This window comes from Bittarella massiliensis (ex Durand et al. 2017) (assembly GCF_001486165.1).
Lineage (GTDB): Bacteria > Bacillota > Clostridia > Oscillospirales > Ruminococcaceae > Bittarella > Bittarella massiliensis.
On sequence record NZ_LN908977.1, the window covers coordinates 755,793 to 869,732 of the forward strand.

A 113,940-nucleotide genomic window follows, 5' to 3' on the forward strand; every position below is an offset into this window, starting at 1 on the left:
GGGGAAAAAGACCTTCCATAAAATCACCCTGTAACAAAAAAGAGAGGTGTGCGCAGATGACGACAGAAGTGTTTGGCGTACCGGTAGAGTACAAGATCGTGGGGGAGGGAACTCCCGTTCTCTGCATCCACGGCTGGACCGAGAGCATGGTGCAGATGGAGCACAGCATCGAACCGGTGTTTGCCCCCTTCATCAGCTACAAGCGGATCTATTTTGACCTGCCCGGAATGGGGAAGACCCCCCGTTGCGACCAGGTCAAGAACAGCGACGACATGCTGCAATTTGTCAAAGCTTTTGTCGAGCAGGTCATCCCCGGCGGGCGGTTTTTGGCCATCAGCCGCTCCTACGGCGGCTACATCCTCCGGGGCTTGCTGGCAGCCATGCCCGAGCGGATCATGGGCGGCATCTTCATCTGCCCGCTGGTCGAGCCCGTCCGCCAAAAGCGCATCCTCCCCAACTTCAAGGTGGTCTACCGCAACGAGGAGCTCATCAAACAGCTGCCCGCCTCGCACCGGGTGCTCTTCACCAACCTCTTTGTCATCCAGGACCAGTACACCTATGACCGCTTCTTGGATGAACTTGCCTCGGCGGCCGCCATCGACGAACCCTATCTGCGCAGCATCAGCCACTCCCCGGGGTATGCCTTCAGCGAACTGCCCGAGGAAAACGGCCTCTGTGACGTGCCCACCCTCTTTTTCCTGGGCAAACAGGACAATGTGGTGGGCTACACCCAGTGCGTCGATTTGGTGAGGGACCACTACACCCGCCACTCGCTGCTGCTGTGGGAAAATGCCGGTCACAACCTGGAGATCGAGCACCACAACCTCTTCTGCGAGACGGTCAAGAGCTGGTTGCGGGGGATCGAGAACGAGGAGAGCATTTAACGACCACTCTCTGCGACAAGATAGAAAAGAGCCGCCGGCGTTCAAGTAGAACGCCGGCGGCTCTTTTTCAAATGCTATTTTTCTTACACTTCGAGGGACTCGTCAAACTCCGCTTCTCGAACCACAATGGTGCGCTTCCACTTGTCGGTCTTCCAGCGCCAGAAAGAGGCGAGCACCTCAAAGAGGGCGGCCACGGGGATCGAGTAATAGACGGCGGCAAAGCCGAAGGGCTTCATCATCACCAGGGCGGCCAGGTAGCGGACCACCATTCCCGCGATGGTGATGAACATCACCATGTTCATGTCACCCACCCCTTTGAGGGTGTTCTCATAGACGTTTCGCAGCCCGCTCAGGAAGGTGAAGGTCACAATAAAGCGAACCATCACCGAGCCGATGTCGATAATTTGCTGCGACCCCTCGCCGCTGATGAACCACGAGACAATGGTGGGCCCCAGCAAAAAGACCACGGCAGAAACCGAGAGGCAGAAGATGAGGGAGAGCAGGTTGCCCATCTTGACGCCTTCCCGCACCCGTTTGATTTTCCCGGCGCCGATGTTCTGGGCCGTAAAGGCGCTCATGGCCACGCCGATGCTCATGGCGGGCATAAAGGTGATGTTGTCCACCTTGTTGGCCGCAGTGTAGGCCGCGATATAGGCGGTGCCGTAGTTGTTGATGATCCCCTGCATCATGATGCCCACCAGGGAGACCGAACTCATCTGAATGGTGGAGGGGATGGCCAGTTTGAACATCTTCATGGCCATTTCGTTGTTGTAGTAACGGGCCCATCCCGTCTCGTCCGGCTGTTCCAGGAAGGCGATCTTCTTGTAGAGCACGATCCAGGAGATGACACAGCAGACGGTCTGGCTGATGATGGTGGCAATGGCCACACCGGCAACCCCCCAGCCGAAGTTGATGACAAAGACCAGATCCAGCACGATGTTCAAGATGGTGCAGATGATCAGGAAGTAGAGCGGGGGTTTGCTGTCGCCCAGGGCGCGGTAAACTGCGGAGAGGGCGAAGTAGAGGAAGTTGAAGGCCAACCCGCCCATGTAGATGCACAGGTAGGTGTTAGCGCCGTCGATGATGTTGGCCGGGGTGTTGATCATCTGCAGGATGGGCTTGCAGATAAAGATGCCCACGATCCCCAGAGCGGTGGCGACGACTCCCTCAAAAATCAAAAAGGTGGTGATGGATTTGCGGCAGCGCTTGTGGTCGCCCGCGCCGAAGTACTGGCCGATGACCACCCCGCCGCCGGCGGACATGCCGTTGGCAGCCGCGACAAACAAAAAGAAAATAGGGCTGCTCGCCCCAACGGCCGCCAGCGCATCCGCGCCGACCCAGTTGCCGACGATCACCGTGTCGGCGATGTTGTAAAATTGCTGAAAGATGTTTCCCAGCAGCATGGGGAGCATGAAGAAGAAAAGCTGCTTCATGATGTGATCCCCACGCGTCATATCGTTTCGCTGATTCAAATATGACCCTCCTCTTTTAAAATCGACATCGCTAATAATGATACAATATTCTTTTACAAAAAGCAAACACATGACAGCCGATTTAAGGGCTATTTGACCAGATTTGATGCCATTTTTGGGGCCAATCTTTTTATCGCTTTTTTGTGCATATTACATAAATATTTGTGCAAATTTTGCACAACAAAACGGGCCCCCAAGAGGCCCGTTTCTGTTTTGCAATTTTCGTTTTTGGTTTATATCGCCGACTTCGGCCGGGGGAGGGGGGAGATTGCCGCCCATCAGATTGTCTGCTGGGTCATCTCCCAAGCTTGTGCCCCATGGCAAATCGTCTTTTGGGGAACGGAGAGCGGAGAAGGGGAGGAGCCTACCCTTCCAGCGCCGCCTTGGCCGCCCCCAGGTCCCCCGCAGGCAGCAACAGGGAGATGTCGGTCTCCGAGGTGGTGATCATGGCGATGGAAGCGCCGCTTTGCTTGACTGCAGCGATCACCGCCGCCGCCACACCGGGGCAGAACTGCATCTCTTCCCCTGCGGCCACCAGCTTGGCATAACCGTCGGAGATGGAGAACTTGATTTCGGGGAAATCCCTGCGGATGGCCCCCAACACCTCGACCACTTTGACGTAGTAGCGGTTGGAGGTGGTGAAGGAAAAGCTGCAGGTGGCGTCCTCCGAAGTGGTGAGGGAAATCATATCCAGGTTGACATCCACCTTGGCGATCTCCAAGAAAACCTCTTCCAAAAACTGCGACTGACCGTCGATGTTGCGGAAGGTGACCACCATCTGGTCCTCCACTGCCGCAATACTGGTTACACCAATCATCTTTGCCATCCTTTCTCTTGCAAGGCGTTTCCCTTTACAGGAGGGACGCCATGTCGTACAGGCCGGGCTTCTGCCCCGCCAAAAAGACCGCTGCGTTGACCGCCCCCACGGCGAATACCTCCTTAGAGGTGGCGCTGTGGCTTAGAGTGAGCACCTCGTCGCGCCCGGCAAAAATCACCTCGTGCTCGCCGACGATGGTGCCGCCCCGCACCGAGTGGATGCCCAGCTCCTCTTTGCCGCGCTTTCGGCGAACGCTGTGGCGGTCATAGACGTACTCGTATCGTCCGTCTGCCACCTCGTTGATGGCGTCGGCGAGCATCAGGGCGGTGCCGCTAGGGGCGTCCACCTTCTGGTTGTGGTGCTTCTCTAGGATTTCAATGTCAAACTGCCCCCCCAGCACCTGGGCCGCCTTCTGCGCCAGGGCGGAGAGGAGGTTGATGCCCAGGGACATGTTGGCGCTGAAGAAGATGGGCACCTCTTTGGCGCTCTCCCTGATCTCGGACACCTGCTCGGGCGAGAGGCCGGTGGTACAGATCACCGCCGACACCTTTTTCTCCCTGGCAAAGCGCAGGATCTCTCCCAGCAGGGAGGGGTGGGAGAAATCGACGATCACATCCCCTTCCAGGGGGCACTCCCCGATGGAGCGATAGAGGGGGAAGGGGAGACCCTCCGCCGGCCCGGCAATGTCGATTCCCGCCGCGATCTGGCAATCCTCCCGCTCGGACACGCACTGGCTCACCACCCGGCCCATCTTGCCGAGGGCGCCTGCGAGTAAAATACGGACCATCTATCTGCCCTCCACCAGGCCGTTTTGGGCCAAAATCTCCCGCAGAGCGGCCAACTGGCCCTCCGCCATGGAGCAGAGGGGAAGGCGGCATTCGCCCACGCCCAGCCCCATCAGGTTCATGGCGTCCTTCACCGGGATGGGGTTGACGTCCATGAAGAGGGCGTTGATCAGGGGCAGCAGTTTCAGCTGCAGGGCAGCGCTCTCGGCAGTCTTGCCGTCAAAGTAGAGCTGACAGATCTCGTGGGCCTCCCTGGGCATCACGTTGGAGAGCACCGAGATGACCCCCTTGCCCCCGAGGGAGAGGATGGGAACGATCTGGTCGTCGTTGCCCGAATAGACGTCCAGGCAGTCGCCGCAGGCGGCAAACAGCTTGGCGATTTCGGAGATGTTGCCGTTTGCCTCCTTCACCGCCACAATGTTGGGGTGTTTTCCCAGCTCCCGGTAGGTGTCGATTTGGATGCCCACCCCGGTGCGGGAGGGGACGTTGTAGAGGATCACCGGCAGGTCGGTGGCGTCGGCAATGGCGGTAAAGTGCTTGACCAGCCCCCGCTGTGAGGTCTTGTTGTAGTAGGGGGTGACGTGCAGCAGGGCATCGGCCCCCGCCTCTTTGCTGAGTTTGGACAGCTCCACCGCCACGGCGGTGTCGTTGCTGCCCGCACCGGCCACCACCGGCACCCGGCCGGCCACCTTTTTTACGGTGTAGCGCACCACGTCCATGTGCTCCTCGTGGCTCATGGCGGCGGATTCGCCGGTGGTCCCGCAGGTGACGATGCAGTCGGTGCCGCTCTCGATCTGCCAGTCAATGAGCTCCCCCAGTTTGGGGTAGTTGACCTGGCCGTCCTCTAAAAATGGGGTCACAATGGCCACACCGGCGCCGGTAAATACAGTTTTCTTCATCGGTGACACTCCTCCCAGTCAAAAAGCGCAAAGGCCGCGCCTCTGCGGCTTTGCCAATCAGTCCAAATAGCCCTTGGCGGCCAACAGCTCCGCCATCAGCACCGCGCCGCCGGCGGCCCCACGCAGGGTGTTGTGGGAGAGGCAGACAAATTTGTAGTCGTACTGGGTGTCCTCCCGCAGGCGGCCGATGGAGACCGCCATCCCGTTCTCCAGGTTGCGGTCCAGTTTGGCCTGGGGGCGGTCGCTCTCTTCAAAATAGTGGAGGAACTGCTTGGGGGCGGAAGGGAGGTCCAGCTCCTGCGGCTCCCCGGCAAAGGCCGCCCAGCGCGCCTTGATCTCCTCGACGGTGGGCTTTTTGGCAAAGGAGACAAAGACCGCGGCGGTGTGTCCATCGGACACCGGTACCCGCAGGCACTGGGTGGTGATGGAGGGCCCCTCGGCGTTGACGATCTCGCCGCCCTCGACCTTGCCCCAAATCTTTAGGGGCTCCTGCTCGCTCTTCTCCTCCTCGCCGCCGATAAAGGGGATCACGTTGTCCACAATGTCGGGGAAGGTCTCAAAGGTCTTGCCCGCGCCGGAGATGGCCTGGTAGGTGCAGGCCAGCACCTTGGTGACCCCAAAGTCCATCAGGGGGTGGATGGCGGGCACATAGCTCTGCAGCGAGCAGTTGGACTTGACTGCCACAAAGCCACGCTTGGTACCCAGGCGGGCCCGCTGCGCCTCGATGACAGCGGCGTGCTCGGGGTTGATTTCCGGCACGATCATCGGCACGTCGGCCACCCCGCGATGGGCCGAGTTGTTGGAGATGACCGGGCACTCCCGCTTGGCATAGGCCTCTTCCAGGGCCTTGATCTCATCTTTTTTCATGTTGACGGCGCAGAAGACAAAGTCCACCTGGTGGGTGATCTCGTCGATGTCCTTTTCGGCGTCGAGCACCCGCATCGACTTGACCGACTCGGGCATGGGGGCGCTCATGGCCCAGCGGCTGCCCACCGCCTCTTCATAGGTCTTTCCCGCCGAGCGGGCAGAGGCCGCCAGCACCTTTAGGTGAAACCAGGGGTGCCCCTCCAACAGGGTGATAAAGCGCTGGCCGACCATCCCTGTCGCGCCGACAACGCCCACTTGAAATTCTCTCATCACAATTTCCTCCTTCTCCTTGTGCCTTCTCGATCCCTTCCTACAGAAAAAGAAAAAACCGGTTGAAAACCGGCATAGCATGCAATATAATAGAAAGGTATGGAGCTTCTGCGGCCGCGTCTTTGCGGGCACACAGAGCCAGATCCGATAGCTCTCCACCATGTCACATGATGACAGTCGCAGCCTTGTTCAGGCCTGCGCCCAGGGGCCCCTATGCCAAAGGCGTCCCCTTCGGCGGCGTTGCCTTTTCCACCGGCGTTTGCGGCTTGGCGCCTAGCCGGCGGTACTGATCAAAACCGCACCTCTATCTTTATCTATATTCAGTTGCCCTTATCATAACACCCGCGCCCGTATCTGTCAATTTGAAAAGCAAAGGACTGTACTTGCCATGCTGCGAAAAAGCGATTTTTATTACGACCTGCCCGAAGAGCGCATTGCCCAAACCCCCATCTATCCCCGGGACCACTCCCGGCTCATGCAGCTTGACCGCCGCACCGGCGCGATCACCCACCGCCACTTTTACGACATCGTCGAGCTGCTCGAGCCCGGCGACGTGCTGGTGGTCAACGATTCCCGGGTCCTGCCCGCCCGCCTCTACGGCCAGAAGTCCGACACCGGGGCCAAGGGCGAGGTGCTGCTGCTCAAACAGCTGGGCCCCGTCACCCGCTGGGAGTGCCTGGTCAAACCCGGCCGCAAGCTGAAGACCGGCGTCCGCCTCACCTTTGGCGAAGGGCTGCTCACCGGCGAGATCACCGAGGTGCGGGACGACGGCAACCGGGTCATCTCCTTTGACTGCAAGGACGAGGACTTCTACAACCTCCTCGACCAAATCGGCCAGATGCCGCTGCCCCACTACATCCACGAGGAGCTTGAGGACAGCGAGCGCTACCAGACCGTCTACGCCAGGGAGCGCGGCTCTGCCGCCGCCCCCACCGCCGGTCTCCACTTCACCGACGAGCTGCTGCAGACCCTCCGCGACAAGGGGGTCATCATCGCCTCAGTCACCCTCCACGTGGGGCTGGGCACCTTTCGCCCGGTGAAGGAGGAGAATGTGCTCGAGCACAAGATGCACACCGAGCACTACGTCATCCCCCAGGAGACTGTCGACATCATCGAGCGCTGCAAGGCGGAGGGGCACCGGGTCATTTCGGTGGGGACCACCAGCACCCGCACCCTCGAGTCCTGCTACCAGAAAAACGGCAGACTGATGGCCTTTTCCGACGACACCGACATCTTCATCTACCCCGGCTATCAGTTTGGGGTCATCGACGGGCTCATCACCAACTTCCACCTGCCCGAAAGCACCCTCATCATGCTGGTGAGCGCCCTCGCCGGGCGGGAGAATGTACTGCACGCCTACCAGGTGGCAGTGGAGGAGAAATACCGCTTTTACAGTTTTGGCGACGCCATGTTCATCCTCTGACCCCCTCGCATCAACGCAAAAGAATGCGGTCCCCCGCCTGTGGGGGACCGCATTCTTTCTGTTGGAAAAGGGCATCAGCAGCGGTGCTCGGCCAACACCTCGCCCTCTGTGGAAATCACCGTCACCCGGCAGGGGATCTCCTTGCCGCAGCCCTTCAGCGCCCGTCTGACCGCCTGCTCTATCCCGCCGCAGCAGGGGACCTCCATCCGCACCACCTGAAGGCTGTGGATGTTGTTTCGGGCCAAAATCTCGGTGAGTTTTTCCGCGTAGTCCCCCTCGTCCAGTTTGGGGCAACCGATGAGGGTGATCTTTCCTCGGATAAAGCGCCGGTGGAAATCGCCGTAGGCATAGGCGGTACAGTCGGCTGCAATCAGCAGGTCCGCCCCGTCAAAATAGGGGGCGTCCATTGGGGCCAGTTTGATCTGCACCGGCCACTGGGAGAGTTCGCTGCCGCAGGCGGCCGTCTCCTCCTGCGCCGACTTCTTGGGGGCGATGGTCCGCGACTGACTGCCCGGGCAGCCGCAGGGGAGGGGAGCTGTCCCCGCCTGTTTGGCCGACTGGGCGGCTTTGACCGCCGCCGCGTCATAAGCTGGCGCCTCTCTCTCCTCAAAGGTGATGGCCCCCACCGGGCAGGCCGGCAGACAGTCGCCCAGACCGTCGCAGTAGTCCTCCCGCAGCAGCTCGGCCTTTCCATCCACCATGCCGATGGCCCCCTCATGGCAGGCCTCTGCACAGAGGCCGCAGCCCACGCAGGCGTCCCGGTCGATTTTAATGATTTTTCGCTTCATATCACGATTCCTCCCAATTGGTCTGATCCCCTGTATTTCCTTGCTTTCCTGGGTCCAGTATAGTACAATACAGCTGTTTGTTCTGTTGAAAATTCAACAAATAGATCAAATCAAACATTTTCCTGCCGTGCATGGGCATCGGGGGAGAAGAGGGGGGAGCCATCTGTGAACCATCTGCCAGAACTGCCGCCTTCGCCGCTCTTTTCGGGGATCGAGGCGGGGGAGCTGCCACAGCTCTTGTCCTGCCTCGGCGCGCGCTGGAGCAAATTTTCCAAGGGGGCCATCCTTCTCGACGCCGGGGAGCCGGTCAGCCAGATCGCCGTCCTCCTCGCCGGGCGGGCCCAGGTCCTGCGGGAGGAGTACAATGGCAAGTGCACCATCCTGGCGGAATTGGGCCCCGGCGACCTCTTCGGCGAGGCGTTTGCCTGTGCGCCGGGGCCCACCCAGTTCTCGCCGGTCACCGTACTGGCCTGTGGGGAAGGGGCTGTCCTCCGCTTTGCCGCGGTGCGGCTCTTCTCCGGCGATCCGCCCTGCTCCTTTCACCCCCAGTTGGTGGGGAACATGATGGGCATCCTCGCGGAGAAGAACATCCTCCTCAACCGCAAAATTGGCCATCTCTCCAAGCGCACCACCCGCGAAAAACTTCTCTCCTACCTATCTGAACAGGCCGCCTTCCAGGGGAGCGAGCACTTTTTGATCCCCTTTGACCAGCAGCAGTTGGCCGACTACCTCTGTGTCGAGCGCAGCGGCCTCTCCGTCGCCCTCAACCGCCTGCGGCGGGAGGGGGTCATCCGCTATCGCAAAAATCGATTCTCCCTCTGCACCCCTTTAGAAGAAGGCGAGCCGAAAAAAGGAGGGCGCTAAAGGGAAGAGGCTCATCCTCCGCGGGGACAACAAAACAGTTTTTTTCAAGACGACAAAAATGGGCGGGCGCTGTGGCAAAAAATGCCGCGGCGTCCGCCAACTGTTTTTACAGGGAGAGCTCAGCCTCCGAAAAATGCCCTTTCCAGCGCCTTTTATCCGCTTTTCTAGACTTTTCCCGCCGAGCGTTTTTGGGCCCGCAACGCCCGCTTTTCAGCCCTCTGGGGAATCAAGACGTGCTCTTGGTAGTCGCGGCACTCCCGGGCCACCACCCCACTGAGGGCGAGCAGACAGATCAGGTTGGGGATGGACATCAGCCCGTTCATGGTATCTGAAAAGTTCCAGACCACTTCCAGCGAGGTGGTGGCCCCCAGGAAGGTCACCAGGGAAAAGAGGACCCGGTAGAGGTAGTTGGCCGCGCGGGAGTGCACCAGGTATTCCAGCGACTTCTCTCCGTAGTACTCCCACCCCAGAATGGTGGAGAAGGCAAAGAGGGCGATGCCCACCGTGACGATCATCCCCCCGGCAGACCCGAGGGCGGCGCGAAAGGCGGCAATGGTCAGGTTGACCCCGTCGAGCAGCTTGCCGTCGGCCCCCACCGTCCCCAGCACCCCCGAAGAGGCAATGGCCAGCCCGGTCACCGAGCAGACCACCAGGGTGTCGAAAAAGGTGCCGGTCATGTTGATGTAGCCCTGGCGGGAGGGGTGGTCGGTCTTGGCGGCAGCGGCCGCAATGGGGGCCGAGCCCAGACCCGCCTCGTTGGAAAAGACCCCGCGCGCCACCCCCCAGCGCATGGAGGAGAGGACGGTGGCGGTGATGGTGCCGCCCACCCCGCCGGCCACAGCGGTGGGGGAGAAGGCCATCCGCACAATTTCAGCCAACCCCTGGGGCAGATTGCCGGCGTTGAGGGCGATGACCGCGATCCCCGCCACAAAGTAAAAGACCGCCATCACCGGCACAATGACCCCGCAGACCTTGCCGATGGACTGAATGCCCCCCACCAGCACCACGCCAACCAGCGCGGCCAGGACCAGGCCGGTCACCCAGGTGGGGACCCCGAAGGTCGAGCCCACCGCGTCGGAGATGGAGTTCGCCTGGGTCAGATTGCCGATGCCGAAGGAGGCCAGAACGGCAAACAGCGCAAAGAGAAAGGCGAGTACCGCGCCGATCCAGCGGATGGGGAAACCGTCGCGCAGGGCGTACATCGGCCCGCCCGCCATCTCGCCACTCTTGGTTTTGACCCGGTATTTTACCGCCAGCACGCTCTCGGCGTACTTGGTGGAGAGGCCAAAAAGGGCGCTGACCCACATCCACACCAGGGCCCCCGGCCCGCCCAACACCATGGCCGTGGCCACCCCGACGATGTTGCCGGTGCCGATGGTGGCCGCCAGGGCGGTCATCAGCGACTGAAAGGCGGAGATGTCCCCCTCCCCTCCGGCGGCTGTTTTCTCCCGCGAAAAGACCGATTTTAGGGCGTGTCCCAGGTTTCGCCAGGGGAGAAAGCCCAGCCGCAGGGTCAAAAAGACGCCGGTCCCCACCAGGAGCACCAACATTACCGGCCCCCAGACAAAGTCGTTGACTGCCTTGATGATTTCATTTAGCCCCAATCTCTCTGTCACTCCTCTCGACTGCCCGCCCTGCAACATCCATTTGGCGGGACATTGTTGCGTTTTATTATAGCAAATCCGCCCCTCCTTGTCGAACCGCCGCCCGAGAGGGGAGGCGGGAAAGGGGGGATGGGCTGGCGGGCAAATTGACTTTTCGCCGCCAAATGTCTATAATAATGGCCTGTATGAACCGGCGCGTCCACCGGGGCGCGCCCAGACAAGGAAGTGAACTATGTACACCCTGCTCAAACAGTCCGGCCACGCCCGCCGGGGCGAATTCAAAACGGTGCACGGCACCGTGCAGACCCCTGCCTTTATGAATGTGGGCACGGTGGCGGCCATCAAGGGGGCGGTCAGCTCCTACGACCTGGTGGACCTGCGCACCCAGGTGGAGCTGTGCAACACCTACCACCTCCATCTGCGCCCGGGGGACAAGCTCATCCACGAACTGGGCGGTCTCCACAAATTTATGGGGTGGGAGCGCCCCATCCTCACCGACAGCGGCGGCTTTCAGGTGTTCTCTCTGGCGGGGCTGCGCAAAATTCGGGAGGAGGGGGTCACCTTCGCCTCCCACATCGACGGGCGAAAAATCTTCATGGGCCCGGAGGAGAGCATGCAGATCCAGTCCAATCTGGCCTCCACCATCGCCATGGCCTTTGACGAGTGCATCAAGCTGCCGGCCGAGTACAGCTATGTCAAGCCCTCCTGCGACCGCACCTACCGCTGGCTGGTGCGCTGCAAGGCCGAGATGGCCCGGCTCAACGCCCTGCCCGACCGCAACAACTCCAACCAGATGCTCTTTGGCATCAACCAGGGGGGCACCTACGAGGACCTGCGGATCGAACACGCCAAGAAGATCGCCGCCCTCGACCTGGACGGCTACGCCGTGGGCGGCCTGGCGGTGGGAGAGCCCAAGGAGGAGATGTATCACATCCTCTCGGTGGTGGACGAATACCTGCCGCAGGACAAGCCCCGCTATCTCATGGGGGTGGGCACCCCCGGCAACATCATCGAGGGAGTCTGGCGGGGGATCGACCTCTTCGACTGCGTCATGCCCAGCCGCAACGCCCGCCACGGCCATCTCTTCACCTGGGAGGGCATTCGCAATATCAACAACCAGAAGTACGAGCGGGACACCCTGCCCATCGACCCCCAGTGCGACTGCCCCACCTGCCGTCGCCACTCCCGCGCCTACATCCGCCACCTCTTCCGCGCCGGCGAAAAGCTGGGCCAACGGCTGGCGGTGATGCACAACCTCTACTTCTATAACACCCTGATGGAAAAAATTCGCGCCGCCCTGGAAGAGGGGACCTTTGAGGCGTTTCGCGCCCAATATGTCGATTTGCTGGACACCCGCATCTAGAGGAAGATGTGAACGCTGCGTGAAGATTTGCAAACCGGTTGAAAAACCGGCAAACAGATAGTATAATAAAAATACTGTAATTTTTTTGGAGGGAAACTATCAATGTCGAATTTGTTTTTGCTGGAGGCCGCCGGCGGCACCAATATGCTGATGACCTTTCTGCCCATGATCCTCATCCTGATCATCTTCTACTTCATGCTCATCCGTCCCCAGAGCAAGAAGGACAAGGCCCTGAAGAAGATGCGCGACGACCTGCAGGTTGCAGACGAGATCACCACCATCGGCGGCATCGTCGGCCGCGTCCTCTCCATCAAAGAGGACACCGTTCTCTTTGAGACGGGCAGCGACCGCACCAAACTGCGGGTCAAGAAATGGGCCGTGCAGGAAGTGGAGAAGCTCTCCGACCCCATTGACAACGCCGATCCCAAGGAAAAAGAGAAGGACAAAAAAGAGAAAAAGTAGTGTTTCCGCTCCTTCCGGCCAGACCTCACACCAGTGGGGTCTGGCTGTTTTTTGTTTCGACGATGGGGAACAGGAGATAAAAAAGAAGGACAATTTGACAAATAACACCCAATTATTTACACTGATAGCAGTAGATGCTTCTCTTTGCTGCCACAGAGGTGTTTGCCGACCTTCCGCAAGGGGGAATCGCGCGGCGGCCCGGTAAAGCAAGAGAAGCCTTCAAAAGGGGGATGATGTCGCATGAACAGGCGAAAGCGGGCCCTGGCCCTTCTTGTCTCGCTGGCTCTGGCGGTCGCTGCCTTCAGCGGCTGTTCGGACGGGCCGGGGGAAAACAGGGTCTTTCCCTCCAATCGGGGAGAGGAGCGGGAGTGCGAGCTCACCTTTTTTGGCTTCAAGTACGAAGCGCTCAATGTCACGGCCATTGAGGATGCTCTCCACGGCTACATGGACCAACACCCTGAGACCAACATCTCCTATGACGGCATCAAGAGCCCCGAGTACTTTGAGGTGTTGAGCAAGCGTCTTGCCACCGGCAACGGAGACGACATTTTCATGGTGGATCACGAACGGGCGCTGGAACTGGGGGCCCAGGGAAAACTTGCGGATCTCTCCGACCTCTCCACTTTGGACCGCTTCAGCGGTCTGGCCAAAAGCCAGATGTACGCCGGTGACACCCTCTACTATATCCCCACTTCCATCTCCGCCTTCGGCCTTTACTGCAATCTGGACTTGCTAAAAGAACACGGGCAAATGGTCCCCGAAAACCTGGCTGAATTCGAGGCGGTCTGCGACTACTTTGTGGGCCAGGGCATCACCCCTATCGTTGCCAACAACGACATCTCCCTCAAGACGGTGGCCATTGCCAAGGCCATGCTGCCGGTCTACCAGAGCGAGGACCCAGTGGCCGCCATCGGCCGCTTCAACAGCGGCGAGGCGAACCTGGCCGAGGCCCTTCGCCCCGGGTTCTCCTTTGTAGAAGAGATGTTGTCGCGCGGCTGGGTGGATAGGGAGGAGGCGCGGGACACCGCCAAGACCAAGGACGACCTGGTCCTCTTTGCCGGGGGAGAGCGGCCCTTTATGCTCACCGGCGCCTGGGCCACCCCACGCCTGCGGGAGTGTTCGCCCGATTTCTCCTTCGAGGTGCGCCCCTACCCCATTGCAGAGGACGGAAGCGTGCTGGTGGTCAACGTAGATACCCGCGTCAGTGTCAACGCCGACAGCCCCCACCTGGAAGAGGCCAAGCGCTTTGTCGAGTATCTGACCCAGCCTGACGCCCTCTGGGAGTTTGTCGACAGCCAGAGTTCCTTTAGCCCCCTGGACGAAAACCGTCTGGCGGAGGACAAGGCCATTCAGTCCATCGGCCCCTACCTCACCAACGGCCGCTGTGTCCTCGGAGCAGACGATAACCTGCAACTTCCCATCTGGGACGTCACCCGCCAGTGCATCGCCGGCATGCTCGAAGGGGACAGTGCCGAGTCGGCGGTCAGCCGGATGGAAGAGCTGATTTCCCAGTAGGGGGAAGGCGACACAGAACAGAGAGAAAGGGGGCCTTTTTGTGAAGGTTAAGCACAGGGTGGTCGCAGTGGTGCTACTGGTGACCCTGGCGGTGGCAGCCCTCTTAGCTGGTGGCTTTTTCTACATCCACAGCGTCCAGAACGCCCTCTGGGACATGGCGGTCACCGATATTTTAGAGGTGACTGCCCAGGGCCGCCACGCCCTGGACGTCTACCTGGAAAAGGATGCCGATGCCCTGCACCTCTTGGCCGTCGAGTTGGCGGAGGAACAGCCGGGCGATGCGGACGCCATCCAGGAGAAGTTGCGGCTGGCCGGCGGCGACGAGGGCGACTTTCTCTGCGTCGATTTGGAAAGGGAGATCGCCTACACCAGTTTGCGGGAGGGGGGCGTTCCCCTGCGCGAGCCACAGCTGGAGGTCTTTCAGGCCCTGCAGGGACAGGGGATGCGCGAACCCTTTTTGGAAGGGCGCACCGGGGTCTGGACGGTGGGCGTCTATGAGCGCTTTTTCTTTGCAGACGGAACTGCGGGCTACCTGCAAAAAGTGCAGCCCCGCAGCGAGATCGCCGACCGGTTCTCTCTCTCTTTCTACGGCAATACCGGCTTTTCCTACGTGGTCAACCGGGAGGGGGCCATCCTCATTCGCTCCCAACACCGAAACAGCAACCGCACCTTTCAAAATCTCTTTGACATCATCGACTTACAGGGAAACAGCGCCCAAGCGGTGGACTCCTTTCAGGCGGCGCTGGCGGACGGCCAGCGGGGGGTGGCCCGCTTTCAGTATCAAAATGAGGACTATGTGTTCTGCTATGTACCGCTGGAAAACGCCGACGGCTGGTATGTGGTCTCCATCGTCCCTGACGGGGTGATCATGGAACAGGCCGAGACCATCACCCGACACTCCCAGGTCCTCTTCGCCTTTATTCTGGCGGCGGTTTTGGTTTTGGCCGCCATCTTTCTGATCTATCGCCACTTTTCCCGCCGGGTCCTGCAGATGCAGGAGGCAGCCCGCGAAGCGGCCGAAAGTGCCAATCGCTCCAAAAGCCGGTTTCTCTCCAACATGTCCCACGACATTCGCACCCCGATGAATGCCGTTTTGGGCATGGCCCGGCTCGCCGCAGACCACGCCGAGGAGCCCCAGAAAGTGCGGGAGTACATGAAGAACATCCAACAGTCCGGCCAGCTGTTGGTGGGACTCATCAACGACGTGCTGGACCTCTCCAAAATCGAAAGCGGAAAGATGACCCTCCGCACCGAGGCCGCCTCGCTGGCCGATTTATTGGCCGACATGGTCACCGTCACGCAGCCCATCGTTCGCCAGCGGCGCCAGCGCTTTGAAGCAGTGGCCTGTCAGGTCTCCCATGAGACCCTCTGCTTTGACGGGCTGCGGCTGCGACAGGTGCTTCTCAACCTCCTCTCCAATGCCGTCAAATTCACCCCAGAGGGCGGTTCCATCCGCCTGGAGGTGGAGGAGACCCCCTCCCCCTGCGAGGGGTGTGCCCACCTGATCTTTCGAGTTTCTGACAGCGGTATCGGGATGAAGGCGGAATTCCTAGAGCACTTCTTTACCTCCTTTGTGCGGGAACAGGACAGTCGGATCGATCAAATCGAGGGCAGCGGCCTGGGGATGGCCATTACCAAGATGCTTGTCGACCTGATGGGGGGGACCATTTCTGTGGACAGCGCTCCCGGCAAGGGAACGGCCTTTACTGTAGAGGTGGACCTCCCTCTCTCCTCTGAAGGGGCGGGAGGATCCCCATCACTGCCCCCGTTGCGCGTTCTGGTGGCCGACAGCGACGAGCCCTCCCGTCAAGCGGCCGCCGCTGCCCTGCGCGACCTGGGTGCAGAGGTGCAGACCGCCGAGGGGGGAGAGGCTGCGGCCCAAAGGCCACAAAAAGAGGAGTGGGATCTCGTCCTCCTCGGCTGGCAGCCCACCGACCCCGACGGCCTTCAGGCTGTTCGCGCCATCCGGCGGCTGGGAAAAGGTGTTCCCCTCCTACTCACCTCTGCCTGTGATTGGTCTCCGGCAGAGGAAGAGGCCCTGGCTCTCGGCGTCACTGGGTTTCTGCAAAAGCCCCTGTTTCCCTCCGCTCTCCGCCGCTGCTTGCGGCAGTATGCTCTGGGAGAAGCCTCCGAAGAAGAGGCGCAGGGAGAGGAGGTCTCCCTCGCCGGACGGCGCATCCTGCTGGCCGAAGACAACCCCCTCAATCGGGAAATCGCCCAAGAGTTGCTGCAGAGCTTTGGCGCACAGGTGGAGGCGGTCGAAAACGGGCTGGCCTGTGTCGAGCGGTTTGCCAGCACCGGACCTGATTTTTTCGACTTGATTTTGTTAGATGTCCACATGCCGGTGATGGGGGGACACGAGGCGGCCCGACAGATCCGCGCGATGGTGCGGGCGGACGCCGCCACCGTCCCCATCCTGGCCATGACGGCGGACGTCTTTGCCGAGGACATACAGGCCGCTATGGATGCGGGGATGAGCGGGCACCTGGCCAAACCGCTGGACGTGCCGGCCATGCTGCGGGAGATCAGCGACCAGCTGCGGCAAAAGCCCGCATAATGCCCTGTTTGGACACATAGACTGTACCAAAGTCTTAAATAGACGGAGGGAACAGACGATGCGTACAGGGGAGAGAACCGCGGCAAAGGGGCCGGTCAAAACAGAGGGTGGCAGTTTCATCAAACACTGGCTCATCGGCGTCGGCGCTGGAATCCTGGGCACGGCTCTCACCCTGGCGATTTTTGCCTTCACCATGACCCTACACGATTTTGGCAGCGCCTTTTTTATTGCCGGCACCACCGTCATCCTGGCGTTGGGCGGCTTTTTGGCGGGCTTTGTCGCCGCCCGCATCCGCCGGCAAAACGGGATGGCCATCGGCGCCCTGTCGGGGGTGCTGCTCTACCTGCTCTATCTCGGGCTCTCCCTGCTCACCTTTGGGCTCGCTTTTGGCCCCATGGCCATCACCAAACTGGCCATCTGTGTCATCCCCGCCTGTTTGGGGGGCGTTTGGGGGGTCAATTACCGCAAAAAGCACCGCTGACACAAAGAATAGGATCGAAATCGATTCCCGGGCGCACCGCTCCAGAGCAGGGGCGGCGTGCCCGGGAAATTTGTATTGACTCAATCACAGGCGGCCCGGCGTTCATTTTTGAAAGAGAGGGGCAAAGGAGAAACGCGCATCCATCGCTGGAAGCATTTTGCCCTTGTAATTTTGTCTTCCAAGGGGTATAGTAGTTTCCATAATCTCACTGTTTTCTCCCCTTCCGCACCCGATAAGGACACCTGCCCCCTTCCTGTCCAGCAGAGGACAAGGGAGGGGAGAGCTTGTACTAATCTTCCCCTCCCCCTCATAGACTGTATCGAACAGGAGGGAAAAGAAGATGAGACGTACAAGACATCCGGCCCGACGGCCGCACCGAAACAGGCGGGGAAGCGCCGTCAACCCACTGCTGCTGAGCCTGGCGATTACCTTTGTGTTGGGCTGTGTCGCGGGTTCTCTATTGGTGCCTGGCTTGCCCTGGGCGGAGGCGGGAAGCGGCGCTTCGGCCTGTTCATGGGTCCGATGCGCCATCAGCAGCCGCTGGCAGGACGTGCTCTCCCAGGGAGTTTTGGCGCCGCTGGCCATCCTTTTGGGGCTCTACGGCTGTTCGTTCAGCGGCATCGGCGTGCCTTTTTGTTACCTCTTTTTGGCGGTACAGGGGGTCTCTACCGGGCTCACCGGGGGCTATCTCTATTTCTATCACGGAGTGTCGGGGGCGGTCTTTAACCTCCTCATCTTGCTGATGCCCACCGTTCTGTGCGCCGGCGCCCTCCTCCTCTTTGCCCGAAACTGCGCAGGGGTCTCCTACCTCGTCTGCAAAGACCTTTTCTGGGGGGAGAAGGAAGAGTTGGGGCAGCCCTTTCGCCGCCTCACCCACAGCCTGGGGGTCGCCACCGCTTTGATCGTCGCCTCTGCAGTTCTCAAGCTGCTCAGCTTTTGGGCATTCTCCTCCTACATACAGGTGTGAGGAACGACTGTCGGCCGCTACTTTAAAAAACAAGATGAAAAGGGGAGGGAAGGAGCGCAATGTATTCCATTGCTGAACAGTTTGCCGCCCATCTCTGCGGCAGGGTCTCCACCGGCACCTCACGGGCCTACCTGTCCGATGTAAACGGCTTTTTGCAGGCCATCTCCTTTGCCGGCAACACCGATGCCATCACCGACGGCGCCGTCGAGGCCTATTTGGGCGCGCTGCGCGAACAGGGGCTCAAGCCGGCCACCTTGAACCGCAAAGTCTCCTCCATCAACGCCTTTGTCAAATACCTCAAACAGGCGGAATTGGTGGAGTACAGCCAGGTGCAGACCCAGTCGCTGGCCGTGCAAAACTATCTGCGCCCCTTTCCCGAATTCCTCTCTCCGGCCGATGTGGACCGCCTTCTGCAGGTCCCCGATCTCTCCACCCCCACGGGGCTGCGGGATCGCGCCATGATGGAGCTGATTTACGCCTCCGGCATTCAGGTCAAAGAGCTGCTGGCCCTGCACCCCTGGCAGATCAACTTTAAAAAGAGCCGCCTTGTGGTGGAGGGGAAGGACGGCGCGCAGCGGAGCGTCCCCCTCTACCCCCAGTGCTTGCAGCTGCTGCAGCGCTACTGCCGGGAGGTTTTGTCCGCCCTTCCGTCCGACGGGGAGGGCGCCTCACAAGACCTTCTCTTTCGCAATCTGGAAGGCGGACCCCTCTCCCGGCAGGGGTTTTGCAAACAGGTGCGCAAGTATGCGGCCCGGGCCGGGCTGGGGGAAGGGGCCACCGCCAAGGCCCTGCGGCAGTCCTTTGCCGCCCATCTCCTGCAAAGCGGCGCCCCCATTCAAAACGTGCAGGCGCTGGTGGGGCATCTCACCCCCCAGTCCACCGCCTTCTACCACAACGCCGTCCGACACGCGGCCCGCACCTCCTACAAAAAACACCATCCCAAAGCCAAGTCCGGGGGAGGGAAGAAGCAGTGAAAAAACAGCTGATCGTCGTCAACGGCACCATGGGGGTGGGGAAGACCGCCACCTGCCAAGCCCTCAAAAAGATACTGACGCCCAGCGTCTTTCTCGACGGGGACTGGTGCTGGGATATGGAGCCCTTTGTCGTCAGCGATGAAAACAAGGCGATGGTGATGGAAAACATCGCCTTTCTCCTCCGCAATTTTCTGCAAAACAGCAGTCTACAATACGTCCTCTTTGGCTGGGTCATCCACCAGAGGGAGATCCTCGACGAGCTGTTGGGTCGGCTCACCGGTCTCTCCTTTGACTGCCAGGTATTCACCCTTGTCTGCACCCCAGAAGCCCTGCAGGCCCGCCTGCAAAGGGATGTAGAGCAGGGGTCCCGCGCGGCTGACGTCATTCCCCGCAGCCTCCAGCGGCTGCCCCTCTACGAGCAGATGAAAACAGAAAAGATCGATGTCAGCCAAATCAGCGCCCGCGAAGCCGCCGAGGAGATCGCCCGGCAAATTGCCGCGCATTCTTGACTGTTTTTTGCGTCGTCCGACAATGATTTTTCAAAAAGCGACCTCCTTCCAGTGCCAGCTATCTCTGGAAGGAGGTCGCTTCTATTTTTATTCTTTATTGCCGTCTTTTTGGGGATTTTTTTTCGGTACGGTTTTTTGCTTGGGCGGCTTTACACCCGAGAGGGGAGACTTGGCGGAGGCCTCTTCCATCTGTTTGTTGGAGACATGGGTGTAGATTTCGGTGGTCGAAACGTGTTCGTGCCCTAAAATCTCACTCAAGACCCGTATGTCCACGCCGCCGTATTGGTACATCAGTGTGGCTGCCGTGTGCCGCAACTTGTGGGTAGAGAGCCCTTGGTTTGAAAGGCCGGCGTTTTGCAGCGTCCGCTCCACGATCTGCTGCACCCGCCGACGACTGATCCGGGTGCCCAAACGCGACAGAAACAGCGCATCTCTGTCCTTTATATCGGTCAAATTGCGGCTTCTGACCGGTTTGTAGTTCTCGATTGCGTCCAAACACGCCTGATTGAGATAGACGATCCGCTCTTTGTTTCCCTTGCCGGTAATGCGGACGGTGTTGTCGGAGAGATCGCCCAAATCGATTCCCACCAGCTCGCTCAGGCGCATGCCGCAGTTGAGAAAAAGGGTCAACATACAAAAATCCCGCTCGTAGTAACCGTCATCCACCACGTGGTTGAGCAGCTCCAAACTCTCTTCAAGGGTGAGATATTTGGGCATACTCTTTTTGATGGCCGGTATCTCCAGGTCTTTAATGGGGTTTTGCTCCAGCAGGTTGGCGTTGACTGTCAGGTACTTAAAAAAGGACTTTAAGCAAGAGACCTTTCGCGCCCGCGTCGTCGCGTTGTTGCCGCGCTCCTTGGTGATGAAGTACATGAACTCATACACGTCCGACAGGGTGACACTGCGGATCAAGTCGATGTCTACATCGCCAATGGAGATGTCGTCAAAGGGAGCGCCGGCAGCGACTAAGCCTTTGTGCAGCTTGAGAAAGCGAAAGAAGGTGCGTAGGTCGATAAAGTAGCTGTCGACCGTGCGGGGCGAACGGCCCTTGATGGTCTCCATATAAAAGAGAAAGTCCCGCATCACTGTGGGCGTCTGTGCGAGAATGGATTTGTCCAGCGGCAAAAAGACACCTCCTGATTTGGCCTTGATATACTGCCTGTGGAGCCTAAGGCGGCAGAGGCCATAGAAATTGGTTTTTAACGCACAAGAAAAAGAATCGTATCCCCTGAATTGCGCTAAATTTTTATTTAGCGCGATTTACTGTTTCCAATATAGCACCTCTCCCCGGAAAAATCAATTGAGAGATTTGGCGCGCTCCGCATCAAAGTGAAGTCGTGCAACACCCGTTCAGCCAATTTGAGCCAAGGCGGCTCCCCACCGCTTCAGCTTTGAGGATATTCTCCCAATCAACTGGGCAGGATACTTTGTAAATGGGAGGCGATCAAATCCATGAATCTAGTGATTTGCGGAAAAAAGTGCAAATTCCAAAAAGACGGCTACTGCAACCTGCCCAATCTGTCACAGATGGGAAACAACCTGGGCGAAGGCTGTGTTCACTTCACCCCTTTGGAGGAAATCAAAAAGCCGCTTTAAACGCCTCTTGTATGGAGCTCACCCCGACAACCTCTATTCCCTCGATTGGCTGTAACTGGGTGTGGCGGAGATTTTGTTTGGGCACGATGACCCGCCGAAAGCCCAGGCGCTGCGCCTCGCTGATGCGGGCTTGCAGCTGGGAGACGGAGCGGATCTCCCCTGTCAATCCCACCTCCCCCACCGCCAGCACATCGCTGGCAATGGGCTGGTCCTTGACGCTGGAGTACATGGCGAGGATCACCGCCAGATCGGCAGCCGGTTCATCCAGGCGAATGCCGCCCACCACGTTGATGTAGACGTCCAGGTTCCCAAAGAAAAAGCCGCCTTTTTTCTCCATCACGGCGATGAGGAGGTTGGCCCGGTTGTAGTCAAAACCGGTGGAGACACGGCGGGGCGCGGCAAAACCCGACTTGGTGATGAGGGCCTGCACCTCGGCCAACAAGGGGCGACTGCCCTCCATGTTGCAGGCCACACAGGTGCCGGAGACCCCTGCCGGCCGGCCGTCGAGGAGCATCATCGAGGGGTTGAGCACCTCTTTAAGGCCCTCCGCCGTCATGTCGAAGACACCGATTTCGTTGGTGGAGCCATATCGATTTTTGACCGAGCGGAGGATGCGGTGAGAAAAGTGCTTGTCCCCTTCAAAGTACAAAACCGTGTCCACAATGTGCTCCAACACCTTGGGGCCGGCGATCGCCCCGTCCTTGTTGACGTGGCCGATGATGAGGACGGGGATCTCCTCCCCCTTGGCCGTCTTCATCAGCAGAGAGGTGCACTCCCGCACCTGGGCGACACTGCCCGGCGAAGACGAGAGCTCGCTCAAGTTCATGGTTTGAATGGAGTCGATCACCACCAAATCGGGGCGGGACGAGGCAACCAGGTCGCAGATGGCATAGATGTCGGTCTCGGCCAACACCTTCAGGTTTTCGCCGTCGACGCCCAGGCGGTTGGCCCGCAGCTTGATTTGGCGGATGGACTCCTCGCCCGAGACGTAGAGCACCTGCAACTGTCTTGCCAAATAACCGCAGATCTGGAGCATCAAAGTGGATTTTCCGGCCCCCGGCTCTCCGCCCAGCAAGACCAGGGCCCCCTTGACGATCCCCCCGCCCAGCACCCGGTCGAGTTCGCCGATGCCGGTCAAAAAGCGGGCTTCGCTCTCTTCGCTGACGCGGTTGAGGGCGGTGGGCACCCTGTCGGACCGGTGACCGCCGGTTTTAGGGGCAGTCGTCCCCCCCTTTGCGGCGGCGGTGGCGCGCACCAGGTGCTCCTCCAAGGTGTTCCAGCTGCCGCAGCTGGGGCACTGACCACTCCACCGGGGAAAACTTGCCCCACATTCGCTGCAGGTAAAGGCTATCTTCTCACTCGATTTCATCTGTACCCTCCCAGATCGGACGGGGTTCTCTCCCCTTCTCTCTTTTTCTATTATAAGGGCTCCCTCCCCTTTCTGCAAACACAAAAAGAGACCGCCTCGGCGGTCTCTTTTTTCATTGAGAGAAGCGGCTCTTATTCGTACTCCACCACGTCGATCCAGCGCATCAGGAAGTCCTGCTCCAGATCGTTGTGCTTGGTCAGCTGGGCGGCAGCCACGATGGGCAGCCAGCGCTGCACGTACTGCAGGGCGGTATCGCTCTTCTCGCAGAACAGGCGCAGATACATGTCGGCCTTCTTCTGGTCTTTCAGGGCAAACAGAAGGTAGGTCATGGCCGCATCGGCACTGGCGTTGCCCTGGGTCGCATGGGCCCAGTCAATGACGGTCAGACTGCCGTCCTCGCCGACGATGACGTTGCTGGGGATAAAGTCGCCGTGGCAGACCTTCACGTGCTTGGGCATGCTGTCCAGGCGGGTGTGCAGCTCGTACCGGGTGGTGGCGCTGATGGCGGTCAGGCTGCTGATCTGGCGGTTGAGTTTGTCCTTGAGCTTGTTGAGCATGGGAGCCTGTTTGCTGTGCATCTCGAGCTGCAGAGAGACAAACTGGTCCATGTATTTTTCCAGGTTGGCCGGGTCTTCATCCATGACCTCTTCCATGGTCTTGCCGCGCTTGCGCTCCAACACCAGGGCCCATTTCCCGTCGATCTGGGAAACTTCCTGAACCTTGGCGGTGTTCAGGCCGGTCTCCTCAACGATGGCCTGGTTCAGCGCCTCGTTGAAGACGTATTTCTTGGGATGGGACTCCTCAAAGACCTTGACCACGCTGTCGCCGGAGAGATAGACTTTTTTGTAAGGGCGCGCTACGATGAGATCCTTTTCTTCCAATTTCATGATTCACTTACTCCTTCCAGGTGGGGATTGGCGAATAGACGGCGCGTTTGCTTACTTGCCGTAGTAGCACTTCAGGTAGATCTCTTTGATCTCCTTCATGAGCGGATAGCGGGGGTTGGCGCCGGTGCACTGGTCGTCAAAGGCCTGCTCCACCATGTCGTCCAGGGTATCCAGGAAGTACTTCTCGTCGACCCCGTAGTCCTTGATGGTCTTCTTGATGCCGATGGTCTCTTTGAGCTCTTCCAGCTTGGCGCAGAGCTTGTCGAAGACCTCCTGGTCGTTTTTGCCGCTCAGGCCGACAAAACGGCCAATCTCGGCATAGCGGGCCAGGGCATGGGGGTACTCGTACTGGGAGAAGGTGCCCATCTTGGTGGGGACTTCAACGGCGTTGAAGCGCATAACCTCGGTGAGGATGACTGCGTTGGCCACGCCGTGGGGCAGGTGGTGGAAGGCGCCCAGTTTGTGCGCCATGGAGTGGTTGAGGCCCAGGAAGGCGTTGGCGAAGGCCATGCCGGCCAGGCAGGAGGCGTTGGCCATCATCTCTCTGGCCTTGGGGTCGTTGGCGCCGTTCTCGTAGGCGGAGGGCAGGTACTCAAAGACGCTCTTGATGGCTTTGAGGGCCAGGCCGTCGGTGTAGTCGGAGGCCATGATGGAGACATAGGCTTCCAGGGCGTGGGTCATGACGTCAATGCCGGAGGCGCTGGTCAGGCCCTTGGGCTGGGTCATCATGTTGTCCACGTCGACGATAGCCATGTTCGGCAGCAGCTCGTAGTCGGCCAGGGGGTATTTCACGCCGCTGTTCTCGTCGGTGATGATGGCGAAGGGGGTCACCTCGGAGCCGGTGCCGGAAGAGGTCGGGATGGCGACAAAGTAGGCCTTCTCCCCCATCTTCGGGAAGGTGTAAACGCGCTTGCGGATGTCCATGAAGTCCATGGCCATATCCTCAAAGTTCACGTCGGGATGCTCGTACATCACCCACATGATCTTGGCGGCGTCCATGGCGGAACCACCGCCCAGGGCGATGATGGTGTCGGGCTCAAAGTCGGCCATGGCCTTGGCGCCGGCCTTGGCGCAGCCCAGGGTCGGGTCGGGGGCCACGTCGAAGAAGCAGGTGTGCTGAATGCCCATTTCGTCGAGTTTGGCCTCAATGGGGTGGACATAGCCGTTTTTGTACAGGAAGGTATCGGTGACGATGAAGGCCTTCTTCTTGTTCATGACCTTGCCCAGCTCGTCCAGAGCGACCGGCATGCAGCCCTTCTTGAAGTAGACCTTTTCAGGGGTTCTGAACCAGAGCATATTCTCTCTCCTCTCGGCCACGGTTTTGATGTTCAGCAGGTGTTTCACGCCCACGTTTTCAGAAACCGAGTTGCCGCCCCAGGAGCCGCAGCCCAGGGTCAGGGAGGGAGCCAGCTTGAAGTTGTAGAGGTCGCCGATGCCGCCGTGGGAGGAGGGGGTGTTGATGAGGACGCGGCAGGTCTTCATGGCAGCCGCGTGCTTGGCAATCTTCTCCTTCTGGGCGGGGTGCACGTAGAGGGAGGCGGTGTGGCCGTAGCCGCCGTCGGCGACCAGCTGAGCGGCCTTCTGCAGGGCCTCGTCAAAGCTCTTGGCGCGGTACATGGCCAGCACCGGGGAGAGTTTCTCATGGGCAAACTCTTCAGAGATGTCCACCGACTCGACCTCGCCGATGAGGATCTTGGTGCTCTCGGGCACGTTGACCCCAGCCAGCTTGGCGATGGTGTAGGCGGACTGACCGACGATCTTGGCATTGAGAGAGCCGTTGATGAGGATGGTCTTGCGGACCTTCTCGATCTCGTCTTTTTTCAGGAAGTAGCAGCCGCGGTAGGCAAATTCGTCCTTGGCCTGCTGGTAGACTTTGTCCAGCACGGTGACCGACTGCTCGGAGGCGCAGATCATGCCGTTGTCGAAGGTCTTGGAGTGGATGATGGAGTTGACGGCCATCCGCACATCGGCGGTGTCGTCGATGATGACGGGGGTGTTGCCGGCGCCCACGCCCAGGGCGGGTTTGCCGGAAGAGTAAGCCGCCTTCACCATGCCGGGGCCGCCGGTGGCGAGGATGATGTCGGCGCTCCGCATGACCTCATTGGTCAACTCCAGCGAGGGGACGTCGATCCAGCCGATGATGCCCTCGGGGGCGCCGGCCTTGACCGCTGCCTCCAAAACCACCTTGGCGGCGGCGATGGTGCAGTTCTTGGCGCGGGGGTGGGGGCTGATGATGATGGCATTGCGGGTCTTCAGGGAAATCAGGGTCTTGAAGATGGCAGTCGAGGTGGGGTTGGTGGTGGGGATGACCGCAGCCACCAGGCCGATGGGCTCGGCCACCTTCTGAATGCCAAAGGCGGGGTCTTCCTCGACAACGCCGCAGGTCTTGGTGTCCTTATAGGCGTTGTAGATGTATTCGGCGGCGTAGTGGTTTTTGATGACCTTGTCTTCCACAACGCCCATGCCGGTCTCTTCGACCGCCATTTTGGCCAGCGGGATGCGCTGCTTGTTGGCCGCCATAGCTGCTTCATAGAAAATCTTGTCGACTTGTTCCTGAGTAAAGGTCGCAAATTCCTTCTGCGCCTCTCTCATTGCCTTCATTTTTGCGATCAGCGCCTCGACGCTGTCAATGAGGACAGGTGCGGTTTCGTTTTTCTTCGCCATACTGATTTTCCTCCAATGCGGTTGTTGGGTGGCTCTGCTTACTATATCCAAGTATATAGCATGGCGAGCTTTTTTCAAGTGGCAATTGATAATTTTTTAACGATGTCCTTCACTTTCTATTTCCCCAACAATTCTTTTTCTGTTTGAGCAGATTTTATCATCAAATTGATGGCCTTCCCCCTTTTCCGACAGAAAATTGTTGATTTGCCATCTCACTTTATTCCTATTATACCCTGTCAATTTGCATAAGAAAAGCCTTTTCAGGCAGAAATTATAATGCTTATTTTTGCTTGAACCTCTCCCCCGCCCTTTTCCTCTGTCACACGAAAAATGCCCTCGCTCCCCATTGGGTGCGAGGGCACGGTTTTCTGTCTTTTAACGGGACTCCTGCCACTGAGAGGACTGCTCCAGGTAGGTACAGAGCCCCTGATAAATGCAGAGGGCCAACTGCTGCTGGTAGCTGCTGTCTTTGAGTTTTGCCAGCTCCTCCGAATTGGAGATGAAGCCGCACTCGATGAGGACCCCCGGTGTGGTGCTGTTTTCCAGCAGAAAGTACTCCTTGCCGGAGGGCTTGTGCTCCCGGTGGCTCTCGGGCTGCAAATTGGCGCGGATGGTCTGCTGGATACACTTGGCCAACAGCTCCCCCTCGGCGTTTTTCTTGTTGTAAAATACCTGGGAACCCTTGTTGGCGCTCTGGTAGGAGTTTTGATGGATGGAGAGAAAGATGGCGTTGGGGTGGTCATTGATCAATTTAAGGCGATTTCGCATGTCTGACTTCTTGCGCTGTGAGAGATTTTTTCCCTCGCTCTCGGTGGAGGTGTCCTGCTCTCTGGTCATGATGACGGTGTACCCCTGAAAGGCCAGGGTGTCCCGCAGCTTGAGGGCAATTTGCAGGTTGATGTCCTTCTCCACCACCGAACCCGATGTCGCACCGGAATCAAAGCCGCCGTGACCCGCGTCCAGGATGATGACCGGACTCTTTTTGAGGTCGGCGTCGCTGGCAATGGCAAAGGTCGTGAAGTTGCAGAGGGTGATGACCAGGGCCAACAGGACCGAGATTCCCAGCAGGAGATAGGGGGGCTTGCACCTTTTTGCGACAAACAGCATATTTTTCACCTCTCGGTAAAGGTATGCTGTTTTGGCAGGGGTTATGTCTCGTCCCTTCGGCCCCCTCCCTGGCAGCATAAAAGAAAGCCCTGAACTTTTTGGTTCAGGGCTTTCTTTTATATGGAGGCGCCACCCAGAATTGAACTGGGGATAAAGGTTTTGCAGACCTCTGCCTTACCGCTTGGCTATGGCGCCGTATTCACGGTTATACAAAATATCTGCATAACCGACTTTGTAAAACGGAAGGCGCTAATTTCTTAGCGCCTTTTTGTGGAGCGGGTTACGAGGCTCGAACTCGCTACCTCCACCTTGGCAAGGTGGCGCTCTACCAGATGAGCTAAACCCGCATAATTTGGTGCCTCCGGGCGGAATCGAACCACCGACACGGGGATTTTCAGTCCCCTGCTCTACCGACTGAGCTACAGAGGCCAAACTGGCGACCCGGAAGGGGCTCGAACCCTCGACCTCTAGCGTGACAGGCTAGCGTTCTAACCAACTGAACTACCGGGCCATATATGGTGGGAACAACAGGGCTCGAACCTGTGACCCCCTGCTTGTAAGGCAGATGCTCTCCCAGCTGAGCTATGCTCCCCCTCACAACCGCTGTAACTCATCCCTTCAGCGACGAGATTTATTTTACTATATCCACCCACTTCTGTCAATAGAAACTTTCGCATTTTTTCTCTTTTTCGGGGGAGCTTTTCCCCGCTAGAGCGCGCGCTCCTCCTCCCCCTCCCAAAAGGCCGTCAGCGCCTGGGCAATGGCCTCTGGGGAGCGGACCGTCCGGGCGTGGCGCCAGTGTTCGGGGAAGAGCTGGCGGTAGCGGGGGGCCGAAAATCGCTCGTCTATCAGGAGGACCACCCCCCTGTCCCCCTCGCTGCGAATCACCCGACCCGCTGCCTGCAGCACCTTGTTCATGCCGGGGAACTGATAGGCAAAGGCAAACCCCATGCGGTTTTGACCCTCGTAGTAGTCGCGGATGACGTCGGTCTCGGGGTTTAGCTGGGGCAGGCCGACCCCCACCACGATGCTGCCGATGAGCCGCTCCCCTTGCAGGTCGATCCCCTCGGCGTAGATCCCCCCCAGCACGCAAAAGCCCAACAGACTACTGCCCTGGGCGGGGGCGTCAAAGCGGGCCAAAAAGGCCTCCCGCTCCCCCTCGTCCATCTCCCCGGTCTGCACCGCCAGGGTAATTTCGGGGTGCTCGTCCCGAAAGCGCTCGCAGACCATCTCTATATATTTATAGGAGGGGAAGTAGGCGATGTAGTTGCCCTCTCTGGCGGAGACCACCTGCCAGATGGCCTCGCTGACGGCGGCGATACTCTCCTCCCGCCGGTTGTACTTGGTGGAGATGGCGTCGTCCACCAGCAGGCAGAGGTTTTGCGCCGGGTAGGGCGAGGGCAGGGTACAGACCTTGCTCCCCTCCCCGCCGCCCAAAACGGTGGCAAAATACTGAATGGGCGAGAGGGTGGCGGAAAAGAGGACCGCCGCTCTCCCTCGCTCCATCGCCTGCCCCAGCAGGTAGGAGGGGTCGACGCAGTACTGTTTGCTGATCACCTCTGTCCCCCTTTTCTCGCAGAAGAGGACATACCGCTCGTCAAAAAGCTGGGCGATCTTGAGGTAGCTGTTGACCTCAAAGTAAAAGGAGAGCACCGCCTGTAAGCGGGAATCGGCCTTGTGGCGGTCCAGCCACTCCTCACACCGGCCCTTGAGGACAGCGAGGCGGTCGATAAAGTCGCTGTCCTGCTCTTTTTTGAGGAGGAACCGCTCCTCCCCGCACTCCTTTCGCATGGCCACCATGGCGCTGTTGACCTTGGCGAGGGCAGAGCTGAGCTTTTTGCTGCCGGCGTCTTTCCCCAGCAGCCGCTTGATCTCCAATACCTTTGACTTGTAGAGCCGGGCCGAAAACATCTCCCGCGCCCGGTCGGCCAGATTGTGGGCCTCGTCGATCAAAAAGACATAGTCGCCCTGGCGCTCCTCCGAAAAAAAGCGCTTGAGGTAGACCTGCGGGTCGAAGAGGTAGTTGTAGTCGCAGATGATGCAGTCGCTCCACAGGGTGACGTCCAGCCCCAGCTCAAAGGGGCAGACACGGTGCTTTCTGGCGCAGGCCTCGATCTCCTCCCTGCCGATGCCGTCCGGCCCGTGAAGCAGCTCCATCACCGCATCGGAGACCCGGTCAAAATGGCCGTTTGCATAGGGACAGTCGTCGGGGTTGCAGGCGCGCTCCTCCAAAAAGCAGATTTTGTCCTTTGCGGTCAGGGAGACGCTGCGAAAGCGCAGGCCGCTCTCCCGCAGTTTGACAAGCCCTTCCTCCGCTGCCCGGCGGGCCACCGTCTTTGCGGTGAGGTAAAAGAGCTTTTCCGCCATCCCCTCCCCCACCGCCTTGACGGCGGGAAAGAGGGAGGAGATGGTCTTGCCCACCCCGGTGGGGGCCTGGCAGTAGAGGCGGCCCCTCTCTTGGATGGTCTTGTAGACGGCGCCCATCATCCGCCGCTGGCCCTCGCGGTAGCGCGCAAAGGGAAAGGAGGCGGAGGCGATGCTGGCGTCGCGCTGGGCCGTCCAGCCCTGCCAGAAGTCGGCCCACACCTGGTAGCGGGAGAGCAGGTCGAAAAAGCCCTCCTCCAACTGGGCAAAATCCAGGCTGCGGCGGTGGCGGAGGATCTCGTCGGTGTCGATTTGGTAGTAGGTCAGGCGCAGGGTGAGGCGCTCCTTCCCCTCCTGCAGGGCATAGATGTAGCCGTAGCAGAGGGCCTGCGCCCAGTAGGCGGCGTTGTCCTCCGGCCCGATGGAATCCAGCGAGACAGCCACCGTCTTGATTTCGTCGATGACCGTTTCCCCCTCCTCCTGGAGGATGCCGTCGGCCCGCCCCTGGATCCAAAAGGGGATGTCCCGGTAAACCAGGTGGATGGAGAGGGTCACCTCGGGTTGGTATCCCTCCTCCTGCCGCTGCAGCTTCCGGTGGATGCGCGAGCCCTCCTGGGCCCGGTCGGCCCCTGCAAACCGGCTGTCAATGGAGCCGCTCTGGGTGGTGAGCGCCACCAATTGACGGACCGGCAGGCGGATTTCCGTGCGCTCCTCCATCTGCCAAACACCTCCCCTCTCCCGCCGGCAAAAGCCGCGCGCCTCTCCTTTAAAAGAGGGGCGTCACCCCTCGACGATCCTCGCGTCCATGTTCAAAATCAAGTTCCAGCTGCCGCCGGCGCACTTCCAGACGGAGACCACGTGAAAGAGGCCGGCCAAATCCGCGTCGCGGCTGTTGTCGACGGCCACCCGGAGCAGGTAGTGCAAAATCACCTCGTCCTCGCTGGCACTGACGACCTCCATCTGCTCGATTGTGTATTCGGAAATGGAAAAGTCGGCGACCATCTCTGCGTACTCGCTGCCACCGCAGCGGTAACCGCCGCATATCATCACCGCATTTGGCGAGACAAGGCGCCGAAAGGCGTCCCCATCTCTGCGGAGGACCGCCTCCCACATCTCGTGCTCCAGCCCGATGACCGTCTGTTCCATAGCCCTCTCCTCCCGGCGGCCAACCCCGCCGTTTTCTTTTCAGTATACCACAGTGCAGCGCAGCTGTGCGACGAAAAACAGCTGCCTTTGCATTTCATCAAAGACAGCTGTTTGCTGTTGGAGGCGCCACCCAGAATTGAACTGGGGATAAAGGTTTTGCAGACCTCTGCCTTACCGCTTGGCTATGGCGCCATATTCACGGTTATACAAAATATCTGCATAACCGGCTTTGTAAAACGGAAGGCGCTAATTTCTTAGCGCCTTTTTGTGGAGCGGGTTACGAGGCTCGAACTCGCTACCTCCACCTTGGCAAGGTGGCGCTCTACCAGATGAGCTAAACCCGCGGAAATGGTGCCTCCGATCGGAATCGAACCAATGACACGAGGATTTTCAGTCCTCTGCTCTACCGACTGAGCTACAGAGGCACACATTGGCGACCCGGAAGGGGCTCGAACCCTCGACCTCTAGCGTGACAGGCTAGCGTTCTAACCAACTGAACTACCGGGCCATGTATACCAACTGAAAGAGAAAAGCAGAACTTTTGACCTCTCTCAGGGTTGCCGTTTCTTGTCCGACAACGTTTATTAGTATACAGGAGATGTGTTTATCTGTCAATAGGATTTTTCAAATTTTTTAGCTCTTCTTGGGTGAAGTTGTATTTTTTTTCACAGAAGTGGCAGCAGACCTCCACCGGCTCTCCCTCGTCGATCATTTCCTGCAGCTCCTCATTCCCCAGGCTGAGCAGCGCCTTCTCCACCCGCTGGCGGGAGCAGTTGCAGCGGTACTCCACCGGGAACTCGTCCAGGATATTGGGGGCAAAACCGTCGAGCACCCGCTCGATGATCTGCTCCAGAGACATCCCGCCCTCGAGCATCTGGGTGACGGAGGGCAGCTCTTTGAGGTTGCCCTCCAGCTGCTCGATCTCCTCCTCCAGCGCGCCGGGGAGAAGCTGCACCAAAAAGCCGCCGGCCGCCCGCACCGTCAGGTCGGGGTTGACCAGCACCCCCAGGGCGCAGACGGTGGGGATCTGCTCGCTGGCGGCGTAGTAGGCGGTCACGTCCTCGGCCACCTCGCCGCTCACCAGGGGCACACTGCCCACATAGGGGTCTTTCATGCCGGTGTCGCGGATGACCGTCAAGGTGCCTTCCCGCCCCACCGCGCCGCCCACATCCAGCTTTCCGTAGGGGTTGAGGGGCAGTTCCACCACCGGCCGGCTGACGGTGCCCCGCACATTGCCCCAGGCGTCGGAGACGGCGATGACATTCCCCGCCGGCCCCCCGCCGCTGAGGCGCAGGGTGACGCTCTGTTCCTTCCCCTTTAGGCCGCAGCCCATGATGGAGGCAGCGGTGAGCAACCTGCCCAGGGCGGCGGTGACCACGGCAGAGCTCTCGTGGATCTGCTCGGCCCGGGCGACAATGTCGGTGGAGTCGATGGCGGTCATCACCACTCCCCCATTTTCACTGATGGCGCGCAGTACACGTCCCATCTATTTTCCCTCCTTCTTGGCCAGGTATACCACCCGCTGGCTCTTCTCTGTCACCGGGCGGTCACGATACCCGTCAAAGCGCTGCAGCAGCGCAAATCCAGCCTCTTCCAAGGCCGTCTGTAAAAATTCAGGGGCATACCAGGTCTCTGAAAAACACTCGTCATAGCGGTCAAACCGGCCGTCCTCCCCCTCTTCAAAAAAGGTGAGGGAGATGTCGGTCACCCCTTCTTCCTCCCGCCACTCGTTCTGCCAGCCGCAGTAGAGGTCGCCCAGGTCGTAGAGGTAGGCGTTGTTCCCCAGCACCTGGGCGTGCTTGTAGCGGGTGTTGACGTCAAAGAGAAAGACGCCGCCCTCCTCCATGAACAGGGAGACGCGGGAGAAGGCGCGGCGGACCGCCTCCCGGTCGGGCAGGTGGTTGACGGTGTCCAGGGTGGAGACGGCGGCGCGGATGGTCCCGTACAGGTCGAGCTCCTCCATCCCCTGGCCCAGCAGCAGGATGTCCTCCCCGCTACCCATCACCCGCTCCCGGGCGATCTCCAGCATCTCCTCCGAGGGGTCGGCGCCGATGAGGTCGTACCCGGCCCGGGCAAGGCGCAGGCAGAGTTCCCCCGTCCCGCAGCCGGCGTCCAGCACGATGCCGCCGCCGATCCCCTGCTCTGCCAGCTTTTCCACAATAAAGCCGGCCATACGCGCCCTGTCCACGTTTTCGGTGAGGGCGTCGTAAAAGCCGGCAAAATTGCCGTAGAAATTCTGCTGTCTATCCTTCAAGGTCGGTCTCTCCCGCCATCGAGTCCAGCAGTTTGTCGTAGCCGCCGCACCCGTAGAGAAGGGAGCGGTTGACCCGGCTGATGGTCGCCGTCGAGGCGCCGGTCTCCTTGACGATGTCGCTGTAGACCTTTTTCTGCCGCAGCATCCGCGCCACGTGAAAGCGCTGGGCAATGGCCTTGAGCTCCTGAATGGTGCAGAGGTCGTCAAAAAAGTCATAGCAGTCGTCCAGGTTGTCGATGGACACGATCGCCGAAAACAGGTCGTCAAAGGTATCTCTTGACAGATTGCTGTTCAATGAAAAACCCGCCTTTCCAAATCATCTTGGTTTAAAGTTTAACACCTTAAATTGTGAAAGTAAAGGCTTCCCTGCGACTTTTGTGGCGGGGATGGAGAAATCCGGCAGTTCGCCCAAGAAAAAGCGCGCCGAAACACCGGTTTCCGCGCGCTTTCACAAGCTGTCTCAAGGGGGGCCGGAGCACTCTCCCCGCTCAGAGGTCGTTTCGCAGCAGGTCCTCCAGGCTCTCCCGGCGGACAACCAGGCGGCTCTCCCCCTGGGAGACCATCACCACCGGCGGGCGGGGGATGCGGTTGTAGTTGGAGGCCATAGAGTAGTTATAGGCCCCGGTGGCCAGCACCGCCAGGATGTCGCCGGGCCCTACCTCCTGGATGCGGGCGTTTTCCTGGATCAAATCGCCGCTCTCGCAGCACTTGCCCGCCACCGTGACCGTCTGGGTCTTGGGCTCGGCCGCCCGGTTGGCCACCAGCAGGTCGTAGGCCGCCTGGTAGAGGGCGTAGCGGGGGTTGTCGGTCATCCCCCCGTCGATGGCCACATAGGTGCGGATATTTTTGATTTCCTTCACCGATCCCACGGTGTAGAGGGTGGTGCCGGCGGGCCCCACAATGGAGCGCCCCGGCTCGATGACCACATAGGGGATGGGCAGCCCCTCCTCGCCGCAGCAGCGGTGGATGACTTTGGAGACCCGCTGCATGTACTCGTCGTAGCTGGAGGGGTTGTCAGAGTCGACGTACTTGATGCCAAAGCCGCCCCCCAGGTCGAGGATCTCCAAGGTTTTGCCGTACCTGCGCTGGATCTCGCCCATAAAGCGGATCATCACCTCGGCCGCCAACTCGAAGGGGGCGATGTCAAAAATCTGCGAGCCGATGTGGCAGTGCAGCCCCTTCAGCCGCACCCCCTTCATGGCCATGGCCTCGTCGACGGCCTCCATGGCCTCGCCGTTTTCCAGGGCCAGACCGAACTTGGAGTCGATCTGCCCGGTGCGGATGAAGTCGTGGGTGTGGGCGTCGATGCCGGGCTTGATGCGAAAGAGGATGTCGGTCTCTCGCCCGGCGGCCCGAGACAGGCTGCCGATGAGCTGCAGCTCTTCCAGATTGTCCACCACGATTTGGCCGACCCCGCTCTCCAGGGCCATGGTCAGCTCGGCCGGAGTCTTGTTGTTGCCGTGAAAGTAGACCCGCTCCATGGGAAAGCCCGCCTGCAGGGCGGTGTAGAGCTCCCCACTGGACACCACGTCCAATCCCAGCCCCTCCTCCTGGGCAATGCGGCAGACCGCCTTACAGCAAAAGGCCTTGCTGGCATAGGTGCAGAGCCCCCTGCCGTCGTAGTAGCGGTCGATGGACTGTTTGAAGGCCCGGCAGTTCTCCCGGATCAGGTCCTCGTCCATCACGTAGAGCGGGGTGCCGTAGCGCTCGGCCAGGGCGACGGCGTCCAGCCCGCCGACGGTCAGGTGGCCCAGGTTGTTGACGTCCAAATTCTTGGAAACGAACATCTCCTCACTCCTCCCCTTCGCACTCTTCCGCTGTGTCCTCCCCGTCATCCTCCTCCAAGAGGGCCTCCAAAATGCCCCGCAGCTCGGGGATGCCCTCAAAGGTCTGGGCGGAGGTGGCGACCAGGTGCAGCTGGTCGCCGCAGGGGATCTCCTCCCGCAGCTCTTCCAGCCGCTTCTCCTTCTGCTTGGCCGTCAGCTTGTCGGCCTTGGTCAGGGCGATGAGAAAGGGGATCTCGCTGTCGATGAGGAAGTTGATCATCTGCAGGTCATCGGCGGTGGGCTGGTGGCGGATGTCCACCAGCTGCACCACCAGGCGGATGTCCCGGTCGCTGTGAAAGTAGTCCTCCATCAACTTGGCCCAGCGCTCCTTCTCGGAGCGGGAGACCTTGGCGTAGCCGTAGCCGGGCAGGTCGACGATGTAGCCGGGGCCAGCGGTGAAGAAGTTGATGGTGACCGTCTTGCCCGGCGAGGCCGATACCCGCGCCAGCCGCTTGCGGTTGGCCACCTTGTTGATGAGGGAGGACTTGCCCACGTTGGAGCGGCCGGAGAAGACGATCTCCGCCCGGTCGCTGGGGGGCAGCTGGGACGACACCCCGTACGAGGCGTAAAATTCAATGGCGTTAAAGTTCATGGCGTCCTCCCTACTGTTGGATGTGGGTGTCCCGCGGGCGGGCGGGTCCCGCCTTCTTCCTCGGGGGGGCGGAGGGCAGTTCCTCCACCTCTTCGGGCGGCTGTGCAGCCGGTTTGACCAGGGCGGTCTCCAGCACCTGGGAGATGGTCTCCACCGGCACAAAGTGCAGGTGATCCTTGACCTCCTGGTCCACCTCCTCCAAGTCGGGGAGGTTTCGCTTGGGGATCAAGACGGTGGTGCAGCCGTTTTTGTAGGCGGCCATGCTCTTTTCCTTCAGACCGCCGATGGGCAGCACGTTGCCGTGCAGGTCGATTTCGCCGGTCATGGCCACCTCGCCCCGCACCGGCCGCTCAGTCAGGGCCGAGACCAGGGCAGTCACCATGGTGACCCCCGCCGAGGGCCCGTCTTTGGGGATCGCGCCCTGGGGGGCGTGGATGTGGATGTCCCGGTTTTTGTAGAAGTTGTGGGGGATGTCGTAGAGGTCGGCGATGCTGCGCACATAGCTGACGGCGATCTTGGCCGACTCCTGCATCACATCGCCCAGAGAGCCGGTGATCTCGATTTTTCCGCTGCCCTCCAGCACCACCGCCTCCATGGGCAGGGTGGTGCCGCCCACCGAGGTCCAGGCCAGGCCGGTGACGGTGCCCACCTTGTTTTCGAGAGAGGCGTCCTCCCGGTCAAAGCGGCGGTGGCCGATCAGCCGAGAGAGGTTTGCCTTGGTGACCGAGAGCCCCTTTTCGCCCGCCACCACCTCTTTGGCCGCCTTGCGGCAGAGGCCGGCGATCTCCCGCTCTAAGCTGCGGACGCCCGCCTCCCGGGTGTAGCCGTCGATGAGTTCAAAGACGGCGTCGCGGGAAATTTTGAGCTGCCCTGCCTCCAGCCCGTGGGCCTTCATCTGCTTGGGGATGAGGTGGCGCTTGGCGATGTTGTACTTCTCCACGTCGGTGTAGCTGCCCAGCTCGATGACCTCCATCCGGTCGTAGAGGGGGGCGGGGATGGCCGCGGCGTCGTTTGCCGAGGTGATGAAGAGGACGTCGCTGAGGTCGTAGGGCACCTCTATGTAGTGGTCCCGGAAGGCCTGGTTCTGCTCCTTGTCCAGCACCTCCAACAGGGCCGACGAGGGGTCGCCCTTGTAGTCGTTGCCCAGTTTGTCCACCTCGTCGAGGAGGATGAGGGGGTTTTGGGTCTTGGCCTGGGCCATGGCCTTGACGATCCGCCCGGGCATCGAGCCGATATAGGTCTTGCGGTGGCCGCGGATCTCCGATTCGTCCCGCACCCCGCCCAGGGAGATGCGGACGTACTTTCTGCCCATGCTCTCGGCGATGGACTTGACGATCGAGGTCTTGCCCACCCCCGGAGGGCCCACCAGGCAGAGGATCTGACCGCTGTTTTTGGGGGCCAGCTTGGAGACGGCGATGAACTCGAGGATCCGCTCCTTGACCTTTTTCAGGCCGTAGTGGTCCCGCTCAAGGATCTTGGACGCCGTCTGCAGATTGGCGCTCACCTTGGAATAGGTGTTCCAGGGCAGTTCCAGGCAGGTCTCCAAATAGGTCTGGATGACGCTGCCCTCCTGCGAGCCCTGGGGCATTTTGGCCAGCCGGTTCAGGTTTTTCTCAAAGTGCTCCCGGGTCTCCTGGGGCAGTTCCAGCGCCTGGATCTTCTTTTGCAGCTCTTCCAGCTCGCCGTCGTCGCCGTCCTCCCCCAGCTCCTCGGAGATGATGTGCATCTGCTCGCGCAGGACATATTCCCGCTGGTTCTGGTCCAACTGTACCCGCACCTTGTCGTAGATGTCCTTCTCGATAAGGAGGACGTTGATTTCCCGCTCCAGGGCGATCACCAGCTTCTCCACCTGGCGGGAAACAGTGCGCTGCTCCAATATCTCCTGCTTGGACTCATAGGGGAGGTTGGCGCTCTGGCAGATCTGCTCCACCAGGCGGCCCGGGTCCTGCTCCCCCAGCACCCCCAGGATCACCTCTTTGGGCGTCCCCTTGTTGCCGGCGCCCACATACTCCTCAAAGAGCTGTTTGGCCGCCCGCACGTTGGCGATCAGGGTCGGGGTGATCCGCCGGGGCTGGGGCAGGTCGCTGCGCTCAACGGTGGCCTGCAGCATCTCTCCCCCGGCCTGCAGTTCCACCGCGCGGGCCCGGTAGAGCCCTCTGGCCAGCACCTTTACACCGTCGTCGGGCATCTTCAGGAGCTGTTTGACCCGGGCCACAGTGCCGTACTCGTACAGGTCGTCGGAGGTGGGGTCGTCCACCCGCACGTCCCTTTGGGCCACCACGAAGAGGTTGCTGCCGCTCTCCAGGGCGCTCTCCACCGCGCGGATGGACTGGTCCCGCCCCACGTCAAAGTGCATGATGTTGCCCGGGAAGAGGACCATTCCCCGCAGGGCCATGGCGGGCATGCTCTCCGAGCCGCCGCGTTTTTCTATATTCAAAAGATCACCTCGTATTTCTCGTCGAAAGGGGCCGCTCAAACAGGGCGACGCCAGAAAGGATTTACGCTTCATTATAGCTGCTTTTGCCCCTCTTTTCAAGCAAAATACACCAAATAACTCTTATTTGTTCCACCGCTCCCCGGGGCGGGTCTTTTTCCTTTACAGGACAGCAAAAAGGGACGGCCTTGCCGCCCCTTTGCAACTTGCGTTTAAATGGCTTTTTGCTTGCCCGTCAGCTTTCCGGAAAAGCGGACTGGCCGCTTTTTCTCGTCGTAGGTGAGGACGGGTTCCGCTTTGCCCTCGACGCACCTCTCCCCGATTTGGACCTTGCTGACCTTTTCCTGGGAGGGGATCTCGTACATCACGTCCTGGAGCAGCTCCTCCATGATGGAGCGCAGCCCCCGGGCGCCGGTCTTGCGCTCGATGCTCTTGCGAGCCACGGCCCGCAGGGCCTCCGGGGTGAATTCCAGCTCGACCCCGTCCATCTCCAGCATGGCCTGATACTGCTTGAGCACCGCATTTTTGGGCTCGCAGAGGATCTTCACCAGGGAGTCCTCGTCCAGCGCCCGCAGGGAGCTGATGATGGGCAGACGGCCCACCAGCTCGGGGATGATGCCGAATTTCACCAGGTCGTGGGGGACGATCTCCTCCAGCAGGTTTCTCTCGGCCATCTCCTTTTTGCTCACCACGTTGGCGCCAAAGCCCATGGCGGAGGAGGAGATCCTCTTTTCGATGATCTTCTCGATGCCCTCGAAGGCGCCGCCGCAGATGAAGAGGATGTTGGAGGTGTCGATCTGGATGAACTCCTGCTGGGGGTGCTTGCGCCCACCCTGGGGCGGGACGTTGGCAACGGTGCCTTCCACCATCTTCAGCAGGGCCTGCTGTACCCCCTCGCCGGACACGTCCCGGGTGATGGAGGGGTTTTCCGACTTGCGGGTGATCTTGTCGATCTCGTCGAGGTAGATGATGCCGTGCTCGGCCCGCTCCACGTCGAAGTCCGCCGCCTGGATGAGTTTGAGGAGGATGTTCTCCACGTCCTCGCCCACATAGCCCGCCTCGGTCAGGGTGGTGGCGTCGGCAATGGCGAAGGGGACGTTGAGGATGTGCGCCAGGGTCTGGGCCAGCAGGGTCTTGCCCACCCCGGTGGGGCCCAGCAGCAGGATGTTGCTCTTTTGCAGCTCCACCCCGTTTTCCTGGGGGCCGGCCAGCAGCCGCTTATAGTGGTTGTAGACGGCCACCGCCAAGGTCTTTTTGGCGCTGTCCTGCCCGATCACATACTCGTCGAGGATGGCCTTGATCTCCTTGGGGGTGAGCACGTGGATGCTGGTGTCCTTCCCCTTGCCGCCCTTCTGGGGGGCAAAATCGTCGTCGTCCAGAAAGGACTGGCAGAGGGAGACGCACTCGTCGCAGATGTAGACCCCCGGCCCGGTGATGAGCTTGGAGACCTCGTCGGCCGACTTGCCGCAGAAGGAGCAAAACAGCATGTTTCCGCTGTTGCCGTTATCTTGATTTGGCATTGAATAAAATCCCTACCGTTTCTCTATGACTTTGTCCACCAGGCCGTACTCCACGGCCTCCTGCGCGCTCTTGAAGTTGTCCCGCTCGGTGTCCTGTTCGATCACTTCCAGGGGTTGCCCGGTGTTTTTGGCGAGGATCTCATTGAGCCGCTTTTTGGTGCGGAGGATGTGATCGGCCTGGATCTTGATGTCGGTCGCCTGCCCCTGGCTGCCGCCGGAGGGCTGGTGGATCATGATCTCGCTGTTGGGCAGGGCAAAGCGCTTGCCCTTTGCGCCGCTGGAGAGCAGGAAGGCCCCCATGGACGCCGCCATCCCGATGCAGGTGGTGGAGACATCGCACTTGATGTAGTTCATGGTGTCGTAGATGGCGAGGCCGGCGGTCACCGAGCCGCCCGGGCTGTTGATGTAGAGCATGATGTCCTTGTCGGGGTCCTGCCCCTCCAGGTACAGCAGCTGGGCCACCACCAGGCTGGCGGTCTGGTCGTTGACCTCGTCACAGAGCATGATGATGCGGTCGTTGAGCAGGCGGGAGTAGATGTCGTAAGAGCGCTCTCCCCGGCTGGTCTGCTCCACTACCATAGGTACTAAACTCATTTACAATGCGCCTCCAAACAAAAGTGATTCTACCCACCTAGCTGCAAAAGTCCCCTCAGGCGAGGTATGTATGCCGCTTACTTTTCCTCGGTGTCCTCTTCGGCCTTCTTGGCGGCCTTTTTGGCAGCGGGTTTCTTGGCCGCGGTCTTCTTGGCGGGTTTGACCTCCTCGACCTCGGCGCTCTCGCGGATCAGGTCGATGGCCTTGTTGACAGCCAGGTCCTCGCGGATGTTGTCCAGGGAGACCAGGCTCTTGATCTTCTCGGGCTCCATCTGGTAGTTCTCTGCCATCTTGGCGATCTCTTCCTCGACGGCCTCGTCGCTGATCTCGATCTTTTCCAGTTTGGCGATCTTCTCCAGGGCCAGGCGGATCTTGACCTGCTTCTCGGCCTGCTCGCGGAAGGTCTTGCGGAAATCGGCCATCTCCATGCCGGTGTACTGCAGGTAGAGCTGCAGGTTCATCCCCTGGGACTGCAGGCGGTAGTCGAAGTCCTGCACCATCTCGTCGATGCGGTTTTCAAACATCACCTCGGGGATCTCGCCCTCCAGCTTCTCGATGACCGCGTCCACCAGGCTGTTTTCCAGCTCGGTCTCGCTCTGGGCGTTGGCCTGCTCCTGCAGCTTTTTCTTGATGTCCTTTTTCAGCTCGTCCAGGGTGTCGAACTCGCTGACGTCCTTGGCGAACTCGTCGTCGAGCTCGGGCAGCTCTTTGGATTTGAGCTCGTTCACCTTCACCTTGAAGGTGGCCGCTTTGCCGGCCAGCTCCTCGGCCTGGTACTGCTCGGGGAAGGTGACGTTCACGTCGAACTCCTCGCCGGGTTTGTGGCCGATGACCTGGTCCTCAAAGCCGGGGATGAACTGGCCGCTGCCCAGCACCAGGGGGTGACCCTCGCCCTTGCCGCCCTCAAAGGCGACACCGTCGACAAAGCCCTCAAAGTCGATGATGGCGGTGTCGCCGGACTTGGCGGGCGCGTCCTCCACGGTGATGATGCGGGCATTTCTGTCCTGCATCTTCTCCAGCTCGGCCTTGACCTGCGCGGCAGTGACAGTGTTGACGGTTTTCTGGGCCTTTATGCCCTTGTAGTCCTTGACCTCGACCTCGGGCTTGACGATGACGGTGGCCTTGAAGACCAGGCCGTCCGCCTTGCTGACCGACTCGACGCTGACCTCGGGGGTGGAGACGGGCTCGACGCCGGCCTCTTTGGCGGCCTCGACAAAGGCCTCGGGCATCACGTCGTTGATGGCCTCGTCAAAGAAGATACCCTCGCCGTACATCTTCTCGATGAGGTGGCGGGGGGCCTTACCCTTGCGGAAGCCGGGAACGCTGATCTTCTTGGCGTTCTTATGGTACACCTTGTCTACCGCGCTGCCAAACACATCGGGAGCGACCGAGACCTCCAATTCGTATTTGTTGGTCTCAACTTTAGTAGAACTGTTAAGGCTCATAATTATACTTCCTCCTAATTTTGTCACAGACAATTATCTTTGTAATTATATCACATCAATTCGGCCAATTGCAACCGGCCGAGCGGCTGATTCTCACCTTTTTCGCCGCTTTGGCGGCAAAATGGCATTTGCAGGGCGCTGCCGTCACTCCCTGATGCACAGCGGGCAGAAGTTCAGGGCGTCGGCGGAGACCAGGCGGAAGGCGATCCCCTCGTAGTCCCCCTCAAAGGCCCACTGGATGGCCTTGCCGTGTAGGTGGCCGTAGTAGCACTGGGTGATCCCCCACTCCCCCATCAGGTCGATGGTCTCCTGGGAGAGAAAGTCCCGGTAGACGGGCGGGTAGTGGAGAAAGAGGAGGATGGGCAGGGCGGGGTCGGCCTTCTCCAGCGACATCCGGATCCGCCCCAGCTCCCGGGCACGGATCTTGGCGTCGTGGGGGTCGGTGTCCTCAAAAAACCAGCTCCTGCTGCCGCAGATGTTGACCCCCTCCACCTGATAGCTCTCGTTGGAGAGGATGGAGAGGGTGGTGAATCCCCGCTCAGCGAGAAAGCCGTCCATCTTGTTTTTGGTGGACCACCAGTAGTCGTGATTCCCCTTCAGCAAGATCTTGCGGCCCGGCAGGCTGTCGAGAAAAGCAAAATCGGTGGCCGCCTCCTCCAGCGACATGGCCCAGGACACATCCCCGGGGATCACCACCGTGTCGCCGTCCGCAACGGTGTCGCGCCAATTTTTTTCGAGTTTGGGCAGATAGCCCGACCAGCCGGGAAAGACGTCCATCGGCTTGTCGCTGGCCAGCGACAGGTGGGTGTCGCCCAGCGCAAAAATACTCAAATTTTCCCTCCTCCTTTTCCCTGCCATAAAAGCGGTCTCAAGCAGACACACTTTCAGAGAGGGCTGATGTACACGGGTTCACAGAAATTTGCCAAAGGGTGTGGTTGCGCGTGAAAAAGAGCAAGCCCGGACCCATTCCACAGGTCGTCTGCGACGTGGAAAACTGCATTTACAATCGCGACCGGCGCTGTACAGCGGCAGATATTCAGGTGGGGCCGCACTTTGCCTGTTCCTGCTGCGACACCATCTGCTCCACCTTTCACCCCAAAGAGGGGGAATAGGCGGCAGAGGGACTGAACATCTGCGATGACCCCTCAAAAAAGGGCGGCCCAGCCGCCCTTTTTTCCTGTTCGGTGCCCGCTAGATGTTGAGGACCGCCTTGACCCAGCCGAACATCTCGCCAGGCATGCAGCAGTCGCCAAAGCGAATGGGTTTGTCCCGCAGGGCCTTGAGGGCCGCCGGGGCCGCGACACCGCTTCGCTCCTCCAGCGAGGAGAGGATGGAGAAGTCGTTTTTCCCCGGCAGCTCGCCGCCCAGCGCCTCCAACACACTGGCCGGGAATTTGTAGGGGCTGGCGGTGGAGACCACCACCGTGGGGGTCTCGTCCCCGGTGGACGCCCGGTATTCGCCGTAGACCTTGAAGGCCACGGCGGTGTGGGGGTCGCAGAGGTAGCCCGAGCGGTCGTAGACCTCCCTGATGGCGGCCGAGGTCTCGGCGTCGTCGGCGCAGCCGGCGGCAAAGCTCTCTTTGAGACGGCCGAGCATCTCCTCTTTCACCGCGAAGCGGCCGGTGTCGGACAGGTCGCGGTAGAGGCGGCCGATCAGCCCGTCGTCCCGCCCGGAGAGGAGGTAGAGGAGCCGCTCCAGGTTGGAGGAGACCAGGATGTCCATCGACGGGGAGAGGGTGGTGTAGAAGGGGCGGTTGCGGTCGTAGCGCCCCTCGCTCAAAAAGTCGGTGAGCACGTTGTTGCGGTTGGACGCGCAGATGAGTTTGCCGATGGGGACCCCCATCTCCTTGGCAAAGTAGGCGGCGAGGATGTTGCCGAAGTTCCCGGTGGGGACGGCGAAGTTCACCGGCTCCCCCATGGCGACCTTGCCGGCGCGGCACATCTCCAGGTAGGCGTATACATAGTAGACGATCTGGGGCGCCAGCCGCCCCCAGTTGATGGAGTTGGCGCTGGAAAAGCGCATCCCCTTGGCCGCCAGTTCCGCCGCGGCGCGACCGTCGGTGAAGATCCGCTTCACCCCGGTCTGGCAGTCGTCAAAGTTGCCGTCCACCCCGCAGACGTGCACGTTCTCCCCCGCCTGGGTCACCATCTGGCGCTTTTGCATGTGGCTGACCCCGTCCTGGGGGTAGAACACGGCGATCTCGGTGCCCGGCACATCGCAAAACCCCTCGAGGGCGGCCTTGCCGGTGTCGCCGGAGGTGGCCACCAAAATGAGGATGGTCTTGCCGTCGCCTGCCTTTTTGTTGGCCACCGTCAGCAGTTGGGGCAACATCTGCAGGGCCATGTCCTTAAAGGCGCAGGTGGGGCCGTGCCAGAGTTCCAGCACCTGAAGGCCGTCTTTCAGTTCGGCCAGGGGGGCCTCCCCCTCGGGAAACTTGCTGCCATAGGCCTTTTTCACGCAGTCGTCGATCTCCTCCTGCGAAAAATCGGTCAGGTAGCGGGACAGAACGGCAGAGGCCACCTCCTGGTAGCTGCTGCCCTGCAGTTGGGCCAGTTCACCCGGCGCGAAGGCCGGGATCGTCTCAGGGACAAACAGGCCGCCGTCTTTTGAGATGCCCTGCAAAATCGCCTCGGAGGACGACACCTGCAGCGATGAATCCCTTGTACTGCTGTAACGCAATCTGCTCACCTCTTCAATTTTCCAGGTCCGGCGGCACGGGGCCGCCCTCTTTTTCTTCCCCCCGTCCCCTCCCTCCCACAGGCAGAGAACAGGGGGCAAACCGGCTGCTGTCTGCCCTTTGCAGGCGGCGGGAAAAGGGTGCAGAACCCTCCCCTGCCCACAGCCGATTTTTCGCTATTATACCATAAACCACAGGCTATGAGAAGTCGCCAATTATTTTCGGCTGGAAGATCCTTCCCGCCCGATCCGATCCCGCCCCCCTCAAAAAGAGGACAGCCTTCTCTCAAAAAAGTCGGCGGCGTTGTCAAAGAAGATGGCCTGTATCTGCTGCGGGCCGATCCCCCGCCGGGCCATGGCGTCGGCCAGGGCAGGCAGGGCGGCGATGTCCGGCAGCTGCTGCGGCATCTCGGCCCCGTCAAAATCGGAGCCCAGGGCCAGGGTCTTTTCGCCCCCCAGGGCCAAAAAGTGCAGGGCGTGCTCGGCGATGTCGTCGGGGGTGGCGGGGCCGTCCTCCCGCAAAAAGCCCTGGTTGTAGTTGAGGCCCACCAGCCCGCCCCGGTCGCGGATGACGGCAAACTGCTCGTCCGTCAGGTTGCGGGGGTGGTTGCAGAGGGCCTTGGCGTTGGAGTGGGAGGCCACGATCGGCCCCTCCGCCACCGCCGCCAAATCGTAAAAACCCCACTGGGAGAGGTGGGAGACGTCGGGGAGGATGCCCCAGCGCTCCATCTCCCGCACCGCCTCCCTGCCCAGCGGCTTGAGGCCCCGGTTCTCGCTGACCCCCCAGCCCAGCTCGTTCTCGCCGTTCCAGGTGATGGTCAGCATCTGCACCCCGTCCTCGGCCAAGGTCTGTATCCGCTCCAACCGGCCGGCCAGGACGGCGCCGCCCTCCACCGTGAGGATGGGGCAGAGCCGCCTTTCCCCCCGGCGCAGGGCGGTCAGCTCCGCCCCCTCGCGCAGCAGCGGCGGGGCGGCCTGGGCGCGGTAGTAGTCCACCGCCCGGCGGTAGTAGTCGTAGGCCGCTTCCCCCCGCAGCTCGTCGGGGACAAAGACGGCAAAGCACTGGGCCCACCGCTCCAAATAGGACCCCTTTTGCAGGGAAATCTCCAACTCGTTCTCCGCCAGGGACAACCCCTTGTTGCAGCAGGAAGTCAGGGTGTCGCAGTGCAGGTCAAATAGATCCACGGGCGCTCTCTCCTCTCTCGCGTTCAGCGAAAGGCATCTTCCAAGTGGTTGACCGACACCACCTCAAAGGCCTCATCCATGATCACTTCCACCACGTCAAAGCGCACCTGCACATCGTCGAGCTGCTGGGCGGCCAGAAAGACGTTGGTTGCCAGCTTGATCCGCTCCTGCTTCTGGCGGGTCACCGCCTCGGCCGGGGTGTAGAGGGCATTTTGCAGCCGGGTCTTGACCTCCATGATCACCAGGATGTCCCCGTCTGCGACAACCAGGTCCAGCTCCCCGTAGCGGCAGGTGAAGTTGGAGCGCAGGATCTGATACCCCTTGCGCCGGGCCAGGCGGGCGGCCTCCACCTCCCCCAAAATGCCGGAGGTGGACTTCATCCCCCGCCCCCGCTCCCTCACTGGGAGCGCCCCTTCCACTTTTTGAGGAAGGTCAGCCGGTGGATGGGGGTGACCCCCAGCTCGGTGAGGGCCTGATAGTGGGCCTTGGTGGGGTAGCCCTTGTGGCGGGCAAACCCGTAGCCGGGAAAGAGCTGGTCGTACTCCAACATCAGCCGGTCCCGGGTGACCTTGGCGAGGATGGAGGCGGCGGCGATGCTGGCCGAGCGGGCGTCCCCCTGGACGACGGCCTGACAGGGCAGGTTGGCGGGGGGACAGCGGTTGCCGTCAATGAGGGCCAGTTCCACCGGCACCCCCAGCCCGGCAATGGCCTGGGCCATGGCCTGCATGGTGGCGTTTAATATGTTTATGTCGTCGATGATCTCATTATCCACCAACTGGACGCTGTAGGCCACCGCGTTCTCCCGTATCTCGTCAAAGAGCAGTTCCCGCCGCTTTTCGGTGAGTTTTTTCGAGTCGTTGAGCCCCGCCGGCAGGTACCCCTCGGGCAGCACCACGGCCGCGGCGCAGACCGGGCCGGCCAGGGGGCCCCGCCCCGCCTCGTCCACCCCGCAGAGGGTGCCGAAGCGCTGGCGCAGGTCCTGGTCAAAGGCCAGCAGTTCGGGGTGCAGGGCCGGGGCGCTCACTGCGCCTCCTCCGCCCGGGGCGGTGTCTCCAGGGTGAAGCGGCCGATTTTCTGGCCCCGGTACTCGTCCACCAGCATGATGGCGGCCCGCTCGGTGTCGATCTCCCCGCCGGAGATGAGCATCCCCCGCTTGCGGCCGATGAGCTGCAGCACTGCAAAGCCGTCGGCACAGGCGGCCAGGGCCTCGGGGTCCAGCTTGTAGCGAGACGCCAGCGCCTCGGGGTACTGAGCGGAGAGGATGTCCAAAAGCTTCATGGCGATGTACTCCATGTCCATCACGTCGTCCTTGATGGCGCCGGTGAAGGCCAGCTTCTCCCCCACGGCGGGGTCGTCGAATTTGGGCCAGAGGATGCCGGGCATGTCAAGCAGCTCCAAGTCCTCGTCGATCTTGATCCACTGCTTGCCGCGGGTGACGCCGGGGCGGTCCTCCACCTTAGCGCGCTTGCCCCCGGCGATGCGGTTGATGAAGGAGGACTTGCCCACGTTGGGCACCCCCACCACCATCACCCGGATCTGGTGGCCGGTCATCCCCTTTTCGCGGCGGCGCTGCAAATACCCCTCCAGCGCGGCGAGGACGGCGGGTTTGAAGTGTCCCAATCCCCTGCCGTTCTTGGCGTCGATGGCGATGGCGGGGATCCCCTGGCCGCGGTACCACTCGATCCAGCGGCGGGTGGCCGCCTCGTCGGCCAGGTCCGACTTGTTGAGCAGCAGCAGCCGGGGCTTCTCCCCCACCAGGGCGTCGATTTCCGGGTTGCGGCTGGAGGCGGGGATGCGGGCGTCCACGATCTCGGCCACCAGGTTGACGTGGCGGAGATTTTCGGCGATGAGCCGGCGAGTCTTGGCCATGTGGCCGGGGAACCACTGAATGGTGTGCAGGTCGTTTGCCATCTCGCTCACCCTACCTTTCCAAAGCCGCCAAAGGGCAGCAGTCTAAAATAGGCCTCGCCGACAATGTCCTGCTTGGCCACCTGGCCCAGCGAGGAGAAGCGGCTGTCCTCCGAGTGGTTGCGGTTGTCCCCCATCACGAAGTAGTGGCCGGGCTGCACCTCCTGGGGGAAGGTCTCGTCCCCCCGCAGGGCGGTGGCCTCGTTGATATAGGGCTCGTCCAGGGGGACCCCGTCCACAAAGACGGTGCCGGAGTCGAAGTCGATGTTGACCACCTGCCCCTCGGTGGCGATGACCCGCTTGATGTAGAGCTTTTCATCCTCGTGGCTGTTGAGGACGACGATGTCCCCCTGCTCCACCTCATAGAGGAAGGGGGAAATCAGCAGCACATTGTTGTTTTGAAGGGTGGGGAGCATGGAGTCCCCGTCCACCCGGATGATGCGCACCACAAAGGTGAAGACCAGCGACACCGCCACCAAAGAGAGGACGATGGTCTCGACCCAGCTGAAAAATTCGCGGTAGAGCGCCCCCGCCGGGGTTCGCTTGGGCATCTGCGGGCGCGATTTTCCCCGCTGCGCAACGGCGTGTTCCATAAAAGGCACCGACCTTTCTCGACGAAAGTAAAGGCCGCCTCTCCCCTCGCCCTCGGCCCTGGGGACAGGCGACCCCATGTTTCTCGGTGTTATTGTACCATTTTCTGCGCCGCAAAAAAAGGGATTCACAGAAATTTCAAATCTCGTCTCCCATCTCCGCCCGCCGCCCAGATACCTGCAAAATCAAAATCGCCGGTGAAAGAGTCAGGATGGACCGGTCCCAAAAGGGCGGCAGCCGGGCTTCGCCCCGCGCGAGGCGACAAAATCGCGCCCACGGCCACCGGGCAAACCGGCGATTCAGGGCAATCCTTTGTGTCCCCCATCCCCCCCAAAGACCGCTCTCCCTTTCCCGCCTTCGGCCCCTCTTTCCCCTTGTCTCCCCCGACAGGATCGGGAAATTGGGCCGCCAAAAGGGCAGAGAAAAGGGCGGCCGGTTTGACCCGGCCGCCCTTTGCGGTTTATCGGAGCTGCTCTTTGACCTTGGCGGCCTTGCCGACGCGGTCGCGCAGGTAGTAGAGCTTGCTTCTGCGCACCTTGCCGCGGCGAACGATCTCGACCTTTTCGACCTTGGGAGAGTGAACCGGGAACACCCGCTCCACGCCGACGCCGTAGGAAACCCGGCGCACGGTGAAGGTCTCATTGATCCCGCCGTGTTTGCGGGCGATGACAGTGCCCTCAAACACCTGGATACGCTCTCTCTGGCCCTCTTTGATCAGCACGTGCACCCGAACGGTGTCGCCGATGTTGATCTCGGGGAGCTCGGATTTGAGCATCGAGTCGGTCATCAGTTTCATTGCATCCATGATAAATCCTCCTTGGTTTTCCGACATTCTTGCTTCTTTTTCATACCTTGCGGTGAGCAGAGGACTGCCTGGTTTCAGATGTTGACAGAAACCCCGCCGCCAGGCCCAAAGGCCCCACAGCGGAACATACTGCTGTATTTTACCACACACTTCCCCCCTGTGCAAGGGGAAAACAGCCAGAAAAGGCAAAATGTTTGGCAGGGCGGGGCAATTTTAGCAAAAGGGCGCGCCCGCCCCATCGTAGAGGGCGGTGCGGCGGATGGAGGCGGTCTTGACCGCCTCGCCGCTCTGGGCGCAGTAGGCGTCTACAAGGAGGGCGGGGTTGAGGTTTTGCTGCCCCCCCGCGGCCAGCCGCAGGGAGAGGAGCGCACGGCCCCCCTCCCCCTCTTCGCCGTCGCAGGCCAGGACCAGGGGGCGGATGTCCACCTCTTTGGGGCCCTTCTTGCTGCGCTTGAGGGTCTTGATCTGGGGCTGCCGGGCAAACGCCAAAAAGCGCTCGGCCAAACCCGGCGCCCCCTCGAGGGACACCCGGTAGTCGGCGGCGGCGATCGCCTGCAGGTCCTGCTGGGGCAGGGCGGCGGCGAGCACCTGCAGCCCGGCGGGCAGGGCGGCGTTCAGCCGGTCCTTCACCTCGTTCAGGGGTAGCTCCTCCACCAGGCGAAACTGCATGATCTCGCACTCGCTCTCCTGCCCCAGAGAGAGGGGCAGGGCGAAGGTGAGGTAGATGTGGGGGTTAAAGCCCTGGGTGTACCAGACCGGCAGCCCCGAGCGCTTGAGGGCCCTGGCCATACACCGCACCAGATCCAGGTGGGAGATGTACTTGGCCAGCCCCTCTTTTTTAAACCACAGGCGTATCGTTTGCATCGTTTCCAAAGCAGGGTCCTCCCAGTAGCTTGTTGGCGCCGCAGCCGCTGCAGTGCTGCCGGCAGTGGGGGGTGGCGACCGACTGGTGGGCGAGCTGGTTCTCCCGCACCAAGAAGGCCTTGCTCACCCCGTAGTCCAGGTGATCCCAGGGGAGCACCTCGTCGTAGGGGCGGCGGCGGTTGGCGTAAAAGGCCGGGTCGAGCCCCGCCTCGGCAAAGGCCGCCATCCACCGCTCGTAGGAGAAGTGCTCGCTCCACCCGTCAAAGGTGCAGCCGCTCTCCCAGGCGCAGAGGATGGCCTTCCCCAGCCGCCGGTCGCCCCGGGCAAACACCCCTTCGATAAAGCTGACCTGGGTGTCGTGGCAGCTGAGCTTGATCTTCTTGCTGCGCAGCACCGCGCGCATCCGCTCCTGCTTCTGCGCCAGCTGCTCCATGGTGTCCTGGGGCTCGAACTGAAAGGGGGTAAAGGGCTTGGGCACAAAGCAGGCGGTGCTCACCGAGACCTGCACCCCCTTGCCCTTGGCGTGTTCCTTGGTCTTGTAGTAGAGCTCCACCACCCCCTGGGCGGTCTCGACGATCCCCTCCACGTCCTCCATCGTCTCGGTGGGCAGACCGATCATGAAGTAGAGCTTGACGCCGGTGTAGCCGTTTTCAAAGGCCAGGGCGCAGGTGCGGTCGATCTCCCCCTGGGTGACGTTTTTGTTGATGGCGTCCCGCAGCCGCTGGGTGCCGGCCTCCGGGGCGAAGGTGAGGCCGCTCTTTCGCACCGAGGTGATGCGGTCCACCAGCTCTTTGGAGAAGTTGTCCACCCGCAGAGAGGGCAGCGAGAGGCTGACCTTCTCGTCCTCGGTCCAGGTGAGCATCTCGTCGAGAAGCCCCTCCAGGGTGGTCAGGTCGCTGGTGCTCAGCGAGGTGAGGGACACCTCGTCGTAGCCGGTGTTTTTGCACAGGGCCTTCGCCTGGGCGTCGATGACCCCAGGGTCCTTCTCCCGCAGGGGGCGGTAGATGAACCCCGCCTGGCAGAACCGGCAGCCCCGGATGCAGCCCCGCAGCACCTCGACCATGGCCCGGTCGTGAACGATGTCGGTGAAGGGCACCACGAAGTTTTCGGGGAAATAGGCGCTGCTCATCTCCCTGACGATCCGCTTGCGCACGGTGGCGGGGGCGCCTTCGCGGGGGGTGACCCGCTCGACGGTCCCGTCCTCTTTGTACTGCACCTCGTAGAGGGAGGGGACATAGACCCCCTCGATCTGGGCGGCCCGGCGGAGGAATTCCCCCTTCCCCACCCCCTCTTTTTTGCACGCCAGGTAGAGATCGCAGAGCTCCAGGTTCAGCTCTTCCCCCTCACCCAGCAAAAACAAGTCGATGAAATCGGCCAGCGGCTCGGGGTTGCAGGCGCAGGGGCCCCCCGCCACGATGAGGGGGGCCAGGCTGTCCCCCCGCTGCGCGGCCAGCACGGGGATGCCCGCCAGATCGAGCATATTCAGGATGTTGGTGAAGCTGAGCTCGTACTGGAGGGTGAAACCGACGATGTCAAAATCGGCCACCGGGTCCAGGCTCTCGAGGGCGTAGAGGGGGATGTGGTTTTCCCGCATCTGCTCCTCCATGTCCACCCAGGGGGCAAAGACCCGCTCGCACCAGATGTCGGGCCGCTCGTTGAGCAGGCCGTAGAGGATCTTCATCCCCAGGTGGGACATCCCCACATCGTAGGTGTCGGGGAAGCAAAAGGCAAAGCGAAGGTCCACCCCGTCTCTGTCTTTGACGATGCTGCCCAACTCTCCGCCGATGTACTGGGCGGGCTTTTGCACCTTGAGCAGCACCTGTTCAATGGTATCTCTTAACATGTCATTCCTCTTCAAACGTCAAAAGTAGGCGCAAAGACTCCCTTTGCGCCTACTTATCATACACTAAATCCGGCCGCGCCGCAACCGCCGGACAGGTTGGCGGAAGGCGGCTAACGGCGCCGCCCCTCCTCCCTCTGGCGGCCCCGCACCACAGAGTAAAAGAGGTACCCGCCGCAAAGGGCCAGGGTGCCGTTTTGGCGGGTGGCCGCGAAGAGGAGGAGCCCCGCCCCCAGCAGGGCGAGGGAGGTCCAGAAGGAAAAGGCCCAGTAGAGCCGCTCGGCCCGCCGGGGCGGCAGCTTTTCCCGCAGAAAAATCAGCAGCACCTGTCCCCCGTCCAGAAGGGAGATGGGCAGCAGGTTAAAGGCCCCCAACAGCAGGTGGATCAGCGCCAGGGTGGCCAGGTGCAGGGCAAAGCGGCGCTGCAGCAGCCAGAGGGCCCCCAGGCCGATGGCCAGGTTGACCGCCGGCCCTGCCAGGTAGACTGGGATGTCGGCCGGCGAGGGGCAGTAGTCGGTCCCCCGGTCCAGGCGGATGCCCGCCACCGTAAAGTCCAGCGCGCAGACGGGGCGGCGCTGCAACAGCAGGCAGAGCAGGTGCCCCATCTCGTGGAGCAAGCTGGCGACAAAGGCCTGCAGCAGGATGCCGGTGTAGTCGAACACCGAGATGCACAGCAGCAAAAAAAGGTAGAGGGGCGAGACGCGCACCGCCGCTTTCCCCAGGGAGAAGCGCACCCTTTACAGCTGGGGGAATACCCAGCGGGGGTCCACCTGTTTGCCGCGCAGCCGGATTTCCAGGTGGAGGTGGGGCCCGGTGGAGAGGCCGGTGCTCCCCACATAGCCGATGGTCTCGCCCTGGCGCACCACCGTCCCCGCCTCCACCTGCAGGCTGTCGCAGTGGCCGTAGAAGGTGTAGAGGTCGTCGCTGTGGCGCAGGAGGATGTAGTTGCCGTAGACCCGGCTCTGCCCGGCCTCCGCCACCGTGCCGCTCAGGGCGGCGGCGATCTTGGTGCCCTTGGCCGCCGCAATGTCCACCCCGGTGTGAAAGTCCAGCTTCTTGGTGATGGGGTGCCAGCGGTAGCCAAAGGGCGAGGTGACCCGACCCGACACCGGCAGCTGCGGGGTCACCGTCAGGGTATAGGGCTCGTAAGAGGCGTTCTCCGGCGGCGTCATGGTCTTGTCGTAGTCGTCGTAGGGCACCTCCTGCATGCCGCCCTGGCCGCCCATGGTCTCCACCGCCTCCCCCGGCGCGGCGGACGAGCTGCCGGGCAGCGGGGTGGCGGACGAGCCCCCGTCGGGAGCGGAAGAAGAGCCGCTCTCGCCCGCCCCCTTGCCGGTGATGCCGCCGTAGATTTGAAAGAGCACGTCCTTGGCCTCCTCCAAACTCTCCTCCCGGGTGATGGCGGCGGCGTAGTCCTGCCGCAGCCGCTCGTACCATTCGGGGTTGGCCGTCTTCAGCAAAAAGGCGCTGCCCACCAGCAGGGCGGCCAGCACGATCTGCACCAGGGTGACAAATCCGCCCCCCGGCCCCTCTCCCTGCTCGTCCCGGCGGGAGCGGCCCTCCCGAAAGGCGTAACTGCGATTGCGAAAATCCTCCATTTTCCTTACCTCCCCGCGGGTTTCGTTCACTGTAACCCTATGCGGGCGGGAGCGGGGGCAGAACCGGTCCCCGACGCCAAGAGGGCCCGGCAGACGGTGCTGCCGGGCCCTCTTCCATCTCTGTTTTGCTAAATGCCCGCGGCGATGCCGTCGGCAATGGCCTTGGCGATCTTTTCCTGCACCGCGGCGTTGGCCAGGTTTTGCCCCTCGGTGGCGTCGGAGAGGAAGCCGCACTCCACCAGCACCGCCGGGTAGCGCATCTGCCGGGTGACGGCCATATACCCGAACTTGGCCCCTCGGTCGATGCCCGAGAGGTTGGCCGTCGCCACCCTGCTGGAAATGGTGGAGGCGATGGTCTTGGAGTAGGGGTTAAAGTACCAGACTTCCGCCCCCCGGGCGCTGGCGCCGGTGGTGGAGTTCTGGTGGATGCTCACCAGGAGGTCTGCGCCAAAGCTGTTCGCCTCCCGCACCCGGGCACTCAAGTCCTTGGCGCGGCTGCCCAGTTTGACCACTGCTCCCCGGCCCTGCAGTTCGGCCACCAGCTTGTCGGCGATGGCCTTGTTGATGGCCGCCTCCTGCAGGGGGCCGTTGACCGCGCCCGGGTCCCCGCTGCCGCCGTGGCCGGGGTCCACGTAGACTCGCATCCCCGACAGGGAGGTGAGGACGTTGTTGAAGTCGACCACCAGGTCGCCGTTTGCCTGGTAACTCTGGCGCAGTCCCCGGAACTGCCCGCTCTTGAGGGTGAAGCGGATGGCGTCCGCCCCGTCCTCGGCCGTGACCCACTGGGCGGCGGAGAAGACGGAGTTGGCAGGCAGGTCGAGGCGGGGCCGATAGCCGGTCTTATAGTAGAGGCGGACGGTGAGGGTATTGCCCTCCAGGGTGATGCGGGTGGGGGCCGCCCAGTCCTGGGAGACGGTCATCCGAAAGACGCCGCCGGTATTGGCAAAGCTGACCCCCCGCACCACGTTGGCGTCGACGGTGGCCTGCCCCTTGATTTGGATGTCCCGCGCCTCCACCCGGGTGCCGGAACCCAGATTGTAGTAGCTGTCGGTGTAGCCCGCGTCCGAACAGGTGACCTTTTCGCCCTTGACAAAGACCTGCGCCCCTTTGGCCAGGGGGAAACAGCTGGGGTCGGAGTAGTTGGAGTTGACCGAGGGGGAGTACCCCTCCGCCTCGCCGTCGGAGGCGGTGATGACCGCCAAGTTGCCGCTGATTTTGGGCAGGTTTTCCGAGGGGGTCGAGGAGGCGTCCCCCGAGCTGGAAGATCCGCCGCTCGAAGAGCTGCCCCCCGACGAAGAGGAGGACGAGTCGCCGCCCCCGGGCACCACCGCCGGCGGGGCCTCCCCCGCCCCGGTGACCGTCACCGAGCCGCCGCTCATCTTTTCTGAATAGCCGCTCCAGCTGGCACTCACCGAGATGTTCCCCAGCTTCTGGTCGCCGGTGGAGGCGGAGGTGGGGAGGGCCCCCTCAAAGGTCTTGTAGGAGTCCACCGTTCCCTCCCCGCTGTCGTCGACCGCCTCCACCTCCTTAAGCCGCACCGAGCTGCCGCCCAGGCTGGCCGTCACGGTAGAGCCGGCGTAGGCCACCGCCGTCACCTTGATGGAGGTGCCGCCGGGCACCCGCACACTGCCCGAGGGGGAGACCGACTGCAGCACCTTCACCTTGCGGGTGACGGTATAGGTGGCGGTCTTTCCCTTGTGCTCAAAGGTGAAGGTGTTGGCCCCCAACTTCAGCTCCCGCTCCACCGAGAAGAGCCCCTTGTCATTGAGGGGGACGGTCTCGCCGTTGATGGTCAAATCGAAATTGGGGTCGCCCCCGCCGTAGAGGGTGAGCACCGGCTCATAGGTGACCGAATCGGCGGAGCGGGGGTTGTCCACCGACAGCTCCTTGAGAATGGTGTTGGGGTTGAGTTCGTCCCGGTAGTACTGCAGCAGCTTGTCGGTGGTTTTGCCGGGATTTTCCCGCAGGGTCTGAAGGGAGCCGAAGGCGCAGCCCGCCAACTGGTTCTCCCGCGCGGCCATCACCTGGCGGATCAACTGGTCGGGGGCGCCCCAGCCGCTCTCCTCCCCCAGCACCTTCTCGTTGTGCAGCAGGGCGTAGATGGGCGGGGTGGCGGCCCCCTCGTCGGCGGTCAGGGCCCCCTTCCACCAGGCGGCCAGCACCCCGAAGGGGGCGTCCGGATCGGTTGTGGCATAGGGCATGTCCACCGCCCAAAAGTCAAAGAGCCCGCTGGTCGCCATCTGCCGGGTGTCCGCGCAGCTGTCGAAATAGGCGGTGGGCACCCGGCCCGTCTCCGAGCCCCCCTCCAACTGGGAGGCATGGGCCCAGACCGGTCCTACCAGCAGCCCCAACTGCACCTGCGGGCTGTCGGTCTTGACCTGCCGGGCCGCCGCCTGCACCGCCGAGGACGAGCCCTGGCGCAGCCAGTCCTCCAACCCCTCGCCCCCGCCGGCCTGGCGGTAGGCCTGGTAGCTGGCGGCGCTGGCGGCATTCTCGTAGCCCGAGAGAAGCAGCCCGGCAAACTGGTAGCCCCGGGCGATCTCCCCCGCCCGACCGGCCATGTAGGCGATCTCCTCGGCGCTGGTGGGGAGGGCCGAGGCCCCCTCCGCCCGCACCCCCAGGTCCACCACCGGGTAGGCGTAGAGCTCCCGCTCGGCACAGCCCTGCAGCAGGTAGGCCAGCAGGTCGGTATCCGGCAGGAGGGCGTCGAAGTAGAGGGAGGGGTGGATGGACCTCTCCCCCCGCAGCAGGGGGAGGAGCACCGTGTTCATCCCCATCTCCTGGGCGCTGTCCAACAGGCTGTCGATCTCGTCGGCAACCCCGTCGGCGTCCAGCTCTTCCCCTGCGGCATAGTCGACGCCAGGGGTGAGGGTGACCGCCTTCATCTCGTCCGGGCGGGAAAAAATCTGCTCGCCGTCGGACGGCTCCTCCGCCGTCCCCTCCTGCCCAACAGCCGCCAAGGAGGTGCTGTCCAGGGGCTGAGCGCCCTTCTCTTCCCCCCGGACCCACTCCCAGCCGGGCAGAAGCAGCGCCGCCGAAAAGATGGCCAGCGCCATGGCAGCTCCCAAAAGTTTCTTTCCCATCTCGTCTCTCCCCTATGCAAATGCCCCGGCGCCAACCGGCGGGGCCGATACCTGTGCTTCGCTGTCCCGTGTCTCTCCCGCTGCCCCCGCACCGGCGGCAACAGGTATATCCAGAGTCATCATACAATAAAAGGGAGGCGAATGGCAAGGGCGGCCAGTGCAGAAACGGCTTTGCAAAGCCATTTGTAGACCCTTTTCTCCTGCTCACAAAGAGATGTAATGGTGTTTCCCTTTATAGTCAAAATCGGCGCTGTTCTCCCCTTTTTAGACGAATTGGCCGAATTTCCCCTTTCCCTTGTGATTTTTCTCTTCCAGGGGGAAAAGCGGCAAAAAAATTTCGGGAGCGACTATAAAGGCATTTGCCATTACAGCCGCTCCCGAAGGGAGGATCTACCGGTTTCTCAGCTCGTTTCGCTTGATTTTGCCGCTGATGGTCTTGGGCAGTTCATCCACGAACTCCACGATCCGCGGGTACTTGTAGGGGGCGGTCTGGTGCTTGACAAAGGTCTGGATCTCCTTGACCAGCTCCTCGCTGGGGGAGTAGCCGCGGGTGAGGGTGATGGTCGCCTTGACCACCTGGCCGCGGATGGGGTCGGGGGCCCCGGTGACCGCGCACTCCAGCACCGCTGGGTGCTCCATCAGCACGCTCTCGATCTCAAAGGGGCCGATGCGGTAGCCCGAGGCCTTGATGACGTCGTCGGTCCGCCCCACATACCAGAGGTAGCCGTCCTCGTCCTGCCAGGCGATGTCCCGGGTGTGGTAGTACCCGTCGTGCCAGATCTCGGCGGTCTTCTCCTCGTCCAGATAGTAGCCGCAGAAGAGGCCGCAGGGCTTGCCCTCCTCGGTGCGGATGCAGATTTCCCCCTCTTCGCCGGGGTCGACGATCTCGCCGTCCTCCCCCAGCAGGGCGATCTGGTACTGGGGGTTGATCTTGCCCATGGAGCCCAGGCGGATCTCCGTCCCGGGCAGGTTGGCAATGAGCAGGCTGGTCTCGCTCTGGCCAAAACCCTCGGTGAGGTTGAGGCCGGTATACTCCTTGAACCGGTCGAACACCTCGGGGTTGAGGGCCTCCCCTGCCGTGGTCACATGCCGCAGGGAGGAGAGGTCGTAGTTTTCGATCCCCTCTTTAATAAAGAAGCGAAAGATGGTGGGGGGCGCACAGAAGGTGGTGATTTTGTACTTTTCAATCAGGTGGAGCAGGTCTTTGGGGGCAAAGCGGATGTAGTCGTAAACAAAGATGCCCGCCTCCATGATCCACTGGCCGTAGATTTTGCCCCAGGAGGCCTTGGCCCAGCCGGTGTCCGCCACCGAGAGGTGCAGCCCGTCCGGCACCACCTGGTGCCACTCCTTGGCGGTGACGATGTGCCCCAGGGGATAGAGGTAATCGTGGAGCACCATCTTGGGCATCCCGGTGGTGCCGGAGGTGAAGAACAGCAGCATGGGGTCGCTCGCACGGTTGGGGATGCGCTCCAGCTGGTCGCTCTGCCGCTCCAGCTCCCGGTGGTAGGAGAGCCAGCCCTCCCGCTCGCCCCGGGCCAAAATCTTGGTGCGCAGGGTCGGGCACTTCTCGGCCGCGGCGTCCACCGAGGCGGCCGCCTCCCCCTCGGCGGTGCAGATGACCGCGCTCACCCCCGCCGCGTCGATGCGGTAGGCGATGTCCTTGGCCGTGAGCTGATCGGTGGCCGGGATGGCGATGGCCCCGATCTTGTGCAGGGCCAGGATGCAAAACCAGTACTCGTAGTGCCGGCGGAGGAGAAGGAGGACCGCGTCCCCCTTTTTGATCCCCAGGGAGAGCAGCAGATTGGCCGTCTGGTTGCTGCGGCGCATCATGTCGGCAAAGGTGAAGGTCTCCTCCCAGCCGTAGTCGTCACACCAGACCATGGCCCGCCGCTCGGGCTCCGCCAGGGCGATGCGGTCGATGATGTCGTAGCCGAAATTGAAGTCGTCCGGCGCGTGCAGCCGCACCGATTGCAGCGAGCCGTCCGCGGCCCACTCCTCCTGCAGGTAGTCCTTATAGAGTTCCAACATCGCCTATTCCCCCTTTTCTTCGTCTCCGCCGTGGATGACAATGGCCAAAAAGGTACAGTCCTTGCCGCCGACAGCCGCCATCCCGTGGGGGTAGGTGGAGTCGTAGTAGATGCTGTCCCCCGCCTCCAGGGTGACGGTGTGTCCGTCCACCTCCATGCGCAGGCTCCCCTCGAGGATGTAGTCAAACTCCTGCCCCTTGTGGTTGTTCATCATCATTGGCCGCTCCTCGTTGCCCTCCAGGTAGGGGGCGGTCACGTAGAGGGGCTCGCACATCTTGTTGCGAAAGAGATGGGCCTTGTGCAGGTAGGCCAGCCCCTGGCGGCGCTCCACCGGCAACCCCTTGCCCTTTCTCACCACGGTGTAGATGTTCAGCTTGGGCCGCTCGCCGGTGAGCAGCTCGATCATGTCCACCCCAAAGACGGCGGCACATTTTTGCAAAAAGGTGATGGGGAAGTCGCTCTCGCCCCCCTCCAGGCGGATATATTCCTCCAGGGGAACGTTTACCTGGGCAGCCATCTCCTCCGCACTGATCCCCAAAATCTCCCGCATGACGCCGATCCTCACTGCGATCTCTGCAATTTTGCTGTCCATCTTTCAGTCCTCCGTTTCAAAACTCAAATAAAAAAGACCCGTCCCCATAATAGGGACGAGCCTTGTATGTACAAGTAGCCCGCGGTACCACCCAGATTGCACGATCTGTGCCGCTTTGCAGGGTTCCAACAAACCCCGGACCGGTTAACGCAGCCCACGCGGAAGAACTTACTGGCCGCCCTGGCGGTTTTCTGCCCTTCAACTCAGGAGTGACTAGCCGCTGCGCAACCTCTGCCGGACTTCCACCATCCGCCGGCTCTCTGGAAAGGCGCATTGCATCGGACTCTCTCCGTCTTTGTCATTGCAGCCATTATAGTCTCCCCGCCCGGGAGCTGTCAATACCGCCCGGCCAATTTGGAAAGTCGCTGGTTTCTGCCGCTCGTTTTCTGCTGTATTTTAGCAAATCATCCAATTTTTTTTGGGGGAAAGGCGCAGGGAGACGCCCCTAGTAAAAGAGCACCTCTTTGAGCACCGGCAGGCTGTACTCGTCGATCCCCGGCACCCGCATCAGGTCCTCGTCGCTGGCAAAGGCGCCCCGCTCCTCCCGGACGCGCACAATGTCATCGGCAAGTTGGCTGTCCACGTACTCAGCGGCGGCCAGGGTCTCTCGGTCGGCCAGGTTGACATTGACCCGGTTTTGCCCGTCGTAGAGGGGGCCCAGGTCTTTTCCCACCTTGCCCCCTTGCCAGAACAGCAGTCCCGCCACTATAATGAGAAACAGAGACAAAAAAATGCGAATCTGCCTGCCCTCGCTCACCATTTTGCGCCCCCTTTTCTGTATTGTAGCACAGCGCGTGGCCCAGCGGGGCAAATTCCGGCAAAAAGGAGCGTCACTTTTATGGCCCACTGCAAGAGTTTTCAGCTCTCCACTGGCGAGCACAGCTTTCACGACATCACCAGCCAGGTGCGCGCGTACATCCGCGAGACCGGGGTGCGCGACGGGATCGCTGTCGTCTTCACCCCCCACACCACCGCCGCCATCACCATCAACGAAAACGCCGACCCCGACGTGCTGCGCGACCTCTCGGCAGGGCTGGACAAGACCTTCCCCCCTCTGCGGGAGTACCGCCACTTTGAGGGCAATTCCGACGCGCACATGAAATCCAGCCTGATGGCCCCCTCCCTCTCCCTCATCATCAGCGAGGGGAGACCCATCCTCGGCACCTGGCAGGACATCTACTTCTGCGAATTCGACGGCCCCCGTCGCCGCACCTTCTATGTCAAGGTGATCGAGGGCTGACGGCGACAAAAGAGGGCGGGCCAAAAGGCCCGCCCTCTTTTCTCTGTTCTCACTCGCCCTGCAGGGCTTCCCTGAACACCTGTTCCACCTTTTCCAGGGTGGGGACCCCTTCGTGGACCTTTTTGTCGCCGACAAAATAGGTGGGCACATACCAGTAGTCATAGCCCTCGGTCTTTTCCGGCTCGCGGTTTTCCTCGATCACCTCGATGTTCACCCGGCCGTACTCGGGGTGGGCGGCAATCAGCTCCTTCTCCATGGCAAAGGCCTGACGGCAGTATGGACAGTCCTCTAAAATCATCATCTTGACCGGTTTCGGCATGAAAAAGCCCTCCTTCTTTTTTGCACAGGCCGCCTCGCTCGGGGCGGCTCACCTCCCCCTCCCGGGGGGAACTCTCTCCTGATAAAAGGGTGCGCTCCTTCCGCCCCCGCCATACAAGGGCCGCAATCAGCGCACCAGATCGATTTGGCCGAGCAGGGCGGTGCCGGTGGGGGTGCGAAAGAGGACCTCCCGCATCCTGTAAATCGCCTCTTCCGGATAGCCGCTCTCCCCGGCGTCGACCAGGTGATCCGCCTCCAGCAAAATTTGGTGGTCAAGTCCCTTCCTCTCTTTGGGGGTGTGGTGGTGCACGACCGGGTAGACCACCCGGTCGATGCGTGTCTGGGTCCAGCCGCTGCCCTCTAAAAAGGCAGCCGCCAACAGGGACGCCCTCCCGCTCCTGACACCTGCCGTCGGCGTTTCCCTACCGCTCCCGGCAGAGGGAGCAGGCGATGTCGTGAAGGACGGCGGCCGTCTCCAATGCCGTCTGCGTCTCCCCGTCCAGCCCCTCCCGCTCGCCAATGGTCTTGGCGAAGGCATAGACCTTTAAAAAGTGGTCGCTGTCGTGAAGATTGCCGCTAGAACAGCCGATCATCCCCTCGGTCAACTCTACACAATGGTTATTTTTGGTCGTCCTCTCCCCTGCCCGCCGATTTCAACTGGCTGCGGGTGAAGAGGAAGTTGAGGAAGTAGGTGCTCCCCACAAATAGAAAGAGCACCGCCAGGGCCAAGGCCGCCATCTGCAACACCGCGATGCCGCCGACCCTGCCCACGGCGGAGAGAACGAGCGCCGCCACCCCCAGCAGCCAGAAGAGGATGCTCATCCGCAGGCAGCTCTGCACGCTCTGCCGGGTCACCGGTGCGGGCGGCGGCGGGGCGGGTTGGCCCGGCAGCGGGGTGAAGGGCGGCTCCCCCTCCTCCCCGGCCGTCTCCGGTCGAGGGGTGCCCGCGGGGGCCTTAAAAAAGTGGCAGCCCTCTCCGCAGGAGGTGACGTACTCCCACCCCTGACCGGCAAAGCGCGCGATATAGGCGGGCATCTCCGCCCGGGTGTGTTCGGCGCAGTCGTAGAGGTAGGCGGTGGTCTGGGGCTCTTTTTTCTTGAGGAGGAAGCCCATGCTGGTGAACTGCTCTAGGATCCAGCCCTCCTGGCTGTAATAGGAGAGCATGTCCAGCTCGTCCTGGGCCCCTCTGCGGGGCTTTTTTCCCGGCACAAACCCGCCGGAGGGGATGAATTTACTGTCTTCCATCGGCTCTCTCCCTTTGGGCGCACTCCCGCCCTGTTCTTCTGGGGCCATTATAGCACACTTCGCCACCGGCGGCCAGATTTCCAGCGGCCAAAGTCCTGCACAAGGATCTTGTACAGCCGTTTTTACAGACCTTGCACAGGGGCGTCGCGCCCGGCAACCGGGGCCATTTCACCGATTGCCCTTCCACAGGTGTCGTCACCCGGTACTGCCGCTTGGGCAGCCAGCTGTCGCTAATGGCGCGGCGTCTTCGGCGACGCCCTGCTCTCCATCCCCCACGCCGACGACCTCTGGGAGCGGACACCCCTCCTCTTCCCGCCGGTGTACCTGCCCCCTGCCGGGGGTGTTCTCTACACAAAAGAGAGGGCTGGGCGCGCAGCACGCCCAGCCCTCTCGGTCGAATGGGGATGTCCCTATTTCTTTTTGGAAAGGGCCTCTTTGGCCTTGACGACGATGTCTTTGGCGCGCAGCTCGAAGATGTCGAGCAGCTCGGCGGCGGGGCCGGACATGCCAAAGCGGTCGTAGATGCCCAGTTTCACCACCGGCACCGGGCACTCCTCGGTGACCACCTCGGCCACGGCGGAGCCCAGACCGCCGATGACGCTGTGCTCCTCGGCGGTGACGATGCAGCCGGTCTCGCAGGCGGCCTTGGCGATGATGTCGCGATCGATAGGCTTGATGGTGTGGATGTTGATGACCCGGGCGCTGATCCCCTCGGCGGCCAGCATATCGGCGGCCTGCAGGGCCTCGGACACTTCCAGGCCGGTGGCGACGATGGTCAGGTCGCTGCCGTCTCTCAACTGCACGCCCTTGCCCAACTCAAACTTGTAGTTGGGGTCGGTGTTGACCACCGGCACAGCCAGGCGCCCAAAGCGCAGGTAGACCGGGCCGTAGTAGTTGATGGCGGCCTCCACAGCGGCCTTGGCCTCCACGTCGTCGGCGGGGTTGATGACCACCATGCCGGGGATGGTGCGCATCAGGGCGATGTCTTCGTTGCACTGGTGGGTGGCGCCGTCCTCGCCCACGGTGATGCCGGCATGGGTGGCGCCGATCTTCACGTTCAGGTGGGGGTATCCAACGGCGTTGCGGACCTGCTCGTAGGCTCGGCCGGCGGCGAACATGGCAAAGGTGCTGGCAAAGGGGATCTTGCCGGTGGTGGCCAGGCCGGCGGCGATGCCCACCATGTTGGCCTCGGCGATGCCACAGTCGATAAAGCGCTCGGGGTAGGCCTTTTTAAAGGTGCCGGTCTTGGTCGCGGCCGCCAGGTCGGCGTCCAGGACCACTACCTCGGGGTATTTCTCGGCCAGGTCGCGCAGCGCCTCGCCGTAGCTCTCACGAGTTGCCTTTTTCACTACATCTGCCATCTTCCTACGCCTCCACTTCCGCCAAAGTCGCCTTCAGCTCGTTCATTGCAATTTCAAACTGCTCTGCGTTGGGGGCGGCGCCGTGCCAAGACACGTTGTTCTCCATGAAGGAGACGCCTTTGCCCTTTACGCTCTTCTGGATGATGGCGACCGGTTTGTCGGTCACCTCTCTGGCCTCTTTGAAGGCCGCCTCGATCTGGTCAAAGTCGTGGCCGTCGATCTCGATGACATGCCAGTTGAAGGCGGCGAACTTCGCGCCGATGGGATAGGGGGAGCAGACCTCTTCCACGGTGCCGTCGATCTGCAGGTTGTTGTTGTCCACCACCACGGTGAGGTTGGTCAGCCCTTTGGCGCCGGCAAACATGGCGGCCTCCCAGATCTGGCCCTCCTGGATCTCGCCGTCGCCGCAGATGGCGTACACCCGGTAGCTCTCGCCGGAGAGTTTGGCCGACAGGGCCATGCCGCAGGCGACCGAGAGCCCCTGACCCAGGGAGCCGGAGGACATGTCCACACCGGGGGTCCCCTTCATGTCGGGGTGGCCCTGCAGCATGGCGTGGGGCTTGCGCAGCTTCAGCAGCTCTTCGTGGGGGAAGTACCCGCGCTCAGACAACGTAGCGTACAGCGCTGGGGCGGTGTGGCCCTTGGACAGCACCAGGCGGTCCCGATCGGCCTTCTTCGGGTCTTTCGGGTCGATGTTCATCTCCTTGAAATACAGATAAGTCATCGTGTCGGCGATGGAGAGAGAGCCACCCGGATGACCCGATTTTGCGTTGTAAACGGCCTCAACAGCGCCCATGCGGACTTTGCAAGCCTGCGCGGCAAGTTGCTTTTTTGTTGCCTGGTCCATAACGGTACCTCCTAAGTATTTTATCACTGGGGAGAGTCCTCCCCGTATTCTGGGCCCAGCCGGGCCCAGCTGCAAACGCCGGTTTGACGCGGCGATGGCATTTGAGAGAAAGCGGGTCTACAGGCGGCCGCAATTTTGTCGCAGATAACCCAAAAACTCGGCGACGCCCCCCTCTAGGCAGCTGGCGCAGACCATGTCGGCGTGCACCTTGATGTCCTGCGGCGCGTCTGCCAGGGTGGCGGAGAAGTGCGCGGCCCGCAACAGCTCGAGGTCGTTGTAGTAGTCGCCGATGGCGGCGGTGGCGTCCTGGGGCAAGCCCAGATGATCGGCCAGAAAGTGGAGCGCCTCCCCCTTGTTGACCCCGTCGGCCATCACCTCTAAAAATTGGGGGGCCGTCTTGACAAAGTAGACGCCCGGGTGATGCTGGGATCGGAGAAAGGCCTCCAACCGCGCCATCTCCGCCGGGTCGATACAAAAGAGGACTTTATACCACGCTTGGGGGACGCTGTCCACATCCGTTACTATATATTCTAATCTATCTGTGCTGGTATGTCTATGGGCAAAGTGGTTATTTTTCGCGACATAAATTGTATCCGGGCACATGATCTCCGCCCCCAGATCGGGGAAGGCGGCGCAGGCGGCCCGCACCAGCTCCACCCCCAGGCCGTGGGGCAGACAGCGCTCGCGGATGGCGCGGCCGCTCTGGTAGTCGTAGATGAGGGCCCCGTTGCAGAGGATGGCCGGGGCCGAGAGCTGGATGCGGTCGAGGTAGCGCCGGGCCGAGTCCTTGTGCCGGCCGGTGGCGACGGTAAAGTGGCCCCCTGCCTCGGAAAAGGCGCGGACTGCATCGACATTTTGCTGGGGCAGGCCGATGCCCGCCCGCAGCAGGGTCCCATCCATGTCGGAAACCACCAAAAAATCGCTGATCTGCTTACTCATAAATACCTCCGTAGCGGGTTGTCAGGGCCTGCAAAAAGGCGGTGAAATAGGGGGGCAGGTCGCTGGTAAATTCCAGGTAGCGGCCGCTCTCCGGGTGGAGAAAGCCGACGGTGCGGGCGTGCAGACACTGGCCCTGCAGCCCCTTTTCCGGGTGCTTGGGGCCGTAGAGGGGGTCGCCGCAGACCGGGTGGCCGATCTGGGCCGTCTGCACCCGGATCTGGTGGGTCCTTCCTGTAAAGAGTTCTAGCTTTACATGGGTGTAGGGGCCGTATCTCCCCTGCACCCAGAGTTCGGTCCGGGCCGTCCGCCCGCCCTGGGCCACCACCGCCATCTTCTTGCGCTCGACAGGGTGTCGGCCGATTTGGTTTTCCAGCACCAGATGGGGTCCTTTGATCCCCCCGTGCAGCACCGCCTCGTAGCGGCGCAGAAAACTGTGCGCCCGAATCTGCTCGGCCAGGATCTGATGGGCCCTGTTGGTCTTTGCCACCAGCAACAGACCGCTGGTGTCCCGATCCAGCCGGTGGAGGATGCCGGGGCGAAGGGGGCCCCCCATGTCGGAGAGTCCTTCCCACCCGTAGCGGGCCAGCAGGGCGGAGGCCAGACTGTCCTCCTCTCGCCCGGCCCCTGGATGGACCACCATCCCCTTGGGTTTGTTGACCACCGCCAGGCAGTCGTCCTCATAGAGGATCTCCAGCGGGATGGGGTTGGGGCGAAGGGTGAAGGGCACCTCCTCCTGCCGGCGCAAAACAAGCAGGTCTCCCTCCTGCAGCTTCTGCTTTTTGGAGAGAGGCCTGCCGTTGCAATCGACCTGCCCCGTTTCCAGGGCCCGTTTCACCTGGGAGCGGGAGAGCCCAGACCGGCGGCTGAGGAGCAGGTCCACCCGTTCCCCCAGATCCGCCGCCTGTACCGTGTACAAAAACTCCATGCCGTTCTCCCTCAGACGCGCTCCTCTTTGGGCGGTGTCTCGCCGCCGCCCGTCTCCCCTTCATCGGACGGAGCGGCCTCTCCCTGCGGGGCCTCCGCCAGACCGGCAGAAGGCTCTTGCACAGCCCCGGTGGGTGCAGCGATCTCCCCTTCTGCTCCGGTGAGCTTTTCCGCCTCAGAGACACACTCTTTTTCCTGTGGGGCGGCCGCCCCCTCTTTGGGAACGGCCCCCTCTGGTTGGGGGATGTCCTCCTCAACAGCGGTCTCTTCCGCCCGAACGTCCCCTTCTTCGCCAGTCGCTTCCGCTGCTTCGGTATCGGCGATTTTCTCCCCGGCGGCGGGCTCCTCCGAAGAAAGTCCCCTCTCTTCTGCCGCGGGTGTGGGTTCCTCTGCCGTCAAGTCGGCTTCTTCGGCGCTGACGGTGGGCTCCACTTCCCCTTGCGCCTCGGCGGCCAGGGGGAATACCAGTTCGGCATCGGCGTCAATGGGCTCGGCCGGGCAGACAGGGGCGGTGGCCACTTCTTGGGCCGGCACTTCGGTCACCGCAGCGGTCTTTTTCTCCTTTTTCTGGGGGAAAAATGTCTTGTCAAAGAAGAGGATGTCCACCACCATCACCACAATGCCGCAGACCACCAGGCAGTCGGCAAAGTTGAAGACCGGAAAGTCGATGAACTGAAACTGCAGGTAGTCGATGACGCAGCCCCGGAAGATGCGGTCGATCAAATTTCCCAGGCCGCCCGCCATCACCACCAGCACGCAGCCGTTGAGCACCCTGTTTTGCAGGATGTTTTTGGTGAGCACAAAACAGCCAAAGACCAAAATCACCGTGGTGACGGCGATGAGGAGGGTGGTGCTCCCCTCCATCATCCCGAAGGCAGCGCCCCGGTTCTCCACATAGGTGAGCCCCAGCACATTGGGGATCACCTCGATTGGGCCAGACTGCTGCAAAAAGATGACCGCCGCCATCTTCAGCAGTTGGTCCGCCGCCACCAGCGCCAGGCAGGTGGCCAATATCGTCAACATTCCCATGGGGTCTACTCCTCCTGTGTGTCGTCTGAGCCGGCAAAAGGGGCCGCCGGAAGAACGGGCGCCCGCAGGCGATCTCTCCCAGCTGCCCCTCTGCCAAAAATAGTGTCCGCGCTACAAGCGGGGGCGACAGGCGCTCTTACTTCTCAGAGACGCCCCGCTCCCCCATCTCGAAGTTCAAATCAAAACCGGTGTCAAAGAGTTCGGGGTTGATCTCCCCCGCCTTGACCGAAAAGCCCTCTTCCTCTGCCGGGGCGGCAGCGGCTTCGGGAGCGGCGGGCTGCTGCTCGGGCAGCGCCTCTTCCGCGGGCGCTTCGGCGGGGCCCTCCTCCACGGCGGGCTCTTCCGCCGGGATCTGGGAGATGACCTCGATGTGGTTGCGGTAGAGGGAGAGCAGCGCCCCCTTGAAGGAGGAGACCTCGGCCTTCATCCGCGCCAGCTCGTCCTGGTAGAAATGGATCTTGTCCTCTGACTTGGAGAGCATGCTCTCGGACTTGATGGTGGCGTCGCGCATGATGATGTCGGCCTTCTGGCGCGCCTCGGCAACCACCGAGGCCCCCAGCTTCTGGGCGCCCAGCAGAGCCGCCCGCAGGCTGTCCTCGTCCTTGCGGTAGTCCTCCAACTTGTCGGCCAGCAGCTCCAGCTTCTGCTCCAGATCCGCCTTCTCCGCCTCCAACTTCTCGACGGTGGCAATGACCTCGTCGATGAAATCGTCCACCGAGTCGGCCTTGTAGCCCTTCATCCCCGAGCGCTCAAAGGTCGCGTTCTTGATTTGCTCCAGTGTCAGCATCCTCTATCCTCCTACAAATACTTCTGTGCGGTGATGCCGAGGCGGCCCTTTTTGGTGGGCCCGCCCACGGCGGTCAATACAAATCTCCCCGCCCCGCGGACAGAGAGGACATCCCCCTCTTCCAGCGGTTCGGAGGGGGAGAGCACCTCCCGGTGGTTGAGCTGCACCTGGCCGGCCTGCACCAGTTGGGTGCAGCGGCCCCGACTCTGGCGCAACAGAACGCCGAGCACCCCGTCCAGCCGCAGGGAGGCCACCGTCCCCCCGATCTCCTCAAAGCGCTGGGGGGGCACCCGGTCCAGGCCCCCCTCTTCCACGCGCACCCCGACGCGCCCCACCTTTTTGATTTCCAGTGCCAGGGGGGCGGCGTTTTGGTGCAGAAAGGCCACCGCTTCGCCCTCGCCCACAAAGATGTCCCCCACCAGCCGGCGCTCGATCTCCAGCGAGAGAAGGGCGCCCAAGAAGTCCCGGTGGGTGAGTACATCCTGTTTGCGGTAGAGAAAGCGCAGGGGGCGGATGGGAAAGCACCCCTCCCCGATGGGCGGTCCGCCGCTGATTGCCAGCACCGCCCGGCGGCATTCGGGGTGGCCGCCGAAAAAGCGGTGCTCCACCTCGGTGTGGGCGGCGAGCATAGGGGCACAGAGCAGCTGCTGCCGCTCGTCGAGAAAGTAGGTGCTCTTACAGGCGCTGCGGCTGTAGCAGCTCTCCATCATCTCTTCCACGCCCCGCAGAAAGAGGCGTTCGCCCTCGTCTGCGGGCAAAACAGCGCGCACTTCTTTAGAAGAAGATGCCGTTGTTTTCCAGCTCGTCCATCAAATCGCCCACCAGGTCCACGTTGTAGGGGGTGATGATGAAGGTGCTGTTGGCGACCCGCTGGATCTGGCCGTTGTTGGCGTAGGCCACCCCGCTGAGAAAGTCCACCAGCCGGCGGGAGATGTCCTTGTTGGTCCCCTCCAGGTTGAGGACCACCGTCCGCTTGGCGTTGAGGTGGTCGGCCACGGCGGAGGCGTCTTCAAATTTCTCGGGTTTGACCAACACCACCTGCAGCTGGGCGGTGGTGTTGATGTTTACTACCTTGTTGCGCTTGGACGCCACTTCATCGTATCCCACGACCGTCGTCTCCTCCTGTTTCTTAGCAGAGGGGGTACCGCTCAGGAAATCCACCTCGCCGGTGCCCTCAAAATCTTCCTCATATCCCTCTTCGTCGGAGTCCATCCCCATGAAGTCTTTAAACTTGTCGACCAAACCCATTGTCCTGTTTCCTCCTAAACTTGCGATTGCCGCTCTCCAAAGAGGATGCTGCCCAGGCGCACCTGGGTGCTCCCGCAGGAGACGGCTGTTTCAAAATCGCCGGACATGCCCAGCGAAAGAGTTTCCATAAAGACATTATCTAATTTTTTGTGCTTTATGTCAATAAATAGTTTCTCCATCTCCCGAAAATAGGGGGCGGCGCCCTCTCCCTCGGCGGCGGGGGGGATGGCCATCAACCCGGCGATGCGCACCCCCGGCAGGGCGGCGATTTGGGGCAGGACCCCTTCCAGCTCCTCTTTGGCAAAGCCGGACTTGCTGGCCTCGCCGCCGATGTTGACCTCCAGCAGGATGTCCATCCGCCGGCCGATGGCGGTGCAGCGGCGGCCGATCTCCTCGGCCAGGGCCAGGGAGTCCACGCTCTCGATGCGGTCCACCTTGTCGGCGATGTACTTGACCTTGTTGCGCTGCAGGTGGCCGATAAAGGCGATTTTCAGCCCCTCTTTGTGGTAGCTGTCGTACTTGTCCAAAAACTCCTGCACCCGGTTTTCGCCGATGAGGGAGACGCCGCTGTCGATGAACTGATTGACCCGCTCGGCCGGCACCGTCTTGGTGACGGCCATCAGCGCCACCTCACCGCCGCTGCGCCCGGCGGCCTGGGCCGCCCGGTCGATGCGGCCGCGAATGTCCCGCAGGATGCGCGCGGCATCAGAGATATTTTCCATCGTAAAGGTCCTTCCCTTCCACAAACACTTCGTCGTAGAGTTCCAGGTAGCGGACGGTGGTCTCCTCCCCTGTCTCCTCGTTTTTGACCGTCTCCTCGGGGGTGGCTACCTGCTCTACCAGCAGGTAGTCCCCCTCTTCCACCAACACGTTGACCTGCTTGAAGCGAACGGTGCCGCCGTCCTTCACGTAGACGCCCTTGACCCCGTTTTCCACCCGCAGGGCCCGGGCGGGCACCCGCAGGCCGCTGAGCTGCTTGTTGCTCAGGCGGATGTTCTGGATGCGCAGGTTGACCAAGTCCTTGGTGATGTAGTCGCAGCGCAGCACCACCAGGCTCTTTCCCCCCTCGCCGGAGGTGATGCGCTCCACCACCACCGGCACCTCCTCGTTGTAGGCGCCCAGGAACTCCACGTAGAGGGTGGCCCCCTCCTTGACCCAGCGCAGCTTTTCGTCGGGGAGGACGCAGGCCACATACCAGTCAAAGTCCTTGACCAGCTTGCCCAGGGGGTTGCCCTCCACGGCGGCCGGCTGGCTCTTGCCGTCGAGGATGTCCTGTACCTGGGCGGCGGTCATCCCCTCCAGGGCCTGGGGGGTGAGCGCCTCTTCGTACCCGTCCACCGCGCTGGAAAAATAGCCGGAGGCGGGGGCGTACTCGTAGGAGACCTTGCCCCCCAACTGGCCGTTGAGGCTGTCGATCTGGCCCTGCAGGGCGCTCATCTGGGCGGTGTAGTCGACCGCCTGGCCGGTGGCCGCCTGCCGGCGGCTGATCTGGGCCAGCAACTGGTTTTTGTAGTCGGCGCTCTTGGCGTAGCTGCCGCTTTGGAACTCCCCCTCCATCTGGGCGATGGTCTTGCCGATCTGGGTGCCCAGGGCCGAGGGGTCGGTCACCGAGGTGGAGAGGGCGCTGGACTCCTTGAGCATGTCCAGCTCCTTTTGCAGGGCGCGCACCTTGCTCACCAGGGCCGAATCGCTCTCGCTGGCGTAGACCTCGGAGATCAGCTCCCCCCCCGAGACCTTGGAGCCGTCGGTGAGGGAGTAGTTGAAGTAGCCCTCCTGGCTGGCGCGGAGGACCTGTGCATCCCGAATGGCCAGCCCCTTGGTGGTGGCGGACGAACTCATCACATAGCTGACGGCCACCTCGGTCTTGTTGCGGTTGAAGTAGATCTGAAAGGCCTGCACCCCCACGTAGAGGATGAGCAGCAGACAGAGGCCGGCGATCCCCAGCCATTTGAGCACCTTTTTCAATACGTTGCCCCTCCCTTTCTCCCCCGGTCAGTCCCCCAGGTGGCGGCGGGCGATCTCCAGCGCCCGCTGAAATATCTCTTCGTCGGTGGTCTGCTCCCCCGCGTCGATCCAGTGGATAGACCGGTTTCTCCGAAACCAGGTCAGCTGCCGTTTGGCGTAGTTGCGGGTGCGCTTTTTCAGGTTTTCCAGCCCCTCTTCCAGGGTGCAGTTGCCCTCGAAATAGTCGGCCAGCTCCTTGTATCCAATGGCCTGCTGGGCCGTCTGATACTCCCGCCGCTCGGTGTAAAAGGCCAGCGCCTCGGAGATGAGGCCCTGCTCCACCATCTGGTCCACCCGCCGGTTGATGCGGTTGTAGAGCAGTTCCCGGTCGCTGTATTCGATACCCAGGTAGCAGGCGTCGTAGAGCTTGGGCGCGGCGGCGGCCCGCCTTTGCAGTTCGCTCATCTTCTGGCCGGTGACCTCCATGGTCTCCAGGGCCCTCAGCACCCGGCCGGTGTTGTTCTGGTGGAGCTTTTCAGCCAGCTCCGGGTCCAGGGCGGCCAGCTTGCGGTACATCTCCTCCGGCCCCCGGCAGGCCAGTTCCTTTTGCAGCCGGGCCCGCACCTCCTCGTCCACCCCCGCGTCGTCAAAGCGGAGGTTGCCCACCAGGGCGTCCACGTAGAGGCCGGTCCCCCCGGCCACGATGGGCAGGCGGCCCCGCTCGGCGATGCCGGCGATGATCCGCTTGGCGTCCACCACATAGTCGGCCACGCTGTAACGGCGGGTGGGGGGGACAAAGTCGATGAGATGGTGGGGCACCCCCTCCATCTCCTCCGGGGTGGGCTTGGCGGTGGCGATGTCCATCCCGGTGTATATCTGCATGGAATCGGCAGAGACGATCTCCCCGTCGAGGGCTTTGGCCAGTTTGACCGCCAGCGCCGATTTGCCCGACGCCGTCGGCCCCACCACGGCCAAAATCTTCAGCGGCTTCTCCAACTCAAATCACAGCCTTCCAAATAATTTCTCGATGTCCTTCTTGGTCTGCTCGATGACGATCGGCCTGCCGTGGGGGCAGTACTTGACGATGTCGTAGCGGTAGATGTCCTCCATCAGCTGCTGCAGCTCGTACTGGGTGGAGCGGTTCCCCCCCTTGATGGCCGCCCGGCAGGCGATGGAGTTGAAGAGCCAGTCGATGTGGGAGGCGCTGACCTCCTGCTCGCCCTTAGCCAGGTTGGAGGCCACCTCCTCAAAGATGCCGGCGATGTCGCAGTTTTGGAGGAAGGAGGGGATCTCCCGCACCACCATGGCGCTGACCCCCAGCTCCTCGGCGATGAAGCCGGCGTTTTGCAGCAGTTCCCGGTGCTCGAGCACGGCGCTGATCTCCTCCGGCGCCAGGGTCACGGCCACCGGCTCTAAGAGGATCTGGCGGGCGATCTGCCGGTACTCCCGCTTGAGCCGCTCAAAGAGGATGCGCTCGTGGGCGGCGTGCTTGTCCACGAGGAAGAAGCGGTCCTCGGTGCAGGCGAGGATGTAGGTGTGAAAGAGCTCCCCCACCACGGTGGGTACCTCCCCCTCGACCCCGCCCGCCGAGGGGGCCGCCCACTGCAGCTGCCCGTCCTCCGCCGCCGCGGGTTCGGCGGGCTGTCTCTTATACACATCTAGATGTGTATAAGAGGCCGGGCCACCCTCTCCATGCGGTCCACCTTGTCGGCGATGTACTTGACCTTGTTGCGCTGCAGGTGGCCGATAAAGGCGATTTTCAGCCCCTCTTTGTGGTAGCTGTCCTCCTTGTCCAAAAACTCCTGACACCGGTTTTCGCCCCTGAGGGGGGTCATCATCTCCTATCAGCGCTTGCCTAGATACGCACGGACTACGGTCGGCAGACGTGGGGGGGGGGGGGGGGGAGGGCGGGGCCGGGTGGCCGCCTGGTGAGGGGCGGGTCCGGGGCGGCGCTCCGCCCCGGCAGAGAAAACGCCGCTCGGGCGGGAGGGCTGCTGCGAGACCGCTTTGGGCACAGACCTCTCCGCGGTCGATTCGGAGCGCTCCCTCTGCGCTTCGGCGCGCAGGGTGGCGCTGCGGCGCAGCAGGTCGGCGGCAGCGCCGCTCACCCCGATGCCGTAGCGGCCGTCCGGGGTGCGGGGGGCGGCGGTGGGGCTGTGCAACTCCCCCGTGCCGCGCACGGCGCTCCCCCCGGTGGAGGGGGCCGCAGGACGCCAGCCGCCGGTCCCCTTCTCCAGGGGCAGCGGCTGTTCCGCCGCGGCCTTGGCCTGGGCCGGCGAAAGGGCCGCCGTCTGGTCGGAAAAGTTGAGGATGGCGCTCTTGGCGGCGGTGTAGACGGCGCGGAAGACGTCGTTTTCAGCGGCGAAGCGCACCTCGATCTTGGCCGGGTGGACATTGACGTCCACCAGCTCGCTTGGCATCTCGATAAAGAGGAAGCAGGCGGGGAATTTGCCCGCCATCAGCACATTTTTATAGCCCTGTTCCAGGGCGGCCATCCCGGTCTTGGTCTTGACAAACCGGCCGTTGACGTAGAAGTGCTGCAGGGTGCGGTTGGACTTGGCGTACTGGGGCTTGGAAATGTAGCCGCTCACCCGGTAGGGCGGGACCTCGTGGCTCACCTCGATGAGGTTGTCGGCCACCGACCTGCCGAAGAGTTCACGGACGGCGTCCTTCAGCCGGCCGGTGCCGGGGGTGTGCAGCTTGTCCACCCCGTCGCGGATAAAGCGGAAGGAGATCTGCGGGTGGGAGAGGGCGGTCTTCTGCACCACCGACTCCACCGCATTGCCCTCGGTGACGTTCTTCTTTAAAAACTTCATCCGCGCCGGGGTGTTGTAGAAGATGTCTCGGGCGATGATGGTGGTGCCCTGGGGGCAGCCGGCGTCTTCGCACTCGCCCCCCACCCCGCCCTCGATGCAGTAGCGGGTGCCCAGTTGGCTGTCGGGGGTGCGGGTCAAGAGTTCCACCCGGCAGACCGCAGCGATGGCGGCCAGCGCCTCGCCTCGGAAGCCCAGGGTGCCGATGTGGCTCAGGTCCTCCTCGCAGGCGATTTTGCTGGTGGCGTGGCGGAGGAAGGCGGTGGGCACATCCTCCCTGCCGATGCCGCCGCCGTTGTCGGTGATGCGAATGAGGCGGATGCCCCCCTCCCCGATTTCCACCGTGATGGCGTTTGCCCCGGCGTCAATGGCGTTTTCGATGAGTTCTTTGACAATGGACGACGGGCGCTCCACCACCTCCCCGGCGGCGATGAGCTCTGCCACGTGGCCCTGCAACAGGTTGATCTTCTGGCCCACAGGCCCTCCCTCCTCTTCTCTTCAAAATCCTCTTCCCGGCGGCCCCTACTCCCTGGCGATCTTGACCAGCTCGTACAGGAAGTTGAGGGCCTCGATGGGGGTGTAGGCGTTGGGGTCGATTTCCCGGACCTTCTGCACCAGGGCGCTCTCCACCGCCGAGGAGAAGAGGTCGGGCACCGCCTCCTCCCGCGGGGCGGCCGGTGTCGCGGCCTGGGGGGCCTGCGCCTCCAGCGAAGCCAATATCTCCTTGGCCCGCTCCACCACCGCGCCGGTCACCCCTGCCAGTTTGGCCACCTCGATGCCGTAGCTCTCGTCGGCCCCACCGGGGATGATCCGCCGCAGGAAGGTGATGTCGTCCCCCCGCTTCTTCACGGCGATGTTGTAGTTTTTCACGTTGGGCAGGGCCCTCTCCACCTCGGTGAGTTCGTGGTAGTGGGTGGCAAAGAGGGTCTTGGCCCCCAGCTTTTTGGGGTCGGCGATGTACTCGATCACCGCCCGAGCGATGCTCATCCCGTCAAAGGTGGAGGTGCCGCGGCCGATTTCGTCCAGGATCAAGAGGCTCTGTTTGGTGGCGTTGTCCAGTATGTAGGCCACCTCGCTCATCTCCACCATAAAGGTGGACTTGCCCGCCGACAGGTCGTCGGAGGCGCCCACCCGGGTAAAGACCGCGTCCACGACGCCGATCTCCGCCGCCGAGGCGGGGACAAAGCAGCCCACCTGCGCCATGAGGGTGATGAGGGCCACCTGCCGCATGTAGGTGGACTTGCCGGCCATATTGGGGCCGGTGATGATGGCCACCAGGTTTTCCCGCCCGTCGAGCAGGGTGTCGTTGGGGACAAAGGGCACGTCCTTTTGCAGCTGCTCCACCACCGGGTGGCGGCCGTCCTTGATTTGGATGCGGCTGCCGCCGGTCATCTGGGGCCGGCAGTAGCCGTTGCGGGCGGATACCTCGGCGAAGGAGCAGAAGACATCCAGCCGGGCCAGGGCCTTGGCGGTGGTCTCCACCTCCTCGATGCGGGCGGCGATCTCCTTGCAGACGCCGTCGTAGAGGGTGCGCTCCAGGGCGATGATGCTGTCGTTTGCGCCCAGGATGCGGTTTTCCAGCTCCTTGAGCTCCTGGGTGATATAGCGCTCGCAGTTGACCAGGGTCTGCTTGCGGATAAAGCCGTCCGGCACCAGTTCGGTCTGGGACTTGCTGACCTCGATAAAGTAGCCGAACACCTTGTTGAAGCCGATTTTCAGGTTGCGGATGCCGGTCTCCTCTTTCAGGCGGGCCTCCATCTGCATGAGGATGTCCTTGCTGTTTTCAATTAGGTCCCGCAGCTCGTCCACCTCGGCGTTGTAGCCCCGCTTGATGACCCGGCCGTCCTTGAGGGTCACCGGCGGGTCGTCCTCGATGGCCCGGTCCACCAGCTCCTTGATTTCGGGCAGTTCGCTGATTTGCAGGTGGCACTCCACCAGGGCGCTGCTGTGCCGTTCGGCCAGCAGGTCCCGGACAGGGGGGAGTTGCTGTGCTGTAAAGGAGAGCGCCTTTACCTCTTTTGGGGAGGCGCTGCCGTAGACGATGCGGGACATCAGCCGCTCCACATCGGCGATGTGGGAGAGGTGCTCGGCAATGTCGGCGCGCGCCGAGGGCTGGTCCACCAGCTCCTCCACCGCGTCCAGCCGCTTTTCGATGTGGACAATGTTTTGCAGCGGCTGTTCCAGGTAGCTGCGGATGAGGCGCTTGCCCATAGCGGTGTGGGTGCGGTCGAGCACCCAGAGCAGGCTGCCCTTCTTCTCCCCCCGGCGCATAGTCTCGGTGAGTTCCAGGTTGCGGCGGGTGTTGATGTCCAGGTTCATGTACTGCTCGCAGCGGTAAAAGTCCAGCTCCCGGATGCGGGAGACCCCTTTTTGCTGGGTGTGGTCCAGGTAGTGCAGCAGGATGGAGAGGGCCAGGACGCACTCTTCCCTGTCCTCGAGCTGCAAGTCGGAGAGGGCGATGGCGTCAAACTGGGCGAGGATGCGAGCCTCGTTCTCCTCTCTGCCGAACTGGTCGCCCACCAGCTTGACCGCCCGGCAGCCGATGGCCTCCTTCACGGCCTCTAGGTGGTATTTCAGTTGGAGGGAGTTTTGACAGAGGAGGATCTCGCTGGGGGAGAATTTTCCCAGCTGGTCCACCAGCTTCTGGCGGACATCCCGCCCCCGCAGTTCGGTCACCAGACACTCGCCGGTGGAGACGTCGGCAAAGCAGACCCCGCAGCGGTTTTTCCCGGTGGCCACGGCGCAGAGGTAGTTGTTCTTCCCCTCTTCCAGCATCCCGCCCTCCAGCAGGGTGCCGGGGGTGTAGATGCGAATGACCTCCCGCTCCACCAGATTGGGGCCCTTGGTGGGCTCGCTCATCTGCTCGCAGACGGCCACGTTGTACCCCTTTTTCAGCAGCCGCTGAATGTAGGCCTCGCAGCTGTGGTAGGGCACGCCGCACATGGGGGCGCGCTCCTCCTGGCCGCAGTCGCGGCCGGTGAGGGTCAGTTCCAGCTCTTTGGAGACCTTGATGGCGTCGTCAAAGAACATCTCGTAGAAGTCGCCCAGGCGAAAAAAGAGGATCTCGTCCTTGTGCTGCTCCTTGATGTCCATGTACTGCTGCATCATCGGTGACAGTGGTGCCATTTTTTACCTCTCCATCCAATCAAAGTGTGCGAAAGAAAAAGGGGCGGCGCGGCCTCTCCCGCCGGGGAGAGGCCGCCCGCCGCGCCCCGCTTACTGCCCGCAGCCGGAGCAGGAGGAGCAGTTGCCGCCACAGCCGGCGGCGCTCACGTCGATCTCGTCGGGGTCCTCGCCGTTGATGGCCATCATCAAGATGTTGGTGATCTGGTTGGCCAGCTTGTCCACCTCGTCCTTGGCGGCGCTGAAGGCCAGCATGTGGGGGTTTTTCATGATTTCGGTGTAGAGGGTGCGCATCTCGGCGTTGAGCTGGTCGATACGGGCTTTGTCCTTCTCGCTCTTGCTCATCTCGGCGTTGAGGTTCATCCGCACCAGGTTGAACTTGCCGATGGCAGCCCCCAGCTCCTTGTCCTCGTCGTTTTGCTGCTGGGCCAACTGCAGGGCCAGGTAGCGCTCGTCCTTCTGAATTTCCTTGGCCAGTTCTCTGGCCTGTGCGATAATATCCATTTTCAAATCCTCCGCTCTCTCCCCCGCGCCCTTTGGCGGGCTTCGGGGGGACAAATCGTTCATTTTCTCTTTTGGAGTCGGGGCAGGGGGCTAAACCAGCTCGCCCGCCACCGCCCAGTTTTGCGCCTCGGTGATCTTGACCTGAACAAACTGTCCGCCAAGGCCCTCCTCCCCGGCAAAGGCGACCACGGTCCCGTGCTCGTCCCGCCCGGTCATCTGCCCGGGCTGTTTGCCGGGGCCGTCCACCAGCACCCGCAGGGTCTGGCCCACCAGCCCCGCAAAGCGGGCGCTGCCGACGGCGCGCTGTACCTCTTGCAGTTGGGCAAACCAGCGGCTCTTCTCGGCCGCGGGGATGGGGTCTTCCATCCCCGCGGCGCGGGTGCCCGGCCGAGGGGAGAAGATGAAGATGAAGAGGCTGGCGTAGCCCACCTCCCGCACCAGATCCACCGTCTGCAAAAATTCCTCTTCGCTCTCGCCGGGGAAGCCGACAATGATGTCGCTGGTAAAGGTGACGCCGGGGATGACCGCCTTGGCGTAGGCGATCTTTTCCAGATAACCCGCCCGGTCGTAGTGGCGGTTCATCTCCCGCAGCACCCGGTCGCTGCCCGACTGCACCGGCAGGTGGATGTGGCTGCAGAGCTTCTCCTCCCTGGCGATGAGGTCCAGGAGCTTATGGGTGATGTCCTTGGGGTGGGAGGTCATGAACCGCACCCAGAAGTCGCCGGGGATGCGGCAGATGCGCGCGAGCAGGTCGGCAAAGTCGCAGGGCTCGTCCAGCCCCTTGCCGTAGCTGTTGACGTTTTGCCCCAGCAGGGTGATCTCTTTGTACCCGGCCTCCACCAGGCCGCGCACCTCGGCCACCACGTCCTCGGGGCGGCGGCTGACCTCGCGGCCGCGCACCAGGGGCACCACGCAGTAGGAGCAGAAGTTGTCGCAGCCGTACATGATGGGGACCCAGGCCTTGACCGACCCGTCCCGGCGCACCGGCATCCCCTCGACGATCACGTTCTCCCCCTCCTCGGCGTCGAAGACCCGGGCGGGGCTGCCCTGCCGCCCCCGCAGCACCTCGCAGAGGTTTTGGGGGAAATTTTGCAGGGCGTGGGTGCCAAAGACCAGATCCACAAAGGGATAGCTGCGGCGGATGCGCTCCTGCACCGGCTTTTGCTGCATCATGCAGCCGCACAGGCCGATGACCATGCCGGGGTTTTTGGCCTTGTAGCCCTTGAGGGCCCCCACGTTGCCGTAGAGCTTTTGCTCGGCGTGCTCCCGCACGGCGCAGGTGTTGTAGATGACCAGGTCGGCCTCCTCCCGGCGCTCGGTGAAGTCGTAGCCGATCTCGGCGAGCATCCCCTTGATCTTCTCCCCGTCGCTGACATTCTGCTGGCAGCCGTAGGAGTGGATGTGGGCCAGGGGCCGCCGGGCCCCGTAGAGGGCGAGGCATTGCTGTCTGGCGGCCTCGATCCCCGCGCTGGAAAAGCGGGGGGAAGGCGGGTTTGTTTGGGTCTTCAAAGGTGTTCCTCCTAATTTGTCCATTCGCGTTTCATCATACCATTTTTGTCTCTTTGCTTCAAGTTCCGGTTGTGAAGATTATGAAAATTCGCAGAAAACCTTCCATCTTTTTTCCGGGTATACTATAATTGGAATTTATAAGGATGTGATTTTTTGAAACCGACGCAAGACTTCAACTTCAAGCGGTGGGTCTGGCCCATCACCTACGGCATTCTGCTCTTCTTTTTGCTGCAAAACATCGGCCGCATCTTCAACCTGGCGGACGGGATGATGGGGCTCCTCTCCCCCATCGTCATCGGCTTTTTCATCGCCTTTATCCTCAACATCCCCATGCGGGCCATCGAGCGGGGGCTGGTCAATCGCTTCCTCGTCCGCAAGGAACTGCCCTCCCTGCGCCGCACCATCTCCATCCTGCTGACGCTGCTGGTGGTGATCCTCCTCTTCACCGTCATCGTCCGCTATGTGGGCCCCCAGCTCACCGACAGCGTGATGCTGCTGGGCCGGCAGATGCCCGGCTACATGAACGAGGTGCAAAAGTGGGTGACCGACATCTCGCAAAACGTCGAGCTGCCCGCCGAGGTGGCCACCAAACTCACCACCTATTTCAACGACGCCCTGCAGTGGCTGCTCAACTTCCTCACCGACTTTGTGCCCAAACTCATCGGCGGGGTGGTGGGCTTTGCCTCCAGCCTCATCAACGTCTTCATGGGCCTCGTCTTCGCCCTCTACATGCTCTTCAACAAGGAGAAGATGGTGCGCGGGGTGAAAAAACTCACCGCCGCCCTCCTCCCCGAGAACATCTTCCGCAAGGTGCACGACGTGGCCGCACTCACCAACAACACCTTCAACGGCTACTTCACCGGCCAGCTCACCGAGGCCTTTGTCCTCGGCGGCCTCTGCTTTTTGGGGATGAGCATCTTCCGCTTCCCCTACGCCCCCCTCATCAGCGTCATCGTGGGGGTCACCGCCCTCATCCCCATCCTGGGCGCCTATCTGGGGGCCATCCCCAGCGCCTTCCTCATCCTCATTGAAAACCCCATCAAGGCCCTGTGGTTCGTCATCTTCATCGTCTGCCTGCAGCAGTTGGAGGGCAGTCTCATCTACCCCCGCATCGTGGGCTCCTCCATCGGCCTCACCGGCTTTTGGGTGATGGCGGCCCTCATCGTCGGCGGCGGCATCGCCGGCATCCCCGGGGTCATCATCGGCGTCCCCGCCTGCTCGGTCCTCTACACCCTCACCTCCAAAAAGACAAACGAGGTCCTCAAGAAAAAACAGCTGGACATCCGCTGAACCCCACCGGCAAAAAAGCGGCGCCGCCTTTATGGGCGGCGCCGCTTTTTGCACGTTCAGAAAGAAAACCAGGTTCAGGACTGGGTGAAGGAGATGTCGATGTTGCCATTGGTGGTGGTGCAGTAAAACTGCTTCTGCGCGCCCGTCCCGCCGCTCTCGCCCAGGTTGGACTTGCCGTTGGTGGTGGTGCAGCGGTAGTTGTAGTCGCCCTGGCTGCCCACAAAGCTGCCCTTGATGGAGGCGTTGGTGGTCTTGAAGTTGGCGGTGGTGGCCTCCATCCGCTCAAACTCGACCCGGCCGTTTTTGGAGATGGCGGTAAAGGTCTTTCTACAAGCGATGCGCTCGAGCCGCACGGCGGCGTTGGTGGTCTCCACCGTGGCCACTCCCGCCTGGGAATCCTCCAGGGTGAGGGAGCCGTTGGTGGTCTTGAGCCAGAGGGTGTTCCCCACGTCCAGGGCCCGCCCTTTGATGGTGCCGTTTCTGGTCTCTGCCTCCAGTTCACCGCTGGCGGTGACGCTGTCCAGGTCGATGGAGGAGTTGGTGGTCTTCATCTCCAGCCGGCCCGCCTTGACCTGGGTGAGGTGCAGCGAGCCGTTGGTGGTCGAGAGGGTGGTCGTCCCCTCCACCGACAGGTCCTCCAACTCGATGCGGGCGTTGGTGGTGCTGGCCTTCAACTGGGGCAGGGTGCAGCTCTCCACCTCGATGGCGGCATTGGAGGTGTCCAGCGACAGGTCCGCCAACCGCTCCATCCCGTTACAGCTGATCTTGCCGTTGGTGGTGCGCACCGAGAGCAGTTTCTGGTAGTCCTGCGGCACCCGCAGGACACAGCGGGTGCGGGCCTCGTTCAGGCCGCTGAACATTCCCGACCAGACCCGACGCAGCCAGTTGTAGTGCCGCTCGGTGTTGACGCTGCGCACCCGCAGCACCCCGTTCTCGTTGGTTATTTCAAACTTGCAGTACTTGGTCTCGGTGTACTCGAGGGCGATCTCCGTCCCCTCGGCGGGGAGGATCTCCACCCGCCGGTTGCCCAGTTCCAGGCGGATCTCCTCCACCCCCGCGGCCGGGGCGCTGTAACTCTTCTCCTCGATTTCGTCGTTGGTGGCGTCCAACTGCCAGACGTCGAAGCCGACCATGGCAAAGGCGCCGCCCGCCAGCAGGGCCCCGGCGACACAGAGCGCCGCGGCGGCGATCAGCCAACCCCTAATGTGCTTCATTGACAGCAGCCCCCTTTCTCTTTTTTCCAATGCTGCCCAGCCAGCCGAAGAGGGCGCTGCAGCCCTTCATCATGGCCTTTGCCAGCCCCCATCCCCCCAGGAAGGAGAGGATGGCAAACCCCGCGAACAGCAGGCAGATCCCGATTTGGAAGGCCCCGATCACGGTGTTTTGCGCCAGCAGCGCAAAGGAGGGCACCAAGTAGATGAATCCCGCCGCCAAAAAGGCGAAGGACATGACAAACAGGGAGAGCACCATCACCCACCCGGCGAAGAGCAGGGCCAGGACGACCATGCCGACCGCCAGCGCCAAACTCGCCCAGATGGGGCTGGTCACCGCCAGCAGCACGATCTTCAGCACCTGGCTGTCCTCTTTCTGGCGGGGCGGCGGGGGTGCGTAGGGCTGGCCGTAGGGCGGTGCGCCGTAGTTCCCCGCCGGGGGGGCGCCGTAGGGCGGACGAGGGGCGGTGAAAGGCGCTTGTCCCCCCATCTGCGGCCGCGGGTCGCCGGTCGGAGGCGTCTGCGGCGGAGGCGCGGCGGGTTCCTTCTTGGCGCCGCCCTCGCTCTCGGCAATCAGTTTGTCGGCGATCTCCTCCACCGGGCCAAACTGGGCGATGACCTCCTCCTCGTCCATCCCCGCCTCCAGCTTGTCGGCGATCATCTCATTGTAGTAGTCCATGGCCATGTCCCGCTCGCCCTCTGACAGCGGCGCGATCTTCTGGCGCAGGGCGTTCATAAATTCGTCCCGTCTCACAGTGCATCCTCCCCCAAAATATAGCAGTATATCCTCTTTAGCTGCGGCCAGTCCCCGGCGAACTCGCCCAGGCGGCGGACCCCCTCTTCGGTGATCTTGTAGTATTTGCGCAGGCGGCCGTTGTGTGCCTGGGAATAGGTGGTGAGACAACCGTTTCCCTCCAGGCGCTTGAGGATCGGATAGAGAGTCGACTCCGATATCTCTATATATTCTGAGAGATCGCCTATGATTTTGTACCCGTATGAGTCCTCTTTTTTCAGGGCGGTGAGGACACATGCCTCCAGCAGCCCCTTTTTCATCTGTACGTCGATGGCTCATCCCTCCTTACACATAATACTATATTGTACATAGTATACTTTGTCAACCCCTTTTCCCCTCTTTTCTGAAGGTTGCAAAAAAAGGGGGGATGGGGCATAATAAAGGGCGTTTGAAAAAGAAGGAAAACAGACTGCGAGAGAAAGGAGATCAGCTGTGAAAAACCGCTTTGTCACCCCGGGAGGCGAATTTGTCATCCGCCCCACGCGGGAAGAGGACTGCCCGCTCATCCTCTCCTTTATCAAGGAGCTGGCCGAGTACGAGAAGATGGGCGACTTGGTGGAAGCCACCGTCGAGACCCTGCGCCACTCCCTCTTTGGGCGGGGGGCCGCCCGCTGCGTCATCGGCGAGCTGGAGGGGGAGCCGGTGGGGTTTGCCCTCTACTTCTTCAACTTCTCCACCTTTGTCGGCAAGCCCGGCCTCTATCTGGAGGACCTGTTCGTCCGCCCGGCCCACCGCGGGCTGGGGCTGGGCAAGCTCCTGCTGCAATACCTGGCCAACCTGGCGCGGGAGGAGGACTGCGGCCGGATGGAGTGGTTCTGCCTGGACTGGAACGCCCCCTCCATCGCCTTTTACAAAAAGATGGGCGCCCGCCCGCTGGACGATTGGACGGTCTTTCGCCTGGACGCCCAGGCCCTGGAGGACCTCGCCTTTCCCCAGTAGCCGCCCTCTCCAAAAGCCGGCAACGCCTCCTCTTTTGAGGGGGCGTTTTGTGCGCTCCCGGCGATCCGTCCCCGCAGCGGGATTGCCAGGAAGGCACTTTTTTTGTATACTGTCTTTAAAAGGCGTTCCGATGAACCTGTTTTTTTAGAAATTTGAGCAGAAAAGGGGGCGAAACCACCTTGCAAAGACAGCGCGTTCCCACCCTGCGCCTGGTCGCCTGCCTGGCGGCTGCCTCCCTTTTGTTGGGCGGCTGCGCCGCCTTCTCCCAAGACGACGCTCCCCTCTCCTCCCCTGTCAGCGCGGCCGACCTGGGGATCGACATGGACTGCAGGGACCAGGGCCGTCTCACCGCCGGAGACAAAAATTACATCTACGCCGCAGGCAGACGGGGCATCTACCAAATCGGCAGGGGAACAGCCAGCGGCGAGTTGATCCTCCCCCTGTCCTCCCGGGCGCAGTACCTCATCCGCTACCAGAAATACCTCTACTACCTGCAAGACGGCGCCCTCTTCGCCCTGGATCTACAGACCCGCGCCGTCCACCCCCTGGGGATCGAAGCGGGGGATGTCTCCCTCCTCAAAAACGCCCTCTATGTCACCACCCCAGACGGCGGCGACCGGCTGCTCTACCGGCTGCAAAATCCCCTCACCCCGACCCTGGAAGAGCGGGTGCCCGCCGAGGAGGGGACCGCCTACCCCCACTTTTACACCGGTATCCTCGACGGCGCTGCCGGCGTCGCCTACCGGGAATGGGCGGACCCAAAAGACCCCCTCTCCCTGACCGTCGCCCTCCTCTCCCCCGACGCGGGGGAACTGTCCGCCCCCATCTCCCTGCCCAGCGAGCGCAACGGCTCCCACCTGGTCACCCCGGAGGGCGTCTACTACGCGGACAACGGCATCTACCGGGCCCCCTTCGGCGGCAGCCGGATGCACCTCACCGTCAACCACTCGACCGCCCCCCTCTTCATCGCCTATGACAGCCAATGGGTCTATTTTATGGACGTGGCCAACTCGGAGAAAAGGGTCTACCGGCTGCGCTGGGAGACGGTGGAGGAGATCCCCCGCTTGCAGGGGATCGACTCCTTTGAGGTCATCTGCGACTGGATCTATTTCTACGACGAGACCTCCGACGTCCTCTGCCGCATTTACATGGGGCTGCCCGAGAGCTCTTTACAGGTGGAAACCGAATTTTAGACAAACCAGCAAACAGAAAAGGCGGCTGATTTTCAGCCGCCTTTTCTGTTTGCCCTGCAAGATGGGAACAGGGGGCCGATGGGCCGATAGGATGCCCCTCTCCTTTGGCCCCTCGAGAAGGAGCTCGGCGCCCGCCCCTGCTACCAGCCAAAAAAGAAGCAACCCCAAAAGGCGGTTGCTTCTTCCCCACACGTCGGCACAAAACGCCCTTGCAAAGAGCAGTCCGAACCACGGCATTTATCCGTTTGTCGCTCTGTTTTCAACTTTGGGGCTGCAATGGCGCTAGACGTCCCTTTCCACGAAGTGCTTTTCGTACTGGTTCCAGTATTTTTTAAAGACACGGCTGTCGTCTCCGTCAAGATTTAGCTGGTACAGCCGAAAAACGACGGGAATATCTTTGGGCTGCCACTGCTCTTCATAGGAATAGCAGTACTTCATCCCCACCTGCTTCATCACCCCACCACTGCGGGGATTGTTGACGTCGTGGGTTGCTGTGATATAGGGAAGCCCGTCTTTTCTTACCTGTTCTACAAGGGCTTTTCCCGCCTCGGTCACAATGCCTTGATGCCAGAACTCCTTTCGCAGAGCATAGCCAAAATCGTGGCTTTCGTCCATATCCACCTTGATGTAGCCGATTGGAAAGTTGTCTCCCTTCAAGCAGATGGCATAGGCGTAGGCCCGGGGCTTTTCATAGTTGGCCGCATACCTCTCTTCGTAAAAAGCCCTTGCGTCCGCCACGCTTTTGGCGGGGAACCAGGGCAAAAAGGTATTGACCTCCCCGTCTTTCAAAAGCAGGTAGAGCGCCTCCATATCCTCCTCTGTAAACTTTCTCAAAATCAGGCGCTCCGTCTCCAAAACAGGGGTATTTTCCATGTTGCATCCTCCTTACCCTTCGCTGTACTCCCTCAAAATTGCATTTATCGTGTGCCTGGCGTTGCCGGCCACCAGGGGCTCCGGCGCGCGATAGGTCACCAGCGCCTTCCACAGCGCCCATCCCCTTGCCCGAGCGATCGTGCCGGTGTCCAGGCCCTGCAAAAAGGCCCTTCTGCTGCTGCCGTCAAAATATGTCCACGCCATGGCGTAGTCGCAGGCGGGATCGCCAACCCCCATGATGCCAAAGTCAATAACGCCGCAGAGGTCGCCGTCTTTCACCAAAAGGTTGCCCGGCGCAACGTCGCCGTGAAGCCACACAGGGGCGGCGTTCCACTCTGTCGCAACGGCCTCTCTCCATATCTCCTGAATGCTGCGGACCGGCAGAACAAATTCTAAATCGCGCAGGGAGGACGCGACCTGGCGGCTGTAAACAGCCGGGTTTGCACCCCTAAAAAAGTTGTGTGCCCCCGCAGCGGGCCCTCCCTCGGGACAGACGCCCTGCAGCTCTTTCAGAAAGGCCGAGAGCTGGGTGGCGATCCGCACCTTCTCAGAAACGGCACATCCGCTCAAGGGTCCGCCCTCCACATATACATTGACCGACCAGGGAAACGGATAGTACCCCGTGGCCTTTCCCTGCGCAAGGGGCCGCGAGATCGGGAGGGACAGATTTGACGCCAAAAATGGGAGCCACTTTCCCTCTTTTTCGATTTGCGGGACGTACTCTTGGCCGCTTGGCAGGCGGATGGTCATCTGCTCGCCCAAGTGAAATGTCCTGTTGTCGTGTCCGCTCTGTGCAACCGGCCTGATTTCCAGATGGGCCCATTGGGGAAACTGCTCCTCTATCAGCCGGGTGACCACTTCGGTCGAAATGTTAACCATAGAAACTCCTTTTCGGTTCGGCGGTATCTGTTTTTATTATAGAAAATCCGGCATCCCCTTTACAACCTACAAATTTGTTATACACAAAAAATAGGGGGCCGCAGAACGCCTGCAGCCCCCTATTTTTACACGCCCCGCTTTCTCTGTGAGGTGAGGATCCGCTCTATGCCCTTTAACGAAAGGCTGTATTTGTCCGACAGCGCCTCTATGGGAACGCCTTTTTGGTACTCTCGGCAAATTTCGAGATCCCTTTTCGCAAAGAATTCACGCGCCCCACTTTTGCTTCCCCAAGACTTTCTCTTGCGGCTGGGGATGTAGAGGTATTCACCGTCAACATATTTCTGTATTTCTCTCACCAGATCAGCGGGCAGTCGCTCCGTTGCAGATTGATAACCCATTTTGCTCTCCTCAATTGGCATTTTCTCAAATTCCAAATAAGGCATAGCAAAAACTACTCCAACGAATTAAAGAGAGACGACATCCGTCGCAATAGCCTTTGCTATGCGACAAGTTTTGAACAGTACGCGCATGAAAAATCACCCTTTCAAACGATTCGCCTCCATTGTATCTTTGGACGCTTTTCCTGTCAAGAAATAAGGGGGCCGGGCACCCCAAGTCACGGCAGGGCAGCTCTCCCCCCGCCGCGCAGGTGCCGGTCGGCGGGCCCCACGCCCTCCTCTGAAAAGCCCACTTTTTTCAAAAAGGCGCAAAAAAAGAAGCAACCAAATCGGTTGCTTCTCGTGGCGGAAAGAGAGGGATTCGAACCCTCGAGACGGTATCACCGCCTACACGATTTCCAGTCGTGCGCCTTCGACCAGCTCAGCCATCTTTCCGCATATCGCAGGGCGCTCATTTATTATACCCATGGGTTTCCAAAAAATCAACCCCCTTTTTTTCATTTTCGCAAATAATTTGTCTCTTTGCGCCCACACTATCTGCAAAACCAAAATAGGGGGAAAACGAATCATGGACCAGAACACCGAACTGCTCGACTTCATCTACAAAAACACCGAAATGGGGCTCTCCACCCTCGACCGGCTGGTGGGGATCGCCGAGGACGACCACTTCAAGGTCGCCCTCCTCACCCAGAAGGAAGAATACCACAAAATCTTCGCCGAGGCCAAACAGCTGGCCGGGGTGGAGCTGGAAAAGACCGGCGCCATGGCCAAGTTCTCGGCCTATATGATGCTGGAGCTCAAGACCCTGGCCGACAACTCTCCCTCCCACATCGCCGAGATGCTCATTCAGGGCAGCACCATGGGGGTGGTGGACATGACCAAGCGGCTCAAGGAGTACACCTGCGCCAGCGACGAGGTGCGCGCCCTGGCCCAAAAACTGCTGGAGACCGAGCAGCAAAACATCGAGACCATGAAGGGGTTTTTGCGCTAGCAGGCCGTCACAGCCCCTGGGAGCGGAGCAGCCCCCGATAGTAGTTTTGCGGCCGGTGGGCCTCAAAGGAGACGGCGCCCGGCAGCCGCGGGGGGCCGACGGCGACCCGGATGCCCACGTGGCGAAACCCCATCCAGGCAAAGGGCACCTTGGTGACGATGTCGTTGCCGTTTTCCACCCGAAAGGTCTTGAACACCCGCCGGTTGAAGGACTGGGCAAAGGCCCGGTTGCCCACCCGCGGGCAGCCAAAGAGAACCACCTCAAAATCCTTCTCGGGAAAGTTGTACTGCAGGTCCACCGCGCACAAAACCGCCAGCGCCGCCCCGTAGGAGTGGCCGGTGACCCGCACCTTCTCCGCCTCTTTGGGGAGAAAATAGCGGATGGCGTCGCGCACTTCGGGGTTTTTGTACATGTCGATGAAGCCCCCGTGCACCCGAATTTTGGAAGCGGTGTTGTCGTAGGGGATCTTCTTTTTGCAAAAGCGAAAATCGGTGGCCCAGTCCCTGGCCGAATCGGTTCCCCGAAAGGCGATGTAGACCGTCTTTCCCACGCACTCCATATAGAGCTGGATCCCCGTCTTTCCGCTGTCGATAAAGCGCACTTCCCGCCCCTTTTTCACCGGCAGGTTGTCGCCATAAGCCGCGGCCGACAGTTCCAGCATCGCAGCAAAGCCCTTGTATTCCATCTTCAAAACACCCCCGGAGCCAGTCTATGCTCCAGGGGTGTCTCTCTGCGCCCCTACGCCTCGGGCAGGCCCAGCACCTCGCCCGCCTCTTCCTCGGGCAGCTGGCTCACCTCTTTTAGGCGGCGCTGGATCTGGCGGGTGCGCACCCCCACCAGCCGGTCCAGCTCGCTGCCCGCCTGTTCCAGCCGCTGCTGGGCGGCCGAGAGGGCCCCTTCAAACTTGCCGAACTCGGTCTTGACCGCCCCCAGCACCTGCCACACCTCGCCCGAGCGCTTTTGGATGGCCAGGGTGCGAAAGCCCATCTGCAGGCTGTTGAGCATGGCCGCCATGGTGGTGGGCCCGGCCAGGCTGATCTTGTACTCGTTTTGCAGCGTCTCCACCAGCCCCCGGCGGACCACCTCGGCGTAGAGCCCCTCCACCGGCAGGAAGAGGATGCCGAAATCGGTGGTGTGGGGCGGGGCGATGTACTTGTCGCGGATGTCCTTGGCAAACTGCTTGACCCGCCGCTCCAATGCGGTGCCCAGCTGCTCGATCTCGGCGGGGTCGCCCCGGTCGTAGGCGTCCATCAGTTGGGCGTAGGCGTCGGCCGGGAACTTGGCGTCAACGGGCAGCCAGACCGGCTCCTCCCCGTCCCCCGGCAGCTTGACGGCAAACTCCACCACGTTCTTGCTCCCCGGCTTGGTGCAGACGTTCTGGCCGTACTGCTCGGGGGCGAGGATCTGCTCCAGGATGGCCCCCAGCTGGATCTCGCCCAGGATGCCCCGGGTCTTGACGTTGGAGAGGACCTTTTTCAGATCCCCCACCCCAACGGCCAGCGTCTGCATCTCCCCCAGGCCTTTGTAGACCTGCTCCAACCGCTCGCTGACCACCTTGAAGGACTGGCCCAGCCGCTCGTCCAAGGTCTTTTGCAGCTTTTCGTCCACCGTCAGGCGGATCCGGTCCAGCTGGCGGGCGTTGTCCTCCTGCATGGCGCTGACCCGGTTTTGCAGGGTGGCGCGCATCTGCTCCATCTGCTCGGCGCTCTGGCGGGTGAACTCGGCCATCCGGGCGTCGGTGCCCCGCACCGAGCGGTCCACCGACTGCTGCAAGCTCTCCTGTCGCAGGGTCAGTTGGGTGTTCAGCTCCCCCAGCCGCTCGTTGAGGACGGCGGTGAACTGCCGCTGGGACTGGGCCAGCACCTCCCCCAGCCCGGTGACCGAGGCCTGCACCGTCTGCAGGGTGTCCGCCCGGGCGGCCTGGGCCTCCTGCCGCAGGGCCTCCTTCAGCTCCTCCCCACCGGCATCCCCCCTGCGCCGCAGCAGCACGATCAGCACCGTCACCTGCAGGGCCAACACCGCGGCCAATACCAGCAAAATCGCCATCTCCAAAACCGATCCCTCCACCCTTTTCAAAAAAGAACTGTTGTTTAGTATAGCACATCTCCCCGCCGGTTGCACCCCCCAAACGGGCGCAAAAAGGCGCGGGGCCCTCTCTCTGCCCCGCGCCTTTCAGGCGGCTACTCCCCGGCTGCCTCCGGCCCGGCGGAGGGCAGCTCGCTGGCGTCCAGCTCCTCCTCCACCTGCTCACAGATAAAGGTGAACATCTCCCGCGCCATGGCGGCAAACCGCCGCACCTGGCCCCGCCCCATCTCGTAGGGGACGTCGGTGGGGTACCGGGTCTCGATGTAGCAGTGGTTGAGGGCCGCGCTCTCGTCCAGCCACTGTGTAAATTCTCCGTCGTGCTTGACGGCCTGCTTGCAGAGCCAGGAGAGGTTGTGCCCGTCCACCAGGTTCCCGGTCTTGACCAGGATATAGGCCTTTAGGGCCTTTTCGATGGCCTGCTGGCAGTGGAAGGCACAGCTGAAATAGCAGCGGTCCTCCCGCCGCAGCAGCTCCACCGTCTCCATGTCCTCCTCGGCCCTGTCCATCCAGTCGTAGTAGCGGCGGCTGTCCCCGGTGTTGTGTCTACGCCTCATAGAGCACCTTCCCTATCCGCCGCACCTTGGCGGCAAAAGAGCCCCGCTCCCCGGCCAGCTGCGCCCACTCCCCGGGGGTGTAGAGGACCACGTCAAAGGGCACCGGGCTGTCGATGGCCAGGTAGAGCTCCTTCTCCAGCCGCCGCTTGTCCGCGGTGTCGGCCACCACCACCAGCTTGAAGCTAGCGGTCTTGCCCGACAGCGTCAGCTTGCGGTTGAAGAGGATCACCTTCTCCGGCCGCGCCAGCCGCCGCACCTCTGCACAGACTTGCAAGATCTGTTCGCCCAATCCCTGTTCTTCCATCGGCACTCCCTCCTCTTTTCAAACAGCGGGGCCGCCGCCCCATCTGCCCTTAGTTTACCCCTTTCCCCCGCCCCTTGCAACCGAATGCCCGCCCCGGACTGGGAATTTTGCCCCGATTGTGCTATCCTGGTGGGGCAAGAGAAGAGAGACAGGAGGCATTTTTTATGGCAAAACAGTGTTGGAAACCGGGGGCGCTGCTGGCGCCGGTGCCGGCGGTGCTGGTCAGCTGCGGCGAGGGGGAGCGCTCCAACCTCCTCACCGTCGCCTGGACCGGCACCGTCTGCACCAAGCCGGCCATGACCTACATCTCGGTGCGGCCGGAGCGCTACTCCTACCCCCTGATCCGCGAGAGGGGCGAGTTCGCCATCAACCTGGTGAATCGCCCCCTGCTGCGCGCCTGCGACTGGTGCGGCGTCCGCTCCGGCAGGGACGGGGACAAATTTGCCGCCGCCGGGCTCACCCGCGCCCCGGCCAGCAAGATCGCCGCCCCCCTGGTGGCCGAGAGTCCGGTGAACCTGGAGTGCCGGGTCACCCAGGTGCTGGAGCTGGGCAGCCACCACATGTTTCTGGCCGAAATCGTGGCGGTGGACGTGGAGGAGTCCCTTCTGGACGGGAGCGGGAAACTCTGTCTCGACCGGGCCGAACTCATCCACTACACCCACGGCGAGTACTTTGCCCAGGGGGAGAAGTTGGGCAGCTTTGGCTATACGGTGCGGGGCCCCGGCCGCAAGAAGACCCAGCGGTTCGTTCCCCCTTCGGCGGAAAAATAGGGGGAGCTGTCAAACCGGCCCAAAATGCCTTGCAAAACCCTGCAACTGCCCTCAAATCATAAAGGGAGGCGGACATTTTCCCGGGAAATTGATGCAAAGCGTTCATTTACGAACCGCGTCCCCCGCCGTATAATGGGAGGGAAAGAACAGCGACAAAACGCCTCTCTCCCGAGAGCGAGAAAGAACAGGTGACGCAAACCATGCAGAACTTTACATTTCACAACCCCACCCGCATCCTCTTCGGCAAGGGCCGGGAGGACGAGGTCGGCGCCGTCGCCAGAGAGTACGGCAGCCGCGCCCTGGTCCACTTCGGCGGCGACTACCTGCGCAAAAACGGACTTCTCGAGCGCATCGAGGCCTCTCTGAGCGCCGCCGGCATCGAGTTTGTCGAGTACGACGGGGTGGTGCCCAACCCCCGCCTCTCCACCGTGAAAGAGGGCATCCGCCTCTGCCGGGAGAACCGGTTGGACTTTGTGCTGGCCATCGGCGGGGGCAGCGCCATCGACTCCTCCAAGGCCATTGCCGCCGGCGCCTGCATGGACGGCGACGTGTGGGACTGCTTCACCGGCAAGGCCCAGGTGGAAAAGGCCCTGCCCATCGGGGTGGTGCTGACCATCCCCGCCTCCGGCTCGGAATCCAGCAAGGCCTGCATCATCACCAAGGATGAGGGCAGCCAGAAGCGGATGTGCTCCTCCCCCCACATCCTCCCCAAATTCGCCATCCTCGATCCCGAGACCACCTACACCCTCCCCGCCTACCAGACGGCGGCGGGCTGCTGCGACATCATGTCCCACCTGATGGAGCGCTACTTCACTCAGACCGAGCACGTAGACTTCACCGACCGGCTGCTGGAGGGGGCCCTGCGCACCATGTTGGTGACCGCTCCCCGCGTCCTGGCCGAGCCGGACAACTACGACTACCGGGCCGAGGTGATGTTTGTGGGCAACGTGGCCCACAACGACCTGCTGGGGATGGGCCGGGAGGAGGACTGGGCCTGCCACGACATCGAGCACGAGCTCTCGGCCCTCTACGACGTGACCCACGGCGCGGGGCTCACCGTCATCACCCCCGCCTGGATGAAGTACGTCTACAAGCAAAACCTCCCCCGCTTTGTGCAGTTCGCCGTGCGGGTGATGGATGTGGATCTGGCCTTTGACCAGCCCGAGGCGATCGCCCTGGAGGGCATTCGCCGGCTGGAGGCCTTCTTCCGCTCCCTGGGGATGCCCACCTCCTTTGCCGACTTGAAGATCCCCGCCGACCGCATCCCCGAGATGGCCCGGCGCGCCCTGGACGGCCGCCCCTATGCCGGCCACTTTGCCCACCTGAAAGAGGAGGACATCGCCGCTATCTACCGCCTGGCCCTGTAAGGGCCCCCCTCATCTAAAGAAGAGAGAGCCCCCCGCCCAAAGGATGGGCGGGGGCTTTTTTGGGGGGAACAGGGCGGCAGCGCGCGGGACACCCCCGACGGCCGCTGCTTTGCCGGTTGGCAGGAGGCGGGCAGAGTCCCTCCGCCGGGAAAGGGGCCCCTCCACCTGTGCACAGGCGGTCCTCCCCTGTCTGCCGGGGTCTCCCCGCCCACAAAAAAGCGGCCCTCGCCGGGAGGGCCGCTTTTCTCACTTTACAGGGGGACCGGTCAGATTTTAAAGTGCATCCACTTGCCGCTGTGAAAGCGCATGTAGGTCAACAGGAACCGGGCCAACTGGTCCACCGCCAGCCCCATCCAGGCGCCGAAAAGGCCCATGTTCAGGGGGTAGCAGAAGAGGTAGCCCAGCCCCGGGCGGATGAAGGTGACGCTGATGAGGGAGACCACGGCGGTGAACTTGGTGTCCCCCGCCCCCCGCAGGCAGCCGGAAAAGACCACCTGGGCCACCTGCATAAAGGTGATGACGGCCATGATGACCATGATCATCTCGCCGTAGCGGAGGATCTCCTCCTCCCGCGAAAAGAGCATGAAGATGGGGGTGCCCAGGGCGATGCAGACCACCGAGATGGCGGCCGAGAAGAGGACCCCCATCCGCTGGCAGACGCCGCCGTAGATCTTGGCCATGTCCCGCCGGTTTTCGCCCAGGCTGCGCCCCACCAGGGCGATGGCCGCCACCGAGAGCCCGTCGCCAAAGGAGAAGGAGATGTTCATGATGTTCATCCCGATCTGGTGGGCGGCAAAGGCGGTGGTGCCCAATTTGGCCACCAGCACCGCGTAGACCAGAAAGCCGATGCGCAGAAACACCTGTTCGGCCAGGGTGCTGGAGCCGATGTTGACGATGGCCGAGAGGTTGCGCCGGTCAAACTTGAGGCTGAAGAAGTCCTGAATGCTGAGGAACTGGCCGGGGTGCATCACCGAGATAAAACTCATGACGCAGGCACAGATGGTGCCGGCCACCGTGGCGATGGCCGCCCCCTGTACCCCCAGTTTGGGGAAGCCCAGGTTCCCCCCGATGAGGAGGTAGTTGAGGACGATGTTCACCCCGTTGGAGACCAGGTTGGTGCGCATGGCGATCTTGGTGTTGCCGCAGCCCCGCTGGGCGGCGTTGATGACCATGGAGAGGACGTTGAAGATCATTCCCCCCTGGATGATGCGCAGGTAGCCCACCGCCGCGTCGTGGGTGTCGGGGGCCGAGCCACACAGGCGGATGATGGGGTCGGCCCAAATCACCGTCACCACCGAGATGACGACCGTCAGCGCCACCGAGATGATCAGGGCCTGCACCAGCACCCGGTTGGCGCTGTCCCGGTCCCCCTCCCCCCGGCGGCGGGCCACAATGGCCGAGATGGCCACGTTCAGCGACATAAAGACCGCCAGGGCGATGAATTTCGGCTGGGTGGTGAGCCCCACCGCCGCAATGGCGTAAGAGCCCAGCGAGCTGACCATCACCGTGTCCACCATCCCCACCAGACTGATGAGGAAAGACTCCAAAATGGAGGGCCAGGCGATGTTCAGCGTCGTCTTTAAGACGGTCCGTTCGTCGGGGACCTCCCCCTCCTGCTCCACGCCCCGCATCAACTTCTCACATCGAAATAGCTGCACGTTCACACCCACTTTACAATATTTCGCTTTTGTTCACATTTTCATTATACACCCATTCCCGCAGGGGTAAAGGGGGAAGCGGGAAAGCTGCCGATTTTTGACGTTTTTCTGCCTAAAGCTGCACAAACTCCGCTCTATTTTGCAACATCGTGCCAAAAAGGGGCCGAAGTGCCGCCCTTCCGGCGGCCCCTCGGCCCTTTTTTCCACCGCCCTCTCCCCTTTTGGAAAAAGAGGGCGCAACAAATGTCTCTTCCTTTGGCCCGCCTACTCTGCGGGGATCAGCTCCCGGTAGTCGTGCAGGGCCCAGTCGGCCAGGGCGCACAGGCGGTCCCACTGGGCTGCGTTTTTGTCGTCGGCGATGGCCGCCGTCCGAAACCCGGCTCCCTTCGCCGTCTCGACGGCCAGCAGGCTGTCTTCAAAGACCGCGCAGTCCCCCGCCGGGGTCCGCAGCCGGGCCGCCGCCTCCAAAAAGACGGCGGGGTCGCTCTTGGGCTTGTCGTCCAGTTCCACTGCGCTGACCACCACCGCAAAGTAGGGCAGCAGCCCGTGGGCGCCCAGCACCTCCGCCGCCACCCGCGGGTCGGCCAGGGTGGCCACCGCGCAGGGGACCCCCTCCCCCTTCAGGTACTGGAGAAAGGGCAAGACCCCCGGCTTGAGGGGGACGGCGCAGTAGCGGTCTCTGATCATCTGGTACTGCTCAAAGACCATCTGCCCCGGGGTCTTGTCGAGGCCGTAGAGGGCGATGAGCCAGGCCATGGCCTGTTCGTAGGTGCGCCCCTGGATGCGCTGGTAGTAATGCTCGGGCAGGGGGTGGCCCAGCTGCTCGATATAGCGATCGGTCACCCCGTCCCAGATGTGGGTGGACTGGGTGAGGGTGCCGTCCATGTCAAAAATGGCGGCGCGAAAGGGCAGCATCGTCTCTCCTCCTGTCAAGGGCCGGGCGGTTTTCCCGGGAAATCAGCGGTTGGGCACGTCGGAGGTGCCCCTCTCCCGCAGGTAGGTGGACTCCAGATCGGCCAGGTGGAGCTTCACCGCCAGCGGGTACATCCGAAAGGCGTTGCTCATGGCAAAGCTGCCGCCCCGCACCGAGTCGTCAAAGCCCCCCATGTGCCAGCGGATGGCCATGGCCTCGCTGGTCTTGAGGCGCATGAACCGCTCGATGAGAAAGACCGACTTCTCGCCGTGGCCGTAGGGAAAGGAGTCCTCCACCTGGTAGAAGGGGACCTTCTCCCACTGGCCGGTCTCCTCATTTTTGACGTTGCGGCTGCCCACCTTGTAAAACTGGGCCTTGCAGAGGTCGTGGAGGAGCCCGCAGATGGCAAAGCTCTCCAGGTTGTCCTCCCCCTCCTGAAAGTGCTGCTCCACCATGGTGTGAAAGACGCTGATGGAGTGGCGCACCAGCCCGCCCTCACAGGCGCAGTGGTAGCGGGTGCTGGCCGGGGCAGTGAAAAAGTCGGTGTTCTCCAGCCAGGCCAGCAGCTTTTCGCTGCCGGGGCGGGAGACGTGCTGGGTGAAGAGCGAGATAAACTCGGCCTTGTAGTCCACTTCCTGTTCCATGGGCGATCTCCCCCCCGCTACTTGTTGTGTTTGAGCCACTGGATGCAGCAGTTGGCGTAGACCGCCGCCACCGCCGGCAGGGAGCGCTCGTCAAAGAGGGCTTTGGGGTTGTGCAGCCCGAAGAGATGGCCCTCTTCCCGGGTGCCCATGCCACAGTGGAACATGGCCCCCGGGCGCTGCTCGGTGAAGTAGGCGAAGTCGTCCGAGCCCATGATGCGGGGCCCCTCGGTGATGCAGTCCTCCCCTACCACCTCTCTCATGTACCCCTGCATCTCCCTTGTAAAGGCAGGGTCGTTTACAGTGGGGGGCGTCTCGGATTCGTAGCTGATCTCGGCGGTGGCGCGGAAGGTGGCGGCGGTGCTGTGGATGATCTCCTCCATCCGCCCCTTGGCAAATTTCCGCACCTCGGGGTCAAAGGCGCGCAGGGTCCCCTGCAGCACACAGTCGGAGGGGACGATGTTGGGCGCCTGCCCCGCCTGGATGCTGCCGAAGGTCAACACCACCGGCTGCAGGGCCGAGACCTCGCGGGCGATGATGGACTGCAGGGCGATGACGACGTGGGCCGCCACATTCACCGGGTCCACCCCGGTCTCGGGCATCGAGCCGTGGCTGCCCTCGCCGTGGATGGTGACCTTGAAGATGTCGCTGGAGGCGAGGATCGGCCCCTCCAGCAGCCGGACGGCCCCGGCCTTCATGGGGATGGAGGTGTGGGTGCCGAAGACCGCGTCCACGTGGGGGTTTTCCAGCACCCCCTTCTCGATCATCTCCACCGCGCCCTTGATGGGCTCTTCGGCGGGCTGGAAGCAGAGTTTGACCCGGCCCTCCAGCTCGTCCTCGTGCTCTTTGAGCAGCTGGGCGGCCCCCAGCAGGGTGGCGGTGTGGATGTCGTGCCCGCAGGAGTGCATGGCCCCATTTTGGGACTTGAAGGGCTCGTCGGTCTCCTCGGCCATGGGCAGGGCGTCCATGTCGGCGCGCACCAGCAGCACCTTGCCATCGGTCTTTTTGCCGGCCATGGCCACAAAGCCGCTGGGGCAGATGTCCTCCACCTCGTACCCCATCTCGGCGAGGCGCTTTTTCACGTAGGCGGTGGTGAGGGGCAGTTCAAAGCCCAGCTCGGGGTTTTGGTGCAGATAGCGGCGGTCGGCCACCATCTGGTCCTGGAGTTCCCAGGCGCGTTCCAACAGGGGATGGCGCATTGCAAAACACACTCCTTTTTACGGCAAACGGGTGTACGGTCGGTCTGATTTACCCCTTCTGGGCAATGATGGCCCGCATCCTGTCGATGAGCATGTGCAGGGCTACCTGGTTGTGCCCCCCTTCGGGGACGATGACGTCGGCGTACTTCTTGTTGGGCTCGACAAACTGGTCGTGCATCGGCTTGACGGTGGTCAGGTACTGGTTGACCACCGAGTCCAGGTCGCGGCCCCGCTCCTTGACGTCGCGCACCAGCCGGCGGAGGATGCGCACGTCGGCGTCGGTGTCGACAAAGACCTTCATGTCCATCATGTCCCGCAGGGTCTTGTCCTCAAAGATCATGATCCCCTCGAGGATGATGACCTTGGCCGGGTTGACCTGCACCTGTTCGCCGGTGCGGTTGTGCTCCACAAAGGAGTAGACCGGCCGCATCACGGGCTTGCCCTCCTTGAGCTGCTTCAAGTGCGCGACGAGCAGCTCGGTCTCAAAGGCGTTGGGGTGGTCGTAGTTGAGCTTGGTGCGCTCCTCGTAGGTCATGTCGTCGTGGGCCTTGTAGTAGTGGTCGTGGCACATAATGATCACATCTTCATCGCAAAAGGCCTCTTTCAGCTTGTAGGCCAGGGTGGTCTTGCCCGAACCGGTGCCCCCCGCAATGCCGATGATGGTGGTCTTGTCCTGTTGCATGCTCTTCCTCCTGCTGCTTTTTCTCGTGTCGCCCCGTGGGGCTATTGGTACCATTATAGCGAATTTGCGCGGCGTTTTCCATCCCCCTGTCAAAACTCGGTCAAGAGAGGGCCCCTTTCCCCTCACCGCCCCTCTGTGGTATACTTGATGATAACCTGTATTTGCGAAGGGAGGGCGTCGCCGTGCGCATTGCCATCTGTGAGGACGAAGAGGCCCAGGCCCAGTACCTGGCGGCCCTGGCGCGGCGCTGGGCCGCCGGGCGGGGGCAGGCGCTGCAGGTGGACTGCTACCCCACCGCCGAGAGCTTTTGGTTTGCCCGGCAGGGTGATGCGGGCGCCGATCTCCTCCTGCTGGACATCCAGTTGCCGGGGGAGAGCGGGCTCGATCTGGCCCGGCGGCTGCGGGGCGAGGGGGAGACCCTGCCCATCGCCTTTGTCACCGGGCTCGACGAACACCTGGGGGAGGGCTACGAGTTGGAGGCCCTGCACTACCTGGTCAAGCCGGTGTCGGAAGAGCGGTTTTTCGCCCTGCTGGACCGGGCGGCCCAGCGGCTGCCGGAGCCGACTTTGGTGATCCGGGTCGAGGGGGAGGAGCGCCGCCTGCTGCAGCGGGAGATCCTCTGCGCCCAGGCCGGCGACCGCCAGACCCTGCTGCACACCCTGCGGGGGGACTTCGCCCTCCCCCTCCCGCTGGAAAAGGTGGAGAAGGCCCTGTCCCCCGACCTCTTTTTTCGCTGCCACCGCTCCTGTCTGGTGTCGCTGCGCGCCATCGCCCGCCTGAGGCGGGAGGAGCTGGTTTTGGACGACGGCACCCGCCTGCCCGTCAGCCGGCGGATGGGGCCCCAACTGGGGCGGGCCTTTGCCCGCTGCAACGGAGGGATGCTGCTGTGAACCCCTTTCTTATCGCCGGGCTTGCCGCCCTGTGCGCCCTGCTGCTGGCAGCCGGCGGCTGGCTGCTCTACCGCCTGGCGGCCCGCCGTTCGGAGCGGCGGCTGGCCGGCTACCAGGGCGAACTCCTGGAGACCCACTGCGCCGAGGTGCAGAACATCTACACCCAGATGCGGGGCTGGCGGCACGACTACCACAACCATCTCCAGACCCTAAAGGGACTGCTCTCCCTGGGCCGCTGCGGGGAGGCCGAGGGCTACCTGAACCAATTGGAGAGCGATCTTCAGTCGGTGGACACCATCTTGAAGACCGGCAACCTGATGCTCGACGCCATCCTCAACTCCAAACTCTCGCTGGCCGAGAAGGGGGAGGTGGCCATCCGGGCCAAGGCGTCGGTCCCCCCCTCCCTCACCGTGGCGGACGTGGACCTCTGCGTCATCATCGGCAACCTGTTGGACAACGCCCTGGAGAGCTGCCGCCAGCTCCCCGACAAGGAGGAGCGGTTCCTCCGCGTCTATGTCGGGCGGGTGAAGGAGCAGCTCTACATCTCGGTGCAAAACGCGGTGGCCGGGCGGGCCAGCCGAAAGGGCGGCCGCTACCGCAGCGCCAAGGGCGAGGGGCACGGCTTCGGCCTGCGGCGGGTGGACGCTCTTGTGGCCCAGTACGGCGGCATCGTCAACCGGCAGGACGAGCCGGGGGTCTTTGCCACCGAGATCTTCCTCCCCCTCTGAACTGAAAAACCGTCTGCGCGCGAAAACGAGCCGTTCGCGCGCTTTTTTGTTTCCCCCTGTGCCGCCCGTGGTATCCTTTTCTTGCAAAGGCCCTCTTTGGGCCCTCCCACACTTTTTACCTGTAAAGGAGGGGCACCCCATGAAATCGCCCAAACCCGCCTATTCCCTGCCGCAAAACCTCCGCTATGCCCTCGCCAGGCTGCGGGAATGCGACCGCAACATGCTCGCCTGCGCCCTGGCGGACAGCCTCTTTTTGGTGGCCGTCCCCCTCCTCACCATCGCCCTGCCCAAGGTGGTGGTGGACCAGGTGTCCCGTGGGGCGGCGGTCTCCTCGCTGGTGCTCGCCTGTCTGCCGGTGGCGCTGGCCCTGGCTCTGTGCACCCTGGGGGAGCGGATCTTTGCCTGCAAGCTCACCTGGCGCAGCAACAACTACCGGGTGCACTTTCACACCCTGGCAGCGAGAAAGGCGCTGCATACCGACTATCCCAACATGGAGAGCCCCGCCGGGCAGAGCATCTGGCAAAAGGCCTTCAATGCCACCGGGTACAGCCGCGGCCCCATCCAACGACTGCCCGAAGCCATCGCCCTCTTTTTCTCCAGCGCCGTGGGGGCGCTGCTCTACGGCTGTCTCACCGCCGCCCTCCACCCCCTGCTCCTGTTGGCGCTGCTGCTGGCCTCGGGGGGGAGCATCCTGCTGGCGCGGGGGGCCCAGAACGACCGGCAACGCCACAAGGACGACTGGGTGGAGCTGGACAAAAAGCTGCAGTACCTGGACAACCGCTCCACCGACTTCACCGCCGGCAAGGACGTGCGGCTGTACGGGATGGAAATCTGGCTGGGCGAGCTCTACCGGGACCTGGCCGCCCTGCGGATGGCCTGGCACTTGCGCACCCACAAGCGCGATTTTGGGGCCGCCTGCGGCAGCGCCCTGCTCCTGCTGGGCAAGGACGCCTTCGCCTACGGCTACCTCATCGACCTGATGCTGCGCGGCGCGCTCGGCGGCGGCGACTTTCTCTTTTTTGTCGGGGTCTTCGGCGGCTTTTCCACCTGGATGAGCGGACTGGTCGACGGCTTCTCCCTGCTGCGGCTGGCCTCCCTGGACCTCTGCGACGTGCGGGCCTTTCTGGAGATGCCGGAGCACTCCCCCAAGGAGATCCAGGCCCCCCTCCCCTCCGCCTTCCCCTGCCCCATCGCCTTTGAGGGGGTCTCCTTCTCCTACCCCGGCAGCGGGGAGAGGGCCCTGGAGACCGTCGATCTCACCGTGCGCGCTGGGGAGAAGATCGCCATCGTCGGGGCCAACGGCGCGGGCAAGACCACCTTTGCCAAACTGCTCTGCGGCCTCTATCCCCCCGACGCCGGACAGGTGCGCATCGGCGGGACCGACGCCGCCCGGTGGTCGCTGGAAGAGCGCTTTTCCCTCTTCACCGCGGTCTTTCAGGACGTGCGGGTCCTCCCCCTGACCATCGCCGAAAATGTGGCGGCCTGCAAGCTGGAAGAGCTGGACCTCGGGCGGGTGCGCCGCTGCCTGGAACGGGCCGGCCTCTGGGAGGAGGTGGCCGCCCTGCCCCAGGGGGTGGAGACCAAGCTGGTCAAGTCGGTCAACGACGGCGGGGTGGAGCTCTCGGGCGGCCAACTGCAAAAACTGCTGCTGGCCAAGGCCCTCTACAAAGGCGCCCCTATCCTGGTTTTGGACGAACCCACCGCCGCCCTCGACCCCATCGCCGAGAGTCAGGTCTACCTGCAGTATGGGGAGTTGACCCGGGGAAAGACCTCTTTCTTCATCTCCCACCGGCTCTCCTCCACCCGCTTTTGCGACCGCATCCTCTTCTTTGAGGGCGGGCGGATCGCCGAGAGCGGCACCCACGAGGAGCTGATGGCCCTGGGCGGCTCCTACGCCCGGATGTACCGGGTGCAGAGCCGCTACTACCAAAACCGAGAAGGAGGGTTTTCCGATGAAGACTGCCGATAGCGAGACCCGCACCACCCTGCGCCAGGACCTGGCGGTCAACTGGCGGGGGGTCAAGCACATCGTCAAGCTCGACCGCTGGCTCTGGCTCTGGGTAGCGGCCTCCTCTGCCGTCACTGCGGCGGCCCCCTTTGTGCCGGTCTACTTTTCCGCCCGGCTGCTGGGAGAACTGCTGGGAAACCAAAATCGAGAGCGGCTGCTCCTCTTCGGCTGTCTGCTGGTATCGCTCACCTTTCTCGTCAGCATCCTCAAAGACGCGCTCTGGGAGGCCGCCGATCTGCATTTTCAGGCCCTGAACTTTGCCCAGCGCCGGGAAGTTGACCAGGCGGTCCTCACCGCCGACTACGAACAGTTGGAAAACCCGCAGCTGCACCTGAAAAAGCAGCTCCTCGACGACAGCTACAGCTTCAACGGCGGCGGCCTCTTCCAGCTGGCCTACCAGGTGGGGGTCGCCCTGCGCTGCCTCTTTTTGCTGCTCTACTCGGTCTTCTTTCTGCTGCCCATCTTTCAGGCCTCGCCGGCAGGGGCGGCGGCCACCCACCCCCTCATCGCCTCCCCCCTCCTCCCGGCGCTCTTTCTGCTGGCGCTCGTCGGGGTGAGCGCCTACACCGTCTTTGCCGACCTGCGCTACAACCGGGGGCAGTACAGCCAGTTCTCCACCTGCATGTGGAGCAATCGCTTCGGCAACTACTATCTAAACCAGCTGGCGGGGGACTACCAGGTGGGAAAGGACATCCGCCTGTTCGGGGAACAGCCCCTCATCCAGTCGGCCATCGACCAGATGGCCCAGACCCTCGGCCGGGCCATGACCAACCTCTCCTCTCTGCAGGGGTGGTGCTTCGGCTCCATCGACACCCTCACGGCGCTGCTCACCGGCGCGGTCTACCTGCTGGCCGGGGCACGGGCCCTGGCGGGGCTCCTGCCGGTGGACGCTCTGGTGCAGACCGCTGCCGGCATCGGCCAGTTTTGTTTCGCGGTCTCCCTGGGTTTCGGCACCTTGGTCTATATGCGGCTGAACACCCAGTACCTGCGCCCCTACTTCGACTTCATCGACTTCCCCCAGAGCATGTACAAGGGGACCATCCCCGTTGAAAAGCGGGACGACGGGGAGTACGAGATCGCCTTTGAACACGTCTCCTTTCGCTACCCCGGCAGCGACCAGTGGGCGATCAAAGACCTCTCCCTCCGGCTCAAGGTGGGCAAGAAGCTGGCGGTGGTGGGGCGCAACGGCTCGGGCAAAACCACCTTTATCAAACTGCTCTGCCGGCTCTACGACCCCACCGAGGGGCGGATCCTCCTGAACGGGATCGACATTCAGAAATACGACTACCGGGAGTACCTCTCCCTGTTCTCGGTGGTCTTTCAGGACTTCAAGCTCTTCTCCTTCCCCTGTGCGCAGAACGTGGCGGCCTCTGTTCGCTGGGATAAAAAGGCGGTGCGCCGCTGTCTGGAGGATGCGGGGATGGGGGACTGGCTCGACCGGGTCCCCCTGGGGATCGAGACCCCCCTCTACAAAAACTTCGACGACAGCGGGGTGGAGATCTCCGGGGGCGAGGCCCAGAAAATCGCCATCGCTAGAGCCCTCTACAAAGACGCCCCCTTCATTGTTTTAGACGAACCCACCGCCGCCCTCGACCCCCTCTCGGAGGCGGAGATCTACCGCCGCTTCGACGCCCTGACCAGCGAAAAGACGGCCGTCTACATCTCCCACCGGCTCTCCAGCTGCCGCTTCTGCCAGGACATCGCCGTCTTTGACCGGGGACAGTTGGTGGAACGGGGCCCCCACCGAGAGCTGCTGACAAAAGGCGGCCAGTACGCCCGCCTCTGGGAGGCCCAGGCCCGGTACTACCGGGACGACCCAGAGGGGGCCTCCCCTCCCGCAAAATCCGATTTTTAGCCCTTTTTCAGGGGGGCGCGAAAATGGCCGAAGTCAAATATTGACTTTTGGTCATTTTTCGTTTATACTGACAACTGCGCAACTGACCATCAGTCATTCCCCTTCTCTCCCCTTTTCCTAAAAAAAGAGAGGCCGGGAGGGTAAAAAAGGGGAAATATGGTGATAATGTATTTGATTAGGTGGGCAAAACGCGCTATAATAATGTTTATACCTTTTGCAGAGTATACAGTCAGGTGGTGAGAGAATGGCACAAGAGACAGTGGAGGCGATCCGCCAGGCGGAGCTGGCGGCGGAGCGGGCGGAGAAGGAAGCGGTCCGCGCCGCAAAAGAACTGGTGGAGACCGCCCGCCAAAACGCAGACCGCGCCGCGGTGGAGTTGGCGCAGAGCGCCCAGTTGGAGGCGGCCAAGGCGCTGGCCCAGGCCAAGCGCGATCAAGACGACCTTTTGCAGAGAGCGGAGAGAGAAGCCGACGCGCAGGCGCAAAAACTGCGCGAAGACGCCCTGGAAAAGCGGCCTGCCGCGATACAAGCGGTGAAGCAGGCCCTTTTGTAGGGCGTTTTCAAAAGAAACACGAGAAAGGAGGCATTTGCCTATGGCCGTACTGCCTATGAAGCGGCTGCAACTGTGCGCCCTCAAGAAAAACCGCAAGGCGATCTTGGAGCTGCTGCAGCGCCGGGGCGCGGTGGAGGTGCAGGACACCGGCGAGGACGAGGTCTTCACCCACGCCGACATGAGCCAAGCCAGGAGCATTTTTCAAAAGAATGCCGCCCTCGCCAACCAGGCGCTGGACGTGCTGGCCCGGTTCGCCCCCGAGCAAAAGCCGCTTCTGTCGATGCTGGAGGGCCGCCAGGAAATGACCTTGGAGGAGTACACCGCCTTTCAGGACCGGCAGGACGAGACCCTAAAAGTCGCCTACCGGCTGCAGGCGCTGGACAAACGGGTGGCCGAACAGCGGGCGGAGATCCCCCGCATGCAGGCCCAGGTGGAGGAGCTGACCCCCTGGCTGGGGCTGGATGTGCCCATGCGCCACCCCGGCACCCACGCCACCGACTCCTTTGTGGGGGCCCTGCCCGGGGAGTGGACATTGGAGGGCATCTACACCGAGCTCAAGTCCCGCGCCGAGAGCGTCTCGGCGGTGGACATCGAGATCGTCAGCGCCTCGCGGGAGCAGACCTGCCTCTTTGTGACCGCCACCAAGAGCGAGGCCCAGCAGGCCGAGGACGCGCTGCGGGAGATGGGCTTTGCCCGGCCCGCCCACGTCACCCACCGGGTCCCGGCGGACAAAAAGCGGCTGCTGGAAGAGCGGATCGACAAGTTGCAGACCAAAATCGACGCCGACGTGGCGGAGATCCACTCCCTGGCCGAGCACCGGCAGGATTTGAAACTGCTGTCGGACTTCTACGCCATGCGGGAGGAGAAATACGGGGTCATCGGCAAACTGATGCAGTCCAAGCGCACCTTTGTGCTCACCGGCTACATCGCCGCCCGGGACGTCCCCGCCCTGGAGTCGGAGCTCACCGCCCACTTCGACGTGGCCCTCGACTTCTTTGACCCCGCGCCGGACGAGGACGTGCCCGTCGCCCTGAAAAACGGGCCCCTGGCCGCTCCGGTGGAGGGGGTCGTCGCCTCCTACAGCCTGCCCGGCCGGGGCGAGGTGGACCCCACCTCGGTGATGGCCATCTTCTACTACGTCCTCTTCGGGATGATGCTGTCGGACGCGGGGTACGGGCTGATCATGGTGGCCGCCTGCTCCTTTGTGCTCCTCAAGTGCAAAAACATCGAGTCGGGGCTGAAGAAGTCGATGCAGATGTTCCTCTACTGCGGCATCTCCACCACCGTCTGGGGGGTGCTCTTCGGCGGCTTCTTCGGCGACGCGGTAGGGGTCATCGCCAGCACCTTCTTCCACAGCGACCTGACCTTCAAGGCCCTCTGGTTCGAGCCGGTGAGCGAGCCCATGCGGCTGCTGGTCTTCTCCTTCCTGCTGGGCATCATCCACCTCTTCGTGGGGCTGGGGATGAAGTTTTACCAGCTCTGCCGGGAGGGCAAGGTCAAAGACGCCGTCTACGACGTGGTCTTTTGGTATATGTTGGTGGGCGGCGCGGTCGTCTACCTGCTGACCATGGAGATGATCACCAATATGATGGGCCTCTCCTTCACCCTCTCCCCCACCGTGGGGACGGTGGCCGCCGTTGTGGCGGGGCTGGGCGCCTTGGGGATCATCGCCTTTTCCGGGCGGGACTCCCGCAACCCCTTCAAGCGGCTGCTCAAGGGCCTCTACGGGGTCTACGGGGTCACCAGCTACCTCAGCGACATCCTCTCCTACTCCCGGCTGCTGGCCTTGGGGCTGGCCACCGGCGTCATCGCCACGGTGTTCAACAAGATGGGCACCATGCTGGGCGGCGGCGTGGGGGGCGCGATCCTCTTCACCGTGGTCTTTTTGATCGGCCACACCCTGAACATCGGCATCAACCTGCTGGGCGCCTACGTGCACACCAACCGCCTGCAGTTTGTCGAGTTCTTCGGCAAGTTTTACGAGGGCGGCGGACGCGGGTTCTCCCCGTTTGGGGCCCACACCAAATACTTCAAATTCAAGGAGGAAAAATGAAATGAGTTCTCTTGGTATTGCTTTTGCACTGTTGGGCGCGGCGCTGGCCGCACTGCTGGCCGGCATCGGTTCGGCCATCGGCGTCGGCATGGCCGGTGAGGCCGCTGCGGGCGCCATCACCGAGGAGCCGGGCCGCTTTGGCAAGGTGCTGATCCTGCAGCTTCTCCCCGGCACCCAGGGCATCTACGGCCTGCTGATTGCCTTCATCACCCTGACCCAGATCGGCATCATGGGCGGCAGCGCCGAGATGAGCCTGGCCAAGGGTCTGCTCTACTTCTGCGCCTGCCTGCCCATGGGCTTTGTGGGGCTGTATTCCGCCATCCGCCAGGCCCGCGCCTCGGTGGCCAGCATCGGCATGTTCTGCAAGCGCCCCGAGACCTTCGGCAAGGCCATCATCCTCCCCGCCATGGTCGAGACCTACGCCATTCTGGCCCTGCTGATCTCCATCCTCTCGATCTTCGGCATCGGCGGCCTGAACATCTGACCGATTCCAAAGAGTTAGGAGTTGCTTGTCTATGACAGGACTTGAAAAAATCATCCAGCAGATACAGAGCGAGTCCAGCGCCCGGGTGGAAGAGCTGTTGCAGGACGCCCGGCAGGAGGCGGCCCAGATCGAGTTGCAGGGCCGCGCCGAGGGCGAAAAGCGGGCCGCCAAGATCGCCGAGGACTCCCGCAGAGAGGTCGCCCAGCTGCACGAGCGGGCGGTCTCGGCCGCGGCGCTGCGCCAAAAGGCCCGCCTCTTGCAGGCCAAACAGCAGCTGGTCACCGAAATTTTGGAAGAGGCCCGCCTCTCCCTGGTCAACGCCCCGGAGGAGGAGTACTTCTCCCTCCTGGCCGAATTGATCGAGAAAAACGCCCAACCCGGCGAGAGCGGGGTGCTCTATCTCAACACCCGGGACAGGGAGCGGATCCCCCCCGCCTTCCTCAAAGACCTCAAGGCCCGGCTGGCGGGCAGCGGCGCCGCCCTCGCCCTGGCCGACGGCACCCGCCCCATCGACGGCGGCTTTGTGCTGGTCTACGGCGGCATCGAGGAGAACTGCTCCTTCTCGGCGCTCTTCTCCGCCGCCAGGGACCGGCTGCAGGACGCCGTCTGCGGGGTGCTGTTTGAGTAACCGGTGCCGTCGGACACCGAAAAGGAGGGGTCACCATGTCTGAAAACCTGTACACCTTTGCCGTGACCCGGCTGCGCTCCAAGGAGCTTGAACTCCTGAATGGCCCGTTTATCGACCAGCTCATTGGCTGCAAGACCCACGAGGACTGCCGCCGCCTGCTGGGGGAAAAGGGCTGGGGCAAGCCGGAGGAGAGCGACGAAGAGGTGCTGCGCGCCCAGCGGCAGAAGACCTGGGAGCTGATGGGCGAACTGGTGGACGACCTCTCCGTGTTCGACGTGTTTTTGTACCCGGCGGACTACCACAACCTAAAGACGGCCATCAAGATGGTCTGCACCGGCGCCAGCGCCGAGGGGGTGTTCGTGGAAAACGGCTCCATCCCCCGGGAGGTCATCGTCAAGGCGGTGGAGGAGCACGACTACGCCCCCCTGCCCGAGGAGATGCGCCAGGCGGCGGAAAAGGCCTTTCGGGTGCTGCTGCACACCCACGACGGTCAGCTCTGCGACATCCTGCTGGACCGGGCTGCGCTGAGCGCCATCCTGAAGGCGGGCAAGGCCTCGGGCAACGAGCTGATCGCCGGGTACGCCGAGCGCACCGTGGCGGCCGCCGACATCAAGACCGCCGTGCGCTGCGCGGGGATGAAGAAGAAAAAGAGCTTTGTGCAGGACGCCCTGGCCCCCTGCGACAGCCTGGACGTCTCGGCCCTGGCCGACGCCGCCGTCAAGGGGCTCGACGCCATCTGCGAGTACCTGCAGTACACCCCCTACGCCGACGCCATCGAGCAGTTGCGGGAGAGCCCCTCCGCCTTTGAGCGGTGGTGCGACAACCTGATCATCCGGGAGATCCGTCCCCAGCTGCACAACCCCTTTACCATCGGCCCCCTCTGCGCCTACATCCTGGCGCGGGAAAACGAGATCAAGACGGTGCGGATCATTCTGGCAGGCAAGCGAAACGGCCTGTCGGAGGAGTTCCTCCGGGAAAGGGCGCGTGAGATGTATGTATAAGATCGCGGTCATGGGCGACCGGGACAGCGTGTACGGCTTCGCCGCCCTGGGCCTGGACACCTATTCCATAGACGACCCCGTCGCCGCCGGCAAAAAGCTCAAGGAGCTGGCCGGTGGCAACTACGCCATCATCTACATGACCGAGGCCCTGTTCGAGGCGCTTTCCGAGGTGGTGGACCGCTATCGGGAGGCACCACTGCCCGCCATCATCCCCATTCCCGGCGTGATCGGGAACACCGGGATTGGCGAGGCACTGGTCAAAAAATCGGTCGAGCAGGCCGTCGGCAGCGATATTCTGTTTGGCGGCGATTCCAATGAGAGCAAAGCAGGTGAAAAGAAATGAGCACAGGTACCATCAAAAAGGTGGCCGGCCCGCTGGTCATTGCCGAGGGGATGCGCGACGCCAACATGTTTGACGTGGTGCGGGTGAGCGAGCAACACCTCATCGGCGAGATCATCGAGATGCACGGCGACCTGGCTTCCATACAGGTCTACGAGGAGACCTCCGGCCTGGGACCGGGCGAGCCGGTGGAGTCCACCGGGTCCCCCATGAGCGTCGAGCTGGGGCCCGGCCTCATCGGCAGCATCTTCGACGGCATCCAGCGCCCGCTGGACGACATCATGAAGGCCACCGGCAACAACTTGCAGCGCGGGGTGTCCATCCCCTCCCTCAAGCGGGCCGACAGGTGGACCTTTGTCCCCAGCGCAAAGATCGGGGACAGGGTCATCCCCGGCGACATCATCGGCACCGTGCAGGAGACCCCGGTGGTCCTGCACAAAATCATGGTCCCCCAGGGGGTGTCCGGCACCCTCGCCAAAATCGAGGGGGGCGAGTACACCATTGAAGAGGCGGTGGCCATCGTCGCCCTGGACGAGGGCGGCGAGCGCGAGCTGACCCTGATGCAGAAGTGGCCGGTCCGGGTGGGGCGGCCCTATCGGGAGAAACTCTCCCCCGACGTGCCCCTGGTCACCGGGCAGCGGGTCATCGACACCCTCTTCCCCATTGCCAAGGGCGGCGTGGCCGCCGTGCCCGGCCCCTTCGGCAGCGGCAAGACGGTGGTGCAGCACCAGTTGGCCAAGTGGTCGGAGGCGGACATCGTGGTCTACATCGGCTGCGGCGAGCGCGGCAACGAGATGACCGACGTGCTCAACGAGTTCCCCGAGCTGAAAGACCCCAAGACCGGCTACTCCCTGATGGAGCGCACCGTCCTCATCGCCAACACCTCCGACATGCCGGTGGCCGCCCGCGAGGCGTCCATCTACACCGGCATCACCATTGCCGAGTACTTCCGCGACATGGGTTACTCGGTGGCGCTGATGGCCGACTCCACCTCCCGCTGGGCCGAGGCCCTGCGCGAGATGTCCGGCCGGCTGGAGGAGATGCCCGGCGAGGAGGGCTACCCCGCCTACCTGGGCAGCCGTCTGGCCCAGTTCTACGAGCGCGCCGGGCGGGTCGTCTCCCTGGGCCAGGACGGCCGCGAGGGCGCCCTCTCGGTCATCGGGGCCGTCTCCCCTCCGGGCGGCGACATCTCCGAGCCGGTGAGCCAGGCCACCCTGCGCATCGTCAAGGTGTTCTGGAGCCTGGACTCCAACCTGGCCTACTCCCGCCACTTCCCCGCCATCAACTGGCTGACCTCCTACTCCCTCTACGCCGACACCATCGGCAGGTGGTTTTCCGCCAATGTGGAGGAGGACTGGACCGACCTGCGCAACCGGCTGATGCGGCTGCTGCAGGAGGAGGCCGAGCTCGACGAGATCGTCAAGCTGGTGGGGATGGACGCCCTCTCCGCCCCCGACCGGCTGAAATTGGAGGCTGCCCGCTCGATCCGCGAGGACTTCCTCCACCAGGACGCCTTCCACGAGGTGGACACCTACACCCCGCCCCAGAAACAGGGCGCCATGATGCGGCTGGTGCTGGCCTACTTCGACGAGGCTACCAAGGCCCTGAACCAGGGCGCCTCGGTGGAGTCGCTGGTCAAGCTGCCGGTGCGCGAGCAGATCGGCCGCTTCAAGTACACCCCCGACGAGGAGATGGAGCGGGAGTACAACAACGTCCTGCACCAGCTGCAGAGCGAGGTCGCCGACCTGCTGAACCGGAAGGAGGAGGAATAATATGCCAAAGGAATACCGCACCATACAGGAAGTGGCCGGTCCTCTGATGCTGGTTCGCGGGGTGGAGAACGTCACCTACAACGAACTGGGCGAGATCGAGCTGCAAAACGGCGAGACCCGGCGCTGCAAGGTGCTGGAGATCGACGGCGGCAACGCCCTGGTCCAGCTCTTTGAAAACTCCGCCGGCATCAACCTGGACAGCTCGAAGGTCCGCTTTTTGGGCCGCACCATGGAACTGGGGGTGTCGGAAGACATGCTCAGCCGGGTCTTTGACGGCCTGGGCCGCCCCATGGACGGGGGGCCCGACATCCTGCCCGAAAAGCGGCTGGACGTCAACGGCCTGCCCATGAACCCCGCCGCCCGCAACTACCCGCAGGAGTTCATTCAGACCGGCATCTCCGCCATCGACGGGCTCAACACCCTGGTGCGCGGACAGAAGCTGCCCATCTTCTCCGCCTCCGGCCTCCCCCACGCCGAGCTGGCCGCCCAAATCGCCCGCCAGGCAAAGGTCCGGGGCACCGACGAGTCCTTCGCCGTGGTCTTTGCCGCCATGGGCATCACCTTTGAAGAGGCCAACTTCTTCATCGAGAGCTTCAAGGAGACCGGCGCCATCGACCGGACCGTCCTCTTTGTCAACCTGGCCAACGACCCCGCCGTCGAGCGGATCGCCACCCCCCGCATGGCCCTCACGGCCGCCGAGTACCTGGCCTTTGACAAGGGGATGCACGTGCTGGTCATCCTCACCGACATCACCAACTACGCCGACGCCCTGCGCGAGATCTCGGCGGCCCGCAAAGAGGTCCCCGGCCGCCGCGGCTACCCGGGCTACATGTACACCGACCTGGCCAGCCTCTACGAGCGCGCCGGGCGGCAGAAGGGGAAAAACGGGAGCATCACCATGATCCCCATCCTCACCATGCCCGAGGACGACAAGACCCACCCCATCCCCGACCTGACCGGCTACATCACCGAGGGGCAGATCATCCTCAGCCGGGAACTCTACCGCAAAAACGTCACCCCGCCCATCGACGTCCTCCCCTCCCTCTCCCGGCTCAAGGACAAGGGCATCGGCGAGGGCAAGACCCGGGCAGACCACGCCAACACCATGAACCAGCTCTTCTCCGCCTACGCCCGCGGCAAGGAGGCCAAGGAGTTGATGGTGGTGCTGGGCGAGGCGGCCCTCACCGACATCGACAAGCTCTACGCCAAGTTCGCCGACGAGTTTGAGCGGGAGTACGTCTCCCAGGGCTACCACGCCGACCGCAGCATCGAGGAGACCCTGGACATCGGCTGGAAGCTGCTGCGCATCCTCCCCCGGAGCGAGCTCAAGCGGATCAAGGACGAATACCTGGACGAGTACTACTCGGCCGACTGAGCCCGCCAAAACCCATAGAAAGGGGGAATACCGTTGGCATCTACCCATGTAAATCCCACCCGGATGGAGCTGACCAAGCAGAAAAAGAAGCTGGCCACCGCCGTGCGGGGACACAAGCTGCTCAAGGACAAGCGCGACGAGCTGATGCGGCAGTTTTTGGAGCTGGTGCGGGTGAACAAGGCCCTGCGGGAAAAGGTGGAGCGGGGCATCGGCGCCGCCAACCAAAACTTTGTGATGGCCCGCGCCGCCATGGAGGACGAGTACCTGGCCGCCGCCCTGATGACCCCCAAACAGGAGGTCACCCTGGACGCGGGGGCCCGCAACGTGATGAGCGTGGAGGTCCCCCAGTTCTCCTACCGGACCCGGACCTCCGACCCGGGGGACATCTACTCCTACGGCTTTGCCTTTACCTCCAGCGAGCTGGACGGGGCGGTGAAGAGCCTGGCGGACGTGCTGCCCGACCTGCTGCAACTGGCCGAGTGCGAAAAGGCCTGCCAGCTGATGGCGGCCGAAATCGAAAAGACCCGCCGCCGGGTCAACGCCCTGGAGCACGTGATGATCCCCGAGACCCAGGAGAACATCCGCTACATCACCATGAAGCTGGATGAAAACGAGCGCAGCACCCAGATCCGGCTGATGAAGGTCAAGGACATGATGCTCGAACAGGCGCACCACTACAAAGAGCGGCAGGCCGCCGACTGACGATCTGCCGAGAGGGCCGCTCCCCAACCGAAAGGGGGAGCGGCTCTCTTTTCTTTGTCGGGGAGATGGGCTATAATAGAAAAAACGCCGGCTGGGCCGGCCCCTTCTGCGGGGGCGGCGGACGATGGGCGTGAAAGGGGGCTGGAAGATGAAAAAACAGCTGCAATCGGGGGCCGAAGGGGGCGCACAGGTCCCCCGCCGGCGGTGGGGAAAACAGCAGACCGTGCTGCTCTCCCTCTCTGTGCTGGTGGTCCTTGCGGTGATTTTCGGGGTGCTGGATTACTACTCCCTCCTCCCCAAGCGCAGCTACACGGCGGCGGATTTCGGCATTGAGACCCTGCACAGTGAAACCGACCGCAACGGCAACGGGGTGGACGATTTCACCGACATCCTCGAGGGGGCCCGAAAGGCGGTGGAGGAAAACCCCATCTACGACAACTCCTATGCGGCGGGCGGCTATCCGGAGGCGGGCAGGGGCGCCTGCACCGACGTGGTCTGGCGGGCGCTGGCCCACGCCGGGTACGACCTGAAGGGGATGGTGGATGCGGACATTGCCCTGGAGTCGGACGCCTACCCCGGCGCGGAGGATGCGAACATCGACTTTCGGCGGGTCAAAAACCTGGAGGTCTTCTTTTCCCGCCACTGCGCCGTCCTCACCCTGGATCCCTACCAGGTGGCCGACTGGCAGCCGGGGGATATTGTCACCTTCAGCCCCAGCCACATCGCCATCGTCTCGGACAAGCGCAACCGGGACGGGGTGCCCTATATCATCCACCAGGACAGCCAGCCCCAAAAGGAGGAGGACGCCCTCACCCACCGCACCATCACCGGGCACTACCGATTCATCATCTGACGGCCCAGTTTCAAGACACTGGCCACCCCTTCAGGCGTTGGGGCGGCCAGCCGTTTGTTGCTTGCCGCCCCAAGCAGGTCCACAGATCCCCTGACAGCCATCTGGCCTGGGAGCCGATACCCCTTGCAATTGCACTCCGCCCTCTTTTTGGCACCTTCGCTTGCGGTGTCAATGGGGTATTTCCGACATTTAAACGGCCCGATCGCCCTACTTGCACTCTGCGCTTAGATGCCGTTTGAAGGCGATCCGGCTGTTTATCCTTGAAAAATCCCACAGAATGTCCCCCCTTTTTCGGCGGGACCCCTGCGAAGGTGTGCACCCGGTGGGGGTATGCAAAAGAAATTGATTTCTCAATGCTTTTCTGGGCCCTTTGGCACAGTTGGGGGACCCTTTCACAGGAGGGCGGGACGCGCATTTCGCGTCTCGCCTTTTTTCTGTTCGCCCTTCTGCCGCCGGGCAGCGGCAGTGCAAACCACATCTCCCCCCGGCTTTCCCAATCGGTCCAGGGCCGCCCAAGTCCATGTTCCTCGCGCCGGCAAAAAGAGGCGGCCGCGAGGGGAAAGCGATGGGCTTTGAGGAAAAGGAAGGGGCCGTCAACAGGCAAATCGCCGAGGCGGAGACACCCCTTTTGCCCCCGCTTTTCAGCCGTTTGAGACGGCGGCAGAGCGGCCCGCCATCCCCCCTTTGTGCAGAGCAGCACCAGGGCGGGCAAAGATGTCTTCAAGTACAGGTCGCGTCCGCCGCTTCGCCCGGCTGCCGGCGACGCCTCCCACGGCTCTGTCGCGGCCCGGTTTGGCGGGGCAAACCCCTCTCCCCTTCCGATAGTGCCGAAAAGCCCACGTTCCCATGTGAACGCCCCCCTCCTCGCGGAAACAGAGGCCCCACGCCCTTATGGGACCAAGCGGCGGGCAGGCGGTACTGGCCGGCGAAGCGGGCGCCCTCTCCCCCAGCCCGGCCACCGCAGATGACAGGCGCCGGGCGGCCACTCCCCCTCGCGGCACAAAAGCACAAAATTGCGGCGCCGACAAGCCCCTTTATCACACCTCTGCGGGGATAGGGGCAAAAAAAGCCCCCAATACAGGCTATTTTCCTTGTTTTTTGGGACAAAACCTGCGACAATGAAAGTATCAAGAGGGGCTCGCCGCATCTGGCCGTCAGCCCCCTCAAGGAAAGAGAGGGGAAAATTCGTGAAGATGATCAAGAGATGGTTCGGCCTTTTGCTGTGCGGCGCCCTGCTGCTGGCCCTGTTTCCCGCCGCGGCGCTGGCGACACCCAGCGCCCTGAACGGGGATTTCACCTGGTCGCCGCAGAGCCCCCGCGTCCGAGAGGAAATCCAGTTCACCGGGCCCGATGCGATGGGCGGTGAGGAGGTTGCCTCCCTGCTCTGGGATTTTGGGGACGGCACGGCTCGTGAACTCGGGCAAAACTCGACCCATACCTATCTCTCCCCCGGCCACTACACGGTGACATGCACCGCGCGTTTGTACAATGCCACAGAGTGGAAAATGGAGAAAGACATAACGGTGGCGAAGGCCAAGCCCGTGCTGACGATCCAAAACGACGAGAAGCTCACCTGTACCTATGGAGAAGGGCTGATTATCATCTGGAGGCTTTCTGGGGCAGGTTCATCGGCCTCTTGTACGCTGCGCATCCCGAGCC

The 113,940-nt window shown here is 62.3% G+C and carries 110 protein-coding genes, 10 tRNA genes, 1 pseudogene and 1 riboswitch (2 of these 122 running past the window's edge); of the genes and pseudogenes, 36 read left to right on the plus strand and 85 right to left on the minus strand.

Annotated elements, in window-relative coordinates; all coding sequences use genetic code 11:
* Both tyrS and BN3266_RS10520 read left to right on the plus strand, forming a co-directional pair.
* Positions 1-34: the end of a tyrosine--tRNA ligase gene (gene tyrS / locus BN3266_RS10515; RefSeq protein WP_143161572.1), read on the plus strand. 1,196 nt of this gene lie to the left of the window's left edge; 34 of the gene's 1,230 nt are visible here — the last part of the coding sequence; its start codon lies off the left edge, out of view; its stop codon occupies positions 32-34.
* Between the two features lie 22 nt (positions 35-56).
* The gene (locus BN3266_RS10520; RefSeq protein WP_195891620.1) at positions 57-884 is read left to right on the plus strand and encodes an alpha/beta fold hydrolase; all 828 of its coding nucleotides are present in this window, start codon (positions 57-59) and stop codon (positions 882-884) included.
* An 83-nt stretch (positions 885-967) separates the two neighbouring features.
* Here the strand turns inward: BN3266_RS10520 and BN3266_RS10525 are convergent, their stop codons facing one another.
* The 5 genes from BN3266_RS10525 to asd all read right to left on the minus strand — a co-directional run bounded on the left by BN3266_RS10525 (position 968) and on the right by asd (position 5,994).
* Positions 968-2,356, minus strand: coding sequence for an MATE family efflux transporter (locus tag BN3266_RS10525; protein WP_195891621.1), 1,389 nt, complete (start codon positions 2,354-2,356; stop codon positions 968-970).
* Positions 2,357-2,720: 364 nt separating this feature from the next.
* Positions 2,721-3,173 (minus strand): ACT domain-containing protein, encoded by a 453-nt coding sequence (locus BN3266_RS10530; RefSeq protein ID WP_073260949.1) that lies wholly within the window; start codon positions 3,171-3,173, stop codon positions 2,721-2,723.
* Between the two features lie 34 nt (positions 3,174-3,207).
* The gene (gene dapB / locus BN3266_RS10535; RefSeq protein WP_059005113.1) at positions 3,208-3,960 is read right to left on the minus strand and encodes a 4-hydroxy-tetrahydrodipicolinate reductase; all 753 of its coding nucleotides are present in this window, start codon (positions 3,958-3,960) and stop codon (positions 3,208-3,210) included.
* Entirely contained in the window at positions 3,961-4,857 is an 897-nt protein-coding gene (dapA, locus tag BN3266_RS10540; protein ID WP_059005114.1) for a 4-hydroxy-tetrahydrodipicolinate synthase, read from the minus strand.
* Positions 4,858-4,914: 57 nt separating this feature from the next.
* Positions 4,915-5,994 carry an aspartate-semialdehyde dehydrogenase gene (gene asd / locus BN3266_RS10545; RefSeq protein ID WP_059005115.1) on the minus strand — a complete coding sequence of 360 codons (1,080 nt, stop codon included), beginning with the start codon at positions 5,992-5,994 and terminating at the stop codon, positions 4,915-4,917.
* 140 nt (positions 5,995-6,134) lie between these two features.
* Positions 6,135-6,309, minus strand: a riboswitch (Lysine riboswitch).
* 76 nt (positions 6,310-6,385) lie between these two features.
* Here asd and queA point away from each other — a divergent pair.
* Positions 6,386-7,417, plus strand: coding sequence for a tRNA preQ1(34) S-adenosylmethionine ribosyltransferase-isomerase QueA (queA, locus tag BN3266_RS10550; RefSeq protein ID WP_195891633.1), 1,032 nt, complete (start codon positions 6,386-6,388; stop codon positions 7,415-7,417).
* Between the two features lie 74 nt (positions 7,418-7,491).
* On the opposite strand, the gene BN3266_RS10555 is transcribed toward queA, so the two are convergent.
* The gene (locus BN3266_RS10555; protein ID WP_059005117.1) at positions 7,492-8,205 is read right to left on the minus strand and encodes a 4Fe-4S dicluster domain-containing protein; all 714 of its coding nucleotides are present in this window, start codon (positions 8,203-8,205) and stop codon (positions 7,492-7,494) included.
* Positions 8,206-8,370: 165 nt separating this feature from the next.
* On the opposite strand from BN3266_RS10555, the gene BN3266_RS10560 reads away from it, so the two are divergent.
* Positions 8,371-9,069: a Crp/Fnr family transcriptional regulator gene (locus BN3266_RS10560; protein ID WP_059005118.1), complete on the plus strand. Its 699-nt coding sequence runs from the start codon at positions 8,371-8,373 to the stop codon at positions 9,067-9,069.
* Between the two features lie 164 nt (positions 9,070-9,233).
* Here the strand turns inward: BN3266_RS10560 and BN3266_RS10565 are convergent, their stop codons facing one another.
* Entirely contained in the window at positions 9,234-10,673 is a 1,440-nt protein-coding gene (locus BN3266_RS10565) for an alanine/glycine:cation symporter family protein (protein WP_242861759.1), read from the minus strand.
* 232 nt (positions 10,674-10,905) lie between these two features.
* Between BN3266_RS10565 and tgt the strand changes: the two genes are divergently transcribed.
* The 8 genes from tgt (at position 10,906) to BN3266_RS10610 (ending at position 19,501) form a co-directional block, all read left to right on the plus strand.
* Positions 10,906-12,036 (plus strand): tRNA guanosine(34) transglycosylase Tgt, encoded by a 1,131-nt coding sequence (gene tgt, locus BN3266_RS10570; RefSeq protein ID WP_059005120.1) that lies wholly within the window; start codon positions 10,906-10,908, stop codon positions 12,034-12,036.
* 102 nt (positions 12,037-12,138) lie between these two features.
* Positions 12,139-12,498 carry a preprotein translocase subunit YajC gene (gene yajC / locus BN3266_RS10575; protein WP_021659144.1) on the plus strand — a complete coding sequence of 120 codons (360 nt, stop codon included), beginning with the start codon at positions 12,139-12,141 and terminating at the stop codon, positions 12,496-12,498.
* A gap of 240 nt (positions 12,499-12,738) precedes the next feature.
* Positions 12,739-14,013, plus strand: a complete 1,275-nt coding sequence (locus BN3266_RS10580) for an ABC transporter substrate-binding protein (protein WP_059005121.1) — start codon at positions 12,739-12,741, stop codon at positions 14,011-14,013.
* 40 nt (positions 14,014-14,053) lie between these two features.
* The gene (locus tag BN3266_RS10585; RefSeq protein ID WP_242861760.1) at positions 14,054-16,570 is read left to right on the plus strand and encodes a response regulator; all 2,517 of its coding nucleotides are present in this window, start codon (positions 14,054-14,056) and stop codon (positions 16,568-16,570) included.
* A 58-nt stretch (positions 16,571-16,628) separates the two neighbouring features.
* On the plus strand, positions 16,629-17,051 hold the full coding sequence (locus BN3266_RS10590) for a TIGR04086 family membrane protein (protein WP_021659147.1): 423 nt from the start codon (positions 16,629-16,631) through the stop codon (positions 17,049-17,051).
* A 340-nt stretch (positions 17,052-17,391) separates the two neighbouring features.
* Positions 17,392-18,018 carry a hypothetical protein gene (locus tag BN3266_RS13955; RefSeq protein WP_154669062.1) on the plus strand — a complete coding sequence of 209 codons (627 nt, stop codon included), beginning with the start codon at positions 17,392-17,394 and terminating at the stop codon, positions 18,016-18,018.
* A 59-nt stretch (positions 18,019-18,077) separates the two neighbouring features.
* Complete coding sequence (locus BN3266_RS10605; protein WP_059005124.1) at positions 18,078-18,992, plus strand: tyrosine-type recombinase/integrase; 915 nt, start codon at positions 18,078-18,080, stop codon at positions 18,990-18,992.
* Entirely contained in the window at positions 18,989-19,501 is a 513-nt protein-coding gene (locus BN3266_RS10610; protein ID WP_059005125.1) for an AAA family ATPase, read from the plus strand. The genes BN3266_RS10605 and BN3266_RS10610 overlap by 4 nt, the downstream gene beginning before the upstream one ends.
* A gap of 87 nt (positions 19,502-19,588) precedes the next feature.
* Here the strand turns inward: BN3266_RS10610 and BN3266_RS10615 are convergent, their stop codons facing one another.
* The 26 genes from BN3266_RS10615 to BN3266_RS10740 form a co-directional block, all read right to left on the minus strand.
* A complete protein-coding gene (locus tag BN3266_RS10615) occupies positions 19,589-20,626 on the minus strand; it encodes a tyrosine-type recombinase/integrase (RefSeq protein WP_368013954.1) in 1,038 nt (345 codons plus the stop codon).
* Between the two features lie 454 nt (positions 20,627-21,080).
* Entirely contained in the window at positions 21,081-22,466 is a 1,386-nt protein-coding gene (gene radA, locus BN3266_RS10620; RefSeq protein WP_059005126.1) for a DNA repair protein RadA, read from the minus strand.
* 131 nt (positions 22,467-22,597) lie between these two features.
* The gene (locus tag BN3266_RS10625) at positions 22,598-23,353 is read right to left on the minus strand and encodes a phosphotransferase family protein (protein ID WP_021659156.1); all 756 of its coding nucleotides are present in this window, start codon (positions 23,351-23,353) and stop codon (positions 22,598-22,600) included.
* Between the two features lie 51 nt (positions 23,354-23,404).
* On the minus strand, positions 23,405-26,017 hold the full coding sequence (gene adhE / locus BN3266_RS10630) for a bifunctional acetaldehyde-CoA/alcohol dehydrogenase (RefSeq protein ID WP_021659157.1): 2,613 nt from the start codon (positions 26,015-26,017) through the stop codon (positions 23,405-23,407).
* Between the two features lie 375 nt (positions 26,018-26,392).
* Positions 26,393-27,124 carry an N-acetylmuramoyl-L-alanine amidase gene (locus BN3266_RS10635; protein WP_059005127.1) on the minus strand — a complete coding sequence of 244 codons (732 nt, stop codon included), beginning with the start codon at positions 27,122-27,124 and terminating at the stop codon, positions 26,393-26,395.
* Between the two features lie 121 nt (positions 27,125-27,245).
* Positions 27,246-27,319: transfer RNA gene (locus tag BN3266_RS10640), tRNA-Cys, on the minus strand.
* A 76-nt stretch (positions 27,320-27,395) separates the two neighbouring features.
* Positions 27,396-27,471, minus strand: a tRNA-Gly gene (locus tag BN3266_RS10645).
* Between the two features lie 6 nt (positions 27,472-27,477).
* A tRNA-Phe gene (locus tag BN3266_RS10650) sits at positions 27,478-27,553 on the minus strand.
* Between the two features lie 5 nt (positions 27,554-27,558).
* Positions 27,559-27,635: transfer RNA gene (locus BN3266_RS10655), tRNA-Asp, on the minus strand.
* Between the two features lie 5 nt (positions 27,636-27,640).
* A tRNA-Val gene (locus tag BN3266_RS10660) sits at positions 27,641-27,716 on the minus strand.
* 116 nt (positions 27,717-27,832) lie between these two features.
* The gene (locus tag BN3266_RS10665; protein WP_059005128.1) at positions 27,833-30,205 is read right to left on the minus strand and encodes an ATP-dependent DNA helicase; all 2,373 of its coding nucleotides are present in this window, start codon (positions 30,203-30,205) and stop codon (positions 27,833-27,835) included.
* A gap of 63 nt (positions 30,206-30,268) precedes the next feature.
* The gene (locus tag BN3266_RS10670) at positions 30,269-30,634 is read right to left on the minus strand and encodes a nuclear transport factor 2 family protein (protein WP_059005129.1); all 366 of its coding nucleotides are present in this window, start codon (positions 30,632-30,634) and stop codon (positions 30,269-30,271) included.
* Positions 30,635-30,752: 118 nt separating this feature from the next.
* Positions 30,753-30,826 (minus strand) — tRNA-Cys (locus BN3266_RS10675).
* A 76-nt stretch (positions 30,827-30,902) separates the two neighbouring features.
* Positions 30,903-30,978 (minus strand) — tRNA-Gly (locus tag BN3266_RS10680).
* 5 nt (positions 30,979-30,983) lie between these two features.
* Positions 30,984-31,059, minus strand: a tRNA-Phe gene (locus tag BN3266_RS10685).
* Positions 31,060-31,065: 6 nt separating this feature from the next.
* Positions 31,066-31,142: transfer RNA gene (locus tag BN3266_RS10690), tRNA-Asp, on the minus strand.
* A 96-nt stretch (positions 31,143-31,238) separates the two neighbouring features.
* On the minus strand, positions 31,239-32,120 hold the full coding sequence (gene hslO / locus BN3266_RS10695) for an Hsp33 family molecular chaperone HslO (RefSeq protein ID WP_059005130.1): 882 nt from the start codon (positions 32,118-32,120) through the stop codon (positions 31,239-31,241).
* Positions 32,121-32,888, minus strand: coding sequence for a class I SAM-dependent DNA methyltransferase (locus BN3266_RS10700; protein WP_059005131.1), 768 nt, complete (start codon positions 32,886-32,888; stop codon positions 32,121-32,123).
* Positions 32,878-33,183, minus strand: a complete 306-nt coding sequence (locus tag BN3266_RS10705) for a YerC/YecD family TrpR-related protein (protein ID WP_021659164.1) — start codon at positions 33,181-33,183, stop codon at positions 32,878-32,880. Before BN3266_RS10705 ends, BN3266_RS10700 begins: the two co-directional genes overlap by 11 nt.
* A gap of 193 nt (positions 33,184-33,376) precedes the next feature.
* The gene (gene lysA, locus BN3266_RS10710) at positions 33,377-34,675 is read right to left on the minus strand and encodes a diaminopimelate decarboxylase (RefSeq protein ID WP_059005132.1); all 1,299 of its coding nucleotides are present in this window, start codon (positions 34,673-34,675) and stop codon (positions 33,377-33,379) included.
* Between the two features lie 4 nt (positions 34,676-34,679).
* Positions 34,680-35,306, minus strand: a complete 627-nt coding sequence (gene yihA, locus BN3266_RS10715) for a ribosome biogenesis GTP-binding protein YihA/YsxC (protein WP_059005133.1) — start codon at positions 35,304-35,306, stop codon at positions 34,680-34,682.
* Positions 35,307-35,316: 10 nt separating this feature from the next.
* Complete coding sequence (gene lon / locus BN3266_RS10720; RefSeq protein ID WP_059005134.1) at positions 35,317-37,710, minus strand: endopeptidase La; 2,394 nt, start codon at positions 37,708-37,710, stop codon at positions 35,317-35,319.
* Positions 37,711-37,952: 242 nt separating this feature from the next.
* Positions 37,953-39,260 (minus strand): ATP-dependent Clp protease ATP-binding subunit ClpX, encoded by a 1,308-nt coding sequence (gene clpX / locus BN3266_RS10725; RefSeq protein ID WP_044992345.1) that lies wholly within the window; start codon positions 39,258-39,260, stop codon positions 37,953-37,955.
* A gap of 12 nt (positions 39,261-39,272) precedes the next feature.
* Positions 39,273-39,854, minus strand: a complete 582-nt coding sequence (clpP, locus tag BN3266_RS10730; protein WP_044992346.1) for an ATP-dependent Clp endopeptidase proteolytic subunit ClpP — start codon at positions 39,852-39,854, stop codon at positions 39,273-39,275.
* Positions 39,855-39,931: 77 nt separating this feature from the next.
* Positions 39,932-41,299: a trigger factor gene (tig, locus tag BN3266_RS10735; protein ID WP_021659170.1), complete on the minus strand. Its 1,368-nt coding sequence runs from the start codon at positions 41,297-41,299 to the stop codon at positions 39,932-39,934.
* A 144-nt stretch (positions 41,300-41,443) separates the two neighbouring features.
* Positions 41,444-42,130 carry a metallophosphoesterase gene (locus BN3266_RS10740; protein WP_059005135.1) on the minus strand — a complete coding sequence of 229 codons (687 nt, stop codon included), beginning with the start codon at positions 42,128-42,130 and terminating at the stop codon, positions 41,444-41,446.
* A gap of 110 nt (positions 42,131-42,240) precedes the next feature.
* Between BN3266_RS10740 and BN3266_RS13625 the strand changes: the two genes are divergently transcribed.
* Positions 42,241-42,411 (plus strand): DUF1540 domain-containing protein, encoded by a 171-nt coding sequence (locus BN3266_RS13625; RefSeq protein WP_021659173.1) that lies wholly within the window; start codon positions 42,241-42,243, stop codon positions 42,409-42,411.
* A gap of 79 nt (positions 42,412-42,490) precedes the next feature.
* Here BN3266_RS13625 and thrC read toward each other — a convergent pair whose 3' ends face one another.
* The 15 genes from thrC to BN3266_RS10815 form a co-directional block, all read right to left on the minus strand.
* Positions 42,491-43,978: a threonine synthase gene (gene thrC, locus BN3266_RS10745; protein ID WP_059005136.1), complete on the minus strand. Its 1,488-nt coding sequence runs from the start codon at positions 43,976-43,978 to the stop codon at positions 42,491-42,493.
* 261 nt (positions 43,979-44,239) lie between these two features.
* On the minus strand, positions 44,240-45,160 hold the full coding sequence (locus BN3266_RS10750) for a dipeptidase (protein ID WP_059005137.1): 921 nt from the start codon (positions 45,158-45,160) through the stop codon (positions 44,240-44,242).
* A gap of 23 nt (positions 45,161-45,183) precedes the next feature.
* The gene (locus tag BN3266_RS10755; RefSeq protein WP_059005138.1) at positions 45,184-45,561 is read right to left on the minus strand and encodes a YraN family protein; all 378 of its coding nucleotides are present in this window, start codon (positions 45,559-45,561) and stop codon (positions 45,184-45,186) included.
* The gene (locus BN3266_RS10760; RefSeq protein ID WP_059005139.1) at positions 45,558-46,184 is read right to left on the minus strand and encodes a ribonuclease HII; all 627 of its coding nucleotides are present in this window, start codon (positions 46,182-46,184) and stop codon (positions 45,558-45,560) included. Before BN3266_RS10760 ends, BN3266_RS10755 begins: the two co-directional genes overlap by 4 nt.
* The gene (gene ylqF, locus BN3266_RS10765) at positions 46,181-47,071 is read right to left on the minus strand and encodes a ribosome biogenesis GTPase YlqF (protein ID WP_059005584.1); all 891 of its coding nucleotides are present in this window, start codon (positions 47,069-47,071) and stop codon (positions 46,181-46,183) included. The genes BN3266_RS10760 and ylqF overlap by 4 nt, the downstream gene beginning before the upstream one ends.
* Positions 47,072-47,076: 5 nt before the next feature.
* Positions 47,077-47,619, minus strand: a complete 543-nt coding sequence (lepB, locus tag BN3266_RS10770; protein ID WP_044992394.1) for a signal peptidase I — start codon at positions 47,617-47,619, stop codon at positions 47,077-47,079.
* A 500-nt stretch (positions 47,620-48,119) separates the two neighbouring features.
* Positions 48,120-48,464, minus strand: coding sequence for a 50S ribosomal protein L19 (gene rplS / locus BN3266_RS10775; protein WP_044992397.1), 345 nt, complete (start codon positions 48,462-48,464; stop codon positions 48,120-48,122).
* Between the two features lie 213 nt (positions 48,465-48,677).
* Positions 48,678-49,328 carry a TIGR03936 family radical SAM-associated protein gene (locus BN3266_RS10780; RefSeq protein ID WP_059005140.1) on the minus strand — a complete coding sequence of 217 codons (651 nt, stop codon included), beginning with the start codon at positions 49,326-49,328 and terminating at the stop codon, positions 48,678-48,680.
* Positions 49,303-51,171: a TIGR03960 family B12-binding radical SAM protein gene (locus tag BN3266_RS10785; protein ID WP_059005141.1), complete on the minus strand. Its 1,869-nt coding sequence runs from the start codon at positions 51,169-51,171 to the stop codon at positions 49,303-49,305. Before BN3266_RS10785 ends, BN3266_RS10780 begins: the two co-directional genes overlap by 26 nt.
* Before the next feature lie 110 nt (positions 51,172-51,281).
* A complete protein-coding gene (locus BN3266_RS10790) occupies positions 51,282-51,875 on the minus strand; it encodes a site-2 protease family protein (protein ID WP_154669065.1) in 594 nt (197 codons plus the stop codon).
* A gap of 30 nt (positions 51,876-51,905) precedes the next feature.
* Complete coding sequence (locus BN3266_RS10795) at positions 51,906-52,766, minus strand: M23 family metallopeptidase (RefSeq protein ID WP_059005143.1); 861 nt, start codon at positions 52,764-52,766, stop codon at positions 51,906-51,908.
* 128 nt (positions 52,767-52,894) lie between these two features.
* Positions 52,895-55,849, minus strand: coding sequence for an N-acetylmuramoyl-L-alanine amidase (locus BN3266_RS10800; protein WP_154669066.1), 2,955 nt, complete (start codon positions 55,847-55,849; stop codon positions 52,895-52,897).
* A gap of 390 nt (positions 55,850-56,239) precedes the next feature.
* Positions 56,240-57,877, minus strand: coding sequence for an AMP-binding protein (locus BN3266_RS10805; RefSeq protein ID WP_059005145.1), 1,638 nt, complete (start codon positions 57,875-57,877; stop codon positions 56,240-56,242).
* A 3-nt stretch (positions 57,878-57,880) separates the two neighbouring features.
* Positions 57,881-58,468 (minus strand): helix-turn-helix domain-containing protein, encoded by a 588-nt coding sequence (locus BN3266_RS14340; RefSeq protein WP_021659191.1) that lies wholly within the window; start codon positions 58,466-58,468, stop codon positions 57,881-57,883.
* A 445-nt stretch (positions 58,469-58,913) separates the two neighbouring features.
* Positions 58,914-59,141 (minus strand): ComEA family DNA-binding protein, encoded by a 228-nt coding sequence (locus BN3266_RS10815; RefSeq protein WP_195891622.1) that lies wholly within the window; start codon positions 59,139-59,141, stop codon positions 58,914-58,916.
* Positions 59,142-59,306: 165 nt separating this feature from the next.
* Here BN3266_RS10815 and BN3266_RS10820 point away from each other — a divergent pair, with 165 nt between their 5' ends.
* Positions 59,307-59,708: a secondary thiamine-phosphate synthase enzyme YjbQ gene (locus BN3266_RS10820; RefSeq protein ID WP_059005147.1), complete on the plus strand. Its 402-nt coding sequence runs from the start codon at positions 59,307-59,309 to the stop codon at positions 59,706-59,708.
* A gap of 49 nt (positions 59,709-59,757) precedes the next feature.
* On the opposite strand, the gene BN3266_RS10825 is transcribed toward BN3266_RS10820, so the two are convergent.
* The 21 genes from BN3266_RS10825 to miaB form a co-directional block, all read right to left on the minus strand.
* The gene (locus BN3266_RS10825) at positions 59,758-60,027 is read right to left on the minus strand and encodes a thioredoxin family protein (protein ID WP_059005148.1); all 270 of its coding nucleotides are present in this window, start codon (positions 60,025-60,027) and stop codon (positions 59,758-59,760) included.
* A 126-nt stretch (positions 60,028-60,153) separates the two neighbouring features.
* Positions 60,154-60,405, minus strand: a complete 252-nt coding sequence (locus BN3266_RS14345; RefSeq protein ID WP_059005149.1) for a hypothetical protein — start codon at positions 60,403-60,405, stop codon at positions 60,154-60,156.
* Positions 60,406-60,448: 43 nt separating this feature from the next.
* The gene (locus tag BN3266_RS14350; protein WP_242861762.1) at positions 60,449-60,619 is read right to left on the minus strand and encodes an HD domain-containing protein; all 171 of its coding nucleotides are present in this window, start codon (positions 60,617-60,619) and stop codon (positions 60,449-60,451) included.
* Positions 60,620-60,644: 25 nt separating this feature from the next.
* Entirely contained in the window at positions 60,645-61,271 is a 627-nt protein-coding gene (locus BN3266_RS10840) for a DUF2812 domain-containing protein (protein WP_059005151.1), read from the minus strand.
* 410 nt (positions 61,272-61,681) lie between these two features.
* Positions 61,682-62,632, minus strand: a complete 951-nt coding sequence (locus BN3266_RS10845; RefSeq protein WP_059005152.1) for a transketolase family protein — start codon at positions 62,630-62,632, stop codon at positions 61,682-61,684.
* 4 nt (positions 62,633-62,636) lie between these two features.
* Positions 62,637-63,479, minus strand: a complete 843-nt coding sequence (locus tag BN3266_RS10850; RefSeq protein ID WP_021659268.1) for a transketolase — start codon at positions 63,477-63,479, stop codon at positions 62,637-62,639.
* Positions 63,480-63,596: 117 nt separating this feature from the next.
* The gene (locus BN3266_RS10855) at positions 63,597-64,418 is read right to left on the minus strand and encodes a Cof-type HAD-IIB family hydrolase (protein WP_059005153.1); all 822 of its coding nucleotides are present in this window, start codon (positions 64,416-64,418) and stop codon (positions 63,597-63,599) included.
* Entirely contained in the window at positions 64,411-65,343 is a 933-nt protein-coding gene (locus tag BN3266_RS10860; RefSeq protein ID WP_059005154.1) for an RluA family pseudouridine synthase, read from the minus strand. Before BN3266_RS10860 ends, BN3266_RS10855 begins: the two co-directional genes overlap by 8 nt.
* 11 nt (positions 65,344-65,354) lie before the next feature.
* Positions 65,355-66,371: a signal peptidase II gene (lspA, locus tag BN3266_RS10865; protein ID WP_082671800.1), complete on the minus strand. Its 1,017-nt coding sequence runs from the start codon at positions 66,369-66,371 to the stop codon at positions 65,355-65,357.
* A gap of 136 nt (positions 66,372-66,507) precedes the next feature.
* Positions 66,508-67,158: a DivIVA domain-containing protein gene (locus tag BN3266_RS10870; protein WP_021659272.1), complete on the minus strand. Its 651-nt coding sequence runs from the start codon at positions 67,156-67,158 to the stop codon at positions 66,508-66,510.
* Between the two features lie 11 nt (positions 67,159-67,169).
* On the minus strand, positions 67,170-67,916 hold the full coding sequence (locus BN3266_RS10875) for a YlmH family RNA-binding protein (protein WP_059005156.1): 747 nt from the start codon (positions 67,914-67,916) through the stop codon (positions 67,170-67,172).
* 16 nt (positions 67,917-67,932) lie between these two features.
* A complete protein-coding gene (locus tag BN3266_RS10880; RefSeq protein ID WP_021659274.1) occupies positions 67,933-68,406 on the minus strand; it encodes a cell division protein SepF in 474 nt (157 codons plus the stop codon).
* A gap of 14 nt (positions 68,407-68,420) precedes the next feature.
* Complete coding sequence (locus tag BN3266_RS10885; RefSeq protein WP_059005157.1) at positions 68,421-69,128, minus strand: YggS family pyridoxal phosphate-dependent enzyme; 708 nt, start codon at positions 69,126-69,128, stop codon at positions 68,421-68,423.
* Positions 69,112-70,362 (minus strand): biotin/lipoyl attachment domain-containing protein, encoded by a 1,251-nt coding sequence (locus BN3266_RS10890; RefSeq protein ID WP_242861793.1) that lies wholly within the window; start codon positions 70,360-70,362, stop codon positions 69,112-69,114. The genes BN3266_RS10885 and BN3266_RS10890 overlap by 17 nt, the downstream gene beginning before the upstream one ends.
* A 36-nt stretch (positions 70,363-70,398) precedes the next feature.
* On the minus strand, positions 70,399-71,346 hold the full coding sequence (miaA, locus tag BN3266_RS10895; RefSeq protein ID WP_059005159.1) for a tRNA (adenosine(37)-N6)-dimethylallyltransferase MiaA: 948 nt from the start codon (positions 71,344-71,346) through the stop codon (positions 70,399-70,401).
* Positions 71,347-71,352: 6 nt separating this feature from the next.
* Positions 71,353-72,006, minus strand: a complete 654-nt coding sequence (locus BN3266_RS10900; protein WP_059005160.1) for a DNA mismatch repair MutL family protein — start codon at positions 72,004-72,006, stop codon at positions 71,353-71,355.
* A 2-nt stretch (positions 72,007-72,008) separates the two neighbouring features.
* Complete coding sequence (locus BN3266_RS14110; RefSeq protein ID WP_195891623.1) at positions 72,009-72,185, minus strand: type III PLP-dependent enzyme domain-containing protein; 177 nt, start codon at positions 72,183-72,185, stop codon at positions 72,009-72,011.
* A 9-nt stretch (positions 72,186-72,194) separates the two neighbouring features.
* Positions 72,195-73,640: a DNA mismatch repair endonuclease MutL gene (gene mutL, locus BN3266_RS10905; protein ID WP_059005161.1), complete on the minus strand. Its 1,446-nt coding sequence runs from the start codon at positions 73,638-73,640 to the stop codon at positions 72,195-72,197.
* 45 nt (positions 73,641-73,685) lie between these two features.
* Complete coding sequence (gene mutS / locus BN3266_RS10910) at positions 73,686-76,289, minus strand: DNA mismatch repair protein MutS (protein ID WP_059005162.1); 2,604 nt, start codon at positions 76,287-76,289, stop codon at positions 73,686-73,688.
* A 90-nt stretch (positions 76,290-76,379) separates the two neighbouring features.
* A complete protein-coding gene (locus tag BN3266_RS10915) occupies positions 76,380-76,790 on the minus strand; it encodes a YlbF/YmcA family competence regulator (protein WP_021658643.1) in 411 nt (136 codons plus the stop codon).
* A gap of 90 nt (positions 76,791-76,880) precedes the next feature.
* Entirely contained in the window at positions 76,881-78,299 is a 1,419-nt protein-coding gene (miaB, locus tag BN3266_RS10920; protein ID WP_242861763.1) for a tRNA (N6-isopentenyl adenosine(37)-C2)-methylthiotransferase MiaB, read from the minus strand.
* Positions 78,300-78,452: 153 nt separating this feature from the next.
* Between miaB and BN3266_RS10925 the strand changes: the two genes are divergently transcribed.
* Entirely contained in the window at positions 78,453-79,589 is a 1,137-nt protein-coding gene (locus tag BN3266_RS10925; protein WP_059005163.1) for an AI-2E family transporter, read from the plus strand.
* 74 nt (positions 79,590-79,663) lie between these two features.
* On the opposite strand, the gene BN3266_RS10930 is transcribed toward BN3266_RS10925, so the two are convergent.
* Genes BN3266_RS10930 through BN3266_RS10940 form a run of 3 tightly spaced genes read right to left on the minus strand, consistent with a single transcriptional unit; the run spans position 79,664 to position 81,865 of the window.
* Positions 79,664-80,803, minus strand: coding sequence for a DUF4097 family beta strand repeat-containing protein (locus BN3266_RS10930; RefSeq protein ID WP_059005164.1), 1,140 nt, complete (start codon positions 80,801-80,803; stop codon positions 79,664-79,666).
* Positions 80,790-81,554 carry a DUF1700 domain-containing protein gene (locus BN3266_RS10935; protein ID WP_154669067.1) on the minus strand — a complete coding sequence of 255 codons (765 nt, stop codon included), beginning with the start codon at positions 81,552-81,554 and terminating at the stop codon, positions 80,790-80,792. Before BN3266_RS10935 ends, BN3266_RS10930 begins: the two co-directional genes overlap by 14 nt.
* A complete protein-coding gene (locus tag BN3266_RS10940; protein ID WP_044991868.1) occupies positions 81,551-81,865 on the minus strand; it encodes a PadR family transcriptional regulator in 315 nt (104 codons plus the stop codon). The genes BN3266_RS10935 and BN3266_RS10940 overlap by 4 nt, the downstream gene beginning before the upstream one ends.
* Before the next feature lie 160 nt (positions 81,866-82,025).
* Here BN3266_RS10940 and BN3266_RS10945 point away from each other — a divergent pair, with 160 nt between their 5' ends.
* Together BN3266_RS10945 and BN3266_RS10950 are read left to right on the plus strand one after the other, a co-directional pair.
* A complete protein-coding gene (locus BN3266_RS10945) occupies positions 82,026-82,532 on the plus strand; it encodes a GNAT family N-acetyltransferase (RefSeq protein ID WP_059005166.1) in 507 nt (168 codons plus the stop codon).
* Positions 82,533-82,711: 179 nt separating this feature from the next.
* Positions 82,712-83,725, plus strand: a complete 1,014-nt coding sequence (locus BN3266_RS10950; RefSeq protein ID WP_154669068.1) for a hypothetical protein — start codon at positions 82,712-82,714, stop codon at positions 83,723-83,725.
* A gap of 282 nt (positions 83,726-84,007) precedes the next feature.
* Here BN3266_RS10950 and BN3266_RS10955 read toward each other — a convergent pair whose 3' ends face one another.
* The 4 genes from BN3266_RS10955 to BN3266_RS10970 all read right to left on the minus strand — a co-directional run bounded on the left by BN3266_RS10955 (position 84,008) and on the right by BN3266_RS10970 (position 86,310).
* Positions 84,008-84,598: a GNAT family N-acetyltransferase gene (locus BN3266_RS10955; protein WP_059005168.1), complete on the minus strand. Its 591-nt coding sequence runs from the start codon at positions 84,596-84,598 to the stop codon at positions 84,008-84,010.
* A 12-nt stretch (positions 84,599-84,610) separates the two neighbouring features.
* Positions 84,611-85,477, minus strand: coding sequence for an aminoglycoside phosphotransferase family protein (locus BN3266_RS10960; protein WP_059005169.1), 867 nt, complete (start codon positions 85,475-85,477; stop codon positions 84,611-84,613).
* A 125-nt stretch (positions 85,478-85,602) separates the two neighbouring features.
* On the minus strand, positions 85,603-85,920 hold the full coding sequence (locus BN3266_RS10965) for a CD3324 family protein (RefSeq protein WP_082671803.1): 318 nt from the start codon (positions 85,918-85,920) through the stop codon (positions 85,603-85,605).
* Between the two features lie 298 nt (positions 85,921-86,218).
* Positions 86,219-86,310 (minus strand) — tRNA-Ser (locus tag BN3266_RS10970).
* 133 nt (positions 86,311-86,443) lie between these two features.
* On the opposite strand from BN3266_RS10970, the gene BN3266_RS10975 reads away from it, so the two are divergent.
* Complete coding sequence (locus BN3266_RS10975) at positions 86,444-86,866, plus strand: hypothetical protein (protein ID WP_021658237.1); 423 nt, start codon at positions 86,444-86,446, stop codon at positions 86,864-86,866.
* A 7-nt stretch (positions 86,867-86,873) separates the two neighbouring features.
* Here BN3266_RS10975 and BN3266_RS10980 read toward each other — a convergent pair whose 3' ends face one another.
* The 4 genes from BN3266_RS10980 to BN3266_RS10995 all read right to left on the minus strand — a co-directional run bounded on the left by BN3266_RS10980 (position 86,874) and on the right by BN3266_RS10995 (position 89,809).
* On the minus strand, positions 86,874-87,551 hold the full coding sequence (locus BN3266_RS10980; RefSeq protein ID WP_021658238.1) for a lipase family protein: 678 nt from the start codon (positions 87,549-87,551) through the stop codon (positions 86,874-86,876).
* Positions 87,552-87,604: 53 nt separating this feature from the next.
* Positions 87,605-88,912 (minus strand): DNA recombination protein RmuC, encoded by a 1,308-nt coding sequence (gene rmuC, locus BN3266_RS10985; protein ID WP_059005587.1) that lies wholly within the window; start codon positions 88,910-88,912, stop codon positions 87,605-87,607.
* Between the two features lie 134 nt (positions 88,913-89,046).
* Positions 89,047-89,505, minus strand: coding sequence for a HEPN domain-containing protein (locus tag BN3266_RS10990; RefSeq protein ID WP_059005170.1), 459 nt, complete (start codon positions 89,503-89,505; stop codon positions 89,047-89,049).
* Positions 89,495-89,809, minus strand: coding sequence for a hypothetical protein (locus tag BN3266_RS10995; RefSeq protein ID WP_059005171.1), 315 nt, complete (start codon positions 89,807-89,809; stop codon positions 89,495-89,497). The genes BN3266_RS10990 and BN3266_RS10995 overlap by 11 nt, the downstream gene beginning before the upstream one ends.
* A 164-nt stretch (positions 89,810-89,973) precedes the next feature.
* Between BN3266_RS10995 and BN3266_RS11000 the strand changes: the two genes are divergently transcribed.
* Both BN3266_RS11000 and BN3266_RS11005 read left to right on the plus strand, forming a co-directional pair.
* Positions 89,974-90,579: a flavin reductase family protein gene (locus tag BN3266_RS11000; RefSeq protein WP_059005172.1), complete on the plus strand. Its 606-nt coding sequence runs from the start codon at positions 89,974-89,976 to the stop codon at positions 90,577-90,579.
* Positions 90,580-90,779: 200 nt separating this feature from the next.
* Complete coding sequence (locus tag BN3266_RS11005) at positions 90,780-91,946, plus strand: iron-containing alcohol dehydrogenase (RefSeq protein ID WP_059005173.1); 1,167 nt, start codon at positions 90,780-90,782, stop codon at positions 91,944-91,946.
* A gap of 266 nt (positions 91,947-92,212) precedes the next feature.
* Here the strand turns inward: BN3266_RS11005 and BN3266_RS11010 are convergent, their stop codons facing one another.
* The 5 genes from BN3266_RS11010 to udk form a co-directional block, all read right to left on the minus strand.
* Complete coding sequence (locus BN3266_RS11010) at positions 92,213-93,604, minus strand: MATE family efflux transporter (protein WP_242861765.1); 1,392 nt, start codon at positions 93,602-93,604, stop codon at positions 92,213-92,215.
* Between the two features lie 264 nt (positions 93,605-93,868).
* Positions 93,869-94,519: an HAD family hydrolase gene (locus tag BN3266_RS11015; protein ID WP_059005175.1), complete on the minus strand. Its 651-nt coding sequence runs from the start codon at positions 94,517-94,519 to the stop codon at positions 93,869-93,871.
* A 42-nt stretch (positions 94,520-94,561) separates the two neighbouring features.
* The gene (locus BN3266_RS11020) at positions 94,562-95,161 is read right to left on the minus strand and encodes an HD domain-containing protein (protein WP_021658248.1); all 600 of its coding nucleotides are present in this window, start codon (positions 95,159-95,161) and stop codon (positions 94,562-94,564) included.
* A gap of 17 nt (positions 95,162-95,178) precedes the next feature.
* On the minus strand, positions 95,179-96,357 hold the full coding sequence (locus tag BN3266_RS11025) for a M20 metallopeptidase family protein (RefSeq protein ID WP_021658249.1): 1,179 nt from the start codon (positions 96,355-96,357) through the stop codon (positions 95,179-95,181).
* A gap of 49 nt (positions 96,358-96,406) precedes the next feature.
* On the minus strand, positions 96,407-97,039 hold the full coding sequence (gene udk / locus BN3266_RS11030) for a uridine kinase (protein WP_021658250.1): 633 nt from the start codon (positions 97,037-97,039) through the stop codon (positions 96,407-96,409).
* A 182-nt stretch (positions 97,040-97,221) separates the two neighbouring features.
* Between udk and BN3266_RS11035 the strand changes: the two genes are divergently transcribed.
* From BN3266_RS11035 to BN3266_RS11105, 16 genes and pseudogenes are all read left to right on the plus strand, one after another.
* On the plus strand, positions 97,222-97,929 hold the full coding sequence (locus BN3266_RS11035; protein ID WP_059005176.1) for a LytR/AlgR family response regulator transcription factor: 708 nt from the start codon (positions 97,222-97,224) through the stop codon (positions 97,927-97,929).
* A complete protein-coding gene (locus tag BN3266_RS11040; protein ID WP_242861766.1) occupies positions 97,926-98,657 on the plus strand; it encodes a sensor histidine kinase in 732 nt (243 codons plus the stop codon). Before BN3266_RS11035 ends, BN3266_RS11040 begins: the two co-directional genes overlap by 4 nt.
* Before the next feature lie 139 nt (positions 98,658-98,796).
* On the plus strand, positions 98,797-100,626 hold the full coding sequence (locus BN3266_RS11045) for an ABC transporter ATP-binding protein (protein ID WP_059005177.1): 1,830 nt from the start codon (positions 98,797-98,799) through the stop codon (positions 100,624-100,626).
* Complete coding sequence (locus BN3266_RS11050) at positions 100,610-102,520, plus strand: ABC transporter ATP-binding protein (RefSeq protein WP_059005178.1); 1,911 nt, start codon at positions 100,610-100,612, stop codon at positions 102,518-102,520. The genes BN3266_RS11045 and BN3266_RS11050 overlap by 17 nt, the downstream gene beginning before the upstream one ends.
* 244 nt (positions 102,521-102,764) lie before the next feature.
* The gene (locus tag BN3266_RS11055) at positions 102,765-103,073 is read left to right on the plus strand and encodes a hypothetical protein (RefSeq protein WP_021658256.1); all 309 of its coding nucleotides are present in this window, start codon (positions 102,765-102,767) and stop codon (positions 103,071-103,073) included.
* Between the two features lie 40 nt (positions 103,074-103,113).
* A complete protein-coding gene (locus BN3266_RS11060) occupies positions 103,114-105,126 on the plus strand; it encodes a V-type ATP synthase subunit I (RefSeq protein WP_059005179.1) in 2,013 nt (670 codons plus the stop codon).
* A gap of 1 nt (position 105,127) precedes the next feature.
* On the plus strand, positions 105,128-105,610 hold the full coding sequence (locus BN3266_RS11065; protein WP_021658258.1) for a V-type ATP synthase subunit K: 483 nt from the start codon (positions 105,128-105,130) through the stop codon (positions 105,608-105,610).
* 31 nt (positions 105,611-105,641) lie between these two features.
* Complete coding sequence (locus BN3266_RS11070) at positions 105,642-106,238, plus strand: V-type ATP synthase subunit E (protein ID WP_059005180.1); 597 nt, start codon at positions 105,642-105,644, stop codon at positions 106,236-106,238.
* 35 nt (positions 106,239-106,273) lie between these two features.
* Positions 106,274-107,239, plus strand: a complete 966-nt coding sequence (locus BN3266_RS11075) for a V0D/AC39 family V-type ATPase subunit (RefSeq protein ID WP_021658260.1) — start codon at positions 106,274-106,276, stop codon at positions 107,237-107,239.
* Entirely contained in the window at positions 107,232-107,582 is a 351-nt protein-coding gene (locus tag BN3266_RS11080; RefSeq protein ID WP_059005181.1) for a V-type ATP synthase subunit F, read from the plus strand. Before BN3266_RS11075 ends, BN3266_RS11080 begins: the two co-directional genes overlap by 8 nt.
* A complete protein-coding gene (locus tag BN3266_RS11085; protein ID WP_059005182.1) occupies positions 107,579-109,351 on the plus strand; it encodes a V-type ATP synthase subunit A in 1,773 nt (590 codons plus the stop codon). Before BN3266_RS11080 ends, BN3266_RS11085 begins: the two co-directional genes overlap by 4 nt.
* 1 nt (position 109,352) lies before the next feature.
* Positions 109,353-110,726: a V-type ATP synthase subunit B gene (locus BN3266_RS11090; RefSeq protein ID WP_059005183.1), complete on the plus strand. Its 1,374-nt coding sequence runs from the start codon at positions 109,353-109,355 to the stop codon at positions 110,724-110,726.
* Positions 110,727-110,759: 33 nt separating this feature from the next.
* Positions 110,760-111,428: a V-type ATP synthase subunit D gene (locus BN3266_RS11095; protein ID WP_044991875.1), complete on the plus strand. Its 669-nt coding sequence runs from the start codon at positions 110,760-110,762 to the stop codon at positions 111,426-111,428.
* Positions 111,429-111,576: 148 nt separating this feature from the next.
* Entirely contained in the window at positions 111,577-112,281 is a 705-nt protein-coding gene (locus BN3266_RS11100; protein WP_082671805.1) for a DUF1287 domain-containing protein, read from the plus strand.
* 1,193 nt (positions 112,282-113,474) lie between these two features.
* Positions 113,475-113,753, plus strand: a pseudogene (locus tag BN3266_RS14545) (PKD domain-containing protein); the annotation flags it as partial.
* A 33-nt stretch (positions 113,754-113,786) separates the two neighbouring features.
* Positions 113,787-113,940 carry the start of an Ig-like domain-containing protein gene (locus BN3266_RS11105; protein ID WP_242861767.1) on the plus strand. Its footprint extends 1,508 nt past the window's final position, so only the first 154 of its 1,662 coding nucleotides appear in the window; the start codon lies at positions 113,787-113,789; the stop codon falls past the right edge of the window.

Coding starts and splice junctions, on each gene's coding strand:
- BN3266_RS10520 (WP_195891620.1), top strand. CDS start 57: ATGACGACAGAAGTGTTTGGCGTACCGGTAGAGTACAAGATCGTGGGG.
- BN3266_RS10530 (WP_073260949.1), bottom strand. CDS start 3,173: ATGATTGGTGTAACCAGTATTGCGGCAGTGGAGGACCAGATGGTGGTC.
- dapB (WP_059005113.1), bottom strand. CDS start 3,960: ATGGTCCGTATTTTACTCGCAGGCGCCCTCGGCAAGATGGGCCGGGTG.
- dapA (WP_059005114.1), bottom strand. CDS start 4,857: ATGAAGAAAACTGTATTTACCGGCGCCGGTGTGGCCATTGTGACCCCA.
- asd (WP_059005115.1), bottom strand. CDS start 5,994: ATGAGAGAATTTCAAGTGGGCGTTGTCGGCGCGACAGGGATGGTCGGC.
- BN3266_RS10555 (WP_059005117.1), bottom strand. CDS start 8,205: ATGAAGCGAAAAATCATTAAAATCGACCGGGACGCCTGCGTGGGCTGC.
- tgt (WP_059005120.1), top strand. CDS start 10,906: ATGTACACCCTGCTCAAACAGTCCGGCCACGCCCGCCGGGGCGAATTC.
- yajC (WP_021659144.1), top strand. CDS start 12,139: ATGTCGAATTTGTTTTTGCTGGAGGCCGCCGGCGGCACCAATATGCTG.
- BN3266_RS10580 (WP_059005121.1), top strand. CDS start 12,739: ATGAACAGGCGAAAGCGGGCCCTGGCCCTTCTTGTCTCGCTGGCTCTG.
- BN3266_RS10590 (WP_021659147.1), top strand. CDS start 16,629: ATGCGTACAGGGGAGAGAACCGCGGCAAAGGGGCCGGTCAAAACAGAG.
- BN3266_RS13955 (WP_154669062.1), top strand. CDS start 17,392: ATGAGACGTACAAGACATCCGGCCCGACGGCCGCACCGAAACAGGCGG.
- BN3266_RS10605 (WP_059005124.1), top strand. CDS start 18,078: ATGTATTCCATTGCTGAACAGTTTGCCGCCCATCTCTGCGGCAGGGTC.
- radA (WP_059005126.1), bottom strand. CDS start 22,466: ATGAAATCGAGTGAGAAGATAGCCTTTACCTGCAGCGAATGTGGGGCA.
- BN3266_RS10625 (WP_021659156.1), bottom strand. CDS start 23,353: ATGAAATTGGAAGAAAAGGATCTCATCGTAGCGCGCCCTTACAAAAAA.
- adhE (WP_021659157.1), bottom strand. CDS start 26,017: ATGGCGAAGAAAAACGAAACCGCACCTGTCCTCATTGACAGCGTCGAG.
- BN3266_RS10635 (WP_059005127.1), bottom strand. CDS start 27,124: ATGCTGTTTGTCGCAAAAAGGTGCAAGCCCCCCTATCTCCTGCTGGGA.
- BN3266_RS10665 (WP_059005128.1), bottom strand. CDS start 30,205: ATGGAGGAGCGCACGGAAATCCGCCTGCCGGTCCGTCAATTGGTGGCG.
- BN3266_RS10670 (WP_059005129.1), bottom strand. CDS start 30,634: ATGGAACAGACGGTCATCGGGCTGGAGCACGAGATGTGGGAGGCGGTC.
- hslO (WP_059005130.1), bottom strand. CDS start 32,120: ATGGGACGTGTACTGCGCGCCATCAGTGAAAATGGGGGAGTGGTGATG.
- lysA (WP_059005132.1), bottom strand. CDS start 34,675: ATGTTCGTTTCCAAGAATTTGGACGTCAACAACCTGGGCCACCTGACC.
- yihA (WP_059005133.1), bottom strand. CDS start 35,306: ATGAACTTTAACGCCATTGAATTTTACGCCTCGTACGGGGTGTCGTCC.
- lon (WP_059005134.1), bottom strand. CDS start 37,710: ATGCCCGCCATGGCCCTGCGGGGAATGGTCCTCTTCCCGGGCAACATC.
- clpX (WP_044992345.1), bottom strand. CDS start 39,260: ATGCCAAATCAAGATAACGGCAACAGCGGAAACATGCTGTTTTGCTCC.
- clpP (WP_044992346.1), bottom strand. CDS start 39,854: ATGAGTTTAGTACCTATGGTAGTGGAGCAGACCAGCCGGGGAGAGCGC.
- tig (WP_021659170.1), bottom strand. CDS start 41,299: ATGAGCCTTAACAGTTCTACTAAAGTTGAGACCAACAAATACGAATTG.
- ylqF (WP_059005584.1), bottom strand. CDS start 47,071: ATGGCAAACGACCTGCACACCATTCAGTGGTTCCCCGGCCACATGGCC.
- lepB (WP_044992394.1), bottom strand. CDS start 47,619: ATGCCCAAGCGAACCCCGGCGGGGGCGCTCTACCGCGAATTTTTCAGC.
- rplS (WP_044992397.1), bottom strand. CDS start 48,464: ATGGATGCAATGAAACTGATGACCGACTCGATGCTCAAATCCGAGCTC.
- BN3266_RS10780 (WP_059005140.1), bottom strand. CDS start 49,328: ATGCAAACGATACGCCTGTGGTTTAAAAAAGAGGGGCTGGCCAAGTAC.
- BN3266_RS10785 (WP_059005141.1), bottom strand. CDS start 51,171: ATGTTAAGAGATACCATTGAACAGGTGCTGCTCAAGGTGCAAAAGCCC.
- BN3266_RS10795 (WP_059005143.1), bottom strand. CDS start 52,766: ATGGAGGATTTTCGCAATCGCAGTTACGCCTTTCGGGAGGGCCGCTCC.
- BN3266_RS10800 (WP_154669066.1), bottom strand. CDS start 55,849: ATGGGAAAGAAACTTTTGGGAGCTGCCATGGCGCTGGCCATCTTTTCG.
- BN3266_RS10805 (WP_059005145.1), bottom strand. CDS start 57,877: ATGTTGGAACTCTATAAGGACTACCTGCAGGAGGAGTGGGCCGCGGAC.
- BN3266_RS14340 (WP_021659191.1), bottom strand. CDS start 58,468: ATGGACAGCAAAATTGCAGAGATCGCAGTGAGGATCGGCGTCATGCGG.
- BN3266_RS10820 (WP_059005147.1), top strand. CDS start 59,307: ATGGCCCACTGCAAGAGTTTTCAGCTCTCCACTGGCGAGCACAGCTTT.
- BN3266_RS10825 (WP_059005148.1), bottom strand. CDS start 60,027: ATGCCGAAACCGGTCAAGATGATGATTTTAGAGGACTGTCCATACTGC.
- BN3266_RS14350 (WP_242861762.1), bottom strand. CDS start 60,619: ATGATCGGCTGTTCTAGCGGCAATCTTCACGACAGCGACCACTTTTTA.
- BN3266_RS10840 (WP_059005151.1), bottom strand. CDS start 61,271: ATGGAAGACAGTAAATTCATCCCCTCCGGCGGGTTTGTGCCGGGAAAA.
- BN3266_RS10845 (WP_059005152.1), bottom strand. CDS start 62,632: ATGGCAGATGTAGTGAAAAAGGCAACTCGTGAGAGCTACGGCGAGGCG.
- BN3266_RS10850 (WP_021659268.1), bottom strand. CDS start 63,479: ATGGACCAGGCAACAAAAAAGCAACTTGCCGCGCAGGCTTGCAAAGTC.
- BN3266_RS10855 (WP_059005153.1), bottom strand. CDS start 64,418: ATGAGTAAGCAGATCAGCGATTTTTTGGTGGTTTCCGACATGGATGGG.
- BN3266_RS10860 (WP_059005154.1), bottom strand. CDS start 65,343: ATGGAGTTTTTGTACACGGTACAGGCGGCGGATCTGGGGGAACGGGTG.
- lspA (WP_082671800.1), bottom strand. CDS start 66,371: ATGGGAATGTTGACGATATTGGCCACCTGCCTGGCGCTGGTGGCGGCG.
- BN3266_RS10870 (WP_021659272.1), bottom strand. CDS start 67,158: ATGCTGACACTGGAGCAAATCAAGAACGCGACCTTTGAGCGCTCGGGG.
- BN3266_RS10880 (WP_021659274.1), bottom strand. CDS start 68,406: ATGGGTTTGGTCGACAAGTTTAAAGACTTCATGGGGATGGACTCCGAC.
- BN3266_RS10885 (WP_059005157.1), bottom strand. CDS start 69,128: ATGGAAAATATCTCTGATGCCGCGCGCATCCTGCGGGACATTCGCGGC.
- BN3266_RS14110 (WP_195891623.1), bottom strand. CDS start 72,185: ATGACCCCCCTCAGGGGCGAAAACCGGTGTCAGGAGTTTTTGGACAAG.
- mutS (WP_059005162.1), bottom strand. CDS start 76,289: ATGGCACCACTGTCACCGATGATGCAGCAGTACATGGACATCAAGGAG.
- BN3266_RS10915 (WP_021658643.1), bottom strand. CDS start 76,790: ATGGATATTATCGCACAGGCCAGAGAACTGGCCAAGGAAATTCAGAAG.
- BN3266_RS10930 (WP_059005164.1), bottom strand. CDS start 80,803: ATGAAGCACATTAGGGGTTGGCTGATCGCCGCCGCGGCGCTCTGTGTC.
- BN3266_RS10955 (WP_059005168.1), bottom strand. CDS start 84,598: ATGGAAAATACCCCTGTTTTGGAGACGGAGCGCCTGATTTTGAGAAAG.
- BN3266_RS10960 (WP_059005169.1), bottom strand. CDS start 85,477: ATGGTTAACATTTCGACCGAAGTGGTCACCCGGCTGATAGAGGAGCAG.
- BN3266_RS10965 (WP_082671803.1), bottom strand. CDS start 85,920: ATGCCTTATTTGGAATTTGAGAAAATGCCAATTGAGGAGAGCAAAATG.
- BN3266_RS10975 (WP_021658237.1), top strand. CDS start 86,444: ATGGACCAGAACACCGAACTGCTCGACTTCATCTACAAAAACACCGAA.
- BN3266_RS10980 (WP_021658238.1), bottom strand. CDS start 87,551: ATGGAATACAAGGGCTTTGCTGCGATGCTGGAACTGTCGGCCGCGGCT.
- rmuC (WP_059005587.1), bottom strand. CDS start 88,912: ATGGCGATTTTGCTGGTATTGGCCGCGGTGTTGGCCCTGCAGGTGACG.
- BN3266_RS10990 (WP_059005170.1), bottom strand. CDS start 89,505: ATGAGGCGTAGACACAACACCGGGGACAGCCGCCGCTACTACGACTGG.
- BN3266_RS10995 (WP_059005171.1), bottom strand. CDS start 89,809: ATGGAAGAACAGGGATTGGGCGAACAGATCTTGCAAGTCTGTGCAGAG.
- BN3266_RS11000 (WP_059005172.1), top strand. CDS start 89,974: ATGGCAAAACAGTGTTGGAAACCGGGGGCGCTGCTGGCGCCGGTGCCG.
- BN3266_RS11005 (WP_059005173.1), top strand. CDS start 90,780: ATGCAGAACTTTACATTTCACAACCCCACCCGCATCCTCTTCGGCAAG.
- BN3266_RS11015 (WP_059005175.1), bottom strand. CDS start 94,519: ATGCTGCCCTTTCGCGCCGCCATTTTTGACATGGACGGCACCCTCACC.
- BN3266_RS11020 (WP_021658248.1), bottom strand. CDS start 95,161: ATGGAACAGGAAGTGGACTACAAGGCCGAGTTTATCTCGCTCTTCACC.
- BN3266_RS11025 (WP_021658249.1), bottom strand. CDS start 96,357: ATGCGCCATCCCCTGTTGGAACGCGCCTGGGAACTCCAGGACCAGATG.
- udk (WP_021658250.1), bottom strand. CDS start 97,039: ATGCAACAGGACAAGACCACCATCATCGGCATTGCGGGGGGCACCGGT.
- BN3266_RS11045 (WP_059005177.1), top strand. CDS start 98,797: ATGAAATCGCCCAAACCCGCCTATTCCCTGCCGCAAAACCTCCGCTAT.
- BN3266_RS11050 (WP_059005178.1), top strand. CDS start 100,610: ATGAAGACTGCCGATAGCGAGACCCGCACCACCCTGCGCCAGGACCTG.
- BN3266_RS11055 (WP_021658256.1), top strand. CDS start 102,765: ATGGCACAAGAGACAGTGGAGGCGATCCGCCAGGCGGAGCTGGCGGCG.
- BN3266_RS11060 (WP_059005179.1), top strand. CDS start 103,114: ATGGCCGTACTGCCTATGAAGCGGCTGCAACTGTGCGCCCTCAAGAAA.
- BN3266_RS11065 (WP_021658258.1), top strand. CDS start 105,128: ATGAGTTCTCTTGGTATTGCTTTTGCACTGTTGGGCGCGGCGCTGGCC.
- BN3266_RS11070 (WP_059005180.1), top strand. CDS start 105,642: ATGACAGGACTTGAAAAAATCATCCAGCAGATACAGAGCGAGTCCAGC.
- BN3266_RS11075 (WP_021658260.1), top strand. CDS start 106,274: ATGTCTGAAAACCTGTACACCTTTGCCGTGACCCGGCTGCGCTCCAAG.
- BN3266_RS11080 (WP_059005181.1), top strand. CDS start 107,232: ATGTATAAGATCGCGGTCATGGGCGACCGGGACAGCGTGTACGGCTTC.
- BN3266_RS11085 (WP_059005182.1), top strand. CDS start 107,579: ATGAGCACAGGTACCATCAAAAAGGTGGCCGGCCCGCTGGTCATTGCC.
- BN3266_RS11090 (WP_059005183.1), top strand. CDS start 109,353: ATGCCAAAGGAATACCGCACCATACAGGAAGTGGCCGGTCCTCTGATG.
- BN3266_RS11100 (WP_082671805.1), top strand. CDS start 111,577: ATGAAAAAACAGCTGCAATCGGGGGCCGAAGGGGGCGCACAGGTCCCC.